Genomic DNA, 115,343 nt, shown 5'->3' with positions numbered 1-115,343 from the left:
CATTTCTCCACGGTCATAGAACGTCATTGAAGAAAGGTTTTTATATCCTACAGTTCTACCATAATCAAGAGCTTGCTCAAAGTTAAGCCCTTCTGTATCGGAAATAGCTACCTGCTCTCCTGTTACGGCGTTGTATAGAGGAATTCCGGCTCCCGTTCCTTCTACCCATTGTCCATAGATATAGTTTTTTAGTTTTTCCATATAATACTTAATTTAACAATGCATCAGTCTAACAGTTTACCAATGAGACACTTCGCTTTGCTCAGAATGACAAATGGCTGTTATATTTTTACATTGGTATTTTGTTACATTTACAATTATTTCGGTTCCTGATACGGAAACAGTTTTACCAATCCTTCATATAAACTTCTGTGAAGAATGGTTGCATGGTTGTCTGTTTCCATCATTTTATATTCTACTGTCCAGTTTTTCTTTCCTGCTTTTTTCAAAATATCATAAAAATTTTCTGCATCTTTTATCATCACAGGATGCTCTCCTTTTCCTACAGAAACATAAACAAACTTTTTAGTATCCGAAGATTTTGCAAGCAGTTGAGGAGCTTGCTTTAAAAGGCTTTCATCATCCCACCATAAACTTGGGCTAATGATGAAATAATTGTTGAACATTTCAGGTTTCTTCAATAAAATTTCTGTGGCTAAAAGTCCGCCAAGAGATTGTCCGAACAGATATTTTTCTGTTGTTTTGAACTGACTTTCCACATAAGGTTTCAATTCTTTTTCAAAAAAGGTGATAAACTTATCTGAATGTCCTGTTGTTGGATAGTCTTTCTGTAAATCCTTCAGATCTGTATGGAAAGTAAAATCTCTTTTTCTGTCTATATTCGCAATTCCCACCACGATAGTTTCCGGCATGGAATACATTTGATTAAAGAACTGCACCAGCCCTGTAACATGGATAAAATCTTCATTCATACTTCCATCTAAAAGATAGATGATAGGGTATGATTTTGCTTTATCAAAATTTTGAGGAAGATAGATGTTTAATGTTCTTTCTTCATTTAGAGCTTTGGACTTAATCGTCCTCACTTCTCCTATCGTAAGCGGTTTAGTAGTAACAGTCTGTGCTGAGACCATAGAATTTACCGCCAACATCATACTGCATACAAGAGCAATTTTCTTTATCATATTTAATTTTGAAAGGTTATTATTTCACATCATCCCAGATGCTGTAATCAACAATTTTTGTAGGGATTTGCTGAACATATTCTGTAAAAGGTTCACAGGGCAGGATAGCTTCTTTTCCTTCTCTAGCCAATTCCTGATATAGTTTTGTTCCTTCTGTTTTCCAATGGATCATTTCATCAGAAACATCACGGATAATTTTTGCAGGGCTACCTACAATCAGTTTTCTACGGTCACATCTGAAGTTCGCAGGAACAAAAGCCAAAGCTCCAACAATACTTTCGTCACCGATATAAGCTTTGTCCATCACAACGGAATTCATTCCAATCAAACAGTTCTTTCCGATATGTCCGGAGTGAATAATCGCTCCATGTCCAATATGTGCTGATTCTTCCAAAATGGTTTCTATATTGGGGAAAACATGAAGCGTACAGTTCTCCTGAACATTGGCTCCGTCTTTAATGATAATTTTTCCCCAGTCACCACGGATCACCGCATTGGGACCGATATAGACTTCCTCACCAATTTCCACGTTCCCGATAATCACTGCTTGTGGATGAATATAAGCAGAAGGTTTTATAATGGGACGGATTCCGTGATATGAGTAGATGTTCATATTTTTTAATTTGAAAGTTTGAGAATGAGTTAATTTGAAAATTAATAATGTCATTAAACATTTTCAAATTCTCAAATTAGCTCATTTTCACATTGATTATACTTTTTCAATCACCATTGCATACCCTTGTCCAACACCGATACAAAGGGTACATAGTGCATATTTTTTATCCTGTTTCTGAAGTTCCATGGCTGCAGAACCGATGATTCTAGCTCCGGAAACTCCCAGTGGATGGCCAATTGCAATGGCACCACCGTTTGGATTTATTCTTGCGTCATCATCCTGTAAACCTAAGCTTCTTGTTACGGCTAATGCTTGTGCTGCAAAAGCTTCGTTTAGTTCGATGATGTCCATATCTTCCAGTGACAGGTTTAATCTCTTTAATAGTTTTTGAGTCGCTTCTACAGGCCCAATCCCCATAATTCTTGGCTCTACACCAGCTACAGAAGAACCTAAGATTTTAGCTTTTGGTTTTAATCCGTATTTTTTTACAGCTTCTTCACTGGCTAAGATCAGAGCTGCTGCTCCATCATTCATTCCTGAAGCATTTCCTGCTGTTACGGTTCCTTCTTTTCTGAAAGCCGGACGAAGTTTTCCTAGTCCTTCCATAGAAGAAGTTGGTTTAATAAACTCATCTTTTTCAAAAACGATTGGGTCTCCTTTTCTTTGTGGAATTTCAACTTTCACGATTTCTTCCGCCAATCTTCCGCTTTCCTGAGCTTTAGTGGCTTTTTGTTGAGACCAAAGGGCAAATTTGTCCTGATCTTCTCTGTTGATCTGGTGCATGTCTGCAAGGTTTTCCGCAGTTTCACCCATTCCGTCAACGCCATACATTTCTTTCATCTTCGGATTGATAAATCTCCATCCGAAAGTGGTATCATACATCTGACTGTCTCTTCCGAAAGCTGCACTTGGTTTAGACATTACATATGGAGAACGTGTCATATGCTCCACTCCACCTGCAATGTAAATTTCACCTTCACCCGCTGCAATGGAACGGAAAGCATTCGCTACGGCTGACATTCCTGAAGCACAAAGCCTGTTTACCGTCTCACCCCCAATTTTATAAGGCAGCCCAGCTAGTAAAAGTCCCATTCTGGCTACGTTTCTGTTATCTTCTCCAGCCTGATTGGCACACCCGAAAATAACATCCTCAATTTCCTCAACAGGAACTTCAGGGTTTCTTGCCACTACTTCTTTAATAACAATAGCGGCGAGATCGTCTGCCCTTACTTCTGATAAACCTCCCTGTAACTTTGAAATGGGAGTTCTCACATAGTCTATGATGTATACGTTGTTCATAATTATTTTAATATAACAATTTAGCAATGTAACAGTGTAACAATACTAGATTGATTGATTTTTATTTAAACTTGTACTTAATATTTTATATATAATCTTTCCAATCTCTGTAATCTGAATTTCCAATTTTTCATCAAAAGGATAAGTTTTAGAATGTTTACACAGATATAGCCAATATTTGGTTTCTTCCAGTTCTTTAGCTGCAATTTTAATTTTATTTACAAAATCATTCTTACTGTGAGGATTTTGTGCTTCAAAAGCATTTGCCCCTATACTTGTTCCAGAACGTAATAGTTGTTTTGCTATAACAAATTTTCTTTTTTCTTCTAACAATTCACAAAATTCAATTATATCTAAAGAAAATTGAACAGTTTTCTCAATTAATGGATTATTCTCGAAATTTATCATTTGTGTTAGGAATTAATTTTATTTCATTATTGATACATTGTTATAATGGTATATTGTTACATTGAGCTTACAGCTCAGTTACTTTTTTTCCGATTTTATATACTGTGCCTACAAATTTTGCAATCAGGTCATTGTTCTGATTGGTGATTTTAATGTCATAAACAGCAGTTTTTCTGGTATCATTCACCAAAATGCTTTCTGCTCTGAAAACATCACCTTCCTTTCCTGCTTTGGTAAAATTGATGATACAGTTTAAAGCTACAGCCGCATCGCCTGTATTGTTGGATGAAAATGCCAGTGCAGAATCTGCAAAAGCGAACGTTACTCCTCCGTGAACTGTTTTAAGCCCATTAATCATATCCTTTTTGATAGGCATTTCTATCAGGCAATAGTTTTCTTTTACTTCAATCATTTTAATATTCATCCATTGGGAAAAATAATCCTGATCGAACATATAATCTGCAACTTGTCTTGGATTCATTTCTATATGTTTATTATTTCTTCATATAATTCATCGGATAATCTATCATAAACACTCATGGTTTTACCGAGAATTACCTGTTCATATGTAAGATGAGTATCGGAATTGGCTGAACTGTTTTCTTCTTCATACAATGCATTTAAATCAATCCCACTTTCATTGGCTAATCTATTGATCAGTGTTTTGTATTTTTCATTAAACTCTCCCAGTAATTCTAGCCTGTCCTCACTCTCCATGGAAGAAGTTCGCTGAGTTAAATACTGTTTTTCAATGACAAGCCTTGTTTCTAGCTCAGCTCTGAATTCTTCTATATTCATTTTTTAATGTAACAATATAACAATCTAGCAGTCTACCCATAAAATACGTTGATAAGTTCAGCATTGTTATATTGATAAACTGATACATTGTTACATTTTATTATAGTTTACGAAGCAGAGGACTTTGTCTATACCTTTCTTCCTGATATTCATTGTAAAGGTTCTGTAGGGTTTCTGAGATTTTTGAATACCCGATTTCCTGCCCCCAGCCTAATAATCCTTTGGGATAATTTACTCCTTTCTGCATAGCCAGTTCAATGTCTTCATCATTCGCAACACCTAATCTTTTAGCTTCCACAGCTTCATTAATTAACATTGAAATGATTCTTAGAAAAACCTGTTGATAAAGAGCATCGTCTTTCTGCGCTTCCGGTTTTACAGCTCCCTCGCTGTAATCATAGAACCCTTTTCCTGTTTTTCTGCCGTGAAGTTTAGCTTCAGACATTCTCTGTTGCAGTAAAGAAGGCTTGTATTTAGGATCATAGAAATAATCTTTGTAAACCGTTGTGGTTACAGCAAAGTTCACATCTACTCCAATAAGATCCATTAATTCAAAAGGTCCCATTTTGAAGTTTCCTAAAGTTTTCATCGCCTCATCTATCTGCTCAGGTGTTGCAATATTTTCTTCAACAATTCTTAAGGCTTCACCATAATATGGGCGGGCAATTCTGTTGACAATGAACCCAGGGATATCTTTAGCAATAACAGGTATTTTCCCCCATTCTTTCATGAGGTTGTATATTTTTTCTGTTAAAGTTTTTTCTGTTAATAAAGAGGGAATTACTTCCACTAAAGGCATCAATGGAGCCGGATTGAAAAAGTGAATTCCGATGAAACGCTCCGGTTTCTTTAATTCTGCACCCAGAGAGGTGATAGAGATGGATGATGTATTGGAACCGATGATACAGTCTTCAGAAACATACGTTTCAAGTTCTGTAAAAACTTTGGTTTTAATGTCTTTGTTTTCAATAATCGCTTCAATGACTAAATGAGAATCTTTTAAATCCTGCAATACTTCACCTTTTACAATATTGTTTCTGATCTCTGCAGCTTTTTCCTGAGAAATTTTTCCTTTTTCAGTTAATTTCTGAAGGGTTTTCTCTAAACCTGTAAGAGCTTTATCTATTTGTGGAGCATTAGCATCGAATAAAACGACCTTGCATCCTGCTGTTGCAGCCACCTGAGCAATTCCTACGCCCATGGTTCCTGCCCCAATAATTCCAATATTCATAGTTTTAATTTGAAAATTTGAGAGTGAGTTAATTTGAAAATTATTTAATTTTTGACGTTGAAATAATTTTAGAAAGAATTAATATTATTTCTTTTAAATCTAAAAGCAGTTTTTCTTCGGGTGAATTCAAATGTGGCGACTTTAAACATAGTAAAAGCCAATATTCAGTTTCATCTGCTTCTTTAGCCGCAATTTTTATTTTATGAATAAAGTCTGCTTTGCTTTCAGCATTTTGAGCGTCTCTTACATTCGCTCCAATTGATGTTCCTGATTTAAAAATCTGATTCGCTAGTGAAAACTTATTAATCTTATATAGTCCTTCTGAAAATTCTATACTATTTAATGCAAAATCAAATGTCTTATTGACAATAATATTTTCTTTGTCATTTCTCATTTTCAAATTCTCAAATTAACTCATCTTCAAATTGATTTATTTTCCTTTATAATTAGGTTTTCTTTTCTGTAAAAAGGCATTTACACCTTCTATGAAGTCTTCTGTTTCTGCTGCCTCCTGCTGTAGGTCTCCTTCAAGTTCTAATTGCTCTTTTAAGGTATTGGTATAAGAATTAGCAAAAGCTTTTTTCGTTAATTTAAGGGCTGCTGTTGGCATATTAGCCATTCTTTCAAGAATTTCCATTGATTTTGGTCCGAATTCTTCTTCCGTGAAGACCTCCGCCACAAGACCATGACTTTTAGATTCTTCGGCAGATAATTTTTTACCTGTAAAAGCTAAATAATTGGCCAACTGTCTACCTAAAAGCTTCGGTAAGAAATAAGTTCCTCCTGTATCCGGAATCAATCCGATATTTGAAAATGCCTGAGCAAAATAAGCCTTGTTGTTAGCCAACACGAAATCACAGATTAATGCCAACATAGCTCCGGCTCCTACTGCAGGACCATTTACCAAAGCAATAACCGGTTTTTTGCAACGGGTAACTTCCATTACCAATGGGTTATAGTAGTCTACCACAATTTTTCTGATAATGTCCTGATCGTGGTGCTCTTTGCCTACTGCAAAAGCTTCTTCAAGGTTCTGACCGGAACAAAAAGCTCTTCCTCTTCCGGAAATAGCAACGCATCGTACGGTTTCATCTTCACTGCATTCTTTAACAAAATCTCTTAAATCTGCTAAAGCTGGCTTTGTAAGCGCATTCATCGTTTCCGGTTGATTAAGGTATGCGATTTTAAGTTTTCCTTCAAAATGCGATTCAATATCGAGTTGTGTATACATAGTATTGTATTTTATATTTAACAATGCACTAATTTAACAATATAAATTAATGTAACCGTCTAAGAATTTAACAATCTAGTCCTATCATCGTTATGTTTTGCATAGTCCGTAAACTTTATGGCTAAATTGATTCTTCGACTTACTGTTATCTTCCAATTAATGACATTTAAAATAATCAAAAGGTTCTAAACAGTCTAAGCATTGATAAGAAGCCTTACACAAGGTAGACCCAAATCTACTGATCTGTTTAGTATGCTCAGAGCCACAACGTGGACATTTTTTCGGTTTCCCGATGTGATGTTCATCTGCTCCCTTTTCAGGGGGCGTGATCCCGTAAACACGAAGTTTTTCTCTCGCTTCATCTGTTATCCAATCTGTAGTCCATATCGGAAACATTTTGGTCACGACTTTGGCTTCCCATCCGTTTTCCTTCATCATTTTGATAATATCCTCTTCAATGGTGAACATTGCAGGACATGCAGAATAGGTTGGTGTAATTGTCACTTCACAAGAGTTTTCACCCGTGATATGTGCACCTCTTACAATTCCCAGCTCCACAATGTTAATCACCGGAATTTCCGGATCGGGAACTAATTCTAATATTTCTAAAGGGCTTCTCATTTATTAATTTGAAAATTAAAAAAAATTGAAAATTTGAAAATGAAAATATTGTAGGTCATTTTCAAATTAACTCATTTTCAAATTGTCTCATTATTTTCTACCAAGTACACCCCGGATACGCTCTCTGCATATACTGAAGCTCACAAAGAATAAATCCGAAGTATTCCGTATGATATCCTGTTCTTGATTTTGGCTGCATAAACGGATTGGTTGGATATTCTAATCCGAAACTTTGAAAATCTTTCTCTGTTGTGGCAACGAATTCTTTATACAATTCATCAACATTCGGAACGATATTTAAAACAACAAGATCATCCTCACCTTCTGATTTAGCAAATAATCCTTTTGTATATTCCCAGATATTTTCAATAGCATTTTCTAAACGGGTACGGCTCTCTTCTGTTCCCTGGGCGAAAATCTTCATCCATGATGCAGCGTGAGTATAGTGATATCTTACTTCTTTTAATGATTTTTGAGCAATAGCTGATAATTCTTCATTAGCCAAATTTGATAATGCTTCGTACATCAGTTTCTGATACACTGAAAAAACATACACTTTTAGAATCGTCTGAGCATAATCTTCATTGGGAAGTTCTGTCCAGTGTGCATTTAGATATTCATGTTCGTATCTTAAGAAAGCAATATCATCTTCGCTTTTACCATTGTCAATAACTCTTGAAGCATACACATAAAAGTTATTAGCCTGGCCAAGTTCATCCAACGCAATATTCGTTAATGCAATATCTTCCTCTAAATAAGGACCTTCACCGCACCATGCAGACAAACGCTGTCCCATAATGAAACTGTCATCTGCTAGTTTTAATAAATAATTATATAATGGGTTCATTGTTTAGTAGATTTCAGATTTCAGACACTAGATTTCAGACTGACCAAAAAGTCTAGTATCTGAGATCTCATATCTTGAAGTCTTTATTAATTACATATTTTTTACATCGTTTGGAATATCGTAGAACGTTGGGTGGCGGTATAGCTTGTCATCAGCCGGATCAAAGAATGCTTCTTTATCCACTCCTTCCGAAGTTACAATATATTTACTAGGAACTACCCAAACAGAAGTTCCTTCTTTTCTTCTTGTATAAACGTCTCTTGCATTCTGTAAAGCCATTTCTGCTGTTGGCGCCTGTACTATTCCAACGTGTTTGTGAGATAATCCCGGTTTAGTCTGAATAAACACTTCCCACATATCTAAATTTGCCATAATTAATTTGAAAATTTGAAAATTGGTTAATTTGAAAATTGATTGATCGTCTTAATTGAAAATTTGAGAATTATTTAACATTGTTAATTTCATTTCAAATTTTCAAATTGGCACATTTTCAAATTATATAACTTCTTTTTGTTGTTTCTCTGCAAAAGCAATCGCTGCTTCTTTTACCCAAGAATTTTCTCTTTGAGCTTTTCTCTTGGTTTCGATACGCTTTTTATTGCAAGGTCCGTTTCCTTTTAAGATTTCCATGAATTCCCCCCAAGGAAGTTCTCCGAAATCGTAATGCTGTCTTTCCTCATTCCATTTCAGATCTTTATCCGGAATGGTTAATCCTAAAAATTCAGCCTGAGAAACGGTAACATCAATAAATCTCTGACGAAGACTATCGTTACTTTCTCTTTTTACTCTGTAATTCATAGAGATTTTAGAGTTTGGCGAGCTGTCATCATTCGGTCCAAACATCATTAAAGCTGGCCACCAGAAACGGTTTAACGATGCCTGAGCCATTTCTTTCTGTTGTTTTGTACCACGGCAAAGTGCCATTAAAATTTCATAGCCTTGTCTTTGGTGGAAAGATTCTTCTTTACAGATCTTCACCATCGCTCTTGAATAAGGACCATAGGAGTTCCCCATCAGCATTACCTGATTCATAATAGCTGCTCCATCTACCAACCAGCCGATAGCCCCAATATCAGCCCAGCTTAGCGTTGGATAATTGAAGATACTTGAGTATTTTGCTTTTCCTTCCAACATGTCATCATAAGTAGCATCTCTGTCTGCTCTGATGCTTCCGTCTCCTAAAGTTTCAGTAGCAGAATATAGGTATAAACCATGTCCTGCCTCATCCTGAACTTTAGCCAGAAGAGCCATTTTTCTTCTCAATGAAGGAGCTCTGGAAATCCAGTTAGCTTCCGGTAACATTCCTACAATTTCAGAATGGGCGTGCTGTGAAATCTGGCGGACCAATAGTTTCCTGTAATCATCAGGCATTACATCTTTTGGTTCTACTTTATTTTCTTCGTGAACGTATTGAACAAATTTTTCTAAGTCCATAATCTTTGAATTTGAAAATTTGAAAATTTGAGAATGCATCAATTAATTTTCAAATTAACACATTAGCACATTTTCAAATTCTATTAAACATCATAATTAAGCATCACCACATTCGTTGTCGGGTGACATTGACAGGTAAGAACGTAACCTCGGGCTACTTCGTCTTCGGTAAGTGCATAGTTTTTCTCCATGAAAACTTCTCCTTCTAAAACTTCCGCTTTACACGTACAACAAACTCCTCCTTTACATGCAAAAGGCACAGGAAGATTGTCTTTCAATGCTTTATCTAAGATACTCTCTTTTTTGGAATTAAGATGAAATGAATATTCATCATCATCTATAATTACCGTTACCATACTTTCGATATTGGCAATCGCTTTGAATTCATCACTCATTTCCTCCGTATTTTCTTCATCAGGAGCGGTGAAATATTCGAATAAAACCTGAATAGCAGGTACTTTTTTATCTTTTTTCAGATAATCTGCAATTCCTTTAATCATTTCTGAAGGACCACAGATAAAATAAGTAGATTCTTTTACATCTATATCTGTATATCTTTCAAACAACTGATCTAACTTTTCAGGAGAAATTCTTCCTTCAAAAACTGGATCTTCGTGTCTTTCACGACTTACCAAATACACTACTTTAAATCTTCCGTTGAATTGTTCTACCAACTTATCAATTTCAGCTTTTCTTAAAATGTGATTCATGCTTCTGTTACTGTAAAACAGATAGGCATTACTGCTAGGTTCCTGATAAAGACTTTCTTTGATATTGGATAAAACCGGCGTGATTCCGCTTCCTGCAGCCAAACCAACATATGTTTTTACGTTAGTTGGGTGATAAGAAGTGTTGAAACCTCCCATTGGAGGCATTACTTCCAGCATTTCATCCATGTGAAGATGCTCATTGAAATATCCTGATACTTTTCCGTTTTCAAGCAATTTCACCAGAACTTCCAGGGTGTTGCTTTTTTCACTTGGAGCATTGCAGATAGAGTAAGAACGTCTTTCTTCATTTCCATTAATCATCATTCGGAAATTAAGATATTGTCCTTGTTTGAACCTGAACTTGTCTTTCAGCTCTTCAGGAATTTCCACCGCTACATTTACAGCGTCTGAAGTATCCTTCTGAACCTTTACAGTTTTAAGTTTATAAAATGAATTCATTATTTTTTTAGTATTCTATTTTTTTCAACATTGAACAATCTTTATTTCTCATAAACAGATAGAAACATATTCTGTTCAACAATTATTTTTATATATCTTTTCTCTTTAGCTCTTCCACTACATTTTCTCCTACCTGCATTACTGATTTCATACTATTCTCGATCCTATTAATAATAGGTTCCCGAGGACCATTCTTCCATTCCTCACTGGAATAAAAAGCCTCTAAATCATCATACATCTTTTTCTCATTCTCAAAAGAACGGATCAAATAATAACAATCTGAATCATGAAGCGAATTTCCATATGAAACGACATCAATTCCATTATTAACATGCAAGGGGACACTTATATTCTTCATAATATGATGGAACTCCTCTCCAGTACCTTTTTTTAAAGTATACTGTAAAATTTCTATGATCTTATTTTTCATCATTTTTATGAATTACAATATAATATCCTTATTTGTTTTCAGTATCCTATTAATTTTTCCACCTTCGCACTTCGGCAGACTATCCTGAGCATGCACTTTCACTTTTGTAGTGATCCCTACTCTCTTTTTTATTTCGTTTTCAATATTTTTTCCGAAGCTTCCGACAAAATTAAAATAATCATCGGTATTTGCTTCTATTTTTTGTGCATTGACCAGCTCATCATCAATTTCAACATCAATAGCTAAGGCTACACACATCTGTTCCTTTTCGACAGGGGTCAGATAATAATTAGGAACTACTCCTTTTACATGAGAAAATGCATCTTCAATCTGGCTTGGATATACGTTTACACCTCTTACAATCAGCATATCATCTGCTCTTCCAACGATAGGTTTCATTTTCACCATCGTTCTTTTGGCATTTTCATCGTAATAAAGACTTGTAATATCATTCGTCCAATAACGCAAAAGCGGCATTGCCTTTTTCGTTAAAGTGGTAATCACCAATACACCTTCTTCTCCGAAAGGAACCGGCTGTTTTGTAATCGGGTCCAAAATTTCAGGATAAAAATGATCTTCCCAAATGTAGGAACCTCCTTTTTCTTCAAAATCTTCCATGGAAACTCCCGGCCCGATGATTTCACTTAACCCATAAATATTGGTAGCATGAACGCCTAATTTTTCTTCAATATGGCCTCTGATAATTTCTGTCCAGGGTTCAGATCCTAGCACTGCATATTTAAGACTGATTTCTTCTGCCGAGATTCCTCTTTTAGCAAATTCATCAGCAATGGTTAAAGCATAAGACGGCGAGCAACAAATCACTTCAGGTTTAAAATCTACAATAAGGTCTACCTGTCTGGCTGTCATTCCTCCTGAGATGGGAAGTACACTCATCCCAAGCATTTCCGCTCCATAGTGAAGCCCCAATCCACCGGTAAAAATCCCATAACCATAGGCATTATGTAATTGCATTCCCGGTTTAGCTCCGGCAGCATTCAATGATCTAGCTACAACTTCACTGAAAAGATCCACATCTTCTTTAGTATATCCCACCACCGTTGGTTTTCCTGTAGTTCCGCTTGAACAGTGAATTCTCTGAAGGTCCGCTTTAGGAACTGCAAATAAGCCAAATGGATAATGGTCTCTTAAATCCTGTTTGTAAGTAATTGGAAGTTTCGTGATATCTGCAATGGTCCTTATATCCTGCGGAGATATCTGCAATTCATCAAACTTTCTTTTATAAAATTCCGATTTCTCGTTCAGATAACCCATGAGATTTACTAACCGGTCGGATTGAAGCTGTCTCAACTGACCCAGCTTCAGATATTCAACTGAAAAATCCATAAAACTAACTAACATTTGTTAGGTGTAAATTTAAAAAGATTTTGGTATATGACAAAATTTTTATGACTTTCGTCATATTTTAAATGATTCTAAATAATAAATCCTGGACTATTAGGAGCTAGCCACAAAGTTGTAAAAATTTTAAGTACGCAATTAATGATAAAATTCAACTGAAAAGCACATACAAATGAATACAAAGTCACCGATTTATATTTTAACTGATATCATTCGGAGCAGAGCGAAGTGAAGCATGAAACCTATATAAAATATCAAAGTTGTTATAGGGTAACAGACCAATAGCCTACAGTTTCTATGGATTATTTATAGAGATTCTTCCTTCGTCAGAAATCGAAGATTCAACGTAATCAATGACAGAAAACATATTAACTACTTTTGATTTCCTAAAAGCCCATAAAGGATCTTTTCCCTTATCTCATCAGTAATTTCATCGGTAGAATCGCTACTTCTTTTGAACCAGAAATAGGAATTATTTAGGGTATGAAGAATGAATCTTGTAGTAAATGATGGCGATTTCAGTTCCCAGTTTTCTGCTTGATAAATTTCAGAAATTAACTTTTCCACTTCCTGTTGGTAACTTTTTCTCAGTTCTACAAACTCAGAAAGCCTTTCTTCCAGATGTCTCCATTCTATAGAATAAATGTGGGTAACATCACGGTTTTTAAGAACAACTGATAAGTGTTTGTCTAGAAATAAATTCAGTTTTTCCCTTGGAGCAATATCTGTGTTTTTTACTTCCTGAAGCTCATCGAAAAACTCCTGTGCAATACCGAAACAAACCCATTCCAGAATTTCTTCTTTCGAACGGATATGTGCATACAGTGATGCTGCCTTGATATTAAGCTTCGTAGCTAGATCTCTTACCGAGCTCCCCATATACCCTTTCTCTTTGAAAAGTTCTACGGCTACGTCTAATATTTTCCTTTGTTTTTCTTTAAGTTCCATCTGTAAAAATGCAAAAGTAGTTATTCTGAAATAAATTAAGCATTAGAAAAAGGCAAATTCGTTCATTTTCAAATCTGTTTTCCTGGTTCCGAAGATCTGAACTGACGGAATGTTCATCAATTTCAAAGAAGATTTTGAAGAATCGGAAATTTTGTCAAGTTAAATTATCGTTAAAAATACATAATCCGGAAATTTTGTCTATATTTTTTGTAAATTTAATAATTGAACAGTTTTTGCGATACAGTCATCGATTACATGATTAAATAATTGATAGGCATTAAGAAACTAAGCCTGAAAATTTAGTTTCTTGATGTTTTTTAAAACTAAACTTTGAACGAATCATTAACAAAAATATAGAAAATATGAACTTAAACCAATATACTGTAAAATCACAAGAAGCCATCCAGGCAGCACAACAGGTAGCGATGGAATTTGGCAACCAAAGTATTGAACCTCAACATCTCCTTGAAGGAATCTTTCAGGTGGATGAAAATATATCGCCTTTCCTATTAAAAAAATCTGAAGCAGATGCTAATTTAGTAAGAGAGCGAAACCGTGAAAATTTAGAAAAACTTCCTAAAGTACAGGGAGGAAATATCTATCTATCACAATCAGCAAACAAAGTATTACTGGACGCACCCAACATCGCTAAAAAAATGGGTGATGAATATGTAACGATTGAACACCTATGGTTATCCCTTATTGAAACCAGCTCTGAAGTTTCTCAAATGCTGAAAGACATGGGGGTAACTAAAAAATTACTGGAAGGAGCCATTAAAGAATTAAGAAAAGGAAGCAAGGCTACTTCTGCAAGTTCAGAAGAAACTTATCAATCCTTAAATAAATATGCAAAAAACTTCAACGAGTTAGCAGCTGAAGGAAAACTGGACCCGGTAATCGGACGCGATGAAGAGATCAGAAGAGTATTACAGATCCTTTCCAGAAGAACTAAAAACAACCCTATCCTTATTGGGGAGCCAGGGGTAGGTAAAACGGCTATCGCTGAAGGAATTGCACACAGAATCATCAGTGGTGACATTCCTGAAAACCTGATGGATAAAACATTATATTCATTGGATATGGGAGCTTTAATCGCCGGAGCCAAATACAAAGGTGAGTTTGAAGAACGTCTGAAATCCGTAGTGAATGAAGTCATCAAATCTGACGGACAGATCATTCTTTTCATTGATGAGATCCACACTTTAGTAGGTGCAGGAGGTGGTGAAGGAGCGATGGACGCTGCCAACATTTTGAAACCTGCCCTTGCAAGAGGAGAATTAAGAGCTATCGGAGCTACCACTTTAAATGAATACCAAAAGTATTTTGAAAAGGATAAAGCGTTGGAAAGACGTTTCCAGAAAGTAATGGTAGAAGAACCCGATACCGAGTCTGCAATCTCCATCCTTCGTGGAATTAAAGATAAATATGAGGCTCACCATAAAGTAAGAATTAAAGACGAAGCGATTATTGCTGCCGTAGAAATGTCCCAAAGATATATTTCAGACCGATTTTTACCGGATAAAGCAATTGACCTTATCGACGAGGCTTCTGCTAAGCTGAGAATGGAAATCAATTCCAAGCCAGAAGAACTGGATGTTTTAGACAGAAAATTAATGCAGCTAGAAATTGAGTTGGCCGCCATTTCAAGAGAAGGCAACCAAACTAAAATAGACCATTTAAAAGAAGACATCTCGAAGATTTCTGAACAGAGAAATGAGATTAATGCCAAATGGCTGAAAGAAAAACAGAAAAGTGAAGATCTTACTCAGATCAAAAAAGATATTGAATCTCTGAAGTTAGAAGCAGAAAGAGCTTCCAGAACCGGAGACTATGCCAAAGTAGCGGAAATCCAATATGGAAAACTTCGTGAAAAAGAAGATGAGCTTGCTAAAGTTGAATTGGAAATGCAAAACCACCAAAATGAGCTTATCAAAGAGGAAGTAACTTCTGAAAATATCTCTGAAGTCATTGCAAAATGGACAGGTATTCCTGTAACCAAGTTATTACAATCTGAAAGAGATAAGCTATTGAATCTGGAATCTGAACTTCACCACAGAGTGGTAGGACAGGATGAAGCGATCCAGGCTGTAGCTGATGCTATCAGAAGAAACAGAGCAGGATTGAGTGATGATAAAAAGCCAATCGGATCATTCCTATTCCTGGGAACAACTGGTGTTGGTAAAACTGAGCTTGCAAAAGCACTGGCCGAATTCTTATTTGATGATGAAAACAATATGACCAGAATTGATATGAGTGAATATCAGGAACGTCATAGTGTTTCCAGATTGGTAGGTGCGCCTCCGGGATATGTTGGATATGATGAAGGCGGACAATTAACTGAAGCAGTAAGAAGAAGACCTTATTCCGTGGTTCTTTTGGATGAGATTGAAAAAGCCCACCCGGATGTTTTCAACACTCTGCTACAGGTTTTAGATGATGGTCGTTTAACAGATAACAAAGGCCGTGTAGTGAATTTCAAAAATTCTATCATCATTATGACTTCGAATTTAGGTTCACACCTGATTCAGGAAAATTTTGAGAATCTAACTGAGGAAAACCAGGATGAAATTGTGGATAAAACCAAAGATGAAGTTTTTGATTTATTGAAACAAACATTACGTCCGGAATTCCTAAACAGAATTGATGAGATTGTACTCTTCCAACCTTTGAGAAAGAAAGAGATTGGAAAAATTGTTCAGTATCAGTTGAGAGGATTTAATGAGATGTTGGCAAAACGTAACATCATCATGACATTCACTCAGGATGCAGTAGATTATTTGATGGAAAAAGGATATGATCCAGCATTTGGAGCAAGACCTCTAAAAAGAGTAATCCAACAGGAAGTATTAAATAAACTGTCTAAAGAAATCCTTGCAGGAAATGTACATGACGGTGACAGAATTACACTGGATTATTTTGTAGAAACAGGATTGGTATTCAGGCCTACTGAACAATAAAAGAATAAAGTAGTTTTTTTTCATATACATTAATTTTTGTAAATGAGTGCTGTAGAGAAATCTGCGGCACTTATTTTTTGTATAAAACCATTTGATCTTCCTTCAACAAATCAGTTATGAACGAATTATAATCATAGAATGAGTTATAAACAATAAATACTTTTCATAATTTATATCTTTTTAACGTGAAATATTATTAAATTTAACGTTCTAACAAATCAATAACTTAAACAAAATCAGTATGAAAAAGTTAAAAAGACAAGAATTAAAGAAAATCGAAGGCGGACTGCTTCTTCCTATTATTGAATGTGATGAAAACTGGAACTGCCCTAGCGGCCTATGCTGCACATCAGGAATGATTTGCAGAGACCCTAGAAGATACCCTTGTATTTAAAGTAAGGCGGAGAATTTCTCTCCGCTTTTTTTATGAAAATCGCTTAGTTTTACCTTTATCTTTTTTCTTTAAATACACAACCCGTAAAAACACGGTAAAAATAACAGTGTAATTCCCTATTCCCTATTCTACTTTCTACAGTATTTTTTTACGAAATTTGCAGAAATACGGATATTCCATTATAAAACTAAGGTATGAAAACAAAATCTACTAATGAACATGATCCTTCGGGATCAGGAGTAATGTCAAATGATCTGATTAAAGCTCTTATTGACAACTATCGCCAGAACCAAATGAATGCGATCAACGAAGCTATGGGTATAACAGACGCTCACTGTATCTGGTTTGATCTTCCAAAGCTGAAAAATTTCATCAATCAGATAGAACGTGAAGCCAGTAAAATAAACCCAGAATGTACTCAAGAAGATTTAGGAATCAGGTTTTATTATGCTGCCTATCCGAAAATTGAGAATTGGGATATCATGGAGAGCCACCCCGTTCCACAAGAGTATTCTGAAAGACATACTCTTGTAATGGTTCCTACTTTGAAAAAAGAGAATGAAGAAGGAGAAATTATTAATTATGATTTTCATGCTTTACAAAACTCAAACGGAAAATCATTAAGCACAGCGCTTTATGCTCGAGGAAAAAATCCACAACCCAAGGGTCTTGGAGAAAATCAGGGAACTTTATCTCCTCCTGCAAGTTCGCTGGGAATGCTTTAGTATTAATTACAAGAAACTTATTATAAACTATGACTGAATTCCAAAGGTTTTTCTCACAATTTATGTATACTGGAGAGGCTATCGCAGCTTTAGTATCCATTATTTATTTTAACCGTGAAAAAAAACTGCATTGGAAACTTTTCGCATTGTATCTTATTGCCATTTTCCTATGCGAATCTTCTGTGAAATGGTTTGAGGAGGATCTTCGTATTGATAGAATTATTTTTTACAACTACTTTGTAATGCCATTGCAGTTTATTTTCTTTTATTGGTTATACGCAATAAAGTCTCTGCAAAAGCCAAAACTATTCTATATCTTCTCTTTGTTATATTTTGCTGCGTTTATTCCACAAATGTCATTCTTCGTAGAAAGAAAAGTTGTATATGCTCCCAATTATACTTTAGGCTGTCTATTTTTGATGGTTCTTGTAGTGATGGAATATTATAAGCAGGTTAATTCAACGGAAATCCTAAAATTCAGCACCAATAGGATGTTTTATATCAACCTAGGTAATACTCTTTTTTATATAGGAACACTTCCGTTTATGACCTTCATGTCTCTTCTTTGGGAATACAGAGATATTTGGGATCTTTATTTTGCTTATTTTCAGGTTTCCGGAACAATAATGTATCTTTTATTTGCAAGTTCATTCATATGGGGAAAGCAGAATTAATAATTACGATCATCCTTTTTAATACATTCTTTGTAATGTTTGCTGTTGCTGTAGCCATCTATATCAGAAACTACAGGCAGCGAAAGAAAGAATATCTTAATGAGATAGAAATGAAAAACGAGATTCACCAAAGAGAACTTCTCTCTACCCAGTTGGAGATTCAGCAGGCCACCATGCAGCAAATTGGAAGAGAGCTGCATGACAATATCGGACAAAAGTTAACGTTGGTGAGTTTATATGTTCAGCAAATGCTTTATGAGAATAAGGTTCCGGAAGCCAATGAGAGAATTGACCAGGTTTCACAGATTATCAACCAGTCTCTGCAGGATTTGCGTAGCCTTTCAAAAACATTAACAGATGATAATATCAGTCAAAAGGAAATTGTAACGCTGATACAGGAGGAGGTTGATAATACCAATTCATTAAAAAGATGTCTTATCAGTTTTGAACATAATTTTGAACATCTGGATCTGGGTTTTGTTCATAAAAATCTATTATTGAGAATCACTCAGGAGTTTATACAAAACAGTATAAAACATTCTCATTGTAAAAATATTTTCATCAGTTTAAATACTTCCGAGAACACACTTTGGGAACTCACCATCCGTGATGACGGAATCGGATTTGATACTACCCAGACAAAATCTAACGGAATTGGTCTCACCAATATGAAAAACAGAGCTGAAATCATTGGTGCCGATTTCCTTCTTGAGAGCGAAAAAAACACAGGCACCCAACTCAATATTATCTTAAAAAAACAGCTATGAAAAAAACAATTGTAATTGTTGACGATCATATACTTATTGCTAAAGCCCTAGAAGGGATTATTGGTAACTTCAGTGAGTTTGAAGTGACCTACGTCTGCGAAAGCGGCAAAGATCTGATTCAAAAATTTGAAGAAGGAAATATCATTCCAGATATTATTCTTATGGATGTCAGTATGCCGATTATGGATGGTTTTGAAACGGCAGCCTGGGTCACCAAAAATCATCCGGACATCAAAGTAATGGCGCTCAGCATGCAGGGTGATGATAACAGTGTCATTAAAATGATTAAAAATGGAGCAAAAGGATATCTTTTAAAAAACACCCACCCAAAAGATCTGGAAACAGCGCTTACCAGATTAAATACAGATGGTTTCTTTTATCCTGAATGGGCCTCAAAGATTATATTCTCCAATCTCAATAAAAATGATATTGAAACTACTGTAAAAATCTCTGAACGGGAAAAAGAATTTCTCAAATACACCGTAACTGAACTGAGTTATAAAGAAATTGCAGACAGAATGTGCTGCAGCCCCAGAACAGTGGAGAGCTACCGTGACCAGTTATGTGAAAAACTGGATTTAAAAACCCGTGTAGGCCTGGCTGTTTTCGCAATTAAAAATGGTTTTGCAAATTAATTCAGAGTAATTTTTTTTCTTTAAAACAATTTAATATATTAATTATTTACATTAAAAAACATAAAAACAAATAAAATCTAACAGTCATTTGTTAAATTACTAAAAACACAAAATCTTATTAAAATACATGTTATATAATTAAATAAATACACTAATAAATATCAATTTAACAAATAAATTAAATAATAATTTGCATATTAATTCCAAATAATATAATTTCATATCCTCAATTTTAAAAACATTGACATGAAAAAACTACTTTTTGGAGCTCTTATGCTCAGCCTAATGACTGCATGTAACAATGATAATGTTACCAACCAAAATGAAACTCCAGCTGAAGATCCAACACTGACTTCCGGATTAGTACAAAGAGGATGTGCTTCTGAAGAAATAAGACAGGAGGCCTTGAAAAACAATCCTGAACTCAAACAAAGATTTGCTGATTTGGAAATCAACACAGAAAACTTTGCTAAGAATATTAAATTTGGAAAAGTTCTTGCTGACGGTAGCGTAGAAATCCCTGTAGTTGTAAATGTAATCTATAAAACCACTGCAGAAAACGTTTCTGATTCAAGAATAGCTGAACAAATTGCAGTATTAAATGCTGATTATTCAGGTACAAACAGTGATGCCAGTAAAATCCCTTCTGAATTCACATCGGTGAGTTCAGGTGATACAAAAGTAAAATTTAGACTGGTAAATACGGTTAGAAAATCTACTTCCAAGACAAGTTGGTCCACCAATGATGATATGAAAAAAGCGTCTAAAGGAGGTATTGACGCAACTAGCCCTACCAATTATTTAAATATCTGGGTAGTAGGAAAAATGACAAGCCAGGGTCGTACCATTCTTGGATATGCTACATTCCCAGAATCTGCAGGATTATGGAATGACGGTGTTGTCATTGGAGCGCCTTATTTTGGTAAAACAGGAGCTTCTTCACCATTCAATCTTGGAAGAACAGCAACGCACGAGGTAGGACACTACTTAAATCTAAGACATATCTGGGGAGATGCTAATTGCGGAAATGACCTTGTAAGTGACACTCCTACACAGACAACAGCCAATTATGGAAAACCTACATACCCTTTATACAATACATGTAGCGGAGTACAAAGATCTGTAATGTTCATGAACTATATGGATTATGTAGATGACGGAGCTATGTTTATGTTCTCCGCAGGACAAAAAACAAGGATTCAGTCTGTAGTTGCAGCTTCAGGTGCAAGATCAGGATTAAGAGTTTACTAATAAAATACTAGTTATTAAATATTTAAAAATCTATCTCAAATTGAGATAGATTTTTTTTTCACACCTACTCTTCTACCTTCCATAGATTTAAGGAATCAGAAATATTGTTTTATTCTGTACTTAGAATTAATAGGTAAAAAAAACACAACCCTTATATTTAAGAATAAGACGATTTCACAGCCATTAATTATAAAAAATATTCAGTCAAAAAAAACAAAACCCTTTAAATTATTTCTGTAAAAAAATGTTTAGGTAAGAAATATAAAAGCAATAATTGAAATTAATTAAAATTCAAAACAATCAATACAACTTTAATATATAACTAATAAAATAACCATTCCAATATTATTTAATTAAAATATTTGCGCATTAATTTAAAATAATATAATTTCACATCCTCAAAATAAAAAAGCGATATGAAAAAATTATTATTCGGAGCTCTTGCTCTGGGCTTACTGTCTGCCTGTAACAATGACAGCATGACCAATCAGAATGAATCAACAATGAATTCAGAAGTTTCTTCTACTGCTTTAATGGCTACAGAGAGAAATTGCCCTTCAGAAGAAATGAGAAACGAAGCTTTAAAGAATGATCCAGCCTTAAGGCAAAAGGTAGCTGATCTCGAAGCTAATGCTGAAAACTTTGCAAAAAAAGCAGCAATGGGAAAAGTTCTTGCTGATGGAACGGTTGAAATCCCAGTAATGGTAAATGTACTATACAGTACTGCTGCAGAAAATGTTTCTGATGCAAGAATTACAGAACAGATTGATGTATTAAATGCGGACTATGGCGGAACAAATACTGATGTTTCAAAAATACCTACAGAATTTCAAGGGGTAAAAGCAGGTGATGTAAAAGTAAGATTCAAATTAGTAAATACTGTCAGAAAATCTACGACCAAATCATCATGGACTAAAACAGACAGAGATAAAAATAATATGAAACTGGCATCTAAAGGAGGAATTGATGCAACTAATACTGCAAATAATTTTAATATTTGGGTGGTAGGCAGGATGCCAGATACCAGAGGAGATGTTCTTGGGTACTCTTCATGGCCTGAAGATGCAGGTACATGGAAAGATGGTGTCGTTATAGCGGCTCCGTTTTTTGGTAAAACAGGGACATCTGCTAATTTCAACTTAGGAAGAACAGCGACTCATGAAGTAGGACATTATCTAGGACTTAGACATATTTGGGGAGATACCACATGTGGAGATGATTTGATTGCAGATACTCCAACACAGACAAATGCTAACACAGGAAACCCTACTTATCCTCTTTATAATACTTGCTATGGGGTTAAAAGATCTGTAATGTTTATGAATTATATGGATTACTCTGATGATAAATCATTATATATGTTCTCAGCAGGGCAAAAAACAAAAATGCAGTCTGTAGTTTCTGCTACTGGATTAAGAGCAGGATTAAGATAAGAGTTGTTTTTTAACCCGAGTTCGGAATAAGAAATTAAAGATAATAGGCTGGAAGCTGGAAGAGTGAGTCTGGAACTTACTATCGGAGCTACAATTTCTGACGTTATCCTAAAATTTGATGAAGCTGTCTTTAAAGGAATAAACATTACAGAGTTATAAGTGTTTTTTTAACCTAAGCTCACTTCCCTCTCCCAGCTCCAGGCTTCCTTACTTACTAAAAACAGAAATGTCTTATCCCGAACTCAGGTTATTTAAAATCTATCTCAAATTGAGATAGATTTTTTTCCTCTCCCCCCCTCTTAAATTCAGAAGTAGTATTGCATTTATCGGCTCATTTTTTCAAACAAGCAATAACGGAGGCATTATATTCTCGACATATAATCATTTAGAAAGCAAAAAATCTGAAGCTATTACCATTCTTTTAATGATCATTTCGAAAACTGATTTAGTATTAAAAATATTCTACAAATAATAAAAAAACATGAAAATATTCCCATACAAAAATACACTTAAGCGTGAAATATAAAACAATTTGATAAAATTAATTAAAATTCAAAACAATAGCAATTATATTATCACATACTTAAATAAAACAACCATTAAATAAATATTCATTAAACATTTCACTAAATAATTTGCATATCAATTTTAAATAATATAATTTCACACCCTCAACCACAATTATATTATAACGATATGAAAAAATTCTTATTTGGAGCGCTTGCTCTGGGGTTAATGTCCGCCTGTAACAATGACAGCGTGACCAACCAAAATGAATCACCAATGAATTCCGAGGCTTCTCCTACTGCATTAACTGTTACGCAAAGGAGCTGTCCATCAGAAGAAATAAGACAAGCAATGCTTCTGAAAAATCCTGCACTCCAACAAAAAATAGCCGATATTGAATTCGGAACCGAAAAGTTTGCAGAAAATCTTAAAGTGGTAAAAGTACTCGCAGATGGAAGTGTTGAGATCCCGGTTGTTTTTAACGTGATCTATAATACCTCAGCTCAAAATGTTTCCGATGCAAGAATCGCAGAGCAAATTGCGGTACTGAATGCTGATTATGGTGCTACCAATTCCGACATCATTAAAATTCCTTCAGCATTTCAGCCTTCAGCGGCAGGTGATGTAAAAATCCGTTTCAAATTAGTAGCAACTAATCGTAAACAGAATACAAAAACAGGTTGGAGATCTGATCTCGAAGAAATGAAAAAAGCGAGTACAGGAGGTATTGATGCTACTGATGTGAATAAAAACATGAACATATGGGTAGTAAATTCAATACTTGACGAAAACAGCCAACCTGGAACTTTAGGCTACGCTTATTATCCAGAACATGCAGGGCAATGGTATGATGGCCTTGTAATTGGATATCAATATATAGGAAAAACAGGTGCTTCAGCTCCGTTCAACTTAGGGAGAACAGTAACACACGAAGTAGGACACTATCTGAACCTTCCACACCTTTGGGGATCATCTAATGCAGGCTGTCAGACAGATTACTCTAATGATACACCTACTTCTCCAGGTCCTAACTATGGAACTCCCACATATCCTTTGAACAGAGTTTGTGGAGGTGTAAGCCGTTCTCAGATGTTCATGAACTATATGGATTATGTAGATGATAAGGCAATGTTTATGTTTTCTGCTAATCAAAAAACAAGAATGCAAGCTGTAGTATCCGCATCCGGACCAAGAGCTGGGTTAAGATAATCGACAAAATCAGTTGAAATATTATAAAAACATTAAAATAGTCTATCTCAATTTTTGGGATAGATTTTTTTTATATTTTTACGCGATTTAATTTCAGTACCATTAACTAAGATGAAAAAAATAGCATTAGCATCAGGAATACTATTGCACTTATTTTGTATTAAGGCACAGGATACGATTCAGTCTCGAAATCTTCAGCGGGATATTGCTTTAATGAATACCAATTTACCGATAAAGGAATCTACTCCATTTTTCAAAAAGGAATGGGTAAAAAAATCTGTAGCTCCCGCCATACTTTTTACTGCAGCAGCAGCTACATGGGGAGAAAAAGAAAATATCCGTGAGGTAAGAAACCGATACCTCCCTAATTTCAAAGTTAAATATGATGATTATCTTCAATACGCTCCTGCCGTAGCTGTTTACGGTCTAAAACTCGGAGGTGTAAAGGGAAGAAACAACATTGGAAGAGCCACTTTATCTTATGGAGCTAGCTTAGCCATAATGGCTATTTTAGTCAATTCGATTAAATATACTGCAAAAGTTGAGCGCCCGGATGGATCTAAAAACAATTCTTTTCCATCAGGACATGCTGCTATGGCTTTTACCAATGCCAGCTTTCTTCACAAAGAATATGGAATGGTAAACCCAGCCTATAGTATTGCAGGATATGGTTCTGCAACCCTCACAGGACTTGGACGAAATTTAAATAACAGACACTGGGTTCCGGATATTCTTGCCGGTGCTGCTATTGGGATCATAGCCACAGAACTCGGGTACTTTTTTATTGATAAAATTTATAAGAATAAGGGAGATAATTTAAGTATTTTATCCAGAGTACAGGGAAATGATTACCCATCTTTCCTTTCTCTAAAAATGGGTACAGCATTAGGTACCACCAACTTCCTGAGAGAATCGGAACTGGATGACAAAAAGCAAACAGGTTTTGAAGGCGGATTAGAAGGAGCTTATTTCTTTTCAAAAAAATGGGGAGTGGGTGCAGACATCACCTTCAGCAGTTTCCCTATTAAATCCCAAAGAATAACCTTTGATGACGGACAGGATTTTGGTGACCATGAGGTTAAAACCCAATCCATGGGTTTCCTTTCAGCAGGAATAGGACCTTATTTTTCTCATGAATTTTCAGACAAATGGCAACTTACTTTAAAGCTAACCGGCGGATACGCTGCTACTGCCAGTGGAAAAGTATCTGTAAAAGGAAATGATATAGACACTCCTAATCACGAACTTCAAATTGCCAGATACAAACCTAAACCGGCTTTCCGTTGGAATACAGGAGCTTCTATGACCTATAAATTCAATCCGGGATTAGGTCTTACATTCTATACAGATTATAACCAGATCAACTCAACAATCCGTTATCATTTCAGTGATGAAATCAAAGAAAGTGCAGAATTAGATCAGGAACTCAACAATCTGATTGCTAAAGAAAAAATCAATTATATTTCACTCGGTTTAAGATTAACCGCTTATTTTTAAGATAAAAAAGCCTTCAGGAGTCTGAAGGCTTTTACATTTATAAAGTTTTACTATTGTCTTCCGGAGTATAATCCATAAAGAGATCCCCATCCAGCTTTACAGATTTTACTTTTTTCTTAATCGGAATCACAAGATCAGTTAATTTTTGATCTTTTTCCCACACAGAGGGTGAAAAATGTAACTTCTCCGTAGTTCCGTCTTCATAAGATAATAATGCATCAAACGGAATGGCAAATCCACCTACATTCGCTACATTTATCGTAAGCAAATCATTCATTTGAGAAGCTCTGGCAACTTTTAAATCAATATAATTATTGGTATAAAACCAATTCTGAAAGAACCAGTTCATATTTTTTCCGGAACCTGTATTCATTGAGTTGAAATAATCCCATGGCACCGGATGTTTCCCATTCCAGTTATCCATATAATGATGTAATGCTTTTTTGAATAACTCATCACCCAGATAATCCTTTAATGCAAGATAAGACAGTGATGATTTCACATACGAGTTGTTTCCGTATCCAGAACCACTTACCTGTGTACTCATTGTAATAATCGGCTGATCTTGTTCTGCTGAAGGATCATTAATCCATTTTTTTACACGGAAATTTTTATAAAAATCTTTAGCTTTTTCTTCGCCATTTTCATCAATTCCGATCAGATACTCCAACGTAGTTGCCCATCCTTCATCCATAAAGGCATATCTCGTTTCGTTGATTCCCATATAGAAAGGGAAATAGGTATGTGCAATTTCATGATCTGCAGTAAGTCTGGCGTCCTGAAGGTCATCCGGAATACTGGTGTCATTAATCATCATCGGATATTCCATATCTGCATACCCTTGAATTGCCGTCATTACATTATAGGGATATTCTACTCCCGGCCAGTTTTTGGAAAACCAATCTAGGTTATAACGCATCCAGTCTACATAATGTTCAAAATCTTTTGCACCGGCTTTATACCCTGCCTGAACACTGGCTCTTTTGGTTTTCAGCTGTACGCTTGCAGCATCCCATACGTAATGATTACTTAAAGCAAAACAAAAATCTGTAATATGATTGGCTTTAAATTTCCAGATATTCCACTTATTCTGCTGGGTAACTTTACCCGACTTCATCTCCTGTTCTGTAGCAATATGCATCAGGTTATCACTTTTCAAGGAAGCTTTATATCTTTTTAAATATTCAGGTTGAAGAACCGCTTCCGGATTCAGGAAATCTCCCGTTGCCCATACTACATAGTTCTTTGGAGCTGTAATAGCAAAGCTATAATCATTAAAATCATTATAAAACTCCTGTCTGTCGGAGTGTGGAAGCATATCCCATCCATTATAATCATCATACACAGAAATACGAGGGAAAGAATAAGCCACATAGAATGTTTCCGGATCAATTTGTCCTTCTCTTCCACTCTGTACAGAAAGCGGATACTCCCATTCAATCTTAACCTCAGCTTTTGACTTTGATTTTAAAGATGATTTTAATTTTATTTTTTCAACAGTTCCCCAATCATCGCTATTGATGTCATATTTTTCACCATTTACAATAAATGATTTGATCTTAAGCCCTGCAGACAAGAAGTCTTTAGAAACGAATCCTGATCTTGGAGACTGCGGCTTATGTAGATTATTTACAAATCTTATCGCTAATTCATTGAGATTATCCGGACTGTTATTGACATAAACAATGGTTTCTTTTCCGGAAACAGTCTTTGTATTAGCATCTACTTTTACTTCAACATTGTAAATCCCTTTATTTTGCCAGTAGTTCTTGCCCGGTGCACCTGAAATATCTCTGGTTCCTTTTTCGTAAGCTCTCTTAATATTTCTCGGCATATACAATTCCTGAGCAGAAAGTTGCAATAATGAAACAACTAACAGCATTCCGGAAAAAATTCTCTTCATAATAATCTCTTTTTTAGATAAGTATCAAAAATAGCTAAAATGTAACATCAAACGAGAATTTCTTTTATAATAATGGTTTATGCTAATGGGATTTTAATTTAAAATATTCTGGAAAGTCAGGAGATAGAAGCTGGAGCCCGGAAGTCATAAACAACAACTGTTTTCTCTTTTTAAAAGTACCCTGATTGTATAGCGACTGTAATCATACTAACTAAAAGTAACTTCCAGCATTCGATCTCAGTTCCCTTAACCAAACCTCAGATTAAAGCCTGTCCTGTTCCGAGGCTTTTCTAATTGTTTTGGCATTCTTTACGGATTGGTTTCCAAAATTATATTTCAATGACACTGTGAACCCTTGAATATCTGTATAATCCAGAAAATAATTATCCTGATTAGCATACTTGGTAACGATCTTTTGACGGGTGGTTTTGAAGATATCATTCACAATAAATGCGGCCTCCAGTTTTTTATTGAAAAACTTTCTATTCATCACAAAATAGGCAGTCCAATTGCTGGAAATTCTGAAAGGGCCTTGTATTCCGGCAGAAAAATACCGATGTCCCATTTCCATTTTCCAGTCACTGTTTTTATCCAAAGTAAAACTGGTAGAAATATTAGACATCCAATTCCAGACTTTGTTCTGATGCAAACTACCATCCACTCCATTGAAATAATTTTCATTACGCTCCAGATTTTCAGACATAACGATATTCCACCAAGGCTTTATCTGGAAACTTTTATACAAACTTAGCCCAAATGCCTGCCCTTTCTCTATATTGGTAAAATTATAGACTACATTATTGGTTTCCGGCACCTGATATGAAATTTCCATAGCAGGAAAGAGCTCTTTGCGATAATACAGATCAATATGCCAATCTTTCCAGGAATACGAAAGATTAAGATTATGAATAATCGTTGCTTTTAATTGAGGATCTCCCTGAAAGTAGGAAAAAAGATTGTAATAAGATTTTGCAGGATTCAACCATGAGTAAGAAGGCCTGCTGATTCTTTTTCCATAAGAAAACCCAAATTCGTGTTTATTTTCTGTGGTATATTGAGCATAAAAAGTTGGAAAGAAGTTCCAGTAATTATTTTTATTACGGGTATACGGTTCAGAAACAATTCCTTCAAGGTCTGTCATTTCAGCACGAAGCCCTCCTTTAAAGTTCCATTTTCCAATATTGTAGGATAGCGAGGAATACAGAGCAAAATTATGTTCTTTATAATCAAAATCACTACTTTTTTCAGGTCTGAATTCCATGGATCCATTTTCATTATCAGAGAAATCAAGCTTGCTGTTTGTTTTTACAAAACTATATTTTGCCCCGGATTCTACTTCCAGCTTTTCACCTTTCCACTGATAATCCAATTGGGTGGAATACAGCTGAACATCAGCCTTATTCTGGGTCAGAAAATTATCTTTTCTTGGAGGCTTACCTGCAAAATCCAAATCGGTAGTTACATTCTGGTATTTACTGGAATTATTACTGGTAAAATAATTGATCCAGGATAAATTGCTTTTTTTATTCAGTTTTCGATCTATCTGAAAACTCACGGAATTATTGATGGAGCTTGATTCATGATCGTTTAGTGTTCTGTAATGAGACTCTATAACATTCTGGCTGTTATAAATTAATGTAGGTACATCGTAGACCCCATGAGACTTTGGAGAAAAATACCCTGAATAGTTGAGGCTTAAGCTGGTTAAACTGTCCAACTCATATTCCACATTAAAATTCAGGGTATTCTGGTTAGTGTTTTTATCCTTCCTGTTCATTGTGCTTATCCATGTGGTTTCACTTTCAGGATAACGAACATAATCTGATCCTTCACGGAAATAAGTTCCCATCCCTTTATAATAGCTTGCCATAATGGATAACTTATCCTTCTTATAATATTGCGACAGTCCGAAAACTGCTTTTGCATACTGAGTCTGAACATATTTCGAAGACAGAATCCCACGATAGCCTTCAATCTTATTCTTTTTCATGACTATATTTAATACTGCACTCCCCGAAGCTTCATATTTTGCAGGTGGATTGGTAATTACTTCTATAGATTTCACCTCATCTCCCTGTGTGTTTTCCAAAAGGTTTTTAAGTTCATCACCAGTCAGCATTACTTTTTTATCATTAATTGTGACCAAAATTCCTGTACTTCCTTTCACTGTTAGCACATTATTATTTACCGTTACACTAGGCGTATTCTTTAAGATTTCCCAGGCATTGAGTGATGAAATATTACTGTTTTCAACATTGAACTCCAGACGATCCACTTTTCTTTTCACCAATGGTTTGCTTTTGGTCATCACAACAGCTTCTATTTCCTGAGTTTCCTTTCTGAGAATAATTTGTAAGGCTTCAGGTTTTCCCAGATCCAGGTTCTTTTCAAATAAAGAGTATCCGTTGTTCTTCACTACCAACTTTACATTTTGTTCCTTAATACCATCAAGAGTGAAACTTCCACTACCATCGGTTTTTAACTCTTTAATTAATTCATTTCTGGAATTATACAGAACTACATTTACTGCTGAAAGTTTTTCATTTTCGGTATTCATTACCGTTCCTGCAATTTTTTGTTTTTGAGCCATCATCATTATGGGAAGACACAGAAAAAGAAGAGTTTTGTTCATGATTACATTTTTAAGAATGAAGTAAGACGATACCAAGCCATGTTTTACAGGACAAAATTCCATATTGAGTGGGAGAATTTCGGTTAACGAAAGGTTAATGATGGGTTAACGCCTTTTTTGCTTTAAAAATGAGAAAGCCTGAATTATAAAACTCAGGCTTTTAAAATTAATGGGAGGTTATTTTTATGGATAAGGAATTGCTTTATCCAGCTCTATTGGATTATAATATTGTTTTATATTCATCTGCGTCTGTTTGGTAAGTCCCGCAAATTCTTCTTTACTTTTGATTTGCTTTCCTTCAATCTGAACATTCCAATCTGGCTGAAAATCTGTTCTCATTCTTGCATAAGGATCGTTATAAAATTCAAGGTTTAGTTTTATCCACTTCTTAAAATCAATAGTGATGGGATCTAATGAATAATGTCTTTCAAGAAAGCCTTTTGTGTCATATGTTTTGGGTAGGTTAATATTTCTGGAGAAAGAATAGATATAGTCTTTCTTATCATCTTCCACATACAGAACCAACCCAGGTAATCCTCTGAATTTATAAGGTCCTTCGGGAATATTAATATCCGGAGTAAACCATGCAGTCCAGTTTCGGCCACCGAATCTCGCTGTTGCTTTCTGCAGATTATAAGTATTAATCTTTTTAGTGTCCGCCTCTATTTTCCACTGAATATTATCTTCAGTTTCAAAAACATAATAATAAGGCATCATTCTGATCTGAAAGTAGTTTTTATTTTTATTGGAGTTTTTTTTCCTGATAATCGTTTGCTCAACCTGGCTGGTATACTGAGATGATATTCCCCCATGAAGAATATTAAGAGAATCGTTTATCAGAAATTCAGATTCATAGAATTTTACTTCTTCTGTATTAATATCCAGCACCATTTCTTCTTTATCATACGTTGCATCATTGGGATCCGGTCTGTACTGAAGCTCGTAGATGAACCGATGAGTCTGTGCGTTTATTATAATCCCTATCAGTATTACTAAGAGGGCAATCTGTTTTTTCATGAAATAACTTATTAGTTCTTTAAAAATAAGAAAAAACATACAAATTATATGGTTAATGAAAGGTTAATGATAAAAATTCGATTTCAGTGCAATACGAAAGTTTTATCTTTGTTTCAATGATACCTAATAACAAAAACCTGATTTATATTTTTACTATCCTCTTCTGCTTTTTGCTGGGAATTCAGGTTTATTTTATGTATAAAACCTATCAGGTTAAAGAAAGGGAAATATACAGATCCGTTGATAGAGGTATCTCAGTCTATACAGATCAGGTGGTGAATAATCATTCTGCTAAAGATTCGAAAGACGATTCTCTGCAAAAGAATATTATCCGATACTATAATAAAAAGCTCGGTAAACAGAATTTTTTAAAATATTTGGTAGATGAAAAAAAATATTCTGGTAAGAATTTAACGGCTTACATCAATGAGCGCCGAAAAAAAGACGGATATATCATCTGTGTAAGAATTCAATATATTCAGCTTCTCCATCTTCCTGACAGCATCAAACTTATACAGCAACCGGTCACCATTTACGAAACAAAAGATAAAGTTAGAAAACCTGCCACCACCAGCGTCGGAACCTGGCGAACGTCATCAACGCAAGAATCTACAGGAAAAAAAACGATTAATAACATGGATTCATTTCATGTTGACACCCAAACAGAGATTGAAATTAAAAATATAAAAAGTCTTGTTTTCAAAGAGATTATTCTATTAATTATATGCTGTATCATCCTGCTTGCAGGTGTTCTTCTATTGTATATTTTCACCGTCAAGAACCTCATCAAACAACAAAAACAGGTAGAAGTTCTCCACACTGTTGTGGATAATATTTCACATGAGTTTAAAACCCCTATAGCCACCTTAAAAATAGCATCCAAAACATTAAAAAAAGGCTGGAATCCAGACACTCTTCCATTGATTGACCGACAAATTACAAGGCTGGAAAGCCTGATGTTACAGCTTCACAAGGATGAAATACCGGAGAATATAACTTCTATACAGCCTGAAAATTGGGACTTCTTTGTTCAGGATCTAGCCTTCACTTATCCAAAGATAGATTTTAAGTTTGAAAACACAATTTCCAGACAGCTTCCTTTTGATAAAAACCTCATGGAAACGGTGGTGAAAAACCTCTGTGAAAACAGTATAAAATATGGAGCTTCTATGGTGACAGTTAATACCAGCAATACTGCTCAGAATCTGAAAATTGAAGTTTCTGATAATGGCCAGGGTATGGAAAGTAAAGAACTAAAAAATATTTTTGAAAAATTCTACAGAATCCAGGCCAATAATATCCATAACAGCAAAGGCCTTGGGCTTGGGCTCTATTTTGTAAAAGAAATTATTACATCTTATAATGGCAAGGTTGATGTTTCCAGCCAGCCCGGCACTGGAAGTACTTTTAAAATAACAATTCCTTATGAAAACTAAAATTCTACTGGCCGAAGACGACTCCGATTTTGGTACCATCCTTAAACAATATCTTGAATTGGAAGATTTTGACGTCAGTTGGTTTCAAAATCCTGAAGATATCATCCCGCTTCTCTCTACTGAATTTTCTTTTCAGATGGGCATTTTGGATGTTATGATGCCTAATATTGACGGTTTTTCTCTTGCTAAAATGATATTAAAAGAGAAAAATGACTTTCCGCTTTTATTTTTAACGGCAAAGAACCAGAAAATTGACCGGTTAACCGGATTAAAAATAGGTGCTGACGACTATATTGCCAAACCATGTGACCCTGAAGAACTGGTACTGAGAATCAGAAACATTCTGAAAAGAACCTTACCACCTACTACAGAGCCTCTGGTGAAAATCGGGGAATACTCGTTGGACATTCAAAAACTTCTGCTATCTCATCCCAGTGGAAATGTACGAATGACTGCACGGGAGCAAGACTTACTTTTATACCTTCTGAAACATAATCACTCCACTATTACAAGAAATAATATTCTGGATAGCCTGTGGGAAACCAATGATTATTTTACGGGAAGAAGCCTTGATGTATTTATCAGCAGACTCCGCAAGTACTTCAGCAATGACCCTAAAGTAAAAATCCAATCCCTCAGAGGAATTGGATTTGAAATTGATTTTCCAACCCATTAATTTTAAAAAGAAAGCTTCACAACAACCGGGAAATGATCCGAGGGATAAAGGAGATTCTCTCTTCTGTCATTAATGTGACGGTGAGATTTTATTTTAAAGTCTTTTGTAAAAATATAATCGATTCTTTCTTTCGGTACTTCATTAATATTAAAAGCAGTAAAAGTTCCTAGAGGACCATAATGCTTCGTTTCTGAATGATAAAAAGTATCCTTCATGTTTTGTGAAAGAATTTTAACCGGTTCTGTATCATCGGTAAGATTAAAATCTCCACTTACTGTTACCGGCAGGTTCTTTGGGTTAAGCTCTTTGATCTTTTTCAAAATCAGTTCTGAAGACTTCACTCTGGCTACATTTCCAACATGATCGAAATGAAGATTCATGGCAATGAATTCCTTTTTTGATTTTTTATCTTTAAAAACAGCATAAGTACAGATTCTGTTCAATGCTGCATCCCAACCTTTTGAAGGTTTTTCAGGAGTTTCAGATAACCAGAACGTCCCTGATTTTACTGCTTCTAATCTTTCAGTGTCATAAAAAATAGCTGAAAATTCGCCTTTCTCTTTACCATCATCTCTTCCTACTCCAATATAGTCGTAGTTCTTCAATCCGTTTTTAATATCCTTCATCTGTTCCGGAAGTGCTTCCTGCACTCCAAAGTAATCAGGATGATAATACGTTAGTAAATCAGCAACATCCTGTTTTCTTTCTGGCCATGCATTTTCCTTGTCCGAAGCAACATTCAGTCTGATATTAAAACTCATTACGGTAAGGTCCTGTGAAAATCCCCATGCAAACAACATCAGGAACATCATTGAAAATCTGAAATTCATAATTATTTTATCAATTTGAGACAAAAATAAGACTTCTCCATCATAGAAAAGTCATATTTGTATCACAATAATGTTAAATTAACCTTAGTTTGAAATAAGAATTACTGGTGGCTCAAAGCTAGGAGCTGGAAGTTATGAAAGTCATAAATAATAATTATTTTTCTTTTAAGATAATTTAATTGTATAATGAATGTTGTCATTATCACTAAAAGTAACTTCCAGCATCTTTCTTTCAGCTTCCAGCCTTTAATTACAGAGATTACAATACCAGAGTGTTATTATTCAAATTACTATCAGGGATTTGAGAATCCGGATCTAATTTAACCTCTGTTATTTCTTTATTAGAATCTACCTTGAAAGTCCATTCGGTATTTCTTTTCCAGACTTCAATAGGGATTTTGACATTTTTGAACGTTCCATCCTTAAATTTCAATTGAACAATGGTGGGTACTGGTAATTGTCCGATATTTTCAACAGTGATCTGAACACCTTTTTTAAAGTCTCCATCAATGTATTTAGCACTCTTCACTGCCTGATCTATTTTCCACTTATTGAAAAACCATCCTCTCCAGAACCAGGTTAATTCTTCTCCCGAAACATTCTCCATAGTATGAAAGAAATCCCACGGAGTAGGATGTTTGAATGCCCAGCAATCTATATAAGTTCTAAAAGCTTTATCAAATTTTTCAGGACCTAGAATGGATTCTCTTAAAATAGATAATCCGGCTCCCGGTTTATAATAAGCCAAAGCAGCAATACTTCTTTCCTTCATATTATCTGGTCCCACCATAATAGGCTCCAGATTATCGTTCATAAAAAAGCTTCCAGCTTGTCCCAGACTCTTTTTTCTGTAATATTCTCCTTTATTAAATGCCTCTGTTGAAATTTCGTTGATAAATGTATTAAATCCTTCATCCATCCAGGCAAATAATCGCTCATTAGAACCTACGATCATAGGAAACCAGTTGTGCCCAAATTCATGATCTGTAACACCCCAAAGTTCTTCTCCTTTCGAATCCATATGACAGAAAACAATTCCCGGATACTCCATTCCGCCTTCATTTCCAGCTACATTGGTTGCTGCAGGATAGGTATAGCCATACCATTTATGGGAATAATGTTCTATGGCTGCTTTAGTATACTCTGTAGATCTGCCCCATGCTTTTTCACCTGCACTCTCTACAGGATAAGCAGAAATAGCTAATGATTTTTTACCATTGGGAAGATTGATTCTCGCTGCATCCAAAATAAAACCGGCAGATGATGCCCAAGCAAAATCACGGGCTTGTGTAATTTTAAACTTCCAGGTTTTCGTTCCGGAAGATTTATTTTTACCGATTTCAGATTCCGGATGTATCATTACAGTTTTATCACTGTTTCTAGCCTGTTTCCACCTGTTTGTTTCTTCTTTAGTGTATACTTCATTTTCATTCAAAAGCTCACCTGATGCTACTACATAATGGTTGGCCGGCACCGTAATATTGGCAGTAATATCTCCATATTCCAGATAAAATTCAGACGCTCCTACATACGGAAGCGTGTTCCATCCCATTACATCGTCATACACACACATTCTCGGATACCATTGTGCCATGGTAAATATTTTACCATTCTTTGTATCCTGTATTCCCATTCTGTCTGATCCATATTCCGGTGAAATAAAAGAGTATTCAATAGCAATTTTCGCCACTCCTCCTCTTGCTTTAAGTTCTTCAGAAAGATCAATCTGCATTCTTGTATCGGTAATGGTATATTTCACCTCTTTACCGTCAATTTTTACAGATTTGATGTGGTATCCGCCTTCAAAACTTTCTCCATGAGCTCCGTTTCTGCTTCCCGACAAAGGAACAACGGCATTTCCACGGGAATCTTTCGCAAACAGGTTCTGGTCAAGTTGCAGCCAAAGGAAGCTAAGCTTATCAGGGCTGTTATTGGTATATTTTATTTCAGCAGTACCTATAATCTCTTTTTTACTTTCATTCAAACTGACATTCAAATGATAATCTGCTGAGTTCTGCCAATAGGCATGTCCCGGTTGTCCGCTTGCAGAGCGGGTTTCCGTACCTGTCTGAGGATAGAAGAACGGTTTAAATGCTTCTACGTAATCATACTTTGGAGTTTCCTGTGCCAATACATTTCCTGAAAAAAAGAAAACCGTAATCGCTGAAACAAGAGTTGGAAGTTTTAAATTCATTTGAAAAATTATTACTAACGTAATGCATAGGTAAAAAAAATACCCGGAAATGTTACAAATCCGGGCATTTTTTTAAAATTAATTAAGTTAGTTTGATTTTTTTGATTTAATCATTGCTTCTAAGGCATCCCACATTTCACTTGGAATAGCTTCAAGCATATTGAACTCTCCAGCTCCCTGAAGCCACTCTCCACCATCGATAGTTACTACTTCACCATTCATATAAGCAGAATAATCAGAAACAAGATAAGCAGCAAGGTTTGCCAGCTCCTGATGTTCTCCTACTCTTCTTAACGGAACTTTTTTCTTCATATCGAATTTTTCCTGCAGATCTCCCGGAAGAAGTCTGTCCCACGCCCCTTTTGTTGGGAAAGGTCCCGGAGCAATGGCATTGAAACGGATTCCATATTTTGCCCATTCTACGGCCAGGGATCTTGTCATTGCCAATACTCCTGCTTTTGCACAAGCAGACGGAACAACATAAGCAGAACCCGTCCATGCATAAGTCGTTACAATATTCAGTACAGTTCCCGGAGTTTTAGAATCTATCCAATGTTTTCCTACAGAAAGTGTACAGTTTTTTGTTCCTTTTAGAACGATATCCAAAATAGAATCAAAAGCAGAATGAGTCAGTTTTTCTGTTGGAGAAATAAAGTTTCCTGCAGCATTATTCAACAGAATATCAATTTTCCCGAATTCTTTCAGCGTAGCTTCTTTCATCGCTTCCACCTCATCCCAATTTCTCACATCGCAGGCTACACAAAGAACTTTACCGCCTGTTTCTGCCTCCAGTTCCTTTGCTGTCGTCTGTAATTTTTCCAGATTTCTGGAAGTAATTACCACATGGGCTCCCAGTTCAAGAAAATATTTGGTCATCGCTTTTCCAAGACCGCTTCCGCCACCGGTTACAATTGCTACTTTATCTTTCAGTGCACCTTCGCGCAACATCGGTTGTGTATATAGACTCATAAAATATTTTTTCTTAAAAATAATAAATATTAAAATGCAAAGTTTTAAAATACTTCGAGAAATGATGTTATAAATAGTTATTCTCTTCATCATTTTGAAAAACGATGCAAATCATTATCCCTATTTAACAAAAAAACAACCCAACAATCAATGTGCGGGTTGTTCTCAATACATTTTTAAATAATAACTAGGAAACGACTACTCCTTTGAATGATAGCGTTTTAGGGGTTTTACTGTCGCTTGTGGTAACGCTAACGGTTTTCATAAACATTCCCGGGCTTGCCGCATTATAGCTGGCTTCTACGAATCCTTTTTTTCCAGGAAGGATTGGTGTTTTTGTATAGTCTGCCGTTGTACAGCCACATGATGGTGCTACATTTTCTATTACAATTGGCTTTGCAGAGGTATTGGTAAATTCAAATCTGATCAATTTAGGCTTCCCTTGAGGGATATTTCCCACGTCAATAGATTCAGACTTCCATTTAACAACGTCTGCAATTGTTTTTACAACGGAAGTATTGTCAACAGGAAATATACCCGCATAAAAAGGAGAGCATGTTAAAACAGCTAAAAGGGCAGTAATTTTTAAATTTTTCATGAGTACAATTTTTTATTAATAGTTAAAGAATAACTTGGTAATGATCTTTTGATATAGCAAATGTAAAGGTGATTAGCGATCCGGCTTGTTAACCACTCTCAAACATTTGTTAATAAGTTGTTAATGACAAAAAATAAATAGATATTTTTGGATAATATTGCTTCTGAAAATGGAGATCAAGAAACTTAATATTATCATCACCCTTGGGTTTGTCGCTATCATCGGAATTTTAGTAGCTCAACTTCTATGGACCCGACAGGCATATGATCTTGAAGATAAAAAGTTTAATCAGACCGTCAATATCGCTTTGCTGGAAGTAGCGGAAAAATTATCCGGTGGAAAAACATCTTTTACTGAAAGTCCGATACAAAATATTTCCAATGATTATTACGTGGTAAATATCAACAATGATTTTCATCCTGCCGTACTCGAACATTATTTAAAAACTGAATTCACCCGTTTTCAAATCAATACCAATTATGTGTATGCGCTCTATAACTGCCGTAGCGACAGAATGATCTATGGGAAATATATATCCACCCATCAGAAAAGCACTAATAATAAGGTGATAAAATTTCCGAAACATAAAAATCTGGTTTATTATTTTTCTATCCGTTTCCCGGATAAAGCCACTTATCTGGTCAATTCGTTACGATTTTGGTATCTACTTACTTTTGCCCTTATAATCATTCTTCTGGTGTATGTATATTCCATATATACGATCATTCAACAGAAAAAATTCTCCGAACTTCAAAGAGATTTTATCAATAATATGACCCATGAGTTCAAAACTCCGTTATCTTCCATACTTTTAGCCTCCGAAGCACTTACCAAGCAGCATCTTATCAAAGAAAACCCAAAGCTTAAGACTTACACTTCCATTATCACAGATCAAAGCCATAAACTGAACAATCATATCGAAAAAATATTGAATATTGCTAAGAACGATGCTTCAGGATTATCATTGAAACTTCAAAGAATCGTTTTATTACCATTCATCACAGAAATTGCAGACACGATCATACAAAAGAATGAAAATCTTACGATCCGGATAGAGATTGAAAATACAACGTCCATCACTGCAGATGAGTTTCACTTCACCAATATCGTGTATAACATTCTTGATAATTCCATCAAGTATTGTGATACAACCCCAACCATTTTTATTTCATCTTCTAAAGATTCAAAAGGTTTATATTTAAAATTTAAAGATAATGGAATTGGGATTCCATCTAAAAATATTCCTCATATTTTTGATAAATTTTATAGGATAAATACTCAAAAAAGTGATGAGGTAAACGGTTTTGGACTAGGATTGTTCTATGTAAAAAAGATCGTTCAACAGCATAACTGGAAAATTTCAGTTGAAAATAATACTGATAAAGGAATTACCATTACTTTATTTTTACCCTTTTAAATTCATAATATGCAAGCCATGGAAAAGTCTAAAATTTTGTATGCAGAAGATGATGAAACAATAGCGTTTCTTATTCAGGATAGTCTGGAAAGCTACTATGATATTTCTTGTTATCCTGACGGAGGATCTGCATTGGAAGCATTCGATGCACAAAGTTTTGACATTTGTCTTTTAGATATTATGATGCCCGGAATCAACGGATTTGAACTGGCTCAATACATTCGGGATAAGAATACCGAAATTCCCATTATTTTCATTTCCGCCAAAGCCTTAAAAGAAGATCGAATTAAAGGGTTGAAAATAGGCGCAGATGATTATCTGGTAAAGCCTTTCAGTATTGAAGAATTGATTCTGAAAATTGAAGTTTTTCTAAAACGGACAAAAAAAACGAGCATCCATCCTCCAAAATACAAAGTTGGGAAGTATGATTTTGATCCTAAAAACTATACTTTACAAAACACTCTCAATACCATTACTCTTACTCAAAGAGAGTCTGAGCTTCTACACTATTTCATCCGTCACAAAAATACCGTTGTGAAAAGGCAGGACATTTTGAAGGCCATCTGGGGAGATGATGACTATTTTATGGGCAGAAGTCTGGATGTATTTATTTCAAGATTGAGAAAGGTATTGGTGAATGAGGAAAATATACTTATCGAAAATCTACATGGAATAGGTTTTCGGTTCTCTGAAAAATAAAATGGTCTATAAATTTAAACGAAAGTGCTTTATTCTTTGGTTTTTACTTAATTTTATCTGTTAATAATCTATTCGCTTATGAGAAATCCGGGGACTTCTATTTTTGCAGCATTGCTGTTTTTCAGTGTATATGGCCAAGCTCAGAAATTTGAAAAACTGTATCAATATGTAAATCCACTCATCGGAACTGAAAAAATGGGACACACCTACCCTGGTGCTACCACCCCCTTTGGAGCCATTCAATTAAGCCCTGAAACCGATACTATTTCTTATGAACTTAATGGAAAATATAATGGTGAAGTGTACAAATATTGCGCAGGCTATCGCTATGAAGACAAAACGATTACAGGTTTCAGTTCTACTCATTTCAGTGGTACAGGACACTCTGACCTTGGAGATTTTCTGATAATGCCTACTGTGGGAAAACTTCAGCTTAATCCCGGAACAGCTTCCAACCCTGAAAACGGATACAGAAGCAGGTTTTCACATCAGAATGAAAAAGCAGAAGCTGGATACTATCAGGTAAAACTTGACGATCATAATATTCTGGCAGAATTAACGGCTACTCCTAGAGTTGGGGTTCATCGATATACTTTCCCTAAATCAGACCAGTCTCATATCATTTTAGATCTGATGGCCGGGATTTATAATTATGATGGGAAAAATGTATGGACCTACGCTCGTGTGGAAAATAGCAACACGATCACCGGCTACAGGCAAACCAATGGCTGGGCAAGAACCAGAACCGTTTATTTTGCGATGAAATTTTCAAAACCGTTCAAGTCCTACGGCCAGAAAAACTATGATGAAAAGCAGGTATACAAAGGGTTCTGGCGAAAATTTGATCAGACAAAGAATTTCCCTGAAATTGCAGGTAAGAATCTTAAGATGTATTTTGATTTTGATACCAATGAAAATGAAGCCATTGAAATCAAACTTGCCATTTCTCCCGTAAGTCAGGCTAATGCATTGGAAAACCTTGAAAAAGAAGCCGGAAATTTATCTTTTGACCAGGTAAAAACAAAAGCACAGGAGGATTGGAATAAGGAATTGAATAAAATTGTCATTAAAGGTTCGGATCCTCAAAAGACCAATTTTTATACTGCAATGTATCATACCTTCATCAATCCCACAACCTATATGGATGTAAACGGAGAATATAAAGGGTTGGATCAGAATACGCACAAGGCAGAAAATTTCACCAACTATACAACATTTTCTCTTTGGGATACTTATCGGGCTCTTCATCCATTTTTTAATATTATCCAGCCTAACCGGAATAATGATATGGTAAGATCAATGATGGCACATTATAATCAATTTTCTATGAAAATGTTACCCATCTGGTCTCATTACGCTAATGATAACTGGTGCATGAGTGGTTATCACAGTGTAAGTGTGGTGGCAGATGCCATTATCAAAGGGAATTATAACGGTGATCCGAAAGAAGCGCTTAAAGCTTGTGTAGAAACGGCCAACAAAAGAGATTATGAAGGCATCGGACAATATATTGACTTAGGTTACATTCCTGCGGAGAAAAACGGCACTTCAGTTTCCAACACTCTGGAATATGCCTATGATGATTGGGCTATTTCGCAATTAGCAAAACACTTGGGAGAAACAGAAATCTATAATCAATTCATCAAACGTTCTGAAAACTGGAAGAATAATTTTGATAAAACTATTGGATTTATGCGACCACGTCTGGCAGACGGAACTTTCAAAAAAGATTTTGATGTATTAAGTACCCACGGACAGGGATTCATTGAAGGAAACTCGTGGAACTATAGTTTTTTTGTTCCACACAATCCTGATGAACTGATCACAATGATGGGTGGAAAAAAGAAATTTGCTTCAAAACTGGATGAGCTGTTCTCGATGCATTTATCCGATGCATTTTTCGCAGACACTGAAGATATTACCAGAGAAGGAATTATTGGTGGATATGTTCACGGAAACGAACCGGCACACCATGTCGCTTATCTTTATAATTGGGCAGGGCAACCCTGGAAAACTCAATCACAGATTCGTCATATTCTTGAAATGCAATACAAAGCAACCCCTGATGGATTAGGAGGAAATGATGATACGGGACAAATGAGTGCATGGTATATTTTAAGTTCATTAGGTTTTTATCCTGTAGCTCCCGGTTCAGAAAATTATTCTATCGGAAGCCCAGCCATTGATAATGCTGTTTTACATCTAGAAAACGGAAAAACTTTTGAAATTGAAGCCTTCAATCAAAGTCCGCAGAATGTATATGTTCAAAAGATTCTTTTAAACGGAAAAGAAATTAAGAATTTCACCTTGAAACATTCTGAGATTATGAATGGTGGAAAACTTACTTTTTATATGGGAAATAAAGCTAAAAAATAGACTTTCTCAGAATTTTAAATAATCTCTCGCAAATCATGCGGATTAAGCAGATGGCTGTGTTTTAAAATCTGCGTAATCTGTGTGATCTGTGAGAAATAAAAATATTACATAGCATTGCCCCAATCACATTATTAATATGTTTTGGCTAAAGCCAATGGAACACTTGAAATAAAAAAAGCGAGCTAAAGCCCGCTTCTATTGAATTTTTATAATAGTCTTACTCTTTCACTTCAAAAAGCAATCTCTCTCCAAACTTCTCTTCAGCAATTTTTCCATTGTCATAAACAAGGTGTCCATTTACAAAGGTGTGGGTAACTTTAGAATGGAAGTTCATTCCTTCAAGCGGGCTCCAGCCACATTTGTAGAGTAAATTATCTTTGGAAACTGTCCAGTCTGCATTTAAATCTACTAAAACCAGGTCTGCTTTATACCCTTCTTTTACAAAACCTCTTTTCTCTACTCTGAACAAAATAGCTGGGTTATGAGACATTTTCTCAACAATTTTCTCAAGAGAGATTTTACCGTTTTTATAATTTTCCAACATCACTACTAATGAATGCTGAACCAATGGTGCTCCCGATGGACATTTTGTATACACATTATCCTTTTCTTCTGCAGTATGAGGTGCATGATCTGTTGCAATCACATCAATTCTGTCATCCAATAAGGCTTCCCAAAGCGCATCTTTATCCTTTTGTGTTTTCACAGCAGGATTCCATTTGATTAAACCTCCTTTAGTATCATAATCTTCATTGGTGAAGGTTAGATGATGAACACATACCTCAGCGGTAATCTTTTTATCTTTTAATGGAATATCATTTCTGAATAACTCCATTTCCTTGGCAGTTGAAAGGTGGAAAACATGAAGCCTTGCTCCTGTTTTCTGTGCCAGTTCAATAGCTTTCGAAGAAGATTTATAGCAAGCCTCCTCGCTTCTGATTAAATGATGGAACTTCACAGGAATATCTTCTCCATATTCATCCATATACTTCTGAGTATTGGCTCTAATGGTAGCTTCATCTTCACAATGAACAGCGATCAGCATTTTTGTATTGCTGAAAATATTTTCCAGTGTTTCCGGATTATCTACCAACATATTTCCCGTAGATGATCCAAGGAATAATTTAATTCCCGGAACATTTCTTGGATTTGTTTTTAACACTTCCTCAAGGTTATCATTGGTTCCTCCCATCATAAAACCATAATTGGCATATGCTTTTTGAGAAGCTATTTCATATTTATCAGCCAGTAACTCCTGAGTAACAGCATTGGGAACAGTATTAGGCTGATCGATAAAGCTGGTCACCCCGCCAGCAATTGCTGATCTTGACTCGGTTTCAATATCTCCCTTATGAGTAAGGCCCGGCTCACGGAAATGCACTTGGTCATCAATCACTCCTGGAAGAAGGTATTGTCCGGAACCATCAATGATCTGATCTGCATCCTCGAAAATACCGGAAGCTATTTTAGAAATTAGGTCATTTTCTATTAAGATATCGCTTTCAAAGATTTCACCTTCGTTGACGATATTTACATTTTTGATTAGGGTCTTCATTTTACTTTTTAGAAATTAGATTAGAAATCAGAGGCTAAAAAAGGATCAATTATCAATTAAGGCTGATGAATAAATACAATTATGAATTAATAACATCTTGCTTTTAAATTCTCTAAAAAGCAAAATTAAGGTTTATGAATGAATTTTAATACCACTGGTAATAAATCAATTTCTAAATATTTACATTTGCATAAAATTTTTCGAATTGTATAAGAAATTATTAGGGCAAACTGCAGTATATGGGCTAAGTTCCGTATTAGTACGAATTTTCCCATTTATTATTGCTCCAATCGTTACCTCATTTTTTGGACCTGCAGCCTCATCTCCGTTTGTAGACTGGTATTCTATCGCCGGTGTAATTACAGTATTGCTTACTCACGGTATGGAAACTTCTTTCTTCCGTTTTGCACAGGAAGAAAACATTGACAAGAAAACATTAATTTCAACTTGTTCGGTAAGTATTATCAGTATAGGTCTTATTTATCTCATTTTAGGATATGTTTTCCGGTATCAGCTGGCACAGGCTTTTGAAACTCCAGATCAGGTAAACTTTCTGGTCATCTTTTTATTCATTCTTTCATTGGATGCTTTTGCTACTATTCCATCAGCAATTCTAAGACTTCAGGGCAAACCTTTTAAATATATGCTTTCAAAAGTAGCAGGTTCATCCATCTATTTTTTATTGGTGTTATTTTTTATAAAATGGCTTCCAAAACACCCTGAAGGTATATTAGGTTTAAAATACAATCCTGATTTTGGTATCGGATATGTTTTTGTAGCAAACCTTATACAAAGTATCATCACTCTTTTAATTATTGGAAAAGAATTCTTCAGTTTCAGTTTTTCAAAATTTGATTTCAACTTATGGAAAAGAATCATGAATTATTCATGGCCAGTTATGATTGCCGGGCTTGCAGGTATTGTAAACCAGACTTTAGATAGGCAGTTTCTGAAATATTTGCTTCCAGAAGAAGAAGCCCGTCACCAGATTGGTGTATATGGCGCTGTATATAAGATAGCAACCTTCATTACTGTTTTCAGACAGGCTTACCAATTGGGTATTGAACCCTATTTCTTCTCAAGTTTCAAAAATAAAGACTCTCATAAAACCTATGCTGTATTGATGGATGTTTTCGTTATCTGCAGTTGTATTATTTATATGGGTCTTATGGTAAACCTTCAATGGATTTCCGAAAAATATCTTGGAAATCCTCTTTATTATGAAGGGATTAAAATTATTCCTTTTGTAATGCTGGGAGCCTTATTTTTAGGAATTTATCTTAATCTTTCCATATGGTATAAGCTTTCAGATCAGACAAGAGTTGGATTGTACATATCAATTATCGGAGCATGTATTACTATTTTAATTAACTTCCTGTTCATTCCTCAATATGGGTATTGGGCAAGTGCCATGGCTGCTTTAATAACTTTCACCTCCATGATGGTTATTTCCTACATCTGGGGCCAGAAACAATATCCTATTCATTATAATACAGGAAAAATAGTAATGTATCTGGCATTCACCATTACTTTTTCCTTACTTTCTTTTTATGAGTTCAGAACCAACTACCTGATAGGGAATTTATTTCTTATCTTGTTCTTGTGCCTTGTAGCCTTTAAAGAAAAAGCTATAATATCAAAAATTCTTAAAAAGGCTTAGAAATTGGTCTTAGTTTTGATGATTATTAAGCTTTAAAAAACTAAACAAACTGCTAAATGTGATAAGTATTACTTTTTAGAAATGCTTTAATTACTATATTTAGCCCTACATTACATTTAAACAAAAAACATCGTTATATCATCTATGAAAATTATTGTTCCAATGGCTGGACGTGGTTCCAGATTACGCCCACATACATTAACAGTTCCAAAACCGCTTATTCCTATCGCAGGGAAACCTATCGTACAGAGATTAGTGGAAGATATTGCTAAAGTTGCAGGAGAAAATATTGAAGAGGTAGCTTTTATTATCGGAGACTTTGGTCCTGAGATTGAAAAATCTTTAATTCAGATTGCCGAAAAACTGGGAGCAAAAGGAAGTATATATTATCAGAACGATCCTCTTGGAACTGCTCATGCCATCAAATGTGCTGAACAGTCAATGACAGGAAATGTGGTTATTGCCTTTGCTGATACTCTTTTCCGTGCAGATTTCCAACTGGATAAAAATTCCGATGGAGTAATCTGGGTAAAAAGCGTAGAAGATCCATCCGCATTCGGAGTGGTAAAGCTGGATAACTATGGTTTCATTACAGACTTCGTTGAAAAGCCTACAACATTCGTATCTGACCTTGCTATTATTGGAATCTATTACTTCAATAGCGCTGAAAAGCTGATGGAAGAAATCAACTATATCATGGATAATGATATTAAAAATGGTGGAGAATATCAATTGACTACAGCATTGGAAAACTTAAGATCAAAAGGAGCTAAATTCACACTGGGGAAAGTAAACGACTGGATGGACTGCGGTAACAAAAATGCTACAGTAGAAACCAACAGTAAGATTCTTGCTTACGAAACAGCTGAAATGGCTAACTACCCTGCATCTGCAGTGATTGAAAACTCATTAATCATTCCACCATGTTTCATTGGAGAAAATGTAAAAATTTCTAACTCTAAAGTAGGGCCTGGAGTTTCGTTAGGAAACAACACCACTGTTGTAAATTCTAATATTGAAAACTCTCTAGTTCAGGAAAACACAAGAATCAACCATGGAAATCTTTCCAATTCTATGATTGGTAATTCTGCTCAGTATTTTGGAGTGGCAAGAGAAATTTCTCTGGGAGATTATTCAGTGTTAGATTTTCTCTCCAAATAAATGAGATTAGAAACTCTTTAACTTAAATAAGATAAAACCAAACCACACAAAATGTTTTGTGTGGTTTGGCGTTAATATTGCACCGTTTTTTTAAACCGAAAAAAGATAAATACATGAAAAATTGGATTCCACTTCTTTTATTGCTTCTTGCTTTATCCTCCTGTAAAACCCGTAATGCTGTAAAAAGTAATACAGGTAATACTCAGGACAGTATCAAAACAGCTGAAGATAACAGAAATCCAAAAGACGTAAACCAACCGGTGAGAGATAAACTTACCTTTTACGAGCATGTATTACTCCCACCAAAATTCGAACAAATTAAGATAGACAGTAAAGTTCGTGTAGAAACAGGGAGTTTCATACCTACATTAGATGCTACGGTTTATATTGAAAATGATAAAAAGGTTTGGATGAACCTTAGAGCTCTTTTTCTGAATGTAGCCAGAGGGATTGCCACTCCGGATGGAATAAAGGGGCAGGATAAAACCAGCAAAACTTATATTGATTCAGATTTTGATTATCTTAATAATCTGCTGAATGTTAATTTTATTGATTATAAAGCACTGGAAAAAATCCTGTTGGGAAGAACTTTTGTAAAGATTAATGATTCTCAGTTTACACTCACTCAAAATGCACAGGGCTATAAAATGGTTTCTAATGTAAACCAGAAAATTGTAACCGATGAAAAAAACAGAGAGTACAAAATTGAGCTCCAATATGACACCAATTATGATTTACTGAGTGTCAATCTAAAGGATGTTTTATCTCCCGATGAGTTAGAAATATCTTACAGTGACTGGAATGAATACACTGGAATTCGCCTTCCACAAAATGTTAAAATAATTATAAAAGGTTCAAAATCTAGTCAAATTTTACTGGAAAACACGAAATTTGACTTTTCGAGGATGGAAACTCCTTATTCTGTACCATCCAGTTATAAGAAAATTGAGATTAAATGATTAAAAAATTTAGCTTTTTAATAGGTGTTCTTATGTTTGGACTGCACCAGGGGCAGCAGAATAAAGAACAACTGCAGAAGCAGAATGCCGAACTTAAAAAACAAATTGCCCAAATAAATACGGATTTAGCTAAAACAAGAAGCGAATCTAAACTTTCCATAGCCTACCTTACCAGCGTTAATCAAAAGTTAGTCTTAAGAGAAAAGGTCTACAATAATACTCAAAAAGAAAAGAGGTTTATTGAAGATGACATCTATCTGAAGCAACTTGAAATTAACCGTCAGAATAAGGAATTGGCAGTTCTGAGAAAGAATTATGCTGAAGTCTTGGTAAATGCCTATAAAAATAAAGGGGTACAGAATAAAGTAACCTTCATTCTTTCGTCTAAAAATTTGGGCGAAGGTATTCGAAGAGTACAATACTTAAAACAATATTCTGATTACCAAGATAAAAAAGCAGCTGAAATTACTGATGCAGCCAATCAAATCAAAAAAACCATTACGCAAAGACAAAACTCTGTAAAAGAGAAACAAAACCTTCTGGTAAACCAACAGAAGGATTTAGCAACGATTAATGCGGAAAGAGCTCAAAAAGAGCAACTGGTAGCTGATTTTAAAAAGAACGAAGTAAAACTTACTGGTGAACTGAAACAAAAACAAGTTCAGTCCAAAGCTCTTGAAGGGCAGATCAGAGCAATTATTGCTGAAGAGATCAGAATCGCAAAAGCAGAAGAAGAAGCCAGAAGAAAAGCGGAAGCCGAAAAAATACGTTTAGCAAAACTTGCAGCTGAAAGAGAAAAAGCAAGAATTGAAGCAGAAGCTAAGGCAAGAGCGGAAGCTTTGGAAAGAGAAAGAAGAATTGCGGAAGCGGAAGCTAAAAAAGCAGCAGAATTAGCAGCAAGAAGAGCTGAAGAAGAAAGAAAACGTAATGAAGAAGCGGCAAGGGCTGAAGCCAATGCAAAAGATGAAGCCAGAAGAATAGCAGCTAAAAAAGCATCTGATGAGGCTGCAGCCAAATCTAGAGAAGCGGCTGATAAACTAGCTGCAGCCAGAGCCGCAGAATTAGCTCTAGCCAAGAGAAAAGAAGAAGACAAAAAAGCAGCAGAATCTAAAGCTATGACAAGCTATGGAGTAACAACCTCAGCAGGAAGCAGTTTTGCAGAAAGCAGAGGAAGATTAGGATACCCAGCGGACAGAGCCGGACAGATTACTCACCGTTTCGGAAGACAGCCACACCCTGTTTTCAAAAATATTACAGAAGAAAATAATGGTATCAAACTTTCTGTGCCATCAGGTACCCGCGCAAAATCTGTTTATCCGGGTTCTGTATCTTCAGTACTGGCTAATAATGATGGTACAAAGACTGTAATCATTAAACACGGAAGCTACTTTACCATTTATTCCAACTTAGGAAATGTAAGTGTTTCCAAAGGACAACAGGTTTCTGCAGGAACTCCCGTAGGAACTGTAGCTCAGGATTTTGATGGCGCTTACACCCTTGATTTCCAAGTATGGAATGGAAGTACACCAGTTGATCCATTAGGTTGGATTTCATATTAAAAAAAGTGTAACTTTGCAAAAATTTTAGAGATGAATACACTAACAATACTTGCCATATCTTGGCAGCATATCCTTATCGTAGCGATCGTTTTAGTGCTGCTTTTTGGAGGAAAGAAAATTCCGGAACTAATGAGAGGCGTTGGTTCAGGGATCAAAGAATTTAAAGATGCGGTAAAAGAAGAAGACAAGCCAGGTTCTGAAAACAAATCGTCTTCTCCAAACAATAATTCTTCAAGTAACTAAAATTCCTTAGAATTAATGAAATTTACTGAGACTGCATGGAAAGTCTTCAATCAATCTATTGAAGACTATCACGTGTCTGATGACGTTAACACTCTAATTAATAACCCGTTCGAAAAAGATAGTTTGGAACGGATTTTGTATGCAAAGAACTGGATTGATACCGTTCAATGGCATCTGGAAGATATTATTAGAGATGAAAATATTGATCCAGCTGAAGCTCTTCAACTCAAGAGAACAATAGACGCCTCCAATCAGAAAAGAACTGATCTGGTAGAATATATTGACAGTTGGTTCCTTAATAAGTTTGAAAATATAACTCCTAAACCTGAAGCAAAGATAAATACAGAAACTCCCGCTTGGGCAGTAGACAGATTGTCAATTCTTGCCTTAAAGGTTTATCATATGTCATTAGAAGCCCATAGAGAATCCGCCTCTGAAGAACACAGAAACAATTGCCAGGCTAAACTGGACGTTCTGCTTATTCAGAAGGAAGACCTATCCACTTCTATAGATCAGTTGCTTGCTGATATTGAAAACGGTAACGTTAAGATGAAGGTATACAAACAAATGAAAATGTATAACGATGAAAGTCTTAACCCAATCCTTTATCAAAAAGGGCAACAAAAATGAAAAGACTAGTTTTTTTTGGAGTATTACTAATATTAACATCTTCCTGTGCAACGGAAAAGCTTAACCTTTCTCCGCTGTCAAATAACTTTTATAGCGATACAAAAGGCTCTGATTCTGATAGAGGCTCAAAGAAGAGTTTTAATATCAATATCAAGGAAAACATAAATGCTTCTGAGATTTCAAATATCATCTCCACTTTCCCTAAGTTTAAAAACAATGGGCTTAATGATGAAATCACAAGTTTGAAATACAGCCTTCAGAATTATTTATATGCTATTGATGCCAATAATTCTGCAGGTAAAAGCAGAGCACTGAAAAGCTTCGAAAAATCATACAAAAAAATTCAAAAGCAAAGACAAAGCCTTGAAAAGGATGATGATGAAGTTCTTAACAGATACTTGGTCCGTTTAAAAACCAATATTTCTGTAATTGAAGATGCTCTACCAGGAAGTTAAAAACTAATTGAACTATCAATGATTAAAATTCAGGCGGAAGCCAACGTTCCTACAGAGCACGGCAAGTTCCGAATGATCGCTTTCTCCGAAAATGAAAACGACTGGATGCCTCACATGGCAATCATCGCAGACAATACAGATTTTTCAAAACCTGTTAATGTCCGTTTCCATTCAGAATGTATTACAGGAGAAGTCTTCCATTCAAAAAAATGTGAATGTGGCCAGCAATTGGATGCAGCCATGAAATATATCCATGAAAACGGCGGCATTATTATATATCTTCGTCAGGAAGGCCGTAATATTGGTATCATCAATAAATTAAAGGCATATTCATTACAGGAGAAAGGACTTGACACGGTACAGGCCAATCTTGAATTGGGACTGCCTGCAGATGATAGAAACTTTGGTGTAGCCATTGACATTCTTAATCTGTTGGATGTAAAAGATGTCAACCTTTTGACCAATAATCCTGAAAAGGTAAAATATGTGGTAGACAGCAATGTTCATCTCAACTCAAGGATCCCTTTGCAAATTCCGGCCAACGAAATGAGTAAAGGCTATTTACAGACAAAAAAAGATTTCTTTGGACATCTACTCGATGACAATGATAACTAAAATAAAAAAACCTCTATTCAGAGGTTTTTTCTTTAACAATACAATTTAGCTTCAATAAACCCACGAGATTGCATACCTACCAAGTTTATTTATTCTTTGGGAAATAATGTTATTTAACCTGAGTTCGGGATAATAATTGAGATAAACTTTGTAAAAAATAGCAATAATTCGTATATTTAAGTTTCTGACATTCAAATATTTAAACGATTTATTGCTATGAATTTGAAAGACCAAATTACAAATATTTTTGTACAAATTGATGATTTTTGTAAAGAGTTTGATGCGCAAATTAAAAAATTAAAGCTAGAAGCATTAGGAGACAGCAAGAAAAGAAGAAACAGAACTTCAAAAATGTTTGATTCTGAAATTATCACAATCATGATAGGCTTTCATTTGGGAGCTCACAAAACATTTAAACATTACTATCAGGAAGTAGTTTGTGGATATTGGAAAGATTTATTTCCAAATAGGCTTTCCTACAACAGGTTTATCGAGCTCCAACAAAGATGTTTTGTTGTTTTTGTCTTGTTTTTGAAAGAAAAATGTCTTGGAAAATGCACAGGAATCAGCTTTATGGACAGTACAACTTTGAAAGTCTGTAGAAACCAAAGGATACATAATCATAAAGTTTTCAAAGGTTTCGCAGAACGCGGAAAGTCCTCAATGGGCTGGTTTTACGGCTTCAAACTACATTTGGTATGCAATGAAAAAGGAGAACTTTTATCCTTTTATTTGACAAAAGGAAATGTGGATGACCGAAATCCGAAACATATTAAGAAAATGACCAAGCAATTGTTTGGGAAGTTGTTTGCCGATAAAGGGTATCTCTCAAAAGCCTTGTGGGAGATGCTTTTTGCAGATGGTATTCAACTCTTTACCAAACTTAGAAAGAATATGAAAAATCACATAATGACAATGGAAGACAAGATTTTGCTTAGAAAAAGAGCTATCATTGAAACCATAAATGACGAACTAAAGAATCACTGTCAGGTTGAACACACCAGACACCGAAGTGTGAACAATTTTATAATGAATATCTTGGGAGGGCTAACAGCATATTGTTTCTTTCCAAAAAAACCGTCACTTAACTTAAAAAAAGTAAATGACGGTCAACTATTTTTAAATTTTGCTTAAACCGAACTCAGGTTATTTAACCTGGGTTCGGGATAAGACATTTCTGTTTTTAGTAAGGAAGCAAGCCTGGAGCTGGGAGAGGGAAGTGAGCTGAGGTTAAAAAAACACTTACAACCCTGTAATGTATTATTCCTTTAAAGACTGCTTCATCAAATTTTACGGCAACGTCAGAAATGGTAGTTCCCATAGTAACTTCCAGCTTCCAGCCTCTTATCCTTAATTGTATGATCCCAAACTCGGGTTATTTAATGATAATTCTTTGGGAATATATGCTTTGGTCTTTGGTCTGAAGATTCAGTATATAAACACCTGTGGGAAGCGGCGAAGACAGCTCAATAGTTTTTGAATATATTTTTGAACGATATACTTCCTTACCCAACATATTAATGATGCTTATATTGGCCTCTTTCACCGAAACATCTCCCCCTAGAATAATCTGCCCGTTGGCATCACTATAAGCTGTAAAACTAGGAACGGGAGATTCGTGGTAAGCATAATAAACACGAAGCTGTTTAGCAATAAGGTTAATTGTGTTTGGAGTACCCAAAAGTGTTATTTTAACACGATCATAAGGTTTTGTAGGCTGAAGTTCGATCGTTCTTTTCAAGACTTCTGTGGGAGATCCACTCCCCCCAGCTAAATCAATCCTACGATCATTATTCGGAATATTTCCATTCATCGTTTCTATCGCAAAGCGAGTGGCAGACGCCGTTGATAAGCTGTAGTATTGATATTTACCAATCCCAACAACCAACTTATCGGTAGTAACTCCCGGAAAAATTAGTGTCTGCTCAATATTCCAGAATGCTACCCCCACACCTGTGAAAAAATTAGAGTAATCATCTTCATTAGCTCCAACCGCATTTTGAGGATTATACACACCGCAGCCCAAACATAATGTGGCATCTACATTGGAGACTTGGCTAGAAGCATATACCCTGTTCTGTGCAAAGGATAAAGAACTCAGCAATAATAATATGACTATTGAGACTTGCCAATACAAACAAGACTTTGAAAGTAAATTAAATTTCATAATGTGAGTTTTAGGTTAAAATGTTTACATAAATTTAAGTATAAATACTTCAATTTCGCAACATTTATCATTAAAGTTGTGTAATCTTTTATTTTCTAAGAAATAAACTACCTCAAGGTATTCTCTTCGAATAAAATAGAAAAAGTCAGATAATGTAGATTCCTCCAAGCTACCTTCAAAGTCTTAAACGGTACTAATAGAGCTTTGAAACTACAGAGCCAAGCGTTGTCTTTTCTATTTTAAGCCTTCGCTTGTAAAACTCTCAGGGTCAAAATATTTTTTATGTTTAGTATCTCCATGACGAGGATTATCTTTAGTTTTTCCAATTATATCTTTTTACTCCAGAATATCTCTAAATACTTTACTGTAAAACCATTTTTTTTACGAGTCCCAGAATTTTAGTTTTTTTTGCAACTCTAAATTGCTGATTTTTTTGGAAACTCTATTTCATTACAAAAGTTTAAACAGTTTCATTACTACTTCTTGAATATTTTTAAACAATATGATTATACTAAAAGAGAAAAAGGGGTATGGTTAGGCTTAAAAAGTATAACTTATGGAAAATAGGAAGTAGTGCCATTTACTTTTTAATGTAAAGACGATGCTATCGTTAGCATGGGCATTTAAAGAAAATAACACTTACAGTTAATAGAGGGGAATCTAAAAAGCCCCCTTTATAAATGAATGCAGGTATTAGGCGACCCCACAAACCTAGAGTGTAATGTCGTATCATTTTTGTATCTCAATATGACACCACCAACAAGAATTTATAAAAAATCAATAGACTCGGGAATCTCTATTGTTTAGAAATCTAAAAAAGTTTCACCAATTTAATAAAAATCAGAACCAAGATAAGTTTTGAGAACAAATAATAAACTTGTACAAATATCGGAATTCTTAAGGGAAGATTAATGTCTTATTGAATAAGAAATTTATTCGCTTTACTCTATGATCTCTTAAATATATTCATAAATAAAAATGCAAAAGCTTCAGGATTTCTCCCGAAGCTTTTTTAATTATAAAAAACTGAAAAGATATTTCTTAGTTAAAGAGTCTTGATTTTAGACTCGTCGATTTTATAGTGCTTAATTACACTATTGTAATCATTATAGTCAACTGTTGCAGCAGCTGATTTAGCATTCTTACTAGCCATATCAGCAGGAATAATTACAACTCTGAATCTCTTGTTAGTATAATATCCTGAGTTTGCAGGTAAGCTCAAATCCATTGTTGAATTTACGCTAAAAAGAACATCAACTTTACTAAAGTCATACGAGTAATCAACAGGAGTTCCACTGTCTGTATAACGTGTATAAGGAAGAAGTCTCCAAACAGGAGTATCATTTGTACCATCAATCTGAATGTAAATAAGTACCATATCTGCACTTACCAATTGGTTTTGGAATGTTTGCTGAGATTGATATAAATTATTTGTAACTTTCTTAAATAAAGGATAAGCATCAAAAGCAATTCCTACTGTATCATTATCCTTTCCTGGATTTACAACAACCGGATCATCATTGCTGTTATCACAACTATATGTAAGAAATCCGATACCGGCTAATAATATAAGTGGAAGAATTTTTTTCATTTTTATAAATGTTTAGTTATTATTTATATTGCGTATTCAAATCATATACCAAAAATTTCAAAATCTTTGTTTTTGTCAATTTTTTTAATTGTATTTTTGTTCTTATTCAAAAAGTCATGAAGAAATTATTATATACTTCACTCTTTATTGCAGCATTGATTAGTCCTAGGATTAATGCGCAGTATCAGCCTAAAAATACTTCGAAAGAAGATATAAAAAAGGCTCAGCAATGGGTGGAAAAAATTTATAAAAATCTTTCACAGGATGAAAAACTGGGGCAGCTTTTTATCGTTGCTCTTTACACCAATAAAGGAGAAGACTATATCAATCAGGTAAGAAACATTGTTATTAATGATAAAATCGGAGGTTTAATTCTGATGCAGGATGATGCCGCAAGAGAAATCAACCTGGTGAATGAATTCCAGCAAAAATCCAAAATCCCTTTAATGATCGGCATGGATGCTGAATGGGGTTTATTCCAGAGAATTGCAACGGCGCATAAATTCCCATGGGCAATGACTTTGGGGGCTATTCAGGATAAGAATTTAGTATATCAGATGTCTGCTAAAATTGCAGAAGATTGTCACAGAATGGGAATCAACTGGGATTTTGCTCCGGTAGTGGATGTGAATACCAACCCGAACAACCCTATTATTGGTAACAGAAGTTTCGGTTCTGAGGTGGATAATGTTATTAGCTCTGCCCTATCTTATTCTAACGGACTTCAGGACAATAATATATTAGCAGCCATTAAACATTTCCCTGGCCACGGAGATACCAATACAGACTCACATCTTGATCTTCCAGTGGTTTCCCATACTATAGAAAGACTTAACTCTACAGAGTTAGCACCATTTAAAGCTTTAATGGATAAAGGCATTGGCGGGGTTATGGTGGCTCACTTATATGTTCCAAGCTTAGAATCCGAGAAAGGTATTCCTGCTTCTGTTTCTAAAAATATCATCACACGATTATTGAAGGATAAACTTGGTTATAAAGGATTAATTATAACAGATGCTTTAAATATGGGTGCTGTTGCTAACAAATATAAACCAGGAGAACTGGATGCTATGGCATTTAAAGCTGGAAATGATATTATGCTTTTCTCTCAGGGAGTTTCTGAAGGGAAAAAGCTCATTCAGAAAGCCATAGATAACAAAGAAATCTCTCAATCCAGAGTAGAAGAAAGTGTAAAGAAGATTCTTTTAACAAAATATTTCTTAGGACTTACCCAGTACACTCCAAAAAATCCTGAAAACATCAATGCTGACCTGAATAATGATTCTCATAAAACATTGGTTCAAAATCTTTATTCTAATGCATTAACGTTATTAAAGGATGAAAAAAAACTTCTTCCCCTCTCTGGAAAACAAGTTTATTATGTTCCTTTAGAAGAAGCTCCTTACCAGACATTCGCTAATAGAATGGGATCTAATATTATAATCAAAAAGGCAAGCGAGATCAATACCATTCCAGCGGGTTCTACAGTAATTGCTGGTTTCCACAAGGATAATTCAACTGCCTACAAACCGTATAAAATATCTTCAGAATCTAAAAAGATTCTTGCTGATCTTACTAAAAACCAGAATGTGATTCTTAATGTATTCGGAAGCGCCTATGCTTTAAAAGATATTGATCTGTCAAAAGTTTCCACAGTTCTGGTATCTTATGAAAACAATGACGATTCTATGAATGTAACGGCAGATGCATTAAACGGAAAAACAAAAATTTGGGGCAGACTTCCTGTGTTGGTTAATGATCAACTGAAGCCGGGAATGGGTATAGACCTAAATCCTGCTTCCCCGATGAACACAAAATAAAACAACATCAAAACAACAATAATCTAATGAAAATAGGCATACTTTGCTATCCAACCTATGGTGGAAGCGGAATTGTAGCAACAGAACTGGGAATGTCTCTTGCCAACAAAGGATATGAAGTACACTTCATCAGCTCTGCTCTTCCTGCAAGATTAGACATTACCAATCCGAATATTTTCTTTCATAGAGTAAATGTTCAGACCTATCCGCTTTTTCAGTATCAGCCTTATGATATCGCGTTAAGTTCAATGATCTACAGGGTTGTTAATCTATATAAACTGGATCTGCTACATGCTCATTATGCCATTCCTTATGCATATGCGGCTTTTACGGCTAAACAGATGCTGCGGGAAGACAATAATGATATTCCTTTGGTGACGACTCTTCACGGAACGGATATTACCCTTGTAGGGCAACATCCAAGTTATAAACATGCGGTAGAGTTTTCCATTAATCAATCAGATGCGATTACTTCGGTTTCTGAAAGTCTGAAAAAAGATACGCTTCAGTTCTTCAATATCAAAAAAGAAATTCAGGTGATTACCAATTTTATTGATAATTCTGAATTTGACGACTGTACGGAATGCCAGAGAACTCAGTTTGCAAATCCTGATGAAAAAATATTGATCCACGTATCGAATCTTCGTCCTGTAAAACGTGTGGATGAAGTATTACAGATCTTTAAAAATGTTGAGAAAAAGGTAAAATCTAAACTTATCATCATTGGGGAAGGTCCTGATATGGAAAAAGTGAATCAATTTCTTGAAGAAAACCCGGATCTTATCTCAAAAATCCGTCTTCTGGGGAAAGTAAATGATCTTTATAAAATTCTTCAGCTTTCCGATGTGTTTTTACTTCCCTCAGAGCAGGAGAGCTTTGGTTTAGCAGCTTTGGAAGCAATGGCAGCTTATACTCCAGTTATCAGTTCTAATGCAGGAGGAATTCCTGAGGTAAATATCCAGGGAGAAACAGGGTATTTAGCAGAAATCGGAAATGTAGAAGCGATGAGCAACTATACCATCAAATTATTGAGTAATGATGAACTTTTAGCCAAAATGAAGAAAAATGCGAAAGAACAGGCTATAAAATTCGATTTGAAAAACATTCTTCCTATCTATGAAAAAATGTATAGAACGACTATAGAAAATTTTAAGAAAGAGCTGACGAAAGTGTAAATATTTACATTACACTCTTTAAAATTTATATCAAAATAACAGCTTTAAAATCTTCTGTGTTTGCAGAAGATTTTTTGATGTATAAATATTTCTGAAGTATTTATGAAGCTACACTATGGCAACATTTGTTGTATCTATGTTGTACCTAGAAATTTGAAAATGAATATGAAATTACCGAATTTTGCTTATCCTTTTTTATAGAATATGAGAACTGACAGATCTAAAGCTCCAAAAGCCATTATCCTGTTCTCCTTAAATGAATCAATACAAATCAGAAACAAATGAAAAAAAAATTTATTTTAATGCTATCAATGATATCATGCCTGTCATTTGCCCAGGTAGGCATATATACCGATGCACCAACCGCAACATTAGATGTAAATGGAAATACAAGAGTTAGAAATTTAACCGGAACAACTAATAATTCAACATTATATCCTAATTCGGTGGTTGTAACTTCCAATGACGGCACACTAGCCAATTCAAGTGCCTTAAATATCTTATACTCATCAGGAATATACAGATGGTCAGACTCCAATAATAACTGGACAAATATAAGAACAGGCACTAAAGAAGCGAGGCTCGACTTCACAGGACGCGCTTCAATTTCAGGCCTCCCGGCAATAACATTTTCACTTCTGTATAAAGTAGGGAGTACAATGACTATTATTCAGAATCCTGTTGTATCATCCGGAGCAACCGGCACTATTACAAATATAACAGCCAATAGTTTTACTCTTACTATAACCATGCCTAGCTCAGCACCACAGGTTTTCAATTTCACTTTTACAACTACAAATGGTATTACCTCTATTAATGCCGGAAATGCTGGTGGTACTTTTTGGATTCAGGGAACCTGGCATTCCATACCGAATTTAAATTAAACACAAGAAATAAAATACGGATGAACTAGGTATTAACAAGAGGCTTTTAATCAAAATAAGGAAGAGTATTAAAGAACATATTTAAAATTACCTAATAAAAAAATAATCGTTCTACATATTGACATATATAGAACGCTGCTTGAAAAATTTCAACATCATACTCATCAAAGCATGATATTTATATTTATCTTGATTACAATACTTATCCCAATTAATGAAATGATGAGAAAAAAAATTGCTTCCACTCTGTTTATAAGAAGCCTTATAATAAGTCTTCTCTGCATGGCCGGTATCTCCTCATGCCGCCAGTCGGAAGAAACAACAACCTCTCGCGTCGGTTTTACTTTTAGCATTATGCAATTCAACGTTTGGCAGGAAGGGACTATGATAACCGGAGGTTTTGATGCTATTGTCAATGAAATAGCAACCCATAATCCTGATTTTGTTACCATGTCAGAGGTCAGAAACTATAACAATACCTCATTTTATGAAAGAATAGTGCAAGCACTAGAAAAAAAGGGCATGAAGTATTTTTCTTTTTCAAGTTATGATACTGCTATTCTGAGCAGATATCCTATCAAAGAATTCAGTAAGGATAATACTATTCACAGTATGCATAAATTGGTAACTGAAATTCAGGGGCAGGAAATAGCCATATATTCTGCTCACCTGGACTATACCCACTATGCAGTCTATCTTCCAAGGGGATATGATGGCAACAGCTTTGCAAAACTTCCTGCTCCTGTCACTGATTTAAATCAAATCATGAAGATGGATCTTAGCTCCACCAGACCAATTGCAATAAAAGCTTTTGTAGAATCAGCAAAAGAAGATATTTCAAAAAACAGAATAGTAGTATTAGGAGGCGATTTCAATGAGGCTTCTCACCTGGATTGGACTGAGTCTACAAAAAACCTCTATGATCATAGAGGAGTTGTAGCGCCCTGGAATTCCTCAACCACATTATATAAGAACGGATATAAAGACAGCTATAGAGAAGTATACCCCAATGAAGCTGAATACCCCGGATTTACCTGGCCAGCACAGAAAAGTTGGGCATTGGAAGCAGATGAACGTGACCGGATAGATTTTATTTATTATTACGCCGACAGTAAAGTTTCCGTTGAAAAGAGCGTGATTGTAGGACCTGCTACCAGCATTGTGAAAGGAAAAGAACAAAAAGAAACAGGTCATGATATTTTTATTGCACCACAGGGTATTTGGCCTACAGATCATAAAGCCGTTATAAGTACTTTCAAGGTTAAAAGATAAGCAGACAGAATACTATTGAAGAAAAAAAACTTAGCAATCACTGATGCCTGTTTCATAATGGAAACTATTGAATAGATTTCTTAATATATAGCTATGACGGAGAAGCTGCTTCAATATCTTTGGAACTATAAGGTTTTCAAATACTTTGACTTCAAGGATATTGAAGGAAGTTCTGTTGAGATCATACAATTCGGAAAGTGGAACAAAGATGCAGGTCCGGATTTTCTGGATGCAAAAATCAAAATCAATGGTGTAGTTCTTGCCGGAAATATAGAGCTGCACGTCCGTTCTTCAGACTGGATTTTCCATAATCATTCTCAGGATCCGAATTACCAGAATATCATTCTTCATATTGTTTTTCAACATGATACTGAAATTAGTATGCTTACTGAACAGAAAGTTCCGACTCTCGAACTGAAACATTATATTGATGAAAATATAGTATGGAAATACGAAAGATTAATCAATGGAACTCAGTTTATTGCCTGTGAAAATATTTTTAATAAAGATAAAATTCCCGTGAATTTTCATGAAGGAAATATTCTGAAAAAACTGGAAGAAAAGTCTCTTGAACTTGAACAAAGTTTAATTCTGTACAAAAATAATTTTGAAGCCGTTTTATTCCACAGTCTTGCTTATTCTTTCGGATTAAAAGTGAATGCCCATATTTTTAAACAGATTGCAGAAAGCCTAGACTATAGCATTATCAATAAGATTCGTCAGAATCCACTGCAGCTTGAAGCTCTGTTGTTTGGGATTTCAGGATGGCTCATGACTCCTGACGATGGCCAGATGAAAATATGGAAACGGGAATTTGATTTCCTTAGAGCAAAGTTTAAGATTTCAGATCTCGTATTCCATCCTAAATTTTTAAGATTACGACCACCTAATTTTCCAACAATACGTTTGTCTCAACTCGCAAACCTTTATCAACATCAGAATTTATTCTCAAAAGTTATGGAGTCAGAAAATATTGAAGAGTTGTATGATCTTTTTAAATCGGTAAAAGCTTCTGAATACTGGGATTGTCATTTTAATTTCGGAACCCTCTCAAAAGTACAACCTAAGACTTTGAGTAAGGATTTTATTGACCTCATCATTCTGAATACCATTCTTCCTTTACAATATACTTATCATAAATACCACAGCGAAGAAATTGCGGATAAAATTATAGAATTCTATCAGAATATTTCTGCTGAAAAAAACTCAATAATCCAGAATTGGAAAAATCTTGGAGTGCCCATCATCAATGCCCTCGAAAGCCAGAGCCTGATTTATCACTATAAAAATTCATGTGACAAAAAAAATTGCTTAACTTGCAGTATTGGATTTAAACTTTTAAAAGAATCTTAAAATGCTGAATAATATCCGTCATAAAATGGAAAGAGAATGGTTTGGTGTACTCACAAGAACGGGTGCCAAGCTAGGAATTCCCGTTTCCAAATTAAGGATCTTTTTCATCTACTCTACTTTTGCTACGGTAGGATTTTTCTTTCTGATTTATCTTGGCTTGGCATTTACTTTGTGGATTAAAGATATTTTTATCACAAGAAGACCAAGCGTCTTTGATTTATAATGATTATGGAATTTTTACCAATTACTTCTGCTGAAGATCATAGAGTTCAGGGGATCTATACTTCTTACACTAGCACTTTTTCTGTAGACGAACAAAGAGATAAAGAACAGTTTCTAAATTTATTTTCAAATCCGAAAGTAAGTTTTATGTCTATCATACACGAATCTGAAGCCATAGGCTACCTCATCTTATGGGAACTAAGTTCTTTTGTTTTTGTAGAACATTTTGAAGTGTTTGAGTCTTTCAGAAGCAAAAAACTGGGATCTCATATCATGCAGCACTTATTGGAAAACTATCCGAGAATTATCCTAGAAATTGAACCTGAAGATCTGAATGATGATGCAAAAAGACGATATTCTTTCTATCAGAGAAACAACTTCGGTTTGATTGACACTACTTATATACAGCCAAGCTATGGAGAAGGGAAGCAGTCTCTGAACTTATGGCTGCTGGCCAATTATTCTCCTGAAAATGTAGAGGAACTTAAAACTGAAATTTGCGATATTGTTTATCCTTAATATAAAACGCCGGAAGATTTCCGGCGTTATTTTTTTATTGAGAATGAAGGATGAGTCGGGATAGCAGTAATAACCGCATATTTTCACAAATGTTTGCGTTGTATTCTTTTTTGCTTATAATATTAATTAGTTTACTTCGTATTCTAGTTTTATAGTAATGCTGGCTTCTTTTTCTTTGGAAGAGGTATTGAACGTTCCACCATAAGAATAGTCTTCATTTGAGTTCGGAGCCGTAATCTGAATAACTCCCATGGTTGCTTTTTTAAGATTTCCTAAACTGCTTCCGGAGTTTTCCGCAATTTTTTCAGCGCGTTCTTTCGCATCTTTTGTTGCACTGGCAATCATCTCCTGCTTTACAGTGGCCAATTTGGTATAAAAATAGGAAGGTGAAGAAGAGGTGAACTCAATTCCCCGGTTGATAATTTCAGTGATATTTCTTGAAAGGTTTTCAATTTTGCCTACTTCCTTACTTTCGATAGATACATTTTGGGTCAGGTTATAACCAGAAAATTCTCCCTGTATAGAATTCCCATTAGAATCATTATAGCTTCTGAACTGTTTCTGAATATCTACAGAAGAAAATACAATTTCATTCTGTTTTATTCCCTTTGAAATCAAATAATCATTAATCACTTTTTTATCCAGGGCTAGTTCATCGTAAGCTGACTTCAGATCGGAATTATTCTTAGAAAAACTTCCTGACCACGTAATCAAGTCAGAAGTAAACTGTTTGGATCCTAAACCTGTTACGGCAATTGTATTTTCAGATTTATTCCTGTTTTTGATTGCATTTCCCAAAAAACTGAGGCCAAGAATAAACCCCAATGCTCCTATGGCTACTGCAATAATATTTTTATTCATAAAATTTGTGAATTTGGTTTAATTATGAGATTATTGCAGCAATTTCCATTCCAATATTTTAAGATTTTTTTAACACTATAAAGAAACCGCTAGCCCTAATTGAGTTTGATCTATTTATGGCTATTATTGAGTCTTTCAATAAAAACCGGGATAACTTCTTCCATCCTCAAAAGAACTCCCGACAGATTTCTGGCTTTTACGTACGTACGAACCTGAGGTTTCGCTGCAAATGAAAATTCAATAAATTCCGAAATTTTATCGGCGGGAATTCCGGCTTTGACAAAATAATCATCGTCTACTCTGCTCCGAACCCAGGCAATGTGTTCCTGCAGGTCATCATATCTGTATTGTCTTTTCTGCTTTCTTGCCTTACCGCTTATCAGATCATAAGCTCCCTGTACATTAAGGTTTCCTAGCAACATGGGTAAAAGAACACTTTTCACTTCTGCCGGTTTCTCCCGCATTTTTCCTACAGGTTCAGGAAGGCCAACAGCCTGTTTTACCTGTTCTCCTTTATCTGTTTTCGCAACAATCCTGGAATCCTGCTCCAGATCACCGGAAAGCTTTTTTACAATCTTCACTTCCCCGATATCTTTGGGAATCTGAAAAAGAGTTATCAACAATTGATCATTAACCCCATCCGTAAGAACCCGCCTGGAAGCTCTTCTGAAATCTTCTTTTACAAATCTCAGCTCATCATTAGGATTGGCTTCAATGGAAAATATTCCTTGTGAATTGGAATATGCTTTTTTATCCGTAGACATATTAACAATGGTTACAGCACTCAAATTCTCCCCTTCATCATCAATAATTCGCCCGGTTACCATCTGTTGAGAAAACAAGAGATTACTGCACAGTATCACAAGGAAAATAAATCCTTTTTTCCAATACTCTCTTATTCTATTTTTAAAGTTATAATCCAATTGTTTTTTATCTATAAAAATACCACTATTTTATCTGGCATCAAGCTTATTTAATTTACGATATTCAGCAAATGCTACTTGCAATTCAAATCTTAATACATCTTTATTGAAGTCTTTCCTGAATTTTTTGGAAAGATATCTTGTTTCTTCCGCATACAGTAAGAATGCATCAATCTGTTCATCTTCCATCCCATATTTTCTAAGGAAATCTAAATTTACTTCATTTTTAAGCTGTACCATAAAATCTTGAAATTCTATATAATTTGCTTTGGTAATTTTAGGTTTGTTCGCATTAGTTATTAGATTGACCGCTTTGCCAATGACACCCAAAACATCTACCTGTCCTACTTTATAATCATGGCCTGTAAAAGTTTTAGAAATGGATTTATCTGGTAAAGGTTCATTTAAAGGACTCTTCATATATTTGGACATCTCCGATTTTAAAGACCTAAGCTTTTGAGACTCATTAAGACGCTTACTATCTTTTTCAAGATTTCCGGTAGGTTTAAAGGCTATTTTTACTTCCGGAATCTGGATTTCTGCTTTTTGAAGGATCATCAGCATAGGTGTATTGAAGTCTTCTTTCACAATCTTCTTACTTGCACGATAATATCCTTCCTTTATTGCTCTTATTTCATCGTTTTCATCAGCATTTATCACAAAGTTTCCTGAAGCGTCACTCAGTACAGAGGCATTTTTTGAAACATTAATGATTAATACCGGATTGATATTGACGTTACTATTGTCTGTAACGAGTCCTGTTACTTTTTGTTGCGAGAATACTGCAGTAGACACACAGAGTAAACTCATGGATAGATTTTTTTTATACGTTTTCATTTTGGTTATCTTTGAGTCTTTGCAGCACGGTAAGAGGATATTCTTGTTAGAACAAAACGTTGAAATCTGTTCAGGTCTTCATCACTGCAGAAGCCATATTTTAAAATCTTCTTTCTTTCGAAACCACCGGCAAAAACATAGGAAATAAAATGCTCTATCAATGGCTTTTCTATTTTAAGATCGGTAAAATAATCATCTCCCAAACTCGCTCTGATGTATTTCATAAAATCAATATCATCCCACTTATTGTTTGCTTTTCCAATCATAAATCCTTCTCCTCTTGGCTGAACAAATTCGCCCGGTTTTGCTGCAAGAATTCTCGGATCGGACTTCTGTACCATGTATTTTCCTAGATCTGCCAATAACTTTTCAACTTTTTTAGGTTTATTGTAAATCCTTGAATCTATTTTAAGATTTCCGGTAAGACCCTGTTTTACTTCTACCTCCGGAATCTGAATGGTTGACCGAACAAGGCTAATATTCATAGAAGATTGTACATTTTCCTGAGAAACTTTCTTCACAACTCTCTCATATCCGGCTTTTATAAATCGTAATTCATCTCCTGCTTTTCCAGAAATCATAAAATGACCATCTCCGTTTGAAAGTACCATTTCATCGGTCCGGATATTGACTACACTCACCTCCGGCATTTCAGCACCACTTTCAGAAACCACTTTTCCGAAGATATAACTTTGGGCATTGGAATGAATGAAAAAAATCAGAGATAAGAAAAGAAGTAATTTGAATTTCACAGGTTATTTTTTATACAACAAAGCTAAAATTATTTTTAAATTGTTGCATAAGTTTAACCAGCGTTAACGCCTTTTAATATTTCTTGCTGGCTTTTGCTTCTGAAACTGTTAAATAGGCAGATTGAATTGTTAAATTTTCTTTTAAATTTTAGCTAACTTGCAGTCTCAATTCTCTTTTAACAATGCAAAATTCTTATACAGTCATCAATGCTTCTGCCGGTTCCGGGAAAACATATGCCCTGGTTCAGCGACTTCTGATGATCTGTCTCCGCTATCCTAATCAACAGCAATCGATCAGGAATATTCTCGCTCTGACCTTTACGAATAAAGCCGCCAACGAGATGAAGGAAAGGATTTTGTCATGGTTAGGAAATTTCTCAGCAGGTAATTATGCAGAGAATGCTGATCTTAAAAATATTCAGAAGGCTTTTGAGGAACAGGGCTTAAAAATCACTATTGATGAGCTGCATCATCGGTCTAAAAGACTTCTGGATTATATTCTTCATAACTATTCCACTTTAAATATCGGAACGATTGACCGTTTTAATTCACGATTGGTGAGAAGCTTTTCTTATGAATTGGGACTGGCAAAAAATTTCAATCTTGAAATTGAAGCTGAACCGTTTCTGATTGAGGCTGTGGATAAAATGCTGGATCAGATTGGTGAAAATGATACGATCTCTAATTCTTTCATGGATTATGTGGACTACAGCCTTGAAAACAATGAAAGGATCAATCTTAACAAAAACCTTTATGATTCGGCAAAAGAGTTTGTAAAAGATATTCACTATGAGCATCTGAAAAACAACGATAGTTTTGATGATACCAATTATGAAAACATCAAAAATACGCTTCGTAAAGAAATTGTTCTGAACAAAAAGCAGGCGGCAGAACTTGCTACAGCATCTATTGAGTTATTCAAATCCAGAAATATTGACATTGAAGATTTTGCGCAGGGGAAAAACGGAATCGGAGGTTTCTTTACCAAAGTGATTGATTTTTACCAACAGAAAAGAGCCGGTTTTCCTTTTCCTACTACACAGGAAGAATCTGTCATTAACAATTACAGGAAAGGTGCTTCTTCAAAATCTAAACATAAAGAAGCCGAAATTTTTGAAATTCTGGATCAGCTTATTGAAAACAGAATGAAACTTATTCTTCTGTATATCGAAACTCAGAAGAAAGAAAAAGTCTTATCTGCCTTGCTTCCTTTAAAGGTTAATAAGGATATTCAGGATGAGCTGAAGAAAATTGAAGAAGAGAATGATCTTGTTCTTTTATCAAAGTTTAATATACTCATCAATGAAAATCTTAAAAATGAACCGTCTGCCTTTATTTATGAAAAGGTAGGAGCACAGTTCCAGCATTATTTTTTTGATGAGTTTCAGGATACATCAGAATTGCAGTGGCAGAATTTTGTTCCGTTGAGAGATCATAGTGTCTCCACTGAATATACTTCTTTTACCCTTGTAGGGGATCCAAAGCAAAGTATCTATAGATTCCGTGGCGGAGAAAGTAAACTGATGCTGGATATCATCAATAAAAAAGAATTTTCTCCTAAGGAAGCGGATCTTCTGGTTCTTAAAGATAACTGGAGAAGTGCCAGAAATATTGTACAGTTTAACAATGAGCTGTATCAATACCATTCTCTGGAGCTGGAAGAGGAACATAAAAATATTTTCGGAGCAGATGCTGAACAAACTCCGAAGTCTAAGATTGACGGACGTGTAAAAGTAAATCTGATCGAAAATCTTACCAATGAAGAGTTTTATGATGATACATCGGAGAGCATGCGAAAAGATATCCAGGAATGCCTAGATAATGGATTTAAGTTCTCAGATATTACGATTCTATGCCGTGGAAATTTTGATATTTTCAGCTATTCTCAAAAATTGGGAAATTTAAAGGTCAATTATCATGGTGAGGAAACCAATATTAAAACCATTTCTGATAAAGGTCTTACGCTGGAACTTTCCAACACCTTAAAAGCCGTTATTGAGTTTCTAAGATGGGAAATTAATCCGAAGAATAAGCCTTGTCTTATTATGATGATGTATTATCTGAATACTTTGGGGAAAATTCACATGGCAGATTTTACGTTGGAAATGAAGGAAATTCTGGACATTGAAGGTCATGAAGAAATTCTTCAGTTTATACAGCAAAAATATTCGTTACAATTGAAGCAGGATCATTTTCCGAGATTCAATCTTTATAACTTTATAGAGTATTATATCAATGAATTTTCTGTAGAAAATAAGGAAACGGACTTCCTGCTTAACTTTTTGGAAATGCTCTTCAATTTCACACAAAATGCAGGGGCAAGTACTAAAGAATTTTTAAAATATTGGGATGAAGAAGCTTCTTCCTACACCATTCAGGCTTCTGAAAATATAGATGCCATACAGATTATGACGATCCACAAATCTAAGGGATTGGAGTTTCCTATCGTTTTTATTCCTATGATGAATAAAAACCGGGACAGCGAATTTACCAATTGGTTTGAGACGAATGAGAGTGATGCTTTAAAATCCGTTAACATCAACCAATTCAGTAAGAATCTGGAGGTGTATGATGAGGAAATTCAAAAGTTCAATAAAAAGAATTCATATAAAAACCTTATTGACAGGCTCTGTTTGCAGTATGTAGCAACAACAAGACCTGTTGAGCAGTTATTTTTCTACCTTCAGAAGGCTAATAAAACGTCAAATAATCTTGAGCTTTTAGAATTTATTCAGACCAAAAACACGGAAAATGCTGATTCATTTGATCTGTATGAGGTGAAACCTGAAATGTTGAAAAAACATTCAAAAACAAAGACGTCATCTTTTAAAACTCAGAACATCCAGAATCTGAAAAACGTCAATGAAAAGAGTACTTCTATCAAAATTGCCACTCCGTCAAAAAACTATCAGGTACGAAACGAGAAAGTAAGAATCGGGCTTTTTGTACACGAGCTTCTATCTAAGATTAATACTGAAAAAGATATTAACAAAGTATTGGAAGGCTATGCTTTGGAAGGTCAGATTACACTGGAAGAAAAGAATGAAATACAGATCACTTTGCAGGAAATAGTCAAAACATATTCTGAATTCTTTGATGAAAAGTGGGAAGTTATCAATGAAAAGGATATCATGATCTCTGAAAATGGAGAAAGTCATATTTCAAGACCAGACCGTATTCTAAAAAGCGAAGAAGGCTATATTATTGTAGACTTTAAAACCGGCGAAGAGAAAGGTAAGGATGAAGACCAAGTACAGGGATATAAAAATATTCTGGAAAGATTAGGTAAAAAAGTTCTGAAAACACAGATCATTTATCTGTAAACCTTCTTTTATTCTGATATATTTCAATATCAAAGAGTCAGGAAGTGATATTGTTGGGTTAACAATACAATTTCTTGCGTTAAAATGGGAATACTATTTTTCTTAACTAAAATATAATACTCATTGAAGCACCTAAGACAATAGATTAAATTGTATCTTTCGTCATATAAAAAACTACTGGAAAATGTAAAATCATTGCTACCCTTAAAAACTAACACAAGTATTAATGATCTAACCATGAAAATTTATTTTATCTCGTTTCTTATAAGCGTCATTATGATAGTCTTATCCGGAACTGTCATATTTAATATTCTCGATTATATTGATCCTCCCATAACCAAGGAAGGCCATAGATATATGCCTACGGAAAGTCTGGCAAAAGCTTCATTTTTAAGCCTTCTCATAGGAGCTATCACTTTTATTGCTGCTGTCAGAATACAAAGATTGAGGCAGAATAAATAAACATCCGGCACCTCAGAGCCCACCAGGGTTATGTTAAAAAATTATCTCCTTAAAAACTGGAAGATTTTATTCAAAATTCAATGGATAGGTTTTAGTATTTTCATTGCTTTAACAGTTATTTATTATTGGGATAAAACAGCTCATGTTTACTTTAACAGAAATCTTGAAATACTTAATATTCAGAGTATATTTTCTTTAATCATGACCTGCCTTTTCGCTTTCTTCACATTTGTTGTTCTGATATATCCTCTCGTGTTTGGAATACAGGTTTATTTTGTCCGACAAGAGAAAGAAAGTAACAAAAAACTACTTTTTTTATTTGTACTATATCTCTTGTCAATCGTTTCAGTATTTTCTTTATACACAATCAATAGCAGCCAAGCAATAAGAACTGCCTTTCTATATTTTTAATCCAACTAAAAAATAAAAACCGCTATCACAAAGAACAGCGGTTTTATATTGTTAAAAACTTTCTGATTTTTAAGCAGTTGTATCAGGAGTAAATACTCTCTGAGATAATTCCTGGTCAAAAAGGTATAATGCAGATGGGTTATCGCAAACCATTTTGATTTTTGTAACATACTGAGAAGCGCTTGCTTCTTCTTCTACCTGTTCGTTGATGAACCACTGCATAAACGATGTTGTCGCAAAATCTCCTTCTTCATTAGCATTCTTTACAATATTGAAAATACTTTTGGTTACAATTTTCTCATGTGCCAATGCTTTTTCAAAAATATCTGTAGCGTTTTCGAACTCATGTGGTGGCTTTGGAATTGCTCCAATGATGATTTCTCCTCCTACGTCATTCAAATAATCAAACATTTTATCTGCATGCATTAATTCTTCTTTGCTCTGTACTCTGAAGTAGTTCGCAATTCCATCCAGGTCTTTTCCTGAAAACCAAGCAGACATTGAAAGATAATAATGAGCGGCATATTGTTCGTGGGCAATTTGTTCGTTAATTAATTTTGCAATTTTTTCGCTAACCATAAGTATTAAATTTATATTCAAAAATAGGGAATAAAAGCCCGACATCAAAAGTTTTACGGAAAATTAATACAAAAAGGACGGAAAAAATCCCATCCTTTATACATTAAAAAATCAAAATTACAAATTATTATTTTACTTCAGGAGCGGCTGTATTCATCGGCTTTTTCATCATTCTTCTATCCTTCATAGCCATTCTTTTCTGTTCCATTTTAACTTTTCTGTCAGCCTGCCATTTATCATATTGCTCAGGAGTAAGGATTTTCTTCATATCAGCATCCATTTGTGCTCTTTTGGCCTTCATTTCCTCCATTTTAGCTTGTCTCACTTCTTTATTTTTTGCAAACTCAGCTTTCATTTCGGCTTTTTTTGTTTCGTGTAATGCCTTTATCTGTGCTACCTGTGAAGCATTAAGGTTAAGATCTTTCTGCATCTGTGCAAGATGCTCTTGTTCTTTTTGTTGCATTTTCTGTTGCATTTCTGCTCTTCTTGCTTCCTTGTCCTGTGGAGTTGTCTGTTGTGCCATTGCAAAACTTCCCATTCCGATAAATGCTATTGCTAAAACTAATTTTTTCATCTTTTTAAAATTTAATTAATTGTTATTATACCTTTTTGATTCAGTATAAAACCATAAGTTAAATTAACATATTCATAAATAATGTTAAATTTTAACTAAAATAAATTAAAAATAAAACAAAAAAAAAGGACAGATTATAAAAACCTGTCCTTCACACCACTTAAATATAATATATGAAAATTAATTCCTTACCAAGCTTCCTCTAAAGCCTCCATTGTTACTACGACTTGGTGAAGAATTTTCAGATCTTTGTTTTCTGAAACCATCACTATTTCCTCTGAATCCCCCATTACTTTCTCTTGGTGGAGCAGGAGTCGCTTCCCGTCTCACTTCATTATTTCCCCTAAATCCGCCGTTATTATTTCTAAAACCTCCATTGTCTGAGTTTCCGTGGGCCCCATTATGATCAGGGTTTCCTCTAAAGCCTCCGGAATTATTATTTCTGAAGCCTCCATTATCTGGATTTCCTCTAAATCCACTGTTATCAGAGTTTCCTCTAAAACCGCCGGAATTATTATTTCTAAAGCCTCCATTATCTGAATTCCCTCTAAATCCATTGTTATCAGAACTTCCTCTAAAACCGTCAGAGCTATTATTTCTAAAGCCATTTTCTGGTCTGTTGCTGCCTCTTACAATATCAAAAGTAGGGTTATCAACTCTTCTGAACCTTGATCGATCTACTCTGTAAATATTGATATTGATATTTCTATATCTTGGCATTACAGCATATCTTGGAGCATAGTATGTTCTTCTGTAGTTTTGGAAGTATACAACAGGGCTTGCTCCTCTGTAATAATTATTCTGAAACACTACAAATACTCTCGGTCCCATAATCCTTTCCAACGCATAGAATCTATCATAATACCATCTGTCCGGATTATATCTGTAGAAATTATCCCAAGCTGAAAAACTAGCGTACAGGTTATTCAGTCTCATGATCTGATCTACCTGCCAACGGCTTAATCTGTTCTGTACAAAGAACCCATTCCAATCAATATTGATAACACTGTTTCTGTAATCGTTATAGTAGCTTTGGTAATAATCACCTGGATAATAGTCCTGAGGATAGTTATAATAATAATCATCAGGGAAATAATTTCTGTCATCCTCGTCGCCATAATGACCTGCTCCATTCTGATAATAACCATCATCCCCCCAACCATTATTCGGATACTGTTGAGCAGACGTCAAAACGCCAAGCCCAAAAGCTAATCCCAAAAATATTTTTTTCATCTCTATAGTCGTTAATTGGTTAATATATAGCAGAATATCTCAATTCTATCTTTTTGATACAAATAAAAAAAAGAAGTTAAATCCTAAGATCAAACTTCTTTTAAAATATTTTTAATTAACTGATAATCAGGTGTTAAATTTATATCCTACCACTGTCTTTTATCCAGTGAGCTATCTTTTCATTGAAAATTTTCTGATTCTTAAGATCTTCCAGTTTTATATGTATTCTATAACGCCAATAATGTGGAAAAACGGCAGGATTGTTAATCCTTTCATTATCCATTTTAGGATTGGACAGTTTTGCATCGGTAGCCAGGAATTCCTGAATCGGGAAGATAGCCAACATAGCGTCATTATATAAGTGCTGTTTCATAATGATTTCCGCCAGATCAGGACTTAGTTCTGCGGGAGCCTTTCCATATTGAACCAATTGTTGATTAAAGTATTTTTGCGTTAAAGCAGGATCTTCTTTCCACCACTGTCTCAGCGTTGAGCTGTCATGAGAAGAAGCAGTAACTACATTCATATAATTGGCATATCTTGGATCATAGAATGGGATATTCTCTGCGGGCATACGTTGAACCTTCAGAGCAATAATCGCCAGTTCATCCATTACAACCGGTACACAGGCAGGAACCATACCCAGGTCTTCTCCACAAATCAGCATTTTCGTAGCATTCAAAATCATCGGAAGTTTTTCCATTGCTTTTTCATACCACAAATGATCTTGTCTTCTGAAGAAATAATCGTGGTACAAATCATAAATACTTTTCTGTTCAGATTCCGGTAAATATTGATACGATTCTGTATTATAAACATTAAACCTTGGGTGGTAAACCGTTTCTCCCTTTCTTTCTTCCGGTAAAAACAAAACGTTAGCGCATAGGGAAACCAGCTTTTCCTCAAGTGGACCATGTGGATTTTTCTTAAAGAAATCTACCAGTTTTCTCTGGGTATCAAATTCTTCTTTAAAGGAATAGGTTCCATCTTCCTTACGGTCCATAAATACAAGAGCCTTTCCACTATCTGCTGCAAAATATTTCCATAAGATTTCATTGTTGATGAATGGCTTGCAATATCTATCAAATTTAAACGGAATCTGCCAGGCCTTAAATTCATCCGAAACGATAGGAACAGCAGGATAAAAATACCCTAAAATACCTTGTACAGCAGAGATAGGCATTCTCCATATTCTAAAGAAACCTAAAATGTGATCGATTCTCATGGCATCAAAATACTGTTCCAATGCCTTGAATCTGTTTTTCCACCATCTGTAATCATCTGCTTTCATGGCTTCCCAATTATACGTAGGGAATTCCCAATTTTGACCAAGCTTTGTAAACTGATCCGGTGGAGCTCCAGCCTGGAAGTCCATACCGAAGAGTTCCGGTTCAGTCCAGGCTTCAACAGAATATCTGTAGATTCCAATAGGTAGATCTCCTTTTAAAGAAATTCCTAGATTGTGTACGTAATCTACAGCATCCTTCAACTGAACATGAAGCTGATACTGAACCCAAGCATGAAGCATTGAAAGATCATAGTCTTTACTTTTCGTTGTAAAAAACTGTGAGATCTTTCCTGCGATATATTTTTTATGAGTTTTCCACTCATTGAAATTAGGAGTATTATATTTATCCCTTAAGACACAAAATGCCGAATAGGGCACCAGCCAATATTCATTATCCTTAATGAACTTTTTAAAGTTTCTGTCTTTATAGATTTTATCTTTTTCAGCATGAAAAACAGCTTTCAGGTACTTCCATTTCCCTTGGATCATTTTTTCATAATCGATAAGATCTAGAGCGTTTAAAGCTTCTTTATCAGCTTCATACTCTTTAACGAGTTCTTTCGGTAAAGAGAAATCAAGTTTTTCTAATGAAATATATTGGGGATGTAAAGCATAAACAGATACTGCTGCATAGGGATAAGAATCTGTCCACGAATAATTAGCGGTAGTATCATTGATAGGCAGAATCTGGATAATTCCAAGGTTCGTTTCCTTTGTCCAGTCAGCCAGTTTTTTGATGTCTGAGAACTCTCCTACTCCAAATCCTTCTTCGCTTCTTAAAGAAAATACAGGAACAGCAACACCGGCATCATGATACATCTGATACCCCTTAAATCTGAAATAATGATTGGAAACAATCTGTAATACATCCGGCAAAGGATTAGTAACTGTAAATCTGTTTTCTCCGGTTTCAACATCTATCACCCTGTTCTCTTTAGTATCGTAAATACAATATTTAAATTCGATACCTTCATTCTCAGGAATTTCTATAGAAACTTCCCAAAGACCAAAATCAGTCTGATGGAGAGGAACAACTCTGTTATAATCCCAGTTTCCTAAGGATGCCGTATTTCCAAACAATACAATTCTCCAATCCTTATTATAAATAGGAGCTTCCAGTCTGAATAAATGAGTATGTTTTTTTAAAATTGTTGATTTCTCCGGACTAAAGTCGTGTAGCTTATTGTAAAGAATTTTATTATTTAAATAATTCTCAGGAAAGTTTTTATTATTCCATTCATCATAAATGATAAACTCCTTATAGTTATGCGGAAAATTAAGATGATGCTGAACAAACTCGTCTCTTAAAACATTTCCTTTTTCATTAACAACTCTATACTGATAGGAAATGGATCTGGAAAAATAATCCACTTCACATTTCCACAAACCATTCTCTGCACAAAACATCGTATGGATATGAGCTGCAGTACCTTCTTCACGAATCACCAACTGCAGATTTTCTCCGGCTTTTACAATATATCCTACATTAAAGTATAGCTTCATCTATATTTTTTTATAAAAGTACATTTTAATATTGAAAAATAAAACTTGTTGAATATCAAATAATCATTAAAAAACCTTCTCAATCACATTGAAAAGGCTTTTATGATAATTCTAATTTTATAGATCAATTTAGCAGATTATTCAGTGATAAGAATTTTCTTATTCAGTATTACTTTTCCTGATTCATCTGCTATGCTTACAATATAAGCTCCGTTAATCAATCCTCTGAAATAAACCTTCTGATCCAATGCTCCGTCTATAACAGAAAGGTTTTCGCTCATTACATTTTTCCCAGACATGTCGAATACATTCAATTTGATGTTTCCTTTTACATTCTTATTATTAACATGAACATTTACAAAATGTTCATCAACTCTGGTTGGATAGATATCTAGGTTAGTTAATCCCTTATTATTCGCAGAAACTCTGTCATTCACAAAGTATTTACTGGCCAAATCATAAATATGCAGGTTTTGTTCTCCCGGAAGCTGTTTAGCCTGTAGAGTAGCAAGATCCACTTCATATAAAGGAGCGCCTTTAGCACTTGCAATCACTACCTTTCCCTGTGCGTTTACAGCAGAGCCATTTACAGAATAGTTATCAGGAATTCCTGCAATCTTACCCACAAATTTTGCTTTTAATTCTTTAGCGGATACTTTAAAAACATTTCCTGAAGCAGCAAAAATATAGAAGTTATTATCTGCATCAGCAACCATATCTCCTCCAAACCCTGTTTCTATTGTAGTAAATGAGTTTTTACCATTTGAAGTATCATCCTTAATGATTCCCAGATCACTAACAACATATTGCCCCCCTTTCTTACTGATTTGTAAAAGCTGTGTTCCGGAATTATTAACCGCATAAATATTTCCGTCATATCCCGTAGTCATTCTTGTAATATGAGAATTAATATCACAAGATGTTACCCGCACAACATTATTTTCTACTAAAGTAATTTCCTTAGTCTGAGGATTTAAAACATAAATATTAGAAGAAAACATAGGCATATACACTAGATTATTATTTGATGAATCATATGCCAATGCGGCCATCGTCACTGCTTGAGCATTATTAAAAGAATTTTTATCCTCAGTCACTAATCCTCTTCTGGTCTGCGAAATAATCTTTGAAGATGAATCAGCAGTAAAAACCTTCTCACCCGAAGTACCATTCGCTGCGTCTATTACACGGAAATCATTAAAATTAATAGATTGAGTTTCCTTTCCTGTAATTGCATAAAAATCTTGTTGAGCATGTGCATTCACACCTAGCAAGAATAAAAATAGAGGGAATAAATGTTTTTTCATAGAATGTATATTTTAGATTTATAATCATTATAATATGACTAAGTTACATAATTTACCAATTATAAAAACAAAAAAAAGTAAAGATTTGAATAAAATTTATAACAAATTAATTTAAATAATGAAGTATCCTAAAGCATTAGTACTACTTCAAAATATTTTCAGGAGCTATATCCCGCTATCCACTCATACTCCTCACGCCATCGCCTGCCATGCTCCAACCTATGTTGCGGGGTAACCGTTACTATCGGGGCTAGAATGAGTATGAATGATGGGTATTTGTTTATTAATTTAGTGAAGGACCTATTATTATGAGCAATAAGTAATTTACCATGAAGATCATTGTATGATCCTTTAATGTGCCAGTAATCCTAACACTTTGTCGTCCCATAGGAATCTAGACAATGGGGGTTCGTAATCTTATTCTACTGATTATGGATATAGCTTACTTCATAGCCTTATAATTGCTAAGGATCCTTCCAGAAATCCAAGATGAGATGTAGTCAATGACAATAGACTATGGGAAAAAGAATAGTAATGATACCAAGGAATATCCATGATAAAAACAAAGGTATTGATATAGCTAATATTCAATAGGGACGGGCAGTAGTCCTGAGCTTAGTCGAAGGGAGCCCGTTCAAATAAAAAAGAATAATCCAGTGACTTTAGCCAAAACTTAAGAATAAGTGGTTAGGGTTGTCGTTGGATTGAGTATCCTTGAGTTGTGGATTAGGTCTGCTTTATTCGTTGGGTATAACGCAAAAAAAATCCTTTATCTTTCGATAAAGGATTTTTAAAAATAAAATAAAAACTGGCGGCGGCCTACTCTCCCGCGTTAGCAGTACCATCGGCGCTGGTGGGCTTAACTTCTGTGTTCGGAATGGGAACAGGTGAGCCCCACCGCTAAAACCACCCTAAAGGTTGTATATAAGATATCAGTCTATAGATATCAGAGTTCAGACGTATTCGTCTGTTATCTAATGTCTTACAGCTGACATCTGTTTTAAGCGATAAAAACTTTCACAAAGAGCTAACCTTGCTGCACTTCCGTGCGCCATATTAGGCTATAAATCTACGGGTAATTAGTACTACTCGGCTATGACATTACTGTCTTTACACCTATAGCCTATCAACGTGGTCATCTCCCACGACCCTTAAAAGATGTCTCATCTTGAGGCGAGTTTCGCACTTATATGCTTTCAGTGCTTATCTCTTCCAAACGTAGCTACTCAGCAGTGCACCTGGCGGTACAACTGATACACCAGAGGTTTGTTCAATTCGGTCCTCTCGTACTAGAATCAAGCCCTCTCAAACATCTAACGCCCGCAATAGATAGAGACCGAACTGTCTCACGACGTTCTGAACCCAGCTCGCGTGCCACTTTAATGGGCGAACAGCCCAACCCTTGGGACCTTCTCCAGCCCCAGGATGTGACGAGCCGACATCGAGGTGCCGAACCTCCCCGTCGATGTGAGCTCTTGGGGGAGACTAGCCTGTTATCCCCGGAGTACCTTTTATCCTATGAGCGATGGCCCTTCCATACGGAACCACCGGATCACTATGTCCTGCTTTCGCACCTGATCGACTTGTTGGTCTCACAGTCAAGCACCCTTATGCCATTACACTCTACGCACGGTTACCAAGCGTGCTGAGGGTACCTTTGAAAGCCTCCGTTACTCTTTTGGAGGCGACCACCCCAGTCAAACTACCCACCACGCAATGTCCTTCTAAAAGAAGTTAGGCTCCAAGTAAGTAAAGGGTGGTATTTCAACGTTGGCTCCACCTACACTAGCGTGCAAGCTTCAAAGCCTCCCACCTATCCTACACATTACTTACTCAAAGTCAATACGAAGTTATAGTAAAGGTTCACAGGGTCTTTTCGTCCCATTGCGGGTACTCGGCATCTTCACCGAGACTACAATTTCACAGAGCTCATGGTTGAGACAGTGCCCAGATCGTTACACCATTCGTGCAGGTCGGAACTTACCCGACAAGGAATTTCGCTACCTTAGGACCGTTATAGTTACGGCCGCCGTTTACTGGGGCTTCAGTTAATGCCTTCGGTTTAACCCTAAGCACCTTCCTTAACCTTCCAGCACCGGGCAGGTGTCAGACCCTATACTGCATCTTTCGATTTTGCAGAGTCCTGTGTTTTTGATAAACAGTCGCCTGGGCCTCTTTACTGCGGCCACCATTGCTGATGGCGTCTCTTCTCCCGAAGTTACGAGACTATTTTGCCTAGTTCCTTAACCATGATTCACTCTAGCACCTTAGGATTCTCTCCTCGACTACCTGTGTCGGTTTTGGTACGGGTTGCTTCACTTCGGCTTTTCTTGGAAGCACTTTCCCTACAGCAGCTTCGCCCGAAGGCTAGGCCTTGACTATTCCGTCAGTCTCCAGTAAGTACGGCACTCCGTCCCCTTTTTAGTGTGAGCAAGTATGGGAATATTAACCCATTGTCCATCCACTACCCCTTTCGGGTTCGCGTTAGGTCCCGACTAACCCTCAGCTGATTAGCATGGCTGAGGAAACCTTAGTCTTTCGGTGAGCGGGTTTCTCGCCCGCTTTATCGTTACTTATGCCTACATTTTCTTTTCTATCCGCTCCACAATACCTCACAGTACTGCTTCGGCGCAAATAGAATGCTCTCCTACCAGATGTACATAAAGTACAAATCCATAGCTTCGGTAATATGTTTATGCCCGATTATTATCCATGCCGGACCGCTCGACTAGTGAGCTGTTACGCACTCTTTAAATGAATGGCTGCTTCCAAGCCAACATCCTAGCTGTCAATGCAGTCCAACCGCGTTGCTTCAACTTAACATATATTTTGGGACCTTAGCTGTTGGTCTGGGTTCTTTCCCTCTCGGACATGGACCTTAGCACCCATGCCCTCACTGCCGTAGAACATTTATTAGCATTCGGAGTTTGTCAGGAATTGGTAGGCGATGAAACCCCCGCATCCAATCAGTAGCTCTACCTCTAATAAACTTATATACGACGCTGCACCTAAATGCATTTCGGAGAGTACGAGCTATCTCCCAGTTTGATTGGCCTTTCACCCCTACCCACAGGTCATCCGAAGACTTTTCAACGTCAACCGGTTCGGTCCTCCACTCTGTGTTACCAGAGCTTCAACCTGCCCATGGGTAGATCACAAGGTTTCGCGTCTAATCCTACTAACTATACGCCCTATTCAGACTCGCTTTCGCTCCGGCTCCGGTACTTAATACCTTAACCTCGCTAGTAAAATTAACTCGTAGGCTCATTATGCAAAAGGCACGCCGTCACCCAACATGTGGGCTCCGACCGCTTGTAGGCGTACGGTTTCAGGTTCTATTTCACCCTTCTATTCGAAGTGCTTTTCACCTTTCCTTCACAGTACTTGTTCACTATCGGTCTTTCAGGAGTATTTAGCCTTGGAGGATGGTCCCCCCATATTCAGACAGGATTTCACGTGTCCCGCCCTACTCATTTATCATCTTAATATACCTTTCGAATACCGGGCTATCACCGTCTACGGCCGTTCTTTCCAGAACGTTCTTCTAAATATATAAAGACTTTTGGGCTAATCCGCTTTCGCTCGCCACTACTTACGGAATCTCTTCGATTTCTTTTCCTCCGGGTACTTAGATGTTTCAGTTCTCCGGGTTTGCTCCTCCTAAGAGGTGACTGGTCTTCAACCAGCCGGGTTGCCCCATTCGGACATCTGCGGATCAATTCGTGTGTGCCAATCCCCGCAGCTTTTCGCAGCTTACCACGTCCTTCGTCGCCTCTGAAAGCCTAGGCATCCGCCATACGCCCTTAACGATTTCTTTCCTAATAATTATATTAGTTCAGTATTTTTTTGATAAACTCTCGTCTATCGATATTTTTATAAACTCGGCACTCGAAAGTGCTCGGTTATCTCTTTGTGATGTCTTTACCGTTAATGTCAATGATCTTAATGTCTTCTTGTCCAACTGATGAACAGATGTTGTTTTTGGCTCCATCCGTAACTTTTAAATCAGTATTCCAAAACTGTGGAGAATAAGGGAGTCGAACCCTTGACCTCCTGCGTGCAAGGCAGGCGCTCTAGCCAGCTGAGCTAATTCCCCCTCTAGTAGAAATTTTAAATTTTAGATTATAAATTTTAAATTATTTTTAATCTAAAATCTATAATTCATAATCTATAATTCCCTATAATTAGTAGTCTCGGGCAGGCTCGAACTGCCGACCTCTACATTATCAGTGTAGCGCTCTAACCAGCTGAGCTACGAGACTTCATTATTAATTTTAAATTTTAAATTGAAAATTTTAAATGATTATTTAAATCTAAAATCTATAATTTATAATCTAAAATCTCTCTATCCCTTTACTAATTTCTAGTGGGTGTTGTATTTTTAATATAAGCAACCAAACAAAAAACTAAAGCTATACTTTAAGTAAGTATTTTGTACTTGCGTACTGTTTTTTTTATCGTCAAAAGACGCTCTAAAATGAGATGTTCCAGCCGCACCTTCCGGTACGGCTACCTTGTTACGACTTAGCCCTAGTTACCTGTTTTACCCTAGGCAGCTCCTGTTACGGTCACCGACTTCAGGTACCCCAGACTTCCATGGCTTGACGGGCGGTGTGTACAAGGCCCGGGAACGTATTCACCGCGCCATGGCTGATGCGCGATTACTAGCGATTCCAGCTTCATAGAGTCGAGTTGCAGACTCCAATCCGAACTGAGACCGGCTTTCGAGATTTGCATCACATCGCTGTGTAGCTGCCCTCTGTACCGGCCATTGTATTACGTGTGTGGCCCAAGGCGTAAGGGCCGTGATGATTTGACGTCATCCCCACCTTCCTCTCTACTTGCGTAGGCAGTCTCACTAGAGTCCCCAACTTAATGATGGCAACTAGTGACAGGGGTTGCGCTCGTTGCAGGACTTAACCTAACACCTCACGGCACGAGCTGACGACAACCATGCAGCACCTTGAAAAATGTCCGAAGAAAAGTCTATTTCTAAACCTGTCATTTCCCATTTAAGCCTTGGTAAGGTTCCTCGCGTATCATCGAATTAAACCACATAATCCACCGCTTGTGCGGGCCCCCGTCAATTCCTTTGAGTTTCATTCTTGCGAACGTACTCCCCAGGTGGCTAACTTATCACTTTCGCTTAGTCTCTGATTCCGAAAAACCAAAAACGAGTTAGCATCGTTTACGGCGTGGACTACCAGGGTATCTAATCCTGTTCGCTCCCCACGCTTTCGTCCATCAGCGTCAGTTGTTGCTTAGTAGCCTGCCTTCGCAATTGGTGTTCTAAGTAATATCTATGCATTTCACCGCTACACTACTTATTCCAGCTACTTCAACAACACTCAAGACCTGCAGTATCAATGGCAGTTTCACAGTTAAGCTGTGAGATTTCACCACTGACTTACAGATCCGCCTACGGACCCTTTAAACCCAATAAATCCGGATAACGCTTGCACCCTCCGTATTACCGCGGCTGCTGGCACGGAGTTAGCCGGTGCTTATTCGTATAGTACCTTCAGCTAGATACACGTATCTAGGTTTATCCCTATACAAAAGAAGTTTACAACCCATAGGGCCGTCGTCCTTCACGCGGGATGGCTGGATCAGGCTCTCACCCATTGTCCAATATTCCTCACTGCTGCCTCCCGTAGGAGTCTGGTCCGTGTCTCAGTACCAGTGTGGGGGATCACCCTCTCAGGCCCCCTAAAGATACGCAGACTTGGTGAGCCGTTACCTCACCAACTATCTAATCTTGCGCGTGCCCATCTCTATCCACCGGAGTTTTCAATATCAAATGATGCCATCTGATATATTATGGGGTATTAATCTCCCTTTCGAAAGGCTATCCCCCAGATAAAGGCAGGTTGCACACGTGTTCCGCACCCGTGCGCCGCTCTCAAGTCTCCGAAGAGACTCTACCGCTCGGCTTGCATGTGTTAGGCCTCCCGCTAGCGTTCATCCTGAGCCAGGATCAAACTCTCCATTGTATGTTTGTCTGACTCACTCAAAGTTTTAACGCTTTAGTTTTTCCTTACTTGGTTGTTATATTGTATGTCAATGATCTTTATATCTTTCGCTTTTTAATGAAGCACTCTTCTCTGTCAGTGGTACTCCATATTTGCGAGTGCAAAAGTAAAAATTTATTTTCATTTGACCAAATGTTTTTGAAAGAAATTTTAAAGTTTTTTAAGTAACCTTAATTCTTCCTAAACTCTCAATCTCTCTACTCCTGCGCTCCCTTAATTGGGATTGCAAAGATACTAACTTTATTTTAACCAGCAAATTTTATTTACTAAAATTTAAAAGCTTTTTCCGTTCGTTTCATTAAGTAGAATAAATGTTTAATGCTTATCTAAAAGCTCTTCTGCGCTTACTGAATCTCTTTCGTTTTTCAGTGGGGCAAAGATAGAGACTTATACCATACCACACAAATCTATTTAACATAAAGTTTACATTACTATAGCAATTGTGGGTAAATAGACATCTTAACTTATTGATAGTTTTATATTTACACGGTTATTAACACTTATCCACAATTAGGGTGGATAACCTGGAATACGCAAAAGAAAACTGGAATAAGCCCTATACGTTCATTATATCTTGAAAATTTAAGAAACAGAATGATCATATTAAATATATTTAGAACCAGTAGTCAAAGGATTTTTGAAACTAATCTTTTTCAAAATAGTAGGATCTGAGAATAATGAGTGAGGAATAAAAGCAAGCCAATAGAACCAATAACTATAGAAATTGTTAAGAGAAATATTTTAAGCCAGTAGAAAATTAAATGAATCAGTAAGTAATGAACAATCAGTAAAAAATAACACCACAAATCAATTATAATGATAAGAAAAGTTTTTCAAAGGTTTTAAGAAAGATCATACTATTCCCAATATTTTATAATCTCCTGGATATCTAGGTAGCTGCTTTTAAAATTAAGTAGGGATTTTTTATCATGAGTAATCAGCAATAAGTTATTTATAATGATGATGAATATTCGTTTGACACTTTAGTTGGTAACAAGAACGCTCTCTTTCTTATTCCTTAGGGGTGCTAGAGTTGAACGGGAGATCATATTCTGGAAACGCCATTTAGGTCCCTGCGTTATGGCAACAGACAATGGAATAAGGATAATTAATAATGCCTAGAAATATATCGTGATAAAGAAGGAGTATGATTAATGAGGGATGAGGAAGATCACCTGAAAAAATAAAAGATTAAAGGATAGTGTTAAAAAAGAACCGTAGCAGGCCTTCATCGCTAAAGCTCCTTACAGGATAACAAAACCGATAAATTTATCAGAAGTAATGATACAAAGAATATATCTAAAAAAAAGAAATTTTAAAAGCTGATATCAAGAATAGATCATGAGCTTACATTAGTATTATACAAATTAAGCATTCAATAGGGACGGGCAGTAGTCCTGAGCTTAGTCGAAGGGAGCCCGTTCAAATAAAAAAGAATAATCCAGTGACTTTAGCCAAAACTTAAGAATAAGTGGTTAGGGTTGTCGTTGGATTGAGTATCCTTGAGTTGTGGATTAGGTCTGCTTTATTCGTTGGGTATAACGCAAAAAAAAATCCTTTATCTTTCGATAAAGGATTTTTAAAAATAAAATAAAAACTGGCGGCGGCCTACTCTCCCGCGTTAGCAGTACCATCGGCGCTGGTGGGCTTAACTTCTGTGTTCGGAATGGGAACAGGTGAGCCCCACCGCTAAAACCACCCTAAAGGTTGTATATAAGATATCAGTCTATAGATATCAGAGTTCAGACGTATTCGTCTGTTATCTAATGTCTTACAGCTGACATCTGTTTTAAGCGATAAAAACTTTCACAAAGAGCTAACCTTGCTGCACTTCCGTGCGCCATATTAGGCTATAAATCTACGGGTAATTAGTACTACTCGGCTATGACATTACTGTCTTTACACCTATAGCCTATCAACGTGGTCATCTCCCACGACCCTTAAAAGATGTCTCATCTTGAGGCGAGTTTCGCACTTATATGCTTTCAGTGCTTATCTCTTCCAAACGTAGCTACTCAGCAGTGCACCTGGCGGTACAACTGATACACCAGAGGTTTGTTCAATTCGGTCCTCTCGTACTAGAATCAAGCCCTCTCAAACATCTAACGCCCGCAATAGATAGAGACCGAACTGTCTCACGACGTTCTGAACCCAGCTCGCGTGCCACTTTAATGGGCGAACAGCCCAACCCTTGGGACCTTCTCCAGCCCCAGGATGTGACGAGCCGACATCGAGGTGCCGAACCTCCCCGTCGATGTGAGCTCTTGGGGGAGACTAGCCTGTTATCCCCGGAGTACCTTTTATCCTATGAGCGATGGCCCTTCCATACGGAACCACCGGATCACTATGTCCTGCTTTCGCACCTGATCGACTTGTTGGTCTCACAGTCAAGCACCCTTATGCCATTACACTCTACGCACGGTTACCAAGCGTGCTGAGGGTACCTTTGAAAGCCTCCGTTACTCTTTTGGAGGCGACCACCCCAGTCAAACTACCCACCACGCAATGTCCTTCTAAAAGAAGTTAGGCTCCAAGTAAGTAAAGGGTGGTATTTCAACGTTGGCTCCACCTACACTAGCGTGCAAGCTTCAAAGCCTCCCACCTATCCTACACATTACTTACTCAAAGTCAATACGAAGTTATAGTAAAGGTTCACAGGGTCTTTTCGTCCCATTGCGGGTACTCGGCATCTTCACCGAGACTACAATTTCACAGAGCTCATGGTTGAGACAGTGCCCAGATCGTTACACCATTCGTGCAGGTCGGAACTTACCCGACAAGGAATTTCGCTACCTTAGGACCGTTATAGTTACGGCCGCCGTTTACTGGGGCTTCAGTTAATGCCTTCGGTTTAACCCTAAGCACCTTCCTTAACCTTCCAGCACCGGGCAGGTGTCAGACCCTATACTGCATCTTTCGATTTTGCAGAGTCCTGTGTTTTTGATAAACAGTCGCCTGGGCCTCTTTACTGCGGCCACCATTGCTGATGGCGTCTCTTCTCCCGAAGTTACGAGACTATTTTGCCTAGTTCCTTAACCATGATTCACTCTAGCACCTTAGGATTCTCTCCTCGACTACCTGTGTCGGTTTTGGTACGGGTTGCTTCACTTCGGCTTTTCTTGGAAGCACTTTCCCTACAGCAGCTTCGCCCGAAGGCTAGGCCTTGACTATTCCGTCAGTCTCCAGTAAGTACGGCACTCCGTCCCCTTTTTAGTGTGAGCAAGTATGGGAATATTAACCCATTGTCCATCCACTACCCCTTTCGGGTTCGCGTTAGGTCCCGACTAACCCTCAGCTGATTAGCATGGCTGAGGAAACCTTAGTCTTTCGGTGAGCGGGTTTCTCGCCCGCTTTATCGTTACTTATGCCTACATTTTCTTTTCTATCCGCTCCACAATACCTCACAGTACTGCTTCGGCGCAAATAGAATGCTCTCCTACCAGATGTACATAAAGTACAAATCCATAGCTTCGGTAATATGTTTATGCCCGATTATTATCCATGCCGGACCGCTCGACTAGTGAGCTGTTACGCACTCTTTAAATGAATGGCTGCTTCCAAGCCAACATCCTAGCTGTCAATGCAGTCCAACCGCGTTGCTACAACTTAACATATATTTTGGGACCTTAGCTGTTGGTCTGGGTTCTTTCCCTCTCGGACATGGACCTTAGCACCCATGCCCTCACTGCCGTAGAACATTTATTAGCATTCGGAGTTTGTCAGGAATTGGTAGGCGATGAAACCCCCGCATCCAATCAGTAGCTCTACCTCTAATAAACTTATATACGACGCTGCACCTAAATGCATTTCGGAGAGTACGAGCTATCTCCCAGTTTGATTGGCCCTTCACCCCTACCCACAGGTCATCCGAAGACTTTTCAACGTCAACCGGTTCGGTCCTCCACTCTGTGTTACCAGAGCTTCAACCTGCCCATGGGTAGATCACAAGGTTTCGCGTCTAATCCTACTAACTATACGCCCTATTCAGACTCGCTTTCGCTCCGGCTCCGGTACTTAATACCTTAACCTCGCTAGTAAAATTAACTCGTAGGCTCATTATGCAAAAAGGCACGCCGTCACCCAACATGTGGGCTCCGACCGCTTGTAGGCGTACGGTTTCAGGTTCTATTTCACCCTTCTATTCGAAGTGCTTTTCACCTTTCCTTCACAGTACTTGTTCACTATCGGTCTTTCAGGAGTATTTAGCCTTGGAGGATGGTCCCCCCATATTCAGACAGGATTTCACGTGTCCCGCCCTACTCATTTATCATCTTAATATACCTTTCGAATACCGGGCTATCACCGTCTACGGCCGTTCTTTCCAGAACGTTCTTCTAAATATATAAAGACTTTTGGGCTAATCCGCTTTCGCTCGCCACTACTTACGGAATCTCTTCGATTTCTTTTCCTCCGGGTACTTAGATGTTTCAGTTCTCCGGGTTTGCTCCTCCTAAGAGGTGACTGGTCTTCAACCAGCCGGGTTGCCCCATTCGGACATCTGCGGATCAATTCGTGTGTGCCAATCCCCGCAGCTTTTCGCAGCTTACCACGTCCTTCGTCGCCTCTGAAAGCCTAGGCATCCGCCATACGCCCTTAACGATTTCTTTCCTAATAATTATATTAGTTCAGTATTTTTTTGATAAACTCTCGTCTATCGATATTTTTATAAACTCGGCACTCGAAAGTGCTCGGTTATCTCTTTGTGATGTCTTTACCGTTAATGTCAATGATCTTAATGTCTTCTTGTCCAACTGATGAACAGATGTTGTTTTTGGCTCCATCCGTAACTTTTAAATCAGTATTCCAAAACTGTGGAGAATAAGGGAGTCGAACCCTTGACCTCCTGCGTGCAAGGCAGGCGCTCTAGCCAGCTGAGCTAATTCCCCCTCTAGTAGAAATTTTAAATTTTAGATTATAAATTTTAAATTATTTTTAATCTAAAATCTATAATTCATAATCTATAATTCCCTATAATTAGTAGTCTCGGGCAGGCTCGAACTGCCGACCTCTACATTATCAGTGTAGCGCTCTAACCAGCTGAGCTACGAGACTTCATTATTAATTTTAAATTTTAAATTGAAAATTTTAAATGATTATTTAAATCTAAAATCTATAATTTATAATCTAAAATCTCTCTATCCCTTTACTAATTTCTAGTGGGTTTTGTATTTTTAATATAAGCAACCAAACAAAAAACTAAAGCTATACTTTAAGTAAGTATTTTGTACTTGCGTACTGTTTTTTTATCGTCAAAAGACGCTCTAAAATGAGATGTTCCAGCCGCACCTTCCGGTACGGCTACCTTGTTACGACTTAGCCCTAGTTACCTGTTTTACCCTAGGCAGCTCCTGTTACGGTCACCGACTTCAGGTACCCCAGACTTCCATGGCTTGACGGGCGGTGTGTACAAGGCCCGGGAACGTATTCACCGCGCCATGGCTGATGCGCGATTACTAGCGATTCCAGCTTCATAGAGTCGAGTTGCAGACTCCAATCCGAACTGAGACCGGCTTTCGAGATTTGCATCACATCGCTGTGTAGCTGCCCTCTGTACCGGCCATTGTATTACGTGTGTGGCCCAAGGCGTAAGGGCCGTGATGATTTGACGTCATCCCCACCTTCCTCTCTACTTGCGTAGGCAGTCTCACTAGAGTCCCCAACTTAATGATGGCAACTAGTGACAGGGGTTGCGCTCGTTGCAGGACTTAACCTAACACCTCACGGCACGAGCTGACGACAACCATGCAGCACCTTGAAAAATGTCCGAAGAAAAGTCTATTTCTAAACCTGTCATTTCCCATTTAAGCCTTGGTAAGGTTCCTCGCGTATCATCGAATTAAACCACATAATCCACCGCTTGTGCGGGCCCCCGTCAATTCCTTTGAGTTTCATTCTTGCGAACGTACTCCCCAGGTGGCTAACTTATCACTTTCGCTTAGTCTCTGATTCCGAAAAACCAAAAACGAGTTAGCATCGTTTACGGCGTGGACTACCAGGGTATCTAATCCTGTTCGCTCCCCACGCTTTCGTCCATCAGCGTCAGTTGTTGCTTAGTAACCTGCCTTCGCAATTGGTGTTCTAAGTAATATCTATGCATTTCACCGCTACACTACTTATTCCAGCTACTTCAACAACACTCAAGACCTGCAGTATCAATGGCAGCTTCACAGTTAAGCTGTGAGATTTCACCACTGACTTACAGATCCGCCTACGGACCCTTTAAACCCAATAAATCCGGATAACGCTTGCACCCTCCGTATTACCGCGGCTGCTGGCACGGAGTTAGCCGGTGCTTATTCGTATAGTACCTTCAGCTAGATACACGTATCTAGGTTTATCCCTATACAAAAGAAGTTTACAACCCATAGGGCCGTCGTCCTTCACGCGGGATGGCTGGATCAGGCTCTCACCCATTGTCCAATATTCCTCACTGCTGCCTCCCGTAGGAGTCTGGTCCGTGTCTCAGTACCAGTGTGGGGGATCACCCTCTCAGGCCCCCTAAAGATCGCAGACTTGGTGAGCCGTTACCTCACCAACTATCTAATCTTGCGCGTGCCCATCTCTATCCACCGGAGTTTTCAATATCAAATGATGCCATCTGATATATTATGGGGTATTAATCTCCCTTTCGAAAGGCTATCCCCCAGATAAAGGCAGGTTGCACACGTGTTCCGCACCCGTGCGCCGCTCTCAAGTCTCCGAAGAGACTCTACCGCTCGGCTTGCATGTGTTAGGCCTCCCGCTAGCGTTCATCCTGAGCCAGGATCAAACTCTCCATTGTATGTTTGTCTGACTCACTCAAAGTTTTAACGCTTTAGTTTTTCCTTACTTGGTTGTTATATTGTATGTCAATGATCTTTATATCTTTCGCTTTTTAATGAAGCACTCTTCTCTGTCAGTGGTACTCCATATTTGCGAGTGCAAAAGTAAAAATTTATTTTCATTTGACCAAATGTTTTTGAAAGAAATTTTAAAGTTTTTTAAGTAACCTTAATTCTTCCTAAACTCTCAATCTCTCTACTCCTGCGCTCCCTTAATTGGGATTGCAAAGATACTAACTTTATTTTAACCAGCAAATTTTATTTACTAAAATTTAAAAGCTTTTTCCGTTCGTTTCATTAAGTAGAATAAATGTTTAATGCTTATCTAAAAGCTCTTCTGCGCTTACTGAATCTCTTTCGTTTTTCAGTGGGGCAAAGATAACAACTTATTAACACGCAAAACAAACTTTATTAACTTTAATTTCATATTCACGTCATATTTTAATCTAATACTCTGATAGCATGAGTGAAAAATTTTAAACATTTGTTTGAGAGATTGGCATGGAGGAATAAAGAATATAAGGAAAGGGGGAAATAGGGATGTTTTGTGAGAAGGTGAGCGTATAAAAGGAATGGGTACTGTAAGGTATGCATTATATATAATACATGAGGTAAATTTAAAAATTGCCTTTAAAGTATGTTTTGGCTAAAGCCAGTGGAAGGGGCTTAATTTGTTTGAGCGGGCTCCCTTCGACTAAGCTCAGGATTATAGCCCACTCCTACTGATGTACTTCTAGTGGTTTATAAATAATGATGAAAGGCTTTTTTAATAATACATTGCCCCTAAGCGTTGTTGAGATCCTTACAGGATGACAAAGATGGTGCAGAGCAGAATGAGAAATAAAGGGACTATATAATATCAATAGTCTATACAATGTTTATTATGGGAGATTATAGTATAGAAGGGGAGTTATAAAATGTTTATAGGTAAGTGTTTTTTTAATTTTCCCACAGATGGCGCAGATTGGCACAGAGGACTGAAAATAATTGGACAACCACCCCGTCAAAAATTCAAAGAATTTTTGACACCCCTCCAAAGGATGGGAATAATGAAAGCCGTTCCTTAGAGATAATAGGTTAAAGTATTAATTAATGCCACCCTATTACCTATTACCTATTACTCATCATTTATAATATATGTCCCCTACCCTAGCCCCGATAGAAGCGGTTACCCCGCAGCATAGGTTGGAAAGGAGGTGGCTTTGTGCGCGGGAGTGTAAAGGCGCGAGGAGTATGAGTGGATAGCGGGATGAAGCTCCTGAGGAAGTTCGAGAGTTGGAGTGTTTTTAGAGGTTGAGCGCAGGAGAGTAAGAAAGGTGAAAAATAAGGTTGGTGAGACAGCTTACATACATTATATAATTATAATACATTAAGATATAAATAAGGAAACTTAAAAGTAAGTTCACATTTGAAAGAATTCATTTTTTTGGTGGAGTCGTTAAAGACTTTTTATTTTATTATCTGTTAAAAAAGAGAATTTAAGTAAATATAAGTCATAAATAGAGAGACTTTTCACGTCGCCATTAATTAATTGATCCTTATCTACTAAGGCAATAAACATCGTATTTATTTTTTCTCAAATCATAGTACTATTTTTGTTAAATTTGCCGTTTTACATAGAAACGTAAGAATATTTTATTTTTTTATATATTTTTTAAAAAACTGCATACTTTTTGTTTGTGCTAATTGCCTGAAGAAACGAATGATGTTAAACAAGACCCAAAAAAAACACTATTTTTTATTTTTTTTCCTGACCATTACCAGCTTTGCCTATGCTCAAAACAGAGCCAGTGGAAAGATTGTTGATGCCAAAAACAACAAGGAAGTGAGCAAAGTTGATATTTTTATCAATGATAATAAAACGCCATCTCTTACCACTACCTCGGGAAGCTTCAGCGTTCAGTCTGATAGTATTATCCAAAGACTGAGGTTTATCAGAAAGAACTATACTACAGAAACTCTTGATATTACTCCGGAGAATGCTGAAAATATTTTTGTTCAGCTTTCCCAGGCCAAAGTGAGCAATATTCAGGAGGTAGTGATACAGGCAGGAAAACCTAAATACAAAAACAAAAAGGAAAACCCTGCTTATGCAATTATGCAAAAAGTATGGGCTCAAAAAAGGAATAATGGTCTTGAAAAATTTGACACCTACTCATACAAGGAATACGAAAAGACTCAATTTGACCTTAACAATATAGACAGCGCCTTCATGAAGAAGAAAATCTTCAATAAGCTGGATTTCATTTTTGATTATGCAGATTCTACTGCCAGCGGGAGGCTTGGCCTTCCTGTATTTTTAAATGAAGCTGTGTATGAAAATTATGGTAAAAATAAACCGGATAAAGACAGTAAAAGAACTTTAGTTGCTCAAAAGACTTCAGGTTTTCAGGATAATCAGGTCATTACGGTTTCTGCAAAAAACCTTTACAGAGATATTAATATTTATGATAATACTTTAAACTATTTTGATATTGGGTTTCAGAGCCCGGCAGGAACTGACGGGTTCGGGACCTATGATTATAACCTTGTGGATACTATTTCTATTCGTGGAGAGAAGGCTTTTCAAATAAGATACCAACCTAAACGTAAGGACGTACTGGCATTTCAGGGAAATCTTTATATCGATACGGATACCTATGCTGTTCTGGGAGCTACTTTAAGATCTACACAAAAAATCAATGTTAACTTCGTCAACAGTGTTTATACTCAATTGGAATATGACAACCCAGATGAAACAACCTTTCTTCCCAAGAAATTGGTTACGGAAGTTGAAATGAGTCCTTTTTCCAAGAAGAAAGGATCCAAGAGTATTATTGCAAGAAAATCCGTAGACTATTCTGATTATCAATTTAATACACCTCTAGATCCTAAAGTTTTTAAAAGAAAAGAAGAGGAATACGAAGATAAGTTCACTGATAAAGATGATGCTTATTGGGTAAAAGCAAGACCAGATACTTTATCCAAATCTGAACAGGGGGTATATAAAATGTTAGATCAACTACAACAGACTCCAAAGTTCAACCGCATGGTGAAATTATTTGAAACTCTTGGTTCACGCTATTATAATGCTTTTAAAGGGGTAGATTTTGGCCCTATTTTCTCAGTTTATGGAAGAAATGAAGTAGAAGGAGACAGAATAAGAATTGGAGCAAGATCATATTTTGGATTGAATGACCCTTGGAGAGTTCAGTTCTATACTGCTTATGGATTTAAAGACCATCAGATAAAATATGGTGCTGAGGCACGATATATGTTCAACAGGCTTAACAGATTTATGATTGGAGCCGGAACCAGCAGAGATATTGTTCAGCTTGGGGGCCAGCTTACATCCGGTGATGGAGTAGCATCACGTTCTTTATCTTCCAGCACGTTTTTTGCCAGAGGGGAGAATATTTCTTTAAGTTCTGTAAACCAAACGAGTGTTTTTGCCGCTATTGAGCCATGGAAAAACGTACAGATAAGGGTTGACGGAGTGATGCAAAGCATTAAGTCAGCAATTCCAGAGAAGTTCAACCTGATGTATTATCAACCTGATGGACAACTAAGAAAAACGGTTAATGATTCTCATGTCACCATTAGCTTAATTGCTAAACCTGGAGCAAGATTTTCTCAAACGGGAATTGACAGATACCAGGCAAAAAACCTTGCACCTACTATTATTTTAAGATATACTAGAGGTATTGAAGGATTATTCAATGCTGATTTCAACTATAATAAGCTCCAATTTATGTTCTACAAACCGTTTTTGATCGGAACATTGGGAAAAACTATTGTGAATTTTGAAGCTGGAAAAAATTTCAATACTGTTCCTTTGGCTTTACAGAATATTATTCCTGCTAACCTTTCTTATGGTTTGGCCCCGAATACATTCTCTCAGCTTAATTATTACGAGTTTGTAGCTGATGCTTATACTACGCTTCATTTAGAACACCATTTTAATGGAAAGATTCTTTCTTATATTCCTTTGATCAAAAAGCTAAAACTTAGAGAAGTGGCTTTTATCAGAGGAGCGTATGGTACTTTAAGTGACGCATCTAAAGCAATTAATGTAGAGGGATTCAAATATTCAGCTCCAAATGAACATATTTATTTTGAATATGGGTTTGGTATTGAAAATATAGGAATTGGTAATTTAAGAATTTTCAGAGTAGACTTCAACTGGAGAGGTAATTATCTTGACAGACCTGACATTTCAAAATTCGGCGTTAAAGCTGGTTTCCAGGTAGGATTTTAAAATATATGATAACAATCCGGCGGCTTCTTCGAAGCCGCCGGATTTATTTTATTTCCTATTAAAAGATCAACAATGATAAGACAGACATAACTTCTTTTGCTATAGATTGCTGCTGCCAAGGAGTGAGCCCAAACCGCGGAACACATGTTGTTACCAAAAAGTAGGGACACATATAATCATTTTCTACACTGACTGACTTCAACTGCTTTTTTAATTTTTCATATTAATAAGAAGAGTTTACACTAAATACACTCACAAGGCTCTTCAAAAAGATTGTTTGGGCAGTGCAGCTTTTGCCATGCAGTCCATCTGCACCATACATTACAAGAATTTGCTACTGGAGGACAGCTTCCTGCTCCACCATTAATTTCTTTTAGATTCTTTTTTGTTAGTTTTTTCAGATTTTTCATAGTTATTTAGTTTTAAGTTTGTCAACAAATATATAAATATTTCACCAATACAAGAATATTTATGAAAATTTTGACCTTTTTTAAATAAAAAAGCTGAACTCGTAAAGCTCAGCTGATATTCCTATTTTTTTACCAATTTCGTAGATTGGGTTTCATTATCTGATTGCAATATTAAATAATAGATACCGACAGGTAAGTACTGAATATTAATCACTCCATTAACCGGAAGTATGCCAGATCCTATCGTTTTTCCAGACTCATCCAAAATTTTATAAGTTTTAAACTGTGTATTTTCTATATGCACATAATCTGTTACCGGGTTAGGATATATCATAGCCTCCTTCTTCATTGTCAAATCACGAACTCCAAGGCTTGATGAAGTAGCCAGCCAAACTACTGCGTTTACCAAAAGAGGTCTATGATTTCCATTAGCATCTCCTGTATATCCATTATATAATGCATCATTAGAATCTCCTGTACCATCATCCGGAACAGAGCTATCTCCTAACGCACATATTTTTCCATTTCCATAAGTAGAAGTTGCGAACATTACATTGGTAGTGCCACTGGTGGAAGAACCAGTAGTAAATATGAGCCCTTGCACTGAGGAATTATTATTTTTATTCAGGTTCATTGTGGCTCCGTTGGAAAATTTCATTTGGCTTGGAGCACCGAGTGGACCATTCAGAATTGCAGGATTTACATTAGCTGGTGCAAAATTAGAACTCGCTAGTGATACATTATTCAGGTTAAAACTAATGCCAAAAGGGTCGTTCACTATACTGTTGGAAGTAAAAAAATCATTCCAGATGGCCGGAGAATCCCAACCGTCATTATTTCTGTCACTTATAGTATGGTCTGAAACCATGAAAAGTCCGCCTCCATTTGCCACAAAATTCAACATTGCTGTTTTTTCTGAAGCTGTAAATCTTATATTAGGCTCAACAACAACAAAAACTTTATAGTTGGAAAGGTCCTGAGGATTAGATGAGTTGCCATAAGTAATATTTCCATTATAAGGTAAAGTTTCTACAACATAACCTTGTCTTACTAAATCAATCCCCCAATTACTCAATGCTCCTTGCCAATACGTCTCCGAAGTAGCAGCGGTAATTCCGCTTTGGGCAAGAGTCGGAATTCTTTGCGGATTAGACTCTGTTCCTGTAGTGTCTGCTCCTGTAGATGAAAACTTAAGATTGTGAGTATCTGCGTCAATAACCCAATCTGCATTTCCTGCCGTCTCTGCCTTAGTAGCATCAAACAGCACTTTAATCTGAGCCTGCCAGCTTAAAGAAGCTAATACACTCCACATTAGTAAAATTTTACCCTTCATATTTGTTCTATTTAAAATGGGGAACAAAATTATAATACTTTGAAATTCATTGGAACAGATAAAATTAAAATTAGATTAAAATTCAAATAAAAAAACCACAGCTTCAAGGAAACTGCAGTTTTCAATTTTATCTAGCGATTAATCTGTGAAAAATAATATCCGGTATTATTTTAGTAATCATCACAAGGCATACATAATTCTCCAAGTATACAATGAGACTTCTGCCAAGCATTCCATCTGCACCAGGAGTAACATGTATCATCTATTGGAGGACATTCTTGTGCCCCTCCATTAATATTTTTCAAACTCTTTTTTGTAAGTCTTTTTAAGTTCTTCATATATCCCATCTTAATTTACTGAAAATGAGAACTGATTAGCAATTACAAGGCATTTCATCAATAACAGCATTAGCACAATGCGCTTTTTGCCAAGCCGACCATCCACACCACTCGCTGCACCATGAAGCAGGGATTGGGCATCTCTCACCTCCAGCAATTGTTTTCAACTGTTTTTTCGTTAATTTTTTTGAATTTTTCATATTATTTAGTTTTAATGTACTGCCTACTCTATATGCTTTTCGGCTTCCGCAACTGATTTGTTATTTGATAGATAACAAATATATAAATATTTCACTACAGAAAGAATATTTATATAAAATTTAACTTTCAAGTATAAAAAACAAAAAAGCCTCAGCAAAAAATGCTGAAGCTTTAATTTTTATAAAACGCTTTGAATTATGCGTTTGGCTCTACAGATACAAAAGATCTGTTATTTGCTTTCTTTCTGAAAACTACTTTACCATCTACTAATGCAAACAAAGTGTGATCTTTACCGATTCCCACGTTATCACCTGGGTGGTGCTGAGTACCTCTTTGTCTAACAATAATATTTCCGGCAATAGCTGCTTGTCCTCCGAAAATCTTCACACCTAATCTCTTAGAGTGAGACTCTCTACCGTTCTTGGAACTACCGACTCCTTTCTTGTGTGCCATTTTATTACTGGATTATTTGTTAAGTGCTTTAAATTGATCGATATTCTTAATGATAGCAGCGTCTACTTCTTCATGAGTAAGAATATTTTTCTCTAATTCAACTTTAACTGCTTTACCTAAAGTAATTAAAGTTTCTCTGTTCTCTTTAGACTGAGACAAGTTGTTTTTCTTTAGGTGATAGTTCAACTCGTGATCTTCACTAAAGTTAACAGTTGCGTTGTCAGAAAGAACTTCAGACTTTACAGTTTCTTTTTTAGCAGCTTTTTTAGCTCCTGCTTCAAATCCTGTAATACCAGTGATTACGATTTGAGTTAAAGATTGTCTGTGACCGTTTTTAACTTTGTAACCTTTTCTTCTTTTCTTTTTGAAAACGATTACTTTATCAGCTTTTACGTGGTCAAGGATCTCTGCTTCCACAGTGATTCCGCTTACAGCTGGGGCGCCAACAGTGATTGCTCCGTTTACGGTAAGAAGAACTTTATCAAAAGATACTTTTCCTCCTTTATCTCCTTTTAAACGGTTCACAAACAACTTTTGGTCTTGCTCAACTTTGTATTGAAGCCCTGCTATTTCTACAATTGCAAACATTGTTTATAAATTTTTAGTTATTTCGAGGTGCAAATATACAAATAAAATTCTAATCACCTTACAATCAAAGCAATGTTTTTTATTGAAATAATATATTCACTATGTTTTGAATAATTTTTAAGACTAAAGTGCTCATACATAAAAGATAATTTCTTAACTTCGTTTCACCAACTAAATAATTATATGAAAAGAAACTTTAACCTCTGCTTACTAGCAGGCGTCGTTGCTGCAACATTCCTGACAGCATGTCGCGATGACAAAATGGAAGAAACAGTTCTTCCTCAACAGGAAAGCCTTAGTGCGAAAATTGAACAACCCGGAGCTGTTGAAAAAAACTGTTCTTATGTAGACAATAACTGGAGCTCATCTTCTGTTTTGGTGACCGGACTTCAGAATTCTACAGACACCAATTTTATGAATTCCCAAATGACTAAAATTGCAAGTTTATGGGGAAGAAGCAATCCTACTTTGAGATTTGTGAATGACCCCTCTAATTTCAATTCAACGTACAATGCCATCTCTTACTCTACAGGAAAAATCTATTATGGATACGCCATCTATTATGATGCAAAAGCCAAAGGCGGAGATATTGTAAATGCAATGATCCTTGCTCATGAGTATGGACATCAGTTACAGTATATCTTTGGACTTCCTTCCGTAAACGAAAACACAGCAAGACCTAATGAGCTTGAAGCAGACGGTTTCGCAGGATATTATTTAAGAAGACCTAATGGTTATAACAAAACTAATTTCTCTGAAATTGCTGCTGCTTACGAATTTGCACAAAGCATAGGAGATTATCAGACTTCAAGTCCGGGACACCACGGAACCCCTGCACAAAGAAGATCAGCTGTTCGTTTAGGATTCCTTTTAGGACAGTATGACCTTAATGCTTCCAACTTCGACTATAACTTCTTCTATTATTATCAAGGAGTTCTTAACGGAACTTACAAAATGGCCAAAAACACTGTAAACCCAGAAATTGACGCTTACATGAGTCAATATATAGATGAATTAAGAAAAATTCAGTCCGGAGAAATTTCAGCGGAAGAATTTAAACATCTTCAATAAAGAAACATTCATTTTTAGCATATTTAAGAAAGGAGGCAGACAATTAGGTTCTGCCTCTTTTTATTTTTTTGAAAAATAACAGAAGTTTATTTACTTTTGACACCACATCCACTACTAATGAACAGAGACCTCTACATTGATTTCGCTAAAGGGCTGGCTACCCTATCCATTATCTTCATCCATACCGCTTTCTGGTCGGGGCAGTTTTACATTACTGCAGAAATAAGGGTCTTTTCTCTTGTTTTTGATGTTGCATTATTTTATGCATTGAGCGGAATTACTTCAGGAGCAAATATTGAGAAAACTTTTTATAGATTACTGAAACTACAGATCACTTATATGATCTTTGTAACCTTTCTGTTCTTTCTGGATTATTTCTTTAAAGTATTTGGCCTTACTTTCTTGTCTTTGGAATGGCTACAAAACTTTTATTCAACCTTTGGATCAAAATATTCCACAACCAGTATTTCAATGATGCCTCAATGGCAAAATTTAGGCAACTGGTACCTTCATCAATACACCAATGCTGATACTTTTCCGGTTGTTATGGGAAGCTTCTGGTATTTGAAAGTCTATTATATTCTGACCGTTCTGGGTGTATTAATCTTAAGATTTTTTCCGAGACACATCAATTGGTTCATTGGACTTTGTATTGGCCTAACCTTGCTATTCAACATTTTTCCGGAATACTACCCAACAGGACAAGGGGGTTATGTTGCCTTTTATATGGCAGTATTCTTAATTGGAAACAGAATGCGTGGGAAAAAGATTCCTACAAAGCTTATTCCCGTTCTATATACGCTTGTAGGTGTAGCTTTAGGATGGATGTTCTGGTATTATGGAAATGAAATTTTCTACAAAATCAATAAGAATAAATTTCCACCACAGATCCCATACATCATTTGGGCGCAGTTCTCATTGGTTACATTATTTGTTCTTTACAACAGATTAAAAGTGCCCAAGGAGAATATCATAACCTATATTGGTAAAAATGCCATTTTCTTCTATTTTGCACAGGGAATAAGCTCATCGCTAGTTTATTTTCTGGTAGTTCCTCTTAAGGAAAATATGCTCTGGTGGCTCTTAATGATTATTATTTACGTTATTAATATCATCTTAGCATTCGTTATTTCCGCGGGCCTGAAAAAAGTAGATGCATTGGGATGGAGTAGCCTTGAATTTTTAAGAAAGAAAACAGCTATTAAAGATTAAAGACTGATTTTCTTACTAAAACTCTCCGAAAGATCAAGTCTAAGGCCTAAAGTGAAAACACTTTTCTCTTTTTCTCCTGAAAACGTTTTCCCCATAGAGAATCTTTGTTCACTATAAATTTGAGCAAATCTGAAAGGGGAATAGGAAAACCCTACAATAATATCATTTTTTTTGAATCCGGGATCGAAGTTGTATTGTTCTGAAATATGATTTCGATCTGGAACATAAAGATTATAACCCGCTAAAAAAGAGATCTTTTGGAGTTTATACTTTCCGAAAACCTCTATTCCTTTGGCATTGAAAACGGTTGTAAAAGGCAATGATCCTCCTGCAGGATTAACGTAAAAACCTTGAGAAAAGTCCCCGTTTTTCTGTAATATTCCAACAATACTGAAATCTATAACTCTTCCAACGTATTTAGTTCCTAAAGAAAAATATGTTGGCTGCCCTGTAAGACCTATAATCATTCCGTTGTTGATAAGGCTATCACTAAGTAAAGCTCTGTTATAAGCTATACCTGTAAAAAAACCTTCTTTTATTCGATATTGAAGAGAAGCTCCAAATCCATCAATAAATTTACCATTATTTCCACCTCTGGCCTGAATTTGCCCTCCGAGATAAAATGGTCCAAAATGATTCCTGTAAATGACGGACTGATCTGCACGCCCGGTTCCGGTGTCACCTCCATCTGTTCCGCCAATAAATGTGGCAGATGCCCTTGCTCCAAAAACATTAAAACGATCTGTATATGAAGTAACATCACGATAAACACTCCATTGTTTTCCAATGGTAAGGGTTCCTAATTTCCCCAAATCCAATCCCAAGTACCCAAGTCGGTTCCCAAAAACCTGTTGTTTCTGTACAGACTCTAGTGTAAGAAAACCTCCTGACAAATTACCATCTACATTAAAAGATGTACCTCCTTTAAACATGTTCAGCTGAATTTCTCCACCTGCAATGAAGCCAAAATCTCTTTTCTTTATATTAAACTCTACGCCAATTCTGGAAGCATTCTCCTGAAGCTCCATTTTATCATCATATACAGCTAAATGCCCACGGAGACTTGCGTAAGGTTGTATTACAATTTCCAAAGAATCTTTTCTATCCTGTGCTTTCATTTTTCCCACACACATAAAAAGCAATAAATAGGTTATTGAACAACAGAATTGTCTACTTGTATTCATCCGAATCATTATCTGATTATTAGTTTAGTTACCTCATAGAAATGTAAGAAAAAATAATGAAACCCAAGAAACTCAACATTTATAAATGCTGTATAAAACATACTCCTCATTAAATAAAACTCAACAGAAAATAAATTCTATCTTATCAGAAGCACCAAATATGTCTAATTTGTTTTAAATTTACAAAAATTTTAAAAAATGTTTAAGTTGAAACTCCCAACCGATCCAAGGTGGGCAAACATTGCAGAAGGAAACATCGAAGAAATTTTAACGGACCATGCCTGGTGTGAACAAAAAGCTGCTACCAACGCAATCGGACTGATCACCATGCTTCCTGAATATCCGGAGGTTGTTACAGAACTTCTTGCTATTGCTCAGGAAGAGCTGGATCACTTCAATCAGGTTCATGAGATCATTAAAAAGAGAGGCTACAAGTTTGGAAGAGCCAGAAAAGATGATTATGTAAATGAATTAGCAAAATTTATTATCCAGGGAACCAGAGAGCAGCTTATTGTAGATAAAATGCTTTTTGCTGCGATGATTGAAGCCAGAAGTTGTGAAAGATTCAAGGTTCTTACTGAAAATATCAAAGATGAAGAGCTTAAAGTCTTCTATAAAGAACTTATGATTTCTGAAGCTAACCATTATACAACCTTCATTGGATTTGCAAGACAGCTTGGAGATCCTCAAAAAGTAAATGATCGATGGGATGCATGGCTAGAGTATGAAGCCAGTATTATTAAATCCTATGGAAATAAAGAAACCATCCACGGTTAAAATATAAATAGTAAAGAAGAAACGTTGAAGAAACCAAGCTTTGAAAGTATTGCTAATCTATTCCTGAAAAACTTTTTTCAGGGGCTGGTTATTATTGGGCCAATCGGACTGACGATTTTTGTGATCTGGTATATTGTAAGTGCAATAGACAATCTTGTTCCTTCTCTTGCCAAACAGGTTCCAGGGCTTGTTTTTGTTTCCATCATATTACTTACTGCTATTTTAGGATATCTGGGAAATAAATTTGTGGTGGGAAGATTCTTTTTCGACACCATGGATAGCTTACTGGAAAAGACACCTGGAGTAAAACATATCTATACTCCTACTAAGGACGTTATGTCCTCATTTGTGGGCGACAAGAAAAAATTCAACGATCCTGTATGGGTAAAAACCAACGAAAATCCGGAGATCTGGAGAATCGGTTTTTTAACCCAAAAAGAAATGTCGGACGTTGACAAGCATAATTACGTTGCGGTATATTTACCTCATTCCTATGCAATTTCGGGCTGGGTAATTGTTACTGAAGAAAAAAACATCAAACCCGTAGTGGGAATGACTGCTGCTTCTGCTATGAAGTTTGCAGTGAGCGGCGGTGTAGCCGGATTTCATTCTGATGAAAATATATTTAAAGCACCGGAATAATCCACTTTCACTTTAGATGTACATTGATGAATTTGAAAATTATTTTCAAACAAATTTTCTTTTACACACAATTTAAAAACATACCAACCCATGAATTTACCGTACGCGGAGCCTTTCCGCATTAAAATGGTGGAAGAAATCCGCCAATCCACAAGAGCTGAAAGAGAACAATGGCTTAAAGAAGCTAATTATAATCTCTTCAACTTAAAATCTTCGCAAGTTTTTATTGATCTTTTAACTGATTCCGGAACCGGAGCAATGTCTGACAGGCAATGGGGCGCGCTGATGACCGGGGACGAAAGCTATGCAGGCTCCCGTTCTTTTGAACAACTTCAGAACAGTGTTGAAAAAATTACCGGATTCAAATATCTATTACCTACTCACCAGGGAAGAGCAGCAGAAAATGTACTTTTCTCTGTATTGGTGAAGGAAGGAAATATAGTTCCGGGAAACTCACATTTTGACACTACAAAGGGACACATCGAGTTCAGAAAGGCCCATGCCGTTGACTGTACTATTGACGAAGCTTTTGATATTAATAATCCTCACCCTTTCAAAGGAAATATCAACCTTGAAAAACTGGAAGAGATTTATAAAAGCCATCCTAAGGAAAATATTCCTTTCTGTCTGATTACCATTACCTGCAATTCTTCAGGAGGGCAACCTGTTTCTCTGGAAAACATGAAAGCTGTAAAAGCTCTTTCTGACCAATATGGAATCCCTGTATTCTTTGATTCTGCAAGGTTTGCAGAGAATGCTTACTTCATTAAGAAAAGAGAGCAGGGTCAGGAAAACAGAACCATCAAAGAGATCTGTAAAGAAATTTTCTCTTATGGAGAAGGAATGACCATGAGTTCTAAAAAAGATGGATTAGTAAATATTGGTGGTTTTATCGCTTTAAACAATGAGGAAGTTTTCAGAAAAGCGTCCAATTTCACGATCATCTATGAAGGATTCATCACTTATGGAGGAATGGCTGGAAGAGATATGGCTGCATTAGCAGTAGGTCTTGATGAAGCTACAGAATTTGCTTATCTAGAAAGCAGAATTTCTCAGGTAGAATATCTTGGAAACAAGCTCATTGAATATGGAATCCCAGTACAGAAACCTATCGGAGGACACGCTGTTTTCATTGATTCTTTAAGTTTCCTTCCTAATGTTTCCCGTGAGGAATATCCTGCACAAACTTTAGGTCTTGAAATCTATAAGGAAGCAGGAATCAGAACGGTGGAAATCGGAACTTTACTGGCCGATAGAGATCCTGAGACAAGACAAAACCGTTATCCAAAACTGGAATTGGTACGCCTTGCGATCCCCCGAAGAACCTATACCAACAATCATATGGATTATATTGCTGCTGCGATAAAAAATGTATACGAAAGACGTGAAGAAATCGCAAAAGGGTATAAAATCACCTGGGAGCCGGAAATATTAAGGCATTTTACAGTTCAGCTTGAAAAAGCATAAGAATAAAAGCAAAACCGGAATTCATTTCCGGTTTTTTTATACTGTATATCCATGTGAAAATATCCTCCTCAAAATCTTACCTTTATTCTCATACATTCCTTATGCTTTTCATTATATTTTTCAAAAAATAAGAATCAAATTAATTTATTTTTTAAAAATAATGAATGATTTTAATTTACTTTTGTACCCATAAAAAACAGACCGAAAAGTATTTAAACACCAACCTGAAAAAACCATTATTCCGAACATGAACAAAATTGTTGTCGTGGGCGCTGGTATTTCCGGCTTAAGCATGGCGAATCAACTCGAAAAATACAAACTTGATTATCACATTTATGAAAGAAGAAGAAAAGAAGATTTGGCTGGCCATGGTTTTCTTATTCCACAGGAAGGCATAGAATATCTTAGCCAGATTATAGATCCTGCTGTACTTTTTGAACATGGAAGCTTTCTGAAAAAATATGTACAGTATTCCCATAAAGGAAAAAAACTTGCAGAAAAGGAACTCAACAATGTGTTTGCCATCTCCAGACAGTCACTCATCCATCTATTATCCGAAAATATATCCCCCGAAAAAATAACATATAACGCCTCCATAATTCCCTCTGATACAGAAAAAGGAAAACTGAAACATTCTGATGGAAGTTATATAGATGCTGACATCGCTATTGTTTCAGATGGCTCTAAAAGCCGTATCAGAAGATGCCTCTTCAAGGATGAAAAAATGAGACAAGTACAGGAAAATGAAGTAGTCAATATCATTCAAAATGAAGAAATAGCTGCTACTATAGAAAATGATTTCATGAAATTTCATCATGATCAGGGTGGGCTTACTTTTGGGATTCTTAAACTTTCTCATGATACTATTCTTTGGTATTCCCAGTTTGACAATGAAAAATATAAGATCAATGAGTGCACCCCAGATAACCTGAAGAAATATATGCTTGAAGTTTTTGCAGACTGGGATCCTTTAGTTTCTTCCATTATTCGAAAATCGAGTTACAAAAATGTTCATTTATGGTGCGTTTATGAACTAGAGGAACTCAACCCTTTTTATAAAGATAACATTGTATTCATAGGCGATGCAGCACATCCGCTCATTCCTTTCACAAGCCAGGGAGTCACCTCAGCACTGAAAGACTCTCACATGCTGACTAAACATCTAGTTGAAGAACGCTCCATCACAGAAGCTTTCCGTAAATATGAAGCAGAAAGGAAGCCTGAAATAGAAACCCATATCAATAATGGAAGAATATTATTAAACCAGTTTCTTCTCCCGACGGACCAACAGACAGACAATATTTTACCCATATCATATAAATAAAAAATGTTTACCAATAACGATATCAACTTTGAAGCCCTAAAAAGAAAAGCCTATAACGGAAGATGGGCAACTCTGGAAGACGGGATAATCCCTTTAACAGCTGCTGACCCAGACTTTAGAACAGCTGTTGAAATAGAACAGGGCATCATTGAATACATAAAGGATGGCTATCTGAGCTATGGCCCGTTCTCAGGAATTCCTGAGTTCAAGAAAAGTCTCGCAGAGCATTTTAACCAGGAAAAGCATGGGATTTTCTCTCCTGAAAATGTATTGGCCATCAACAGTGCTGCACAAGGGATGTTTCTGATCGCCAAATATGTTTTAAAACCTGGTGACGAAGCTATCATTCTGGATCCTGTAGATTTCTTATTTAAAAAATCTGTAGAAACAGCTGGTGGAACCGTAAAACTTTGTCCTGTAAATACCCAAACCGGAGAAATTGATTTTGAAAAACTGGGTTCCTTAATAAGTTCCAATACAAAACTTATCTGTATCTGTAATCCACATAATCCGCTTGGTAGGCTCTATTCCAAAGAAGTTTTGAAAAAGGTTTCAGAGATTGCTGCGGCTCATGATTTATGGGTAATGAGTGATGAAATCTGGAGTGATATTATTTATGACAACAGGGACTTTTATACCTATTCATCAGTTTCTGAAGAAGCCAAAAGAAAAAGTTTCACAGTTTATGGATTTTCGAAGTCATTTGGAATTGCAGGGTTGAGAATTGGAGCTATTCTATGCAATGATCAGGAGATTTTGGAAGATTTTACTGAGAAATCCAATTTCAATTCTACCATAGAAGGAGTTTCTACCTTATCACAAATTGCCGGGAGTGTTGCATTGGAAAGGGCTAAGCCTTGGTACAAAGAGTTCTTAAGTCACTTACAACAAAACAGAGATTTAGCTTTCCAAATTCTGAACGGATCAGGACTTGTAACCCCAAATCTTCCTGAAGCCACTTTTGTATTATTTCCGAAGATTGAAAATGGTATGTCCAGCGACCAGTTTGCCCAGCATGTGTTGCAATATGGAAAAGTAGCCATTGTTCCAGGATCAGAAAGATGGTTCGGAAAAGGAGCTGAAGGACATATCAGAATATGCTTCTCTACTTCTCAGGAAATTCTGAAAGAAGGGCTTAACCGAATCATTACCAGCTTTTAAGATTAAAAATTTTCGTTAAATTAAATATTTTAACTATTATTTTACTTTCATTTAAGATAAACATAATTAAATTAATACATTCATAACAAATAATCAATTTAAGTATTGATTTAAAAATAAATATTGATAATTTTGAGTTAACCATCACTCAAAATTATCAATATGAAGATAAAATACATAAGCATCATTTTTCTTACAGCATCTTCTCTATCTTACGCTCAACAGGTAAAAGATACGCTGACAAAAGAATCAAAAATAGACGAAGTAGCTATTACCGGAAGCCGGAACAAGAAAAGAACCGTCATCAATACTCCCGTTCCTATTGATGTTATAGATATCAAACAGGTAAGCCAATCTACGGGTCAGGTAGAAGTGAACCAGCTTTTACAGTTTTCTGCACCTTCCTTTAACTCTAACAAACAATCAGGATCAGATGGTGCTGATGCGGTAGACCCGGCTACACTAAGAGGACTCGGCCCGGATCAGACTCTTTTGCTCCTTAATGGAAAAAGATATCATCAATCTTCCCTGATTAACCTTTTCGGAACCAAAGGAAGAGGAAACACGGGATACGATATGAATACAATCCCTATTGGAGCCATTAAACGGGTAGAAGTTCTTCGTGATGGGGCTTCGGCTCAATATGGTTCAGATGCTATTGCCGGGGTTATCAACGTTATCCTTAATGATCGGGATAAAGGCTTTGAAGGAAATGCTTTCTATGGAATGAACCTTTTTAAAAGCCCGGGAAATAACGATGTGGTTTCAGATCATAAAGTGGATGGAATTACTTTTGATTTCAGCGGAAATCTAGGAACAAAAATTGGTAACAAAGGAGGTTTCGGAAATTTCACAGCAGAATTCATCAACAAAGATTACGCAATCAGAAACGCTAATCCTGATATTTACAATAATCCTCCTGCTCCTAGACAACGTTTCGGAGATGCAAAAGCACAAAATGTATATTTCTTCGGAAATATTGAACTTCCATTAACTGATGGGCTGAAATTTTATTCCCGTCAGGGCTTTTCACACAGAAATACCAAAGCCTATGCCTGGACAAGAACAGCAAATGATGATAAAAACATCCCCGGAATTTATCCTAATGGATTCGATCCCATTGAAAATACCAGCATTAGTGACTTCACCTTTGATAATGGTTTAAAATTTAAAGTAGCCAATTGGGATGTAGACTTTTATAATGCCTTTGGAAATAACAGATTTACTTATCAGATTGATCAAACCCTCAATGCAACTTTAGGTCTAAAATCTCCAACCAGTTTTAACGCCGGTGGACATTCTTTACTACAAAATACAACAGGTTTTAATGCAGTCAAACAGTTTAAAGTTCTTAAAGGATTAAATGTTGCTCTCGGATCAGAATTCAGATATGAAAAGTTTGAAATCATTAAAGGAGAAGAGTCTTCTTATGCAATGTATGATATTAATGGAAACATCGTTACTTCTAACACTCCAGAAAGTTTATTAGTTACAAATCCCATAAATGGAAATATCAGGCCCGGTGGATCACAAGGATTTCCGGGGTATTCTACTAACACAAACAAAAGCAGAAATAACTTTGCAGCCTACCTTGATACTGAACTTGATATTACAGAAAAATGGATGATCAGTGTAGCCGGAAGATTTGAGAATTATAATGATTTTGGAAGTACTTTAAATGGTAAGTTTGCTACGCGATATGCCATTACCCCACAATTCGCCTTCCGTGGATCTGTCTCTACTGGATTCAGAGCACCTTCTTTAGCTCAAAAATATTATAGTCAACAATTTACAAACTTTCAGGGTGGGCAGCTCGTTACGATTCAGCTGGCATCAAATGACAGTGATTTAGCAAGCAACCTTGGAATTGATCAGCTAAAGCAAGAGACATCAGTCAACGGAAGTGCAGGGTTTACTTTCAATACAGGAAAATTCACTGCTACAGTTGATGGTTATTATATCAGTGTAAAAAATAGAATTGTTTTAACCGGATACTTTCCTAAAGCTGAATTACCATCTGAACTCCAAACTCAATATCCTTATATAGATCAGGTACAATTTTTTGCTAACGCTATCGATACCCGAACCAAAGGGATTGATGTCATCCTGAGTTATAGTGAAAGTTTAGGTTCAGGAAAGTTAACGGCAACATTAGCCGTTAACTATAATGACATGGAAATTACCAAAGTTAATACCTCACCCAAATTACAAGGTAAAGAAGATGTCTATTTAAGTGCCAGAGAAAGAGCATTTATTCTTGCTTCTGCACCTAAAACCAAGATTAATCTCAACCTCAACTATAAGATCAAAAAATTCAATGCAAATCTTCAGCTGGTAAGATTTGATAAGGTTACATTAATTGGATATGATGATGCAGAACAGGTTTACAATCCTAAAATAACCACTGATGTCTCTTTTGGATATGAGATTTCAAATAACCTCAACTTTACGCTGGGAAGTAAAAATATATTCAACAGATACCCAACCTTACAAAAAACACAAGTAAGTGAAGGGAACACAGAAGCTGGTGGAATTTTTGACCCGGTACAGATGGGGTTTGCAGGGAGACAGGTCTTTGCCAGACTTAATTTTAAGTTTTAAAAAAAGCTAGAAGCAGGAAGAGGGAGGCTGGAAGTTTCTAATTGCCTTACCATCAATTAAAATCATTTAATAAAAAATTAGAGTTTTATTTTTCATGGCTGTAAAAACTTCCCTCTTACAGCCTTCTGCTTCCTTACAAAAATGGCCAGCTGAAAATTTTCAGCTGGCTTTTTTATTTCTTTGAAATCTTATACAGTTTTCCGCTATCCGTGACTGCATAGAGATTCCCATCCATACCGTCCAAAACATCTCTGAATCGTTCATGCTGATCTGCCAAAAGGCGTTCTTCGCCTACAACTTTATGATCTTTCATCACAATTCTGTTGATATGCTCACCACTCAGACATCCAATGAATAGATTTCCTTTCCATTCGTCTATATTTCCGGTATAAAAGGTAACTCCGCTTGGAGAAATTACAGGATCCCAATAATAAACAGGCTGCTCGGTGCCTTGTTTCTGGGTAATTCCGCTACCTACTTTAGCCCCAGAATATTCAATACCATAGGTGACATCTCCCCATCCGTAATTTTTCCCAGGTTGAATAAGATTGATTTCATCACCTCCTCTTGGTCCCATTTCCACATCCCAAAGGTTTCCGTTTGGATCCATAGCCAGCCCTTGGGGATTACGGACTCCATAAGCATAAATTTCAGGCTTATATCCCTGTTTCCCTATAAATGGATTTCCCGGAGCCGGTAGCCCATCCCTCGTTATTTTGATTATTTTACCTAGATAATTATCTGTTTTCTGAGCATAAGCCCTTGTAACTTTATCAGACCTTTCTCCTGTACTGACAAATAAATTTCCATCTTTATCAAAAACCAGCCTGCTGCCATAATGTTTATCTCCATCATAAGAGGGTTCTGCCCGGAAAATCACTTTCGACTCTGAAATCGTTTTGAGATCATCTGATAATTTTCCCTTAGCCACAGAGGTCAGGTTCCCTTTTTCAAAGGGTTCTGAAAAGCTGAAATAAATAATCGAGTTGGTTTTAAAATCAGGATCCAAAGCTACATCCAGCATTCCACCCTGCCCTCTTGCATCTACCTTTGGAAAACCTTCTATTTTTGTAATCTGTTTTCCTTCCTTGGAAACAACATTCATATGTCCCTTTTTATCTGTAATGAGGAATCTTCCATCTGGTAAATTAATTATTCCCCAAGGTCTCCCGAGATCTTTATTCAGTATCTCTACACTATAGGCAGTATTTGTTTTCACCGCCTTTATCCTTGTCTGCCCCTTAAATGCTGGCTGGTATTCAGAATTAGGTTTTTCTGTCTCTACACTGACGTCATTTCCGGTCTGTTGCGCCTGTGCATTGTTCTTCTTACATGAAGATAAAGTAAGAAAAAGAATGAGCGCAGGAATATAAAATTGATTGATTTTCATGATATTACGATTAGATGTTTGAAAATGAATGGAAAAATAATGCCATACACAATGTACTACAGCTTTAATAAAATACATATGTGACTGACAAGTAGAATATTCATCATCAAAACTTTATCATGCCTAATAATTTCTTTCGTATTTTTGTTCTATACATTCTTTTCTTATGGATTTTAAGCTTCAATCAGAATATAAACCCACCGGGGATCAGCCCCAAGCCATTGATAAATTAACTGCAGGAATAGAGATTGGTGAAAAATACCAGACTCTACTTGGGGTAACTGGATCCGGAAAAACCTTTACGGTTGCCAATGTTGTTCAGAACGTTCAACGTCCTACTTTGGTTCTGGCTCATAATAAAACGCTGGCCGCACAGCTTTTCATGGAGTTTAAGGAATTCTTTCCGGAAAATGCCGTGGAGTACTTTGTGAGTTACTATGACTACTATCAGCCGGAAGCTTATATTGCTACCACCGGAACTTATATTGAAAAAGACCTGAGCATCAATGAAGAAGTTGAAAAATTACGTCTTTCTGCTACCGCAAGTCTTCTTTCAGGGAGAAGAGACGTTTTGATTGTGGCTTCTGTTTCCTGTATTTATGGTATTGGGAATCCTACGGAATTTCACAAATCATTAATTTCTATTGCTATTGGTGAAAAAGTTACGAGAACGGCGCTACTCCATTCCTTAGTTAATGCTTTATATGCACGAACTTTGAATGAATTTCAAAGAGGAACGTTTCGTGTAAAAGGAGATGTCATTGATGTTTTTCCGGCCTATGCAGATAACGCGATCAGAATTCAGTTTTTTGGAGATGAAATTGAAAAAATTCAAAGCTTTGATCCTATATCCGGGAATGTAGAAGATAATTTTGATCAAATACAGATTTATCCTGCTAATCTTTTCGTGACCTCAAAAGAGACTTTAAACGGAGCGATTAAAGATATTCAGGATGATATGCTGAAACAGGTTGATTTCTTTAGCTCTATAGGAAAACCCCTGGAAGCAAAACGCCTTCAGGAAAGAACAGAGCTGGATCTTGAAATGATAAAAGAACTGGGCTACTGCTCAGGGATTGAAAACTATTCCCGATACCTTGACGGCAGACTTCCCGGCACCCGACCTTTCTGCCTGATTGATTATTTCCCTAAGGACTTCCTAATGGTAATAGACGAAAGCCACGTAACAGTTCCTCAGGTTCATGCCATGTATGGTGGTGACCGAAGCAGAAAGGAATCTTTGGTGGAATATGGTTTCAGGCTTCCTGCAGCTATGGACAACAGACCTTTAAAGTTTGAGGAATTTGAAGCCATACAGAACCAAGTGATCTATGTTTCTGCTACGCCGGCAGATTATGAACTGGAAAGAACAGGAGGTGCTTATATTGAACAGATTATCCGTCCAACAGGACTTCTTGACCCTATTATTGAAGTAAGACCCAGCTTAAATCAGATTGATGATTTAATGGAAGAAATCCAAAAAAGAGCTGATGCTGATGAAAGGGTTTTGGTGACCACCTTGACCAAGAAAATGGCAGAGGAATTAACCAAATATTTTACAAAATTCGGAATCAGAACACGATATATTCACTCGGATGTTGAAACCCTGGAACGAATTCAGATTATGCAAGATCTGCGTTTAGGGCTTTTTGATGTCTTAATCGGAGTAAACTTATTAAGAGAGGGCCTAGACTTACCGGAAGTTTCTTTAGTAGCTATTCTGGATGCTGACAAAGAAGGAATGTTGAGAAGCAGAAGATCCATGATACAGACGGTAGGACGTGCTGCAAGGAATATCAACGGGAAAGCGATTATGTATGCCGATAAAATTACCAAATCTATGCAGGCCACATTGGATGAAACCGAATACCGCCGTGCAAAACAGATGAAGTACAATGAAGACAATGGCATGGTACCAAAAGCTCTGAATAAAAAGATCTCTGAAAATCTGGTTGGAAGAAGCAAAGATTTCCCTGATGAAAAGTACACTCAGAAAGAAATCCTTCAAAAGGTCGCTGAAGTTAAAGCTACCTATGCCAGTGAAGATGTTGAAAAAATAATCGAACAGAAGCAGAAAGAAATGGAAGCAGCGGCTAAAAGCCTCGACTTTATTAAAGCGGCTAAGCTAAGGGATGAAATTGCAGCTTTAAAAAATTAAAAATATCTAATAAAAACAGTCTCGGCGGCTTCTTCGAAGCCGCCGAGACTTTATCTCAAAAAGAGAATGTTTTTATTTTTACAACCCATTTCTTACAGAAGCTCTGATGGGTATTAACAGCTCCATCAATCCATTTATTTTGATCTCATAGATTGTTGAAAGCTGCATTCCCAGCTTTCCTTTAGGCATTCCACTTCGGTGAAACCATTCAAGGTAACTGATAGGAAGATCTGCTAAAACTGTTCCTTCGTATTTACCAAACGGCATTTTTACTACACAGATCTCTTTTAATATTTCCGGATTTATTCCCTCCACTTTTATATAATTAAATCAATTTATCATTTACATCAGCATTATTAGATAATTCCAGATCAGGAGGAGCATTCTCATCCGTAAACTCATTGCTGTATACCTGTATCAAAAGAATGGTTAATGAGATCAGAATAGGACCAAAAATAAGCCCCATAAAGCCAAACAGGTTCATTCCCATGATAATTCCAAAAACAGTATTCAGAGGATGGATATTTTCAAGTTTCTTTAAAAGGGTAAAACGAAGCAGATTATCTGTAAGTCCCACCACCACTACACAGTAAATGGCAAGGCCAATTCCTTGCACAGTATTTCCTTCCGCAATCATAAAGATACAAACAGGAACATAAACAATAGCAGTTCCCACAACCGGAATAACAGAAGCTATGGCCGTTAAAGCAAAAAGTAGAACTGCTCCGGGAGCTCCGAATATCAAATATCCGATAAGAGACACAATACCCTGGCCAATAGCAACTACAGGAATCCCTATCGCATTCGCCATAATCAGCTTTCTCAGCTTTTCGCCTAACAAGGAAACGTTTGATCGCTTTAAAGGTGCCGAATTGGTAAGACACCTCTCAAACAGCCTTGGTTTATCCAACATAAAATAGAGAATAAAATACATGGACATCACTACCGTAAGGGTATTGAATGTTCCACTTAACGCTGAAGTTGAGGATTTCCCTACAAAATTCTTCAGCTTATTCATATTTTCTTGGCTTAGAATATCAAAACCTGTTTTTGATTCGACATAAGAATGTATTTTATCTAAAAATACATTGAACTTGTCCATATAAGCCTGCGCATTCGCTAATTTAGCAATAATTAAATCAGCGATAAAATAAATAGGCAGGATCAGAATGATAAGACTCGCCAGCATTAATACAAAAGCGGCAAGAGAAGATTTCCACTTCTTTTCTTCCTGAAGATAGAAGTTATACTTTCTACAGACTACATAAATGGTAATAGCTCCTAAAACTGATGGAATAAACAATGCAAGATTAAAGCAGATCAAACCCGCCATCACCAAAATAATGATGAGCAAAGAAATCTGCTTTATGGCAACACTGCTTATTTGATTGTCTTTATTCATCAAGTATTATTTTATCTTATTGTTTGGTATACATGATCTGTCTTGGCTTTCCAACAAAGGCACAATAGGCAGAATACATTACGATCATAATGAACGGAGCGGTTAAAATAAGCCCGATTCCACATAGAATGACCCCTGCCATTGAGATTAAAAGCCCCAGAAAACTTACACCTAAAAATGTTCCGTAATTCTCTTTGGCCATATTGAATGATTTGCTTAAAGCATCAATAGCTGATGAATTTTCAAACAATAAAATTGGATATCCTAATAAAAGAAAAGGATAAATGAAAAAGAATGGAATGAAGCAAAGCGTCAATGCAACAGAAGAAATAATCCCTGAAAGAAAACTGTATATCAGTATATTAACAAAATTCTGACGATATCCAATAAAAAGGTCAGAAAACTCAATTGGATTTTTAGTATTAAATTTATTCACCATGTAAATCAAACCTACGTAAAGAGGTGTTAGTAACAGTAAAAAAAGACTGGAGAATGTCATATACATTGAAAATCCAGGAGTTTCCCAGTATCTAAAGTTCCCATAATCACCTGAAGTTTGCATTTCTTCCATGATGGCAGCAGAATTGAAGCCGGTAACACTTTGGATAATAAACCCTCCAACAATATAAATTATCATGGCCACAATGGCGTACCCAAAAACACCTTTATACATTTCAAAGGCATGCGAGATGATTGATCCTGTTTCCTTATTGGGAACAGAACCTTGCTGATCAAATTCGTTAAATTCAGACATAGTTTAAATATTTTAATGATTTTACCAAATTTAACTTTTTTTGATAAAAAAACATATTAAACCTGGTTGAATTTTAGCTTTTTTCCGAAAATATTGTTTTATACAATGAATAAATCATAGCATTCCAGAAAGGAAACGTGAAAAGCCCACCAATTAAAAACAAACTGAAACCCAAATATTTAAATAAAACAGCAACGAATACACATACCATGATTTCTACAAAATACATTCTTAGGGCTTTAAAATTCAAAGAAATAGCTTCAAATATCCTTTTATTGGTAAAAAACATGAGTGGTGCAACAAATACCGTTACCGCTACCCAGATAATTGCCAGAAGGATTGTAGGAACCGTTAGTCTGTAGATCATGAACCAGAAAAGATAATATCCCAGATATTTAAAAAAGTTTATTCCGTTATAGCCTACAAATAAATCTCCAAGTTCAATTTTTTCATTAAGGTCAAGTTTTCTGAAAATCTGGAACATTCCAAGGTTCAGAGGATACAGAAATGCTGTGGTGGCCCAAATCGCAAGTGTAAACATCTGGTAGCCTTCTGTAGCACTTAATTCCGCGATTTTCTCCATATACGCCTTTGTTCCTTCTTTTAAAGCTTCTGTCAATACTTGATTTTGCTCCCATATTCCATACCAGTTCCCGAAGAAGAACAGGGAAGTAAGAAAGATTCCAAAAAAAATCATTGAAAACATCAACTGAAAAACCAGTGTTTTATTCCAGTAGAAAAAAGCCTGCTTCAATATAAAATCAATTCCTGGTTTCTGAGGATATTTACTCTGCATCATAAAAATTTTATGCAAAAGTAAACATCAATAATTATTTTTGCCGAATGTTTTCAGTGAATCATCAAAAATTTATAGAAATGGACGAACTCTCTCTTCAGAAGGTTCCCTATTTCTTTGTTATCGATTTCCTCTCAGAGAATGTCGAAATCTATCGGGAAAACGAGACTGAAAAATCAGGCTTACTAATTGATTTTGAGGCATTTTCAAACTCAAAAGAAGAATATAATCTTGATAAAAAAATAGAATGGAACTCCTTTCCGGAAACCCTGGAAAGCTTTAAAATAGGGTTTGATAAAGTTCAAAAAAATATTCGTCTCGGGAATTCTTATCTGGTAAACTATACCCGGAGAACCGAAATTGAGACCAATTTAAGCCTTAAAGAAATTTTTTATCACTCTGAAGCTAAATACAAGGTTTTTTATAAAGATTTTTTTGTATTTTTTTCTCCTGAAACTTTTGTGAAGATTATTGACGGAAAAATTTTAACCTACCCTATGAAAGGTACTATTGATGCCTCCATAGAAAATGCAGCAGAAATCCTGAAGAATGACCCCAAGGAAAAAGCCGAGCATTATACGGTAGTAGATTTACTCCGCAATGACCTGAGTATGGTTGCAGATGATGTACGTGTAGATCAGTTTCAACATATCGACTTCCTCAAAACCCGGCAGAAAGATTTATATGCCATGAGTTCAGAAATTTCAGGAATAGTAAAGCCTGAATTTGATGGGAAAGTAGGAAGTATTATGCAGAAGCTTCT

The 115,343-nt window shown here is 36.2% G+C and carries 92 protein-coding genes, 4 tRNA genes and 6 rRNA genes (2 of these 102 cut by a window edge); 43 read left to right on the top strand and 59 right to left on the bottom strand.

Translation table 11 applies throughout. From position 1 onward, the window contains the following. The 18 genes from paaZ to CHSO_RS03900 all read right to left on the bottom strand — a co-directional run. On the bottom strand, positions 1–201 hold the 5' portion of the coding sequence (gene paaZ / locus CHSO_RS03985; RefSeq protein WP_045492546.1) for a phenylacetic acid degradation bifunctional protein PaaZ. The gene continues 2,295 nt to the left of window position 1, outside the view; only the first 201 of its 2,496 coding nucleotides appear in the window; it begins with the start codon at positions 199–201; its stop codon lies off the left edge, out of view. A gap of 116 nt (positions 202–317) precedes the next feature. Further along, positions 318–1,145: an alpha/beta hydrolase gene (locus CHSO_RS03980; protein ID WP_045492543.1), complete on the bottom strand. Its 828-nt coding sequence runs from the start codon at positions 1,143–1,145 to the stop codon at positions 318–320. 19 nt (positions 1,146–1,164) lie between these two features. Continuing rightward, entirely contained in the window at positions 1,165–1,758 is a 594-nt protein-coding gene (locus CHSO_RS03975) for a transferase hexapeptide repeat family protein (RefSeq protein ID WP_045501834.1), read from the bottom strand. 96 nt (positions 1,759–1,854) lie between these two features. After that, entirely contained in the window at positions 1,855–3,060 is a 1,206-nt protein-coding gene (pcaF, locus tag CHSO_RS03970; protein ID WP_045492540.1) for a 3-oxoadipyl-CoA thiolase, read from the bottom strand. 45 nt (positions 3,061–3,105) lie between these two features. Continuing rightward, entirely contained in the window at positions 3,106–3,468 is a 363-nt protein-coding gene (locus tag CHSO_RS03965; RefSeq protein ID WP_045492537.1) for a four helix bundle protein, read from the bottom strand. A 67-nt stretch (positions 3,469–3,535) separates the two neighbouring features. Beyond that, positions 3,536–3,949, bottom strand: coding sequence for a PaaI family thioesterase (locus CHSO_RS03960; RefSeq protein ID WP_045492534.1), 414 nt, complete (start codon positions 3,947–3,949; stop codon positions 3,536–3,538). A 2-nt stretch (positions 3,950–3,951) separates the two neighbouring features. Then, positions 3,952–4,266, bottom strand: a complete 315-nt coding sequence (locus CHSO_RS03955) for a hypothetical protein (protein ID WP_045492531.1) — start codon at positions 4,264–4,266, stop codon at positions 3,952–3,954. 100 nt (positions 4,267–4,366) lie between these two features. After that, a complete protein-coding gene (locus CHSO_RS03950; RefSeq protein ID WP_045492528.1) occupies positions 4,367–5,497 on the bottom strand; it encodes a 3-hydroxyacyl-CoA dehydrogenase NAD-binding domain-containing protein in 1,131 nt (376 codons plus the stop codon). Positions 5,498–5,537: 40 nt separating this feature from the next. Further along, positions 5,538–5,891, bottom strand: coding sequence for a four helix bundle protein (locus CHSO_RS03945; RefSeq protein ID WP_045492526.1), 354 nt, complete (start codon positions 5,889–5,891; stop codon positions 5,538–5,540). A gap of 36 nt (positions 5,892–5,927) precedes the next feature. Then, positions 5,928–6,728 carry an enoyl-CoA hydratase-related protein gene (locus CHSO_RS03940; RefSeq protein WP_045492523.1) on the bottom strand — a complete coding sequence of 267 codons (801 nt, stop codon included), beginning with the start codon at positions 6,726–6,728 and terminating at the stop codon, positions 5,928–5,930. 156 nt (positions 6,729–6,884) lie between these two features. Next, the gene (gene paaD / locus CHSO_RS03935; protein WP_045492520.1) at positions 6,885–7,349 is read right to left on the bottom strand and encodes a 1,2-phenylacetyl-CoA epoxidase subunit PaaD; all 465 of its coding nucleotides are present in this window, start codon (positions 7,347–7,349) and stop codon (positions 6,885–6,887) included. A 97-nt stretch (positions 7,350–7,446) separates the two neighbouring features. Beyond that, positions 7,447–8,196: a 1,2-phenylacetyl-CoA epoxidase subunit PaaC gene (gene paaC, locus CHSO_RS03930; protein WP_045492517.1), complete on the bottom strand. Its 750-nt coding sequence runs from the start codon at positions 8,194–8,196 to the stop codon at positions 7,447–7,449. A 90-nt stretch (positions 8,197–8,286) separates the two neighbouring features. Beyond that, on the bottom strand, positions 8,287–8,568 hold the full coding sequence (gene paaB / locus CHSO_RS03925) for a 1,2-phenylacetyl-CoA epoxidase subunit PaaB (RefSeq protein ID WP_039364405.1): 282 nt from the start codon (positions 8,566–8,568) through the stop codon (positions 8,287–8,289). Between the two features lie 123 nt (positions 8,569–8,691). Continuing rightward, the gene (paaA, locus tag CHSO_RS03920) at positions 8,692–9,630 is read right to left on the bottom strand and encodes a 1,2-phenylacetyl-CoA epoxidase subunit PaaA (protein WP_045501831.1); all 939 of its coding nucleotides are present in this window, start codon (positions 9,628–9,630) and stop codon (positions 8,692–8,694) included. An 83-nt stretch (positions 9,631–9,713) separates the two neighbouring features. Continuing rightward, entirely contained in the window at positions 9,714–10,799 is a 1,086-nt protein-coding gene (locus tag CHSO_RS03915; protein WP_045492514.1) for a 2Fe-2S iron-sulfur cluster-binding protein, read from the bottom strand. Between the two features lie 88 nt (positions 10,800–10,887). Continuing rightward, entirely contained in the window at positions 10,888–11,232 is a 345-nt protein-coding gene (locus CHSO_RS03910; protein WP_198408393.1) for a hypothetical protein, read from the bottom strand. 9 nt (positions 11,233–11,241) lie between these two features. After that, a complete protein-coding gene (locus CHSO_RS03905) occupies positions 11,242–12,576 on the bottom strand; it encodes a phenylacetate--CoA ligase family protein (protein ID WP_045492511.1) in 1,335 nt (444 codons plus the stop codon). Positions 12,577–12,963: 387 nt separating this feature from the next. Beyond that, entirely contained in the window at positions 12,964–13,539 is a 576-nt protein-coding gene (locus CHSO_RS03900) for a TetR/AcrR family transcriptional regulator (protein ID WP_045492508.1), read from the bottom strand. A 362-nt stretch (positions 13,540–13,901) separates the two neighbouring features. Between CHSO_RS03900 and clpB the strand changes: the two genes are divergently transcribed. The 9 genes from clpB (at position 13,902) to CHSO_RS03855 (ending at position 25,588) form a co-directional block, all read left to right on the top strand. Next, on the top strand, positions 13,902–16,496 hold the full coding sequence (clpB, locus tag CHSO_RS03895) for an ATP-dependent chaperone ClpB (protein ID WP_045492505.1): 2,595 nt from the start codon (positions 13,902–13,904) through the stop codon (positions 16,494–16,496). Positions 16,497–17,084: 588 nt separating this feature from the next. Beyond that, positions 17,085–17,615, top strand: coding sequence for a hypothetical protein (locus CHSO_RS03890; protein ID WP_045492502.1), 531 nt, complete (start codon positions 17,085–17,087; stop codon positions 17,613–17,615). A 29-nt stretch (positions 17,616–17,644) separates the two neighbouring features. Next, positions 17,645–18,289 (top strand): hypothetical protein, encoded by a 645-nt coding sequence (locus tag CHSO_RS03885; protein ID WP_045492499.1) that lies wholly within the window; start codon positions 17,645–17,647, stop codon positions 18,287–18,289. Further along, complete coding sequence (locus CHSO_RS03880) at positions 18,271–19,056, top strand: sensor histidine kinase (protein ID WP_045492496.1); 786 nt, start codon at positions 18,271–18,273, stop codon at positions 19,054–19,056. Before CHSO_RS03885 ends, CHSO_RS03880 begins: the two co-directional genes overlap by 19 nt. Next, positions 19,053–19,691, top strand: coding sequence for a response regulator transcription factor (locus CHSO_RS03875; protein ID WP_045492493.1), 639 nt, complete (start codon positions 19,053–19,055; stop codon positions 19,689–19,691). The genes CHSO_RS03880 and CHSO_RS03875 overlap by 4 nt, the downstream gene beginning before the upstream one ends. 246 nt (positions 19,692–19,937) lie before the next feature. Then, the gene (locus CHSO_RS03870) at positions 19,938–20,942 is read left to right on the top strand and encodes a zinc metalloprotease (protein WP_045492490.1); all 1,005 of its coding nucleotides are present in this window, start codon (positions 19,938–19,940) and stop codon (positions 20,940–20,942) included. Between the two features lie 416 nt (positions 20,943–21,358). Continuing rightward, positions 21,359–22,375, top strand: coding sequence for a zinc metalloprotease (locus CHSO_RS03865; RefSeq protein ID WP_045492487.1), 1,017 nt, complete (start codon positions 21,359–21,361; stop codon positions 22,373–22,375). A gap of 696 nt (positions 22,376–23,071) precedes the next feature. Then, positions 23,072–24,091, top strand: coding sequence for a zinc metalloprotease (locus tag CHSO_RS03860; protein WP_045492484.1), 1,020 nt, complete (start codon positions 23,072–23,074; stop codon positions 24,089–24,091). A gap of 111 nt (positions 24,092–24,202) precedes the next feature. Then, positions 24,203–25,588, top strand: coding sequence for a phosphatase PAP2 family protein (locus CHSO_RS03855; protein ID WP_045492480.1), 1,386 nt, complete (start codon positions 24,203–24,205; stop codon positions 25,586–25,588). 37 nt (positions 25,589–25,625) lie between these two features. Here CHSO_RS03855 and CHSO_RS03850 read toward each other — a convergent pair whose 3' ends face one another. From CHSO_RS03850 to CHSO_RS03840, 3 genes are all read right to left on the bottom strand, one after another. Beyond that, positions 25,626–27,491, bottom strand: coding sequence for a M1 family metallopeptidase (locus CHSO_RS03850; RefSeq protein WP_045492478.1), 1,866 nt, complete (start codon positions 27,489–27,491; stop codon positions 25,626–25,628). A 262-nt stretch (positions 27,492–27,753) separates the two neighbouring features. Then, positions 27,754–30,123: an outer membrane beta-barrel family protein gene (locus tag CHSO_RS03845; protein ID WP_045501825.1), complete on the bottom strand. Its 2,370-nt coding sequence runs from the start codon at positions 30,121–30,123 to the stop codon at positions 27,754–27,756. Positions 30,124–30,306: 183 nt separating this feature from the next. Further along, a complete protein-coding gene (locus CHSO_RS03840) occupies positions 30,307–31,140 on the bottom strand; it encodes a GLPGLI family protein (protein ID WP_045501822.1) in 834 nt (277 codons plus the stop codon). A gap of 116 nt (positions 31,141–31,256) precedes the next feature. Between CHSO_RS03840 and CHSO_RS03835 the strand changes: the two genes are divergently transcribed. Next, positions 31,257–32,576, top strand: coding sequence for a sensor histidine kinase (locus CHSO_RS03835; protein WP_045492475.1), 1,320 nt, complete (start codon positions 31,257–31,259; stop codon positions 32,574–32,576). Beyond that, the gene (locus CHSO_RS03830) at positions 32,566–33,252 is read left to right on the top strand and encodes a response regulator transcription factor (protein WP_045492472.1); all 687 of its coding nucleotides are present in this window, start codon (positions 32,566–32,568) and stop codon (positions 33,250–33,252) included. Before CHSO_RS03835 ends, CHSO_RS03830 begins: the two co-directional genes overlap by 11 nt. Before the next feature lie 2 nt (positions 33,253–33,254). On the opposite strand, the gene CHSO_RS03825 is transcribed toward CHSO_RS03830, so the two are convergent. From CHSO_RS03825 to CHSO_RS03810, 4 genes are all read right to left on the bottom strand, one after another. Next, a complete protein-coding gene (locus CHSO_RS03825; protein ID WP_045492468.1) occupies positions 33,255–34,082 on the bottom strand; it encodes an endonuclease/exonuclease/phosphatase family protein in 828 nt (275 codons plus the stop codon). Positions 34,083–34,341: 259 nt separating this feature from the next. Beyond that, the gene (locus tag CHSO_RS03820) at positions 34,342–36,276 is read right to left on the bottom strand and encodes a M1 family metallopeptidase (protein ID WP_045492466.1); all 1,935 of its coding nucleotides are present in this window, start codon (positions 36,274–36,276) and stop codon (positions 34,342–34,344) included. 87 nt (positions 36,277–36,363) lie between these two features. Beyond that, the gene (locus CHSO_RS03815; protein WP_045492463.1) at positions 36,364–37,245 is read right to left on the bottom strand and encodes an SDR family oxidoreductase; all 882 of its coding nucleotides are present in this window, start codon (positions 37,243–37,245) and stop codon (positions 36,364–36,366) included. Between the two features lie 187 nt (positions 37,246–37,432). Beyond that, complete coding sequence (locus CHSO_RS03810) at positions 37,433–37,843, bottom strand: DUF1573 domain-containing protein (protein WP_045492460.1); 411 nt, start codon at positions 37,841–37,843, stop codon at positions 37,433–37,435. A 169-nt stretch (positions 37,844–38,012) separates the two neighbouring features. Here CHSO_RS03810 and CHSO_RS03805 point away from each other — a divergent pair, with 169 nt between their 5' ends. The 3 genes from CHSO_RS03805 (at position 38,013) to CHSO_RS03795 (ending at position 42,335) form a co-directional block, all read left to right on the top strand. Then, positions 38,013–39,260: a sensor histidine kinase gene (locus CHSO_RS03805; RefSeq protein ID WP_045492458.1), complete on the top strand. Its 1,248-nt coding sequence runs from the start codon at positions 38,013–38,015 to the stop codon at positions 39,258–39,260. Between the two features lie 18 nt (positions 39,261–39,278). Further along, entirely contained in the window at positions 39,279–39,959 is a 681-nt protein-coding gene (locus tag CHSO_RS03800; protein WP_045501818.1) for a response regulator transcription factor, read from the top strand. 78 nt (positions 39,960–40,037) lie between these two features. Next, the gene (locus CHSO_RS03795) at positions 40,038–42,335 is read left to right on the top strand and encodes a GH92 family glycosyl hydrolase (RefSeq protein WP_084220923.1); all 2,298 of its coding nucleotides are present in this window, start codon (positions 40,038–40,040) and stop codon (positions 42,333–42,335) included. Positions 42,336–42,552: 217 nt separating this feature from the next. On the opposite strand, the gene CHSO_RS03790 is transcribed toward CHSO_RS03795, so the two are convergent. Next, a complete protein-coding gene (locus CHSO_RS03790; protein WP_045492455.1) occupies positions 42,553–43,890 on the bottom strand; it encodes a dihydroorotase in 1,338 nt (445 codons plus the stop codon). A 205-nt stretch (positions 43,891–44,095) separates the two neighbouring features. On the opposite strand from CHSO_RS03790, the gene CHSO_RS03785 reads away from it, so the two are divergent. From CHSO_RS03785 to CHSO_RS03745, 9 genes are all read left to right on the top strand, one after another. After that, positions 44,096–45,550, top strand: coding sequence for a lipopolysaccharide biosynthesis protein (locus tag CHSO_RS03785; RefSeq protein ID WP_045492453.1), 1,455 nt, complete (start codon positions 44,096–44,098; stop codon positions 45,548–45,550). 144 nt (positions 45,551–45,694) lie between these two features. After that, positions 45,695–46,711: a sugar phosphate nucleotidyltransferase gene (locus CHSO_RS03780; RefSeq protein ID WP_045492450.1), complete on the top strand. Its 1,017-nt coding sequence runs from the start codon at positions 45,695–45,697 to the stop codon at positions 46,709–46,711. 113 nt (positions 46,712–46,824) lie between these two features. Further along, a complete protein-coding gene (locus CHSO_RS03775; protein WP_084220922.1) occupies positions 46,825–47,670 on the top strand; it encodes a DUF4292 domain-containing protein in 846 nt (281 codons plus the stop codon). Continuing rightward, on the top strand, positions 47,667–49,229 hold the full coding sequence (locus CHSO_RS03770; RefSeq protein ID WP_045492447.1) for a peptidoglycan DD-metalloendopeptidase family protein: 1,563 nt from the start codon (positions 47,667–47,669) through the stop codon (positions 49,227–49,229). Before CHSO_RS03775 ends, CHSO_RS03770 begins: the two co-directional genes overlap by 4 nt. 30 nt (positions 49,230–49,259) lie before the next feature. Then, positions 49,260–49,472, top strand: a complete 213-nt coding sequence (locus tag CHSO_RS03765; protein ID WP_045492444.1) for a twin-arginine translocase TatA/TatE family subunit — start codon at positions 49,260–49,262, stop codon at positions 49,470–49,472. A gap of 15 nt (positions 49,473–49,487) precedes the next feature. Continuing rightward, positions 49,488–50,102: a DUF4254 domain-containing protein gene (locus CHSO_RS03760; RefSeq protein WP_045492441.1), complete on the top strand. Its 615-nt coding sequence runs from the start codon at positions 49,488–49,490 to the stop codon at positions 50,100–50,102. Continuing rightward, complete coding sequence (locus tag CHSO_RS03755; RefSeq protein WP_045492438.1) at positions 50,099–50,557, top strand: hypothetical protein; 459 nt, start codon at positions 50,099–50,101, stop codon at positions 50,555–50,557. Before CHSO_RS03760 ends, CHSO_RS03755 begins: the two co-directional genes overlap by 4 nt. A gap of 18 nt (positions 50,558–50,575) precedes the next feature. Continuing rightward, a complete protein-coding gene (ribA, locus tag CHSO_RS03750; protein ID WP_045492436.1) occupies positions 50,576–51,172 on the top strand; it encodes a GTP cyclohydrolase II in 597 nt (198 codons plus the stop codon). A 216-nt stretch (positions 51,173–51,388) separates the two neighbouring features. Further along, positions 51,389–52,306: an IS982 family transposase gene (locus tag CHSO_RS03745; RefSeq protein WP_045492434.1), complete on the top strand. Its 918-nt coding sequence runs from the start codon at positions 51,389–51,391 to the stop codon at positions 52,304–52,306. A gap of 241 nt (positions 52,307–52,547) precedes the next feature. On the opposite strand, the gene CHSO_RS03740 is transcribed toward CHSO_RS03745, so the two are convergent. Together CHSO_RS03740 and CHSO_RS03735 are read right to left on the bottom strand one after the other, a co-directional pair. Further along, a complete protein-coding gene (locus CHSO_RS03740) occupies positions 52,548–53,339 on the bottom strand; it encodes a T9SS type A sorting domain-containing protein (RefSeq protein WP_084220921.1) in 792 nt (263 codons plus the stop codon). Between the two features lie 1,045 nt (positions 53,340–54,384). After that, a complete protein-coding gene (locus CHSO_RS03735) occupies positions 54,385–54,930 on the bottom strand; it encodes a hypothetical protein (RefSeq protein WP_045492430.1) in 546 nt (181 codons plus the stop codon). A gap of 116 nt (positions 54,931–55,046) precedes the next feature. On the opposite strand from CHSO_RS03735, the gene CHSO_RS03730 reads away from it, so the two are divergent. From CHSO_RS03730 to CHSO_RS03700, 7 genes are all read left to right on the top strand, one after another. Then, a complete protein-coding gene (locus CHSO_RS03730) occupies positions 55,047–56,750 on the top strand; it encodes a glycoside hydrolase family 3 protein (RefSeq protein ID WP_045492428.1) in 1,704 nt (567 codons plus the stop codon). Between the two features lie 26 nt (positions 56,751–56,776). After that, positions 56,777–57,925, top strand: coding sequence for an N-acetyl-alpha-D-glucosaminyl L-malate synthase BshA (gene bshA, locus CHSO_RS03725; protein WP_045492426.1), 1,149 nt, complete (start codon positions 56,777–56,779; stop codon positions 57,923–57,925). Between the two features lie 281 nt (positions 57,926–58,206). Beyond that, positions 58,207–58,809, top strand: coding sequence for a hypothetical protein (locus CHSO_RS03720; RefSeq protein WP_045492424.1), 603 nt, complete (start codon positions 58,207–58,209; stop codon positions 58,807–58,809). 354 nt (positions 58,810–59,163) lie between these two features. Further along, positions 59,164–60,081 (top strand): endonuclease/exonuclease/phosphatase family protein, encoded by a 918-nt coding sequence (locus CHSO_RS03715; protein WP_232509148.1) that lies wholly within the window; start codon positions 59,164–59,166, stop codon positions 60,079–60,081. Positions 60,082–60,174: 93 nt separating this feature from the next. After that, on the top strand, positions 60,175–61,434 hold the full coding sequence (locus CHSO_RS03710; RefSeq protein WP_045492422.1) for a DUF2851 family protein: 1,260 nt from the start codon (positions 60,175–60,177) through the stop codon (positions 61,432–61,434). 1 nt (position 61,435) lies between these two features. Further along, entirely contained in the window at positions 61,436–61,657 is a 222-nt protein-coding gene (locus tag CHSO_RS03705) for a PspC family transcriptional regulator (protein WP_045492421.1), read from the top strand. A gap of 5 nt (positions 61,658–61,662) precedes the next feature. After that, positions 61,663–62,175: a GNAT family N-acetyltransferase gene (locus tag CHSO_RS03700; protein WP_052480728.1), complete on the top strand. Its 513-nt coding sequence runs from the start codon at positions 61,663–61,665 to the stop codon at positions 62,173–62,175. 126 nt (positions 62,176–62,301) lie between these two features. On the opposite strand, the gene CHSO_RS03695 is transcribed toward CHSO_RS03700, so the two are convergent. From CHSO_RS03695 to CHSO_RS03680, 4 genes are all read right to left on the bottom strand, one after another. Beyond that, positions 62,302–63,036, bottom strand: coding sequence for an SIMPL domain-containing protein (locus CHSO_RS03695; RefSeq protein ID WP_045492417.1), 735 nt, complete (start codon positions 63,034–63,036; stop codon positions 62,302–62,304). 110 nt (positions 63,037–63,146) lie between these two features. Continuing rightward, positions 63,147–63,959 (bottom strand): carboxypeptidase-like regulatory domain-containing protein, encoded by an 813-nt coding sequence (locus CHSO_RS03690; protein WP_232509147.1) that lies wholly within the window; start codon positions 63,957–63,959, stop codon positions 63,147–63,149. A gap of 30 nt (positions 63,960–63,989) precedes the next feature. Beyond that, the gene (locus CHSO_RS03685; protein ID WP_232509146.1) at positions 63,990–64,769 is read right to left on the bottom strand and encodes a hypothetical protein; all 780 of its coding nucleotides are present in this window, start codon (positions 64,767–64,769) and stop codon (positions 63,990–63,992) included. A gap of 32 nt (positions 64,770–64,801) precedes the next feature. After that, positions 64,802–65,548: a carboxypeptidase-like regulatory domain-containing protein gene (locus CHSO_RS03680; RefSeq protein ID WP_045492413.1), complete on the bottom strand. Its 747-nt coding sequence runs from the start codon at positions 65,546–65,548 to the stop codon at positions 64,802–64,804. Between the two features lie 182 nt (positions 65,549–65,730). Here CHSO_RS03680 and CHSO_RS03675 point away from each other — a divergent pair, with 182 nt between their 5' ends. Further along, a complete protein-coding gene (locus CHSO_RS03675) occupies positions 65,731–68,871 on the top strand; it encodes a UvrD-helicase domain-containing protein (protein WP_045492411.1) in 3,141 nt (1,046 codons plus the stop codon). A 276-nt stretch (positions 68,872–69,147) separates the two neighbouring features. Then, positions 69,148–69,333 carry a hypothetical protein gene (locus CHSO_RS03670; RefSeq protein WP_045492409.1) on the top strand — a complete coding sequence of 62 codons (186 nt, stop codon included), beginning with the start codon at positions 69,148–69,150 and terminating at the stop codon, positions 69,331–69,333. Between the two features lie 480 nt (positions 69,334–69,813). On the opposite strand, the gene CHSO_RS03665 is transcribed toward CHSO_RS03670, so the two are convergent. The 15 genes from CHSO_RS03665 to CHSO_RS03595 form a co-directional block, all read right to left on the bottom strand. Beyond that, complete coding sequence (locus tag CHSO_RS03665) at positions 69,814–70,323, bottom strand: ferritin (RefSeq protein WP_045492407.1); 510 nt, start codon at positions 70,321–70,323, stop codon at positions 69,814–69,816. A 127-nt stretch (positions 70,324–70,450) separates the two neighbouring features. Further along, complete coding sequence (locus CHSO_RS03660; protein WP_045492405.1) at positions 70,451–70,897, bottom strand: hypothetical protein; 447 nt, start codon at positions 70,895–70,897, stop codon at positions 70,451–70,453. A 180-nt stretch (positions 70,898–71,077) separates the two neighbouring features. Beyond that, a complete protein-coding gene (locus CHSO_RS03655; RefSeq protein WP_045492403.1) occupies positions 71,078–72,130 on the bottom strand; it encodes a hypothetical protein in 1,053 nt (350 codons plus the stop codon). Positions 72,131–72,269: 139 nt separating this feature from the next. Beyond that, on the bottom strand, positions 72,270–74,921 hold the full coding sequence (locus tag CHSO_RS03650; protein WP_045492401.1) for a 4-alpha-glucanotransferase: 2,652 nt from the start codon (positions 74,919–74,921) through the stop codon (positions 72,270–72,272). A 137-nt stretch (positions 74,922–75,058) separates the two neighbouring features. Further along, positions 75,059–76,228, bottom strand: a complete 1,170-nt coding sequence (locus tag CHSO_RS03645; protein WP_045492399.1) for a hypothetical protein — start codon at positions 76,226–76,228, stop codon at positions 75,059–75,061. Positions 76,229–77,034: 806 nt separating this feature from the next. Beyond that, positions 77,035–77,142, bottom strand: a 5S ribosomal RNA gene (gene rrf, locus CHSO_RS03640). 145 nt (positions 77,143–77,287) lie between these two features. Further along, positions 77,288–80,045: ribosomal RNA gene (locus CHSO_RS03635) — 23S ribosomal RNA — on the bottom strand. A 205-nt stretch (positions 80,046–80,250) separates the two neighbouring features. After that, a tRNA-Ala gene (locus CHSO_RS03630) sits at positions 80,251–80,324 on the bottom strand. Positions 80,325–80,416: 92 nt separating this feature from the next. Beyond that, positions 80,417–80,490, bottom strand: a tRNA-Ile gene (locus tag CHSO_RS03625). A gap of 213 nt (positions 80,491–80,703) precedes the next feature. Continuing rightward, positions 80,704–82,221, bottom strand: a 16S ribosomal RNA gene (locus tag CHSO_RS03620). A 1,634-nt stretch (positions 82,222–83,855) separates the two neighbouring features. Continuing rightward, a 5S ribosomal RNA gene (gene rrf, locus CHSO_RS03615) occupies positions 83,856–83,963 on the bottom strand. Positions 83,964–84,108: 145 nt separating this feature from the next. After that, positions 84,109–86,867, bottom strand: a 23S ribosomal RNA gene (locus CHSO_RS03610). A 205-nt stretch (positions 86,868–87,072) separates the two neighbouring features. Beyond that, positions 87,073–87,146: transfer RNA gene (locus CHSO_RS03605), tRNA-Ala, on the bottom strand. A gap of 92 nt (positions 87,147–87,238) precedes the next feature. Next, positions 87,239–87,312 (bottom strand) — tRNA-Ile (locus CHSO_RS03600). A gap of 212 nt (positions 87,313–87,524) precedes the next feature. Continuing rightward, positions 87,525–89,041 (bottom strand): 16S ribosomal RNA (locus CHSO_RS03595). Together the 16S, 23S and 5S rRNA genes with 4 tRNA genes alongside form the textbook arrangement of a ribosomal RNA operon. Before the next feature lie 1,742 nt (positions 89,042–90,783). Between CHSO_RS03595 and CHSO_RS03590 the strand changes: the two genes are divergently transcribed. Beyond that, entirely contained in the window at positions 90,784–93,318 is a 2,535-nt protein-coding gene (locus tag CHSO_RS03590) for a DUF5686 family protein (protein ID WP_052480478.1), read from the top strand. Positions 93,319–93,560: 242 nt separating this feature from the next. Here the strand turns inward: CHSO_RS03590 and CHSO_RS25840 are convergent, their stop codons facing one another. The 6 genes from CHSO_RS25840 to rplU form a co-directional block, all read right to left on the bottom strand. Next, on the bottom strand, positions 93,561–93,728 hold the full coding sequence (locus CHSO_RS25840; protein WP_171817598.1) for a bacteriocin-like protein: 168 nt from the start codon (positions 93,726–93,728) through the stop codon (positions 93,561–93,563). A 121-nt stretch (positions 93,729–93,849) separates the two neighbouring features. Continuing rightward, a complete protein-coding gene (locus CHSO_RS03585) occupies positions 93,850–95,061 on the bottom strand; it encodes a T9SS type A sorting domain-containing protein (protein ID WP_084220919.1) in 1,212 nt (403 codons plus the stop codon). Positions 95,062–95,231: 170 nt separating this feature from the next. After that, entirely contained in the window at positions 95,232–95,399 is a 168-nt protein-coding gene (locus tag CHSO_RS26560) for a bacteriocin-like protein (RefSeq protein ID WP_410493381.1), read from the bottom strand. 35 nt (positions 95,400–95,434) lie between these two features. Then, complete coding sequence (locus tag CHSO_RS25835) at positions 95,435–95,599, bottom strand: bacteriocin-like protein (RefSeq protein ID WP_167356193.1); 165 nt, start codon at positions 95,597–95,599, stop codon at positions 95,435–95,437. 196 nt (positions 95,600–95,795) lie between these two features. After that, the gene (gene rpmA, locus CHSO_RS03580; RefSeq protein ID WP_027372929.1) at positions 95,796–96,053 is read right to left on the bottom strand and encodes a 50S ribosomal protein L27; all 258 of its coding nucleotides are present in this window, start codon (positions 96,051–96,053) and stop codon (positions 95,796–95,798) included. 12 nt (positions 96,054–96,065) lie between these two features. Further along, positions 96,066–96,641 carry a 50S ribosomal protein L21 gene (gene rplU / locus CHSO_RS25285; protein WP_073299989.1) on the bottom strand — a complete coding sequence of 192 codons (576 nt, stop codon included), beginning with the start codon at positions 96,639–96,641 and terminating at the stop codon, positions 96,066–96,068. Between the two features lie 183 nt (positions 96,642–96,824). Here rplU and CHSO_RS03570 point away from each other — a divergent pair, with 183 nt between their 5' ends. Further along, on the top strand, positions 96,825–97,712 hold the full coding sequence (locus CHSO_RS03570) for a metalloprotease (RefSeq protein ID WP_045492397.1): 888 nt from the start codon (positions 96,825–96,827) through the stop codon (positions 97,710–97,712). Between the two features lie 117 nt (positions 97,713–97,829). Then, positions 97,830–98,924: an acyltransferase family protein gene (locus CHSO_RS03565; protein ID WP_045492396.1), complete on the top strand. Its 1,095-nt coding sequence runs from the start codon at positions 97,830–97,832 to the stop codon at positions 98,922–98,924. On the opposite strand, the gene CHSO_RS03560 is transcribed toward CHSO_RS03565, so the two are convergent. Beyond that, on the bottom strand, positions 98,921–100,042 hold the full coding sequence (locus CHSO_RS03560; RefSeq protein WP_198408392.1) for a porin: 1,122 nt from the start codon (positions 100,040–100,042) through the stop codon (positions 98,921–98,923). The two genes, CHSO_RS03565 and CHSO_RS03560, sit on opposite strands and share 4 nt — an antisense overlap. Positions 100,043–100,306: 264 nt before the next feature. Between CHSO_RS03560 and CHSO_RS03555 the strand changes: the two genes are divergently transcribed. From CHSO_RS03555 to CHSO_RS03525, 6 genes are all read left to right on the top strand, one after another. Next, positions 100,307–100,885 carry a tRNA-(ms[2]io[6]A)-hydroxylase gene (locus CHSO_RS03555; protein WP_045492392.1) on the top strand — a complete coding sequence of 193 codons (579 nt, stop codon included), beginning with the start codon at positions 100,307–100,309 and terminating at the stop codon, positions 100,883–100,885. A 24-nt stretch (positions 100,886–100,909) separates the two neighbouring features. Further along, positions 100,910–101,527: a DUF502 domain-containing protein gene (locus CHSO_RS03550; protein ID WP_045492390.1), complete on the top strand. Its 618-nt coding sequence runs from the start codon at positions 100,910–100,912 to the stop codon at positions 101,525–101,527. Between the two features lie 90 nt (positions 101,528–101,617). After that, positions 101,618–102,994: a tryptophanase gene (locus tag CHSO_RS03545; RefSeq protein WP_045492388.1), complete on the top strand. Its 1,377-nt coding sequence runs from the start codon at positions 101,618–101,620 to the stop codon at positions 102,992–102,994. Between the two features lie 247 nt (positions 102,995–103,241). After that, positions 103,242–104,318 carry an FAD-dependent monooxygenase gene (locus CHSO_RS03535; RefSeq protein ID WP_045492384.1) on the top strand — a complete coding sequence of 359 codons (1,077 nt, stop codon included), beginning with the start codon at positions 103,242–103,244 and terminating at the stop codon, positions 104,316–104,318. Positions 104,319–104,321: 3 nt separating this feature from the next. Then, positions 104,322–105,479, top strand: a complete 1,158-nt coding sequence (locus CHSO_RS03530) for a pyridoxal phosphate-dependent aminotransferase (RefSeq protein ID WP_045492382.1) — start codon at positions 104,322–104,324, stop codon at positions 105,477–105,479. Between the two features lie 162 nt (positions 105,480–105,641). After that, positions 105,642–108,080, top strand: a complete 2,439-nt coding sequence (locus CHSO_RS03525; RefSeq protein ID WP_045492380.1) for a TonB-dependent receptor plug domain-containing protein — start codon at positions 105,642–105,644, stop codon at positions 108,078–108,080. 172 nt (positions 108,081–108,252) lie between these two features. Here CHSO_RS03525 and CHSO_RS03520 read toward each other — a convergent pair whose 3' ends face one another. Then, on the bottom strand, positions 108,253–109,470 hold the full coding sequence (locus tag CHSO_RS03520) for a PQQ-dependent sugar dehydrogenase (protein WP_045492378.1): 1,218 nt from the start codon (positions 109,468–109,470) through the stop codon (positions 108,253–108,255). A 166-nt stretch (positions 109,471–109,636) separates the two neighbouring features. Here CHSO_RS03520 and uvrB point away from each other — a divergent pair, with 166 nt between their 5' ends. Further along, entirely contained in the window at positions 109,637–111,628 is a 1,992-nt protein-coding gene (gene uvrB, locus CHSO_RS03515; protein WP_045492376.1) for an excinuclease ABC subunit UvrB, read from the top strand. A 78-nt stretch (positions 111,629–111,706) separates the two neighbouring features. On the opposite strand, the gene CHSO_RS03510 is transcribed toward uvrB, so the two are convergent. The 4 genes from CHSO_RS03510 to CHSO_RS03495 all read right to left on the bottom strand — a co-directional run bounded on the left by CHSO_RS03510 (position 111,707) and on the right by CHSO_RS03495 (position 114,583). Next, positions 111,707–111,934: a DUF3820 family protein gene (locus tag CHSO_RS03510; RefSeq protein WP_045501791.1), complete on the bottom strand. Its 228-nt coding sequence runs from the start codon at positions 111,932–111,934 to the stop codon at positions 111,707–111,709. 19 nt (positions 111,935–111,953) lie between these two features. Continuing rightward, entirely contained in the window at positions 111,954–113,030 is a 1,077-nt protein-coding gene (locus CHSO_RS03505; protein WP_045492374.1) for an AI-2E family transporter, read from the bottom strand. 16 nt (positions 113,031–113,046) lie between these two features. Next, positions 113,047–113,784 carry a hypothetical protein gene (locus tag CHSO_RS03500; protein ID WP_045492372.1) on the bottom strand — a complete coding sequence of 246 codons (738 nt, stop codon included), beginning with the start codon at positions 113,782–113,784 and terminating at the stop codon, positions 113,047–113,049. A 73-nt stretch (positions 113,785–113,857) separates the two neighbouring features. Continuing rightward, a complete protein-coding gene (locus tag CHSO_RS03495) occupies positions 113,858–114,583 on the bottom strand; it encodes a hypothetical protein (RefSeq protein WP_052480476.1) in 726 nt (241 codons plus the stop codon). Positions 114,584–114,627: 44 nt separating this feature from the next. Between CHSO_RS03495 and CHSO_RS03490 the strand changes: the two genes are divergently transcribed. After that, positions 114,628–115,343: the 5' portion of an aminodeoxychorismate synthase component I gene (locus CHSO_RS03490; protein WP_045492368.1), read on the top strand. 262 nt of this gene lie beyond the right edge of the window; the window shows 716 of its 978 coding nt (coding positions 1–716); its start codon is at positions 114,628–114,630; the stop codon falls past the right edge of the window.

This window comes from Chryseobacterium sp. StRB126 (assembly GCF_000829375.1).
Lineage (GTDB): Bacteria > Bacteroidota > Bacteroidia > Flavobacteriales > Weeksellaceae > Chryseobacterium.
Note: the sequence above shows the minus strand (reverse complement) of the source record. Positions and strands in the feature narration are given on the sequence as shown.

Bases quoted from the DNA above. Each gene is read 5' to 3' on its own strand.
- CHSO_RS03980 (WP_045492543.1), bottom strand. From the start codon at position 1,145: ATGATAAAGAAAATTGCTCTTGTATGCAGTATGATGTTGGCGGTAAAT.
- CHSO_RS03975 (WP_045501834.1), bottom strand. From the start codon at position 1,758: ATGAACATCTACTCATATCACGGAATCCGTCCCATTATAAAACCTTCT.
- pcaF (WP_045492540.1), bottom strand. From the start codon at position 3,060: ATGAACAACGTATACATCATAGACTATGTGAGAACTCCCATTTCAAAG.
- CHSO_RS03965 (WP_045492537.1), bottom strand. From the start codon at position 3,468: ATGATAAATTTCGAGAATAATCCATTAATTGAGAAAACTGTTCAATTT.
- CHSO_RS03960 (WP_045492534.1), bottom strand. From the start codon at position 3,949: ATGAATCCAAGACAAGTTGCAGATTATATGTTCGATCAGGATTATTTT.
- CHSO_RS03955 (WP_045492531.1), bottom strand. From the start codon at position 4,266: ATGAATATAGAAGAATTCAGAGCTGAGCTAGAAACAAGGCTTGTCATT.
- CHSO_RS03950 (WP_045492528.1), bottom strand. From the start codon at position 5,497: ATGAATATTGGAATTATTGGGGCAGGAACCATGGGCGTAGGAATTGCT.
- CHSO_RS03945 (WP_045492526.1), bottom strand. From the start codon at position 5,891: ATGAGAAATGACAAAGAAAATATTATTGTCAATAAGACATTTGATTTT.
- CHSO_RS03940 (WP_045492523.1), bottom strand. From the start codon at position 6,728: ATGTATACACAACTCGATATTGAATCGCATTTTGAAGGAAAACTTAAA.
- paaD (WP_045492520.1), bottom strand. From the start codon at position 7,349: ATGAGAAGCCCTTTAGAAATATTAGAATTAGTTCCCGATCCGGAAATT.
- paaC (WP_045492517.1), bottom strand. From the start codon at position 8,196: ATGAACCCATTATATAATTATTTATTAAAACTAGCAGATGACAGTTTC.
- paaB (WP_039364405.1), bottom strand. From the start codon at position 8,568: ATGGCAAATTTAGATATGTGGGAAGTGTTTATTCAGACTAAACCGGGA.
- paaA (WP_045501831.1), bottom strand. From the start codon at position 9,630: ATGGACTTAGAAAAATTTGTTCAATACGTTCACGAAGAAAATAAAGTA.
- CHSO_RS03915 (WP_045492514.1), bottom strand. From the start codon at position 10,799: ATGAATTCATTTTATAAACTTAAAACTGTAAAGGTTCAGAAGGATACT.
- CHSO_RS03910 (WP_198408393.1), bottom strand. From the start codon at position 11,232: ATGATGAAAAATAAGATCATAGAAATTTTACAGTATACTTTAAAAAAA.
- CHSO_RS03905 (WP_045492511.1), bottom strand. From the start codon at position 12,576: ATGGATTTTTCAGTTGAATATCTGAAGCTGGGTCAGTTGAGACAGCTT.
- CHSO_RS03900 (WP_045492508.1), bottom strand. From the start codon at position 13,539: ATGGAACTTAAAGAAAAACAAAGGAAAATATTAGACGTAGCCGTAGAA.
- clpB (WP_045492505.1), top strand. From the start codon at position 13,902: ATGAACTTAAACCAATATACTGTAAAATCACAAGAAGCCATCCAGGCA.
- CHSO_RS03890 (WP_045492502.1), top strand. From the start codon at position 17,085: ATGAAAACAAAATCTACTAATGAACATGATCCTTCGGGATCAGGAGTA.
- CHSO_RS03885 (WP_045492499.1), top strand. From the start codon at position 17,645: ATGACTGAATTCCAAAGGTTTTTCTCACAATTTATGTATACTGGAGAG.
- CHSO_RS03880 (WP_045492496.1), top strand. From the start codon at position 18,271: ATGGGGAAAGCAGAATTAATAATTACGATCATCCTTTTTAATACATTC.
- CHSO_RS03875 (WP_045492493.1), top strand. From the start codon at position 19,053: ATGAAAAAAACAATTGTAATTGTTGACGATCATATACTTATTGCTAAA.
- CHSO_RS03870 (WP_045492490.1), top strand. From the start codon at position 19,938: ATGAAAAAACTACTTTTTGGAGCTCTTATGCTCAGCCTAATGACTGCA.
- CHSO_RS03865 (WP_045492487.1), top strand. From the start codon at position 21,359: ATGAAAAAATTATTATTCGGAGCTCTTGCTCTGGGCTTACTGTCTGCC.
- CHSO_RS03860 (WP_045492484.1), top strand. From the start codon at position 23,072: ATGAAAAAATTCTTATTTGGAGCGCTTGCTCTGGGGTTAATGTCCGCC.
- CHSO_RS03855 (WP_045492480.1), top strand. From the start codon at position 24,203: ATGAAAAAAATAGCATTAGCATCAGGAATACTATTGCACTTATTTTGT.
- CHSO_RS03850 (WP_045492478.1), bottom strand. From the start codon at position 27,491: ATGAAGAGAATTTTTTCCGGAATGCTGTTAGTTGTTTCATTATTGCAA.
- CHSO_RS03845 (WP_045501825.1), bottom strand. From the start codon at position 30,123: ATGAACAAAACTCTTCTTTTTCTGTGTCTTCCCATAATGATGATGGCT.
- CHSO_RS03840 (WP_045501822.1), bottom strand. From the start codon at position 31,140: ATGAAAAAACAGATTGCCCTCTTAGTAATACTGATAGGGATTATAATA.
- CHSO_RS03835 (WP_045492475.1), top strand. From the start codon at position 31,257: ATGATACCTAATAACAAAAACCTGATTTATATTTTTACTATCCTCTTC.
- CHSO_RS03830 (WP_045492472.1), top strand. From the start codon at position 32,566: ATGAAAACTAAAATTCTACTGGCCGAAGACGACTCCGATTTTGGTACC.
- CHSO_RS03825 (WP_045492468.1), bottom strand. From the start codon at position 34,082: ATGAATTTCAGATTTTCAATGATGTTCCTGATGTTGTTTGCATGGGGA.
- CHSO_RS03820 (WP_045492466.1), bottom strand. From the start codon at position 36,276: ATGAATTTAAAACTTCCAACTCTTGTTTCAGCGATTACGGTTTTCTTT.
- CHSO_RS03815 (WP_045492463.1), bottom strand. From the start codon at position 37,245: ATGAGTCTATATACACAACCGATGTTGCGCGAAGGTGCACTGAAAGAT.
- CHSO_RS03810 (WP_045492460.1), bottom strand. From the start codon at position 37,843: ATGAAAAATTTAAAAATTACTGCCCTTTTAGCTGTTTTAACATGCTCT.
- CHSO_RS03805 (WP_045492458.1), top strand. From the start codon at position 38,013: ATGGAGATCAAGAAACTTAATATTATCATCACCCTTGGGTTTGTCGCT.
- CHSO_RS03800 (WP_045501818.1), top strand. From the start codon at position 39,279: ATGGAAAAGTCTAAAATTTTGTATGCAGAAGATGATGAAACAATAGCG.
- CHSO_RS03795 (WP_084220923.1), top strand. From the start codon at position 40,038: ATGAGAAATCCGGGGACTTCTATTTTTGCAGCATTGCTGTTTTTCAGT.
- CHSO_RS03790 (WP_045492455.1), bottom strand. From the start codon at position 43,890: ATGAAGACCCTAATCAAAAATGTAAATATCGTCAACGAAGGTGAAATC.
- CHSO_RS03780 (WP_045492450.1), top strand. From the start codon at position 45,695: ATGAAAATTATTGTTCCAATGGCTGGACGTGGTTCCAGATTACGCCCA.
- CHSO_RS03775 (WP_084220922.1), top strand. From the start codon at position 46,825: ATGAAAAATTGGATTCCACTTCTTTTATTGCTTCTTGCTTTATCCTCC.
- CHSO_RS03770 (WP_045492447.1), top strand. From the start codon at position 47,667: ATGATTAAAAAATTTAGCTTTTTAATAGGTGTTCTTATGTTTGGACTG.
- CHSO_RS03765 (WP_045492444.1), top strand. From the start codon at position 49,260: ATGAATACACTAACAATACTTGCCATATCTTGGCAGCATATCCTTATC.
- CHSO_RS03760 (WP_045492441.1), top strand. From the start codon at position 49,488: ATGAAATTTACTGAGACTGCATGGAAAGTCTTCAATCAATCTATTGAA.
- CHSO_RS03755 (WP_045492438.1), top strand. From the start codon at position 50,099: ATGAAAAGACTAGTTTTTTTTGGAGTATTACTAATATTAACATCTTCC.
- ribA (WP_045492436.1), top strand. From the start codon at position 50,576: ATGATTAAAATTCAGGCGGAAGCCAACGTTCCTACAGAGCACGGCAAG.
- CHSO_RS03745 (WP_045492434.1), top strand. From the start codon at position 51,389: ATGAATTTGAAAGACCAAATTACAAATATTTTTGTACAAATTGATGAT.
- CHSO_RS03740 (WP_084220921.1), bottom strand. From the start codon at position 53,339: ATGAAATTTAATTTACTTTCAAAGTCTTGTTTGTATTGGCAAGTCTCA.
- CHSO_RS03735 (WP_045492430.1), bottom strand. From the start codon at position 54,930: ATGAAAAAAATTCTTCCACTTATATTATTAGCCGGTATCGGATTTCTT.
- CHSO_RS03730 (WP_045492428.1), top strand. From the start codon at position 55,047: ATGAAGAAATTATTATATACTTCACTCTTTATTGCAGCATTGATTAGT.
- bshA (WP_045492426.1), top strand. From the start codon at position 56,777: ATGAAAATAGGCATACTTTGCTATCCAACCTATGGTGGAAGCGGAATT.
- CHSO_RS03720 (WP_045492424.1), top strand. From the start codon at position 58,207: ATGAAAAAAAAATTTATTTTAATGCTATCAATGATATCATGCCTGTCA.
- CHSO_RS03715 (WP_232509148.1), top strand. From the start codon at position 59,164: ATGCAATTCAACGTTTGGCAGGAAGGGACTATGATAACCGGAGGTTTT.
- CHSO_RS03710 (WP_045492422.1), top strand. From the start codon at position 60,175: ATGACGGAGAAGCTGCTTCAATATCTTTGGAACTATAAGGTTTTCAAA.
- CHSO_RS03705 (WP_045492421.1), top strand. From the start codon at position 61,436: ATGCTGAATAATATCCGTCATAAAATGGAAAGAGAATGGTTTGGTGTA.
- CHSO_RS03700 (WP_052480728.1), top strand. From the start codon at position 61,663: ATGGAATTTTTACCAATTACTTCTGCTGAAGATCATAGAGTTCAGGGG.
- CHSO_RS03695 (WP_045492417.1), bottom strand. From the start codon at position 63,036: ATGAATAAAAATATTATTGCAGTAGCCATAGGAGCATTGGGGTTTATT.
- CHSO_RS03685 (WP_232509146.1), bottom strand. From the start codon at position 64,769: ATGAGTTTACTCTGTGTGTCTACTGCAGTATTCTCGCAACAAAAAGTA.
- CHSO_RS03675 (WP_045492411.1), top strand. From the start codon at position 65,731: ATGCAAAATTCTTATACAGTCATCAATGCTTCTGCCGGTTCCGGGAAA.
- CHSO_RS03670 (WP_045492409.1), top strand. From the start codon at position 69,148: ATGATAGTCTTATCCGGAACTGTCATATTTAATATTCTCGATTATATT.
- CHSO_RS03665 (WP_045492407.1), bottom strand. From the start codon at position 70,323: ATGGTTAGCGAAAAAATTGCAAAATTAATTAACGAACAAATTGCCCAC.
- CHSO_RS03660 (WP_045492405.1), bottom strand. From the start codon at position 70,897: ATGAAAAAATTAGTTTTAGCAATAGCATTTATCGGAATGGGAAGTTTT.
- CHSO_RS03655 (WP_045492403.1), bottom strand. From the start codon at position 72,130: ATGAAAAAAATATTTTTGGGATTAGCTTTTGGGCTTGGCGTTTTGACG.
- CHSO_RS03650 (WP_045492401.1), bottom strand. From the start codon at position 74,921: ATGAAGCTATACTTTAATGTAGGATATATTGTAAAAGCCGGAGAAAAT.
- CHSO_RS03645 (WP_045492399.1), bottom strand. From the start codon at position 76,228: ATGAAAAAACATTTATTCCCTCTATTTTTATTCTTGCTAGGTGTGAAT.
- CHSO_RS03590 (WP_052480478.1), top strand. From the start codon at position 90,784: ATGATGTTAAACAAGACCCAAAAAAAACACTATTTTTTATTTTTTTTC.
- CHSO_RS25840 (WP_171817598.1), bottom strand. From the start codon at position 93,728: ATGAAAAATCTGAAAAAACTAACAAAAAAGAATCTAAAAGAAATTAAT.
- CHSO_RS03585 (WP_084220919.1), bottom strand. From the start codon at position 95,061: ATGAAGGGTAAAATTTTACTAATGTGGAGTGTATTAGCTTCTTTAAGC.
- CHSO_RS26560 (WP_410493381.1), bottom strand. From the start codon at position 95,399: ATGAAGAACTTAAAAAGACTTACAAAAAAGAGTTTGAAAAATATTAAT.
- CHSO_RS25835 (WP_167356193.1), bottom strand. From the start codon at position 95,599: ATGAAAAATTCAAAAAAATTAACGAAAAAACAGTTGAAAACAATTGCT.
- rpmA (WP_027372929.1), bottom strand. From the start codon at position 96,053: ATGGCACACAAGAAAGGAGTCGGTAGTTCCAAGAACGGTAGAGAGTCT.
- rplU (WP_073299989.1), bottom strand. From the start codon at position 96,641: ATGTTTGCAATTGTAGAAATAGCAGGGCTTCAATACAAAGTTGAGCAA.
- CHSO_RS03570 (WP_045492397.1), top strand. From the start codon at position 96,825: ATGAAAAGAAACTTTAACCTCTGCTTACTAGCAGGCGTCGTTGCTGCA.
- CHSO_RS03565 (WP_045492396.1), top strand. From the start codon at position 97,830: ATGAACAGAGACCTCTACATTGATTTCGCTAAAGGGCTGGCTACCCTA.
- CHSO_RS03560 (WP_198408392.1), bottom strand. From the start codon at position 100,042: ATGAAAGCACAGGATAGAAAAGATTCTTTGGAAATTGTAATACAACCT.
- CHSO_RS03555 (WP_045492392.1), top strand. From the start codon at position 100,307: ATGTTTAAGTTGAAACTCCCAACCGATCCAAGGTGGGCAAACATTGCA.
- CHSO_RS03545 (WP_045492388.1), top strand. From the start codon at position 101,618: ATGAATTTACCGTACGCGGAGCCTTTCCGCATTAAAATGGTGGAAGAA.
- CHSO_RS03535 (WP_045492384.1), top strand. From the start codon at position 103,242: ATGAACAAAATTGTTGTCGTGGGCGCTGGTATTTCCGGCTTAAGCATG.
- CHSO_RS03530 (WP_045492382.1), top strand. From the start codon at position 104,322: ATGTTTACCAATAACGATATCAACTTTGAAGCCCTAAAAAGAAAAGCC.
- CHSO_RS03525 (WP_045492380.1), top strand. From the start codon at position 105,642: ATGAAGATAAAATACATAAGCATCATTTTTCTTACAGCATCTTCTCTA.
- CHSO_RS03520 (WP_045492378.1), bottom strand. From the start codon at position 109,470: ATGAAAATCAATCAATTTTATATTCCTGCGCTCATTCTTTTTCTTACT.
- uvrB (WP_045492376.1), top strand. From the start codon at position 109,637: ATGGATTTTAAGCTTCAATCAGAATATAAACCCACCGGGGATCAGCCC.
- CHSO_RS03505 (WP_045492374.1), bottom strand. From the start codon at position 113,030: ATGAATAAAGACAATCAAATAAGCAGTGTTGCCATAAAGCAGATTTCT.
- CHSO_RS03500 (WP_045492372.1), bottom strand. From the start codon at position 113,784: ATGTCTGAATTTAACGAATTTGATCAGCAAGGTTCTGTTCCCAATAAG.
- CHSO_RS03495 (WP_052480476.1), bottom strand. From the start codon at position 114,583: ATGATGCAGAGTAAATATCCTCAGAAACCAGGAATTGATTTTATATTG.